Raw genomic sequence first — 90632 nt, 5'->3', positions numbered from 1 at the left:
TATGTTGCAAACTGATCTATAGAATATTTGCTGTGGTAAAAAGAGAGGAACCTTTTGTAAATTTAACAAGATATAATTTGCATATGTCTTAGAATACACGAATAATTTTATTTACAAATAAATTCTATGTGCCTATGTAGTTAAAATTAAAGTATTTTTTAAACCACATAATAACATATAATAAAGTCATTCGTGCATTCGGCAAAAAAATAAAGCAGCGTGATGCTTTAAGCTCTTTGTAGCTTTGCGTTTTCCAACAAGTAAACCATCTAAAAACAAAGAAATCCCTCAAAATTGAGGGATTTCTTTTATATCTAAGAATGATTCTTATGCTTCAGCAGAAGGTTCCTGATTTTCTACAGGTCTTTCACCTTGTGGTCTATCTTGTCCTTCTGGTCTTCTCTGTCCTTCCGGTCTTCTTTGTCCATCTGGTCTTCCTTGCCCTTCAGGTCTTCTTTGTCCTTCCGGTCTACCCTGTCCTTCTGGTCTACCTTGTCCTTCTGGTCTTGGAGGTCTTGGTAAAAGAACTTTACGGGAAAGTTTCATTTTCTTACGGTCATCATAACCCATAAATTTAACTTCTACTTCATCACCTTCAGCATAAGGAACTTTATCTAAACGAGCCCATTCAATTTCAGAAATGTGAAGAAGTCCTTCTGTTCCTTTAGCAATCGCAACGAATGCACCGAAGTCCATTACTTTCACTACTTTTCCGTTGTAAACTTCTCCTACAACCGGTACGAAAGTAATTTCATTGATTCTTGCAACCGCAGCATTGATTTTCTCTCTGTCTGTTCCTGCAATCTCGATACGTCCGATCTCACCAATTTCTTCAATAGCAATAACCGTATCTGTATCTTTCTGCATCTGCTGAATGATTTTTCCTCCAGGTCCGATTACAGCACCAATGAAGTCTTTAGCGATCTCCATTACCACCATTTTCGGAGCGTGAGGTTTCACATCTGCTCTTGGCTCAGAAATAGTTTCAGTAATTTTATTTAAGATGTGTAATCTTCCGTCTTTAGCCTGCATCAAAGCTTTTTCCATGATATCCATAGAAAGCCCCTGAATTTTGATATCCATCTGACAAGCAGTGATACCATCTGCAGTACCTGCTACTTTGAAATCCATATCTCCAAGGTGATCCTCATCTCCTAAGATATCAGAAAGTACAGTGAATTTACCCGATTTTGCATCTGTGATCAATCCCATTGCAATACCTGAAACAGGTTTTGTAATCTGAACCCCAGCATCCATTAATGCTAATGTTCCTGCACAAACTGTTGCCATTGAAGACGAACCGTTTGATTCAAGAATATCAGAAACAATTCTGATGGTATATGGATTTTCTTCAGGAATAACTGCCTGTAATGCTCTTTGAGCAAGGTTTCCGTGTCCTACTTCTCTTCTTGAAGTACCTCTTAAAGGTCTTGCTTCACCTGTAGAGAATGGAGGGAAGTTATAATGTAGGAAGAATTTCTCGTCGTGCTGAGAAATAACGCTGTCTACCATGTTTGCATCTTTTACAGAACCTAACGTTACTGCTGTTAAAGACTGAGTTTCACCTCTTGTAAACACTGCAGAACCGTGAGCTCCCGGAAGATAGTCAATTTCTGACCAGATCGGACGGATCGTTTGAGGATCACGACCATCAAGACGGATATTGTCTTCAAGAATCATCTGACGCATTGCTTCTTTTTCTACATCATGATAATATACTTTTACGAAAGGAGTTACTCTTTCCAATTCTTCTTCATTATCAGCATATTGAGCTAAAAATTCTTCACGAACCGCTTTGAATTTCTCACCTCTCTCCTCTTTACCAGATGGAGTTCTTGCTACTTCATATACTTTATCGTAAGTTTCTTTCCAAACTTTTTCACGAATTTCTTCGTCATGGTTTTCGTGAGAATATTCTCTTTTAGGGAAAGCTTTACCTACTTTTTCTGCCAGTCTCTCCTGAGCTTCGATTTGCTTTTTAATTTCAGCATGACCAAAATTAATAGCTTCTAACATTTCCTGCTCAGAAATTTCTTTCATTTCTCCTTCTACCATTACGATGGAGTCTTTAGTAGCTCCAACCATAATATCCAATTCAGAATTTTTTAATTCTTCATAACTTGGGTTGATAGAAAGTTGTCCGTCAAATCTTACCACTCTTACTTCAGACATAGGTCCGTTGAAAGGAATATCAGTAATGGCAATAGCTGCAGAAGCTGCTAAACCAGCTAAATCATCAGGAATTGTTTTTCCGTCATAAGAAATTAGAGAAATCATCACCTGAACTTCAGCGTGGAAATCTTCAGGAAAAAGCGGACGCAGTACTCTGTCTACTAAACGCATTGTTAAAATTTCCTGATCTGAAGGTCTTGCTTCTCTACGGAAGAAGTTTCCAGGAATTCTTCCACCCGCATAGAATTTTTCTCTATAATCTACTGTTAATGGTAAAAAATCTACACCAGGATTTGCTTCTTTATTGGCTACAACAGTTGCTAAAAGCATTGTTCCACCCATCTTTACTACCACAGATCCATCAGCCTGCTTAGCCAATTTCCCTGTTTCAATAGTGATTTCTCTGCCATCAGCAAGAGTAATCAGCTCTGTAAACGCTTGAGGTATACTCATAAATTTGTCTTCTTAATACTCCGTATTGAGTATGAATTAATATTTAAACTCTTTAAATTTCGTGTGCAAAGGTACTATATAATAATGATATATTAAATTTTTCAATTGCATAAATAGGCCTTTAAAATACAAAATTTTGGCTATCAGTGGATGAAAGATTTAAAAAATTCACATCAGTAATCTTAACTCATTCATTATTTGTGAAAATAAAAAAATGTTTTTTTGAGATAATGTATTGAAAAATCCTGCTGTTTTTGTATTATTGTCTCAAAAAATGGAAATAACATTATACTTCTATTAAAAAGTATACCTATCATTATAAAAACCATTAAAACAATTGCAAAACCATAGGCTGATCCCTATATTTGCCCTACTTCACCAAATACAATGCTGTAGGTAAAAATTAAGGAGACTCTCCTTTCCTAATAAATAAATGTTTATGATCAATAAAGAAGTACAATCTCAAAGCAGGAATTATACGGTACCATTGATTACCATCACTCTGCTGTTTTTTATGTGGGGATTTATCACCTGCATGAATGATATCCTGATCCCTTATCTGAAACAACTTTTTAAACTCACCTTTTTCGAATCCATGCTGGTACAGTTCTGTTTCTTCGGGGCTTACTTTATCGGATCTCTGATTTATTTCCTGATTTCCATTTCCAAGGGTGACCCCATCAATAAAGTGGGCTACAAAAAAGGAATTTTGTTTGGTATCGGTTTAGCGGCATTAGGCTGCATCCTGTTTTATCCGGCAGCAACTTTCTCCTATTACCCTTTATTCCTGGGAGCTTTATTTATTTTAGGATTAGGATTTACTGTGTTGCAAATTACGGCCAATGCTTATGTTTCTTTGCTTGGTTCAGAAGATTCTGCATCCAGCCGTTTAAATATGACCCAGGCATTCAACGCTTTCGGAACCACGATTGCACCTGTGTTGGGAGGACATTTAATTTTCGAACTGTTTTCTGAGCCGGACGGAACATTCAGCGCTGTTGCTACCAGAATACCCTATTTAATTTTTGCTGCCATCCTTTTATTGGTAGGATTATTAATTTCAAGAGTAAAACTTCCTTCCTTTCAGACGGAAACCGAAGAAACCGTACAGGGTTGGGGTGCTTTAAAATTCAACCACTTAAAATTCGGAGTTTTTGCGATGTTTTGTTACGTAGGAGGTGAAGTAGCGGTAGGAAGTTTCATCATCAGTTTCCTTGAAGAAACAATGAAGTTCAATGAAGCAATCAGTAAAAATTATCTTTCTTTATATTGGGGCGGAGCAATGATCGGGCGTTTCTTAGGGGCGATTTCGTTAAACCACTCCATTAGCCAGGCTAAAAAAGCTATCTTCATGCTAGGAGCTGCAACATTAGTATTCCTTGTCATCTTCAGTATTGTAAACCTTAATTTTGAGCAAATCAGCTTCTTCTTAGTATTTATATTACTGAATTTTGCAGCTTTCTTTGTGGGTAAAGCTGCTCCGGCAAGAACATTATCCATCTTTGCAGCGATTAATGTTATTTTACTGATCTCTACAATGGTAAATCACGGTGAAATGGCCATGTACAGTGTTTTAGGAATCGGAATTTTCAATTCAATCATGTTCTCTAACATTTATACGCTGGCCATTTCAGGATTAGGAAAATATACAAGCCAAGGTTCGTCCTTAGTCGTTATGGCTATTTTGGGAGGTGCTATTGTTCCTATTTTCCAGGGACTTTTAGCAGATCGGTTTGGAGTGCAGCACTCATTTATCATTCCTGTTTTCTGTTATCTGATCATTCTAATTTTCGGGGCATATTGCACGAAATATTTGAGCCATGTAGAAAGTACTGAAGCGAAATCAGGACATTAAATAGTACACTACGACATAAAAAACAGGCTGTTTCATCATGAGGCAGCCTGTTTTTTACCACATAATCTATATGCCTTAAAGACTACCTAATACTCTAAAATCTTAATATCTCAGCATTTTCTAATATTATTTTTCAGCCACAAATGCACGAATGCTTTGGTTCACAAATCACCATATGTAACTTTATTCCTGAGATTTCGACATATTTACAAAACACTTAAAATCTTACTCTGATGAAAATCCAATTAAAACTTGAATATGCTGCCTTTTTAGCCCTTGGAATCTTTGCTTTTTCTCAAACAGGGTACTCATGGTGGTGGTTTGCCGGATTATTTCTGGCTCCTGATATTTCCATGCTCGGATACACTATTAATAATAAAGTAGGAGCATTTTGTTACAATCTTTTCCATCATTTGGGTGTGGCAATCATTGTATATATTGCTGGGATTACCTTATCCATCCCTTATTTACAGATGATTGGTACTATATTATTTGCCCATTCTGCATTTGACAGGATATTAGGATATGGATTAAAGTATCCTGATAGTTTTCAGAATACACATTTGGGGAAGATTGGAAAAAACAAAGACTAATTGATTATCCCCACCAAAACTGCTTCAGATAGTAATACTCATTCTGATGTTCTATGACAAAACAATTATTATAGAAGGTTTTATAGGAAAAAATACGGGTAATATCGTAAATAAAAAGACTATCAATCAAGGCAAAAAGTGTATTCGAAAATGCTTTGGAGTTGGAGGTATTTTCCTCAGTATCATGTAAATATTTTTCTATAAAATTTTTCAAAAGTTCTTTATATTCTGATACATTCAGTTCTTCAAGGCTATCATTAATATTAAGCTCAATTTCCGAGATTGCTTTTCCTTTGTAGAATTCAAAACTTTCAAAATAATTTCCACCCGTAAATTTCCTTTCCATATAAGGTTTTATAGCCATCAGAAAACCTTCAATAAGACCTATTTTATAATTTTCGTTCAAAGCTTTATCTCTATAAGAATCTGGAATTTGATAATTATATTTTTCGAAGTACCTGAACACCTTACTTGCAGACCAAATATGGCTTATATTTATAAGATGTCCATTATTTACAGGTAATAATTGTATAAAAAACTCATTAATATAAAATTCGTTTCCAAAACCAAGATCATTTCTCTGTATCATATCAGACATATCATCATCGGTAATTTCTATATGATCACCTGATGTTTTCATTACATGCAGTTCATCATTAAAATAGGTATAAACATATTCACCCTGACGATCTTTTTCTTTAGCAACAACTTTATATTCGTTCTGAAGCGCGTTTACACTTCTAGCTACTTCTTTGTCTTTGAAACGTATTTTCATAATTGTATTAGTTTTATGTTACTCCTATTTTCAGATTATTTATTTTTTGATAATCCAAAATAACAAAGATAATGCGCAGTCTTTTTGCGTAGAAAATAGGATATAAAAAAAAAGTAATGAGGGGTTACATTTCAACTTTATATCAGATGGTATACAACAAAAAAAGCAACCTCTTTCGAAGTTGCTTTATTTTGAAAATCTTTATAGATTATTTTCTTAGTCCTAATGCAGCAATAATTGCTCTATATCTTGCGATATCTTTTTTCTTAAGGTAATCTAATAAACTTTTTCTCTTACCTACTAATTTCACTAGAGATCTCTCTGTGTTGAAATCGTGACGGTTAGCCTTTAGGTGTTGAGATAAGTGATTAATTCTGAAAGTGAAAAGAGCGATTTGTCCTTCTGCGCTTCCTGTGTCTTGTGCAGATTTCCCGTGTTGTGCGAAAATTTCCTGCTTTTTGTCTGTTGTTAAGTACATTCCAATATTGTTTAATGATTATTATGTAACGGGTGCAAAATTACGACTATTTTTTGAATCTGCAAACATTATTGATTTCATGTATCAAATTTGATAGAAAAAAATGTTAAAAATTTCTTAATAAATTTTACACAATTCAACGAAAAGGCAGTAATTTTGCATTCGAATTACAAATGAGAAAAATTATATTCTTTACAGCCGTTACAACTTTTTTATTCATTGGCTTTACTTCAGTAAAAGCACAGAAAAATGCCGATGATAAAATAAAAAAAGTTCTATACTTCAATCCCGAGGTAGAGCCTGATATTGATGAAATAAAGGAACCTACCAACAATGCATTCTTTGATGTTGTTTCCGACAATTTCAGTAGCAGAAAAAATAAAATGCTCCGTGCAGAAGTACAAGTTCCCTTCGACAGCATAGACAAACAGACCATTGTGGACTACTGCTCCAATAACGACGCTGATTTTGCAATTGTTTCCAAAGTACGTTACTTCAAAGTAGGTTTTGGAAAGTATGTTTTCTCCAATCAGGTGGTGGTCAGCATGAAACTTTTCGGAGCTGATGGAAATTTAGTAACGGAAACGGATCATGATACCTACCGTAAAAATATGCGTCTTCTTGGTTCTACCGTAAATTCCGTTAAAATAGGTACGGAAGGAGCCATTAAAGGCATTATTAAAAAGCTTAGAAAGCTGAAGCCTACTGAAGCGGAACTGTAAAGTTTAAGGCTTAAAATTTTAAATTTAAAGTTCAGTTTACCTTACTTCTATTGGATAAATTATCAATGAGCAATTGGTCTTCACATATGAATCTTCAATGACGGATGATTCTAATTTTCTCTTTTTTTCAATTCTTATGTAAATTCGTTGTTACTTATTGTTTTTGTGCTGTTGGTAAACGCTAAGACACAAGATGATTTACAACTAATCTATTTTTAGGGCACAAGGATTTTATCTTCGATAAAATTGTCACTGATGGAATATTTCAACATTGATTCAAAATTCACTTCCCAAAATTCAAAAACCACAAAACATTACACACTTAACTGGTTTTCAGATAAATATTTTCACCAATTAATGAATAATTGAAAAATATTTACTATTTTAGATTGGCATTAAAACCAAAAATCTATGAAAAATTTAAAAAAACTCAACAGAGAAGCAGCAAAGCAAATTAATGGAGGAGCTATTGCAAGATGTAGCAATACAAGACCATGTACAATAGGATGGTGTTGTGATGGCGCTTGCAGTCCCTACATGTGCCCTATAATAGATTAGAAAATAAAAATACATTCAGCATCTGTTTTTGCAGATGCTTTTTTTATAACACAAACATAAAAAACAAATACAACTTACTGATTTACAACTAAATATTTTCACTAAACAATGAATAATTAGAAATTATTTACTATTTTAGATTTACATTTTAATCTAAAATCTATGAAAAATTTAAAGAAAATCAGCAGAGAAGCTGCTAAGCAAATCAATGGAGGATTTGCTCCAAAGTGTGGAGAAAACATTCCATGCAGCATCGGATGGTGTTGTCAGGGAGTTTGTAAACCTCAAAGATGTATGATTAATTAACCTACTGTAAGTATCATTTTAAATCTATTACTATGAAAAAACTAAAGAAAATCAGCAGAGCAAGAGCAAGTCAAATTAATGGCGGTTCAACTGAAAGGTGTAGTGAATTCAATCCATGTGCTGCAGGATGGTGTTGCAATGGCATTTGTTCTCCATTTATCTGTATGGAATAAAATAAATCATTATAAACTATTCAAAAACAAATCACATGAAAAATTTAAAGAAAATCAACAGACAAGCGCAAAAACAAATTCAAGGCAGCGGAATTATCAAAAGATGTACAGAACATTTTCAATGTCCTGGTGGAGCTTGCTGCCAAAATGTATGTGTTCTCAATCCTTGTATGATGGAATAAAGATCAACTACTATAACATCTGTTTTACAGATGCTTTTTAAATTATACAAAACAATAAAAACCAAACACTTATATTTAAATAAATATTTTCACCATTCAATGAATAATTAGAAAACATTTATTATTTTAGTATAACATTTAAATCTAAAAAACTATGAAAAATCTAAAGAAAATCAGTAGAGAAACGGCAAAACAAATTAAGGGAGCAGGTCTTACAAAATGTACAGAACATTCGCAATGTATTTTCGGAATGTGCTGCAAAGGTGTTTGTATGGAATACATCTGTTTTGAAGATTAATTTTGAAATTTTAATGAAAAATCAATCCTCATGAAAAATTCAAATCTTAAAAAACTTAGCAGAAAGGAGCAAACAGAAATAAAAGGAAGCCTGCAAATGAAAAAATGCAGAAGTAGCTATCCTAAATGTGATTATGGAGAATGCTGTATCGGAGGCTTCTGCCATCCCTCTCCTATTATAGAATGCGAACCTATTATTCTTGATTAAAAGGATATTTTTTAAATTTAATTTTTAACATCCGCCTCGGTGGGTGTTTTTTAATGCTGTTTTCCAGTCTGAGACTTTAATAAATCCTTAAATTTCCCAGTTTATTGCTCAGTCTTAAAAATTTGAATTATTTTTGCATATCTTAAAAATTTCACGTTTTGAATTCTAGAGACGAACTTATCTTCAATCCTGCCGATATTGCCGAAACTCTCAGCGAACTTCCAGCTGACGAGCGACTGCTCGCGTTTCTGAAGGTTCCTAAAGAGTACAAAGCAGAGGTTTTTTCTCATCTTGACCCGGACTTTCAGGAAGATACGATCAGAAGTATAGGAAGCGACGAGGTTTCAGAAATTCTGAATGCTATGACTCCCGATGACAGGACTGCTCTTTTTGAGGACTTTCCCGATGAGCTGATCAAGTATTCTATCAATCATCTTAATCCACAGGAAAGGAGGATTGCCCTGAAGCTATTAGGCTATAATTCTGATTCTATTGCCCGTCTGATGACCCCTTATTACATTCAGATCCGTAAGGAATGGAGTGTAAAACGATGTCTTCAACAGATCAAAAAGGTAGGGAAAAGAGTGGAAACCATGAATTACCTGTATGTAGTGGATGAAAGAAACCGCCTGATTGACGACCTTGCTATCGGTACTTTGTTACTGGAAGAGGAAGATACTTTGGTGTCTGACATTACAGATAATCACTTTGTAGCGATTACCACAACCACCTCGAAAGAAGATGCGGTAACGTATTTTGAAAAATATGACCGTGGCGCTCTTCCTATTATTACGGAAGCGGGAGTTTTGGTTGGAATTGTAACCATTGATGACATCCTGGATCAGATTGAACAACAGAATACGGAAGATATTCAGAAGTTCGGGGGATTGGAAGCACTAGACCTTCCCTACACTCAAACTTCATGGACAGAAATGATTAAAAAAAGGGCAACCTGGCTGATCATTTTATTTGTTTCGGAAATGCTGACGGCTTCAGCAATGGGGTATTTTGATAAAGAAATTGAAAAAGCTGTTGTTCTTGCCTTATTTGTCCCGTTAATTATTTCCAGTGGTGGGAATTCAGGATCGCAGGCTGCAACATTGATTATCCGCGCAATGGCCCTTCAGGAGATCAATCTTAAAGACTGGTGGTACGTTATGAGGAAAGAAATCATCTCCGGATTATGTCTGGGGGCTATTTTGGGACTTATTGGTTTTATCAGGATTATGCTTTGGCAGAAAATTGGTCTTTTTGATTATGGCCAATATTGGGTATATGTAGGACTCAGTGTATCTATTTCTTTAATTGCCATTGTGCTATGGGGAACTTTATCAGGTTCTATGATTCCATTTGTCTTAAAGAAATTAAAACTTGACCCTGCTACATCCTCTGCTCCATTTGTAGCAACCTTAGTAGATGTTACCGGATTAATCATCTATTTTACAGTAGCTGGATTTTTCTTAACCGGAAGACTTCTCTAGTTTCTTTACTTTGTCAGATTAACCTCAGTTATTACCCTACAACTTATATATTTTCATATCTTTAAAATATGAAAGTGATCTCTTTAGTACCATCCATCACAGAGGCGTTATTTGATTTGGGCCTTACTGAAAATGAAATTATCGGGCGAACAAAATTCTGTATCCATCCCGAAGAAAAGATAAAGAATGTTCCGGTAATTGGGGGAACAAAAAATATTAATATTGATAAAATCAAGGCTCTCCAACCGGATTTAATTCTCGCGAATAAAGAAGAAAATGTCAAGGAACAGGTAGAAGCATTAATGAATGACTTCAAGGTTATGGTCACCAACATAGAAACTATCGAAGACAATTATTACCTGCTTAAAAACCTTGGAAAGCTTTTAGGAAAAGAGGAAAGAGCTCAACTTTTTAATCTTAAAATTTACGAGATCTTCAATCAATCTAAACTCGATACTCCTGTAAAAACAGCTTATCTCATCTGGAATAACCCGTATATGACCGTTGGTTCGGATACATTTATTCATAAAATACTAACGGAAATAGGTTTTGAAAATATTTTTAAAGATAAGACCCGCTACCCGGAAATTACGGCTGAAGACCTGGAGAAAGCAGAGGTGATCATGTTATCTTCTGAACCGTTTCCATTTAAAGAGAAACATATTGAAGAACTCCGTGTCTTTTATTCTGATAAAAAAATAATGATTGTAGATGGTGAAGCCTTTTCGTGGTACGGAACTCATATTGCGAAATGTGAACATTACTTTAAAGAACTGATTTCTGAAATTCATTCGATGCAACTTTGATTGCTTAACCACAAAAGTTTTTAATACTTTAGTTATTTTTAAGAGGCTACTAACCGGCTGAGAAGTACACTTAAGTTTTGAAAATCTACGGTTTACTTTATATTACAGTCTAAACATAAAGCTCTTACTATTGTGATAGAAAATATCTTTCATAAAAATTGTTTCTTGTCTTATTCTGTAATTTTTGGTACATTGTTCTTCATTAATATTTAAAATACATGTCTGGTACTGTTATATTATCCGAAGGAGCAGAATTTGATCACGTTATACAGGAAGTTTCGAGATATATCCACCTTTATGTAATGCCATTTGGAAAGGATGAGCGAACTATCGCACGTATTGATAAACGTGAAAATATGTATGGTGGAAATGGAACAGTATACTTGATACAAATGTTTGGTCAGAATGAATTGGCTAATAACCGCCTGGCTGCTTATATGGTTTTGCTGAATAATGGCGATGAATCGGGATTTCACACTCACAACGCAAGAAACGAAGAAGAATTGTATGTTGTAGTACATGGAACAGGAGAATATCGGGAAAGAACCGGAACAGAAGGGGCAGTGCGTAAAAAAGTACTTCAAAAAGGAGATATTACAGCCATCAATTCCATAGGCTATCATTCTATTGAAAATACAGGGGATGAACCTTTAATTATGTTTGTTATTACTACGAATAATCCATAAGACATAAAAAAACTCCAGCTATAAAAGCCGGAGTTTATATTTTATTGAAACTTCAATTATAAAACCTTTGAAACCTCATTACAAAGCCACTCCAATAATTCACGGTCTTCAGCTGTAAAAGGGTCAACCGTATGAGAGTCAATATCAATCTGACCGATGTTTTTCCCGTCTTTAAAGATTGGAACTACAATTTCAGCTTTAGTATCTATTGAACAGCTTAAATAATTGCTCTCTTCATGTACATCCGGTACTACGAACGTTTCATTGGATACTGCAACCTGGCCACAGATTCCTTTCCCATAAGGGATAATGGTATGGTCTGTGGGTGCTCCTACATAGGGTCCTAAGATCAATTCATCTTTATCTCCATTTTTAAAATAGAATCCTGTCCAGTTGAAATAAGAGATTTCCTGATCTAAAAGATGACAAACTTTTTCAAGCTTCTCTTCTGTATTATGTTTTGGACTTTCAAGAATAGAGGAAAGCCTTTTTTTTAATTCTGACATTATATTAATTTTTAAGAGAATTGTTTTAAAGGAAGTTCTTCTTTATATCCGAACATTCCACGCTCTTTAATCATTTCCGCTACGCCTTCCGGAACCTGTGTTTCCCAACCTTTAACACAACATGCTATTTTTCTTAAAATCTCTCTTGAGTAAATTTCCAAAAACTCAGGATTATAGTTTGTGATATCTACAATACGGTTGTTACGCATGAAATATTTATATAATTCCTTAAGGTTTTCTTCTACTTTAAGATTGGTAGAATCCAATAACTGGTGTGTTTCAGGATCTTTGTAAGGATACAGGTATACCCTCATTCCGTTTCGGAAAAATTTACCGAATGCTTCAAGTATTCCTCCGGAAAGATTTTTATAGTATTTCTCGTCAAATACCATCAATAAGTTATTTACCCCCATTGCTACTCCTATATCCCCGCTTGTGTAAGAGGCGAAATAATCAATCAGTCTATAGTATTCTGAGAAGTTTGAAATAATAACGGTATATCCTAATTTGCCCAGAATATCTACTCTATCCAGGAAATCCCTTTCATCGATATCTCCATCAGCCCTAAGATTGGAAATGGTAATTTCAATCAGGACCTCAGTTTCTTCGTGAGTACAGATTGCATCTTTAAAAAACATATCCATCCCGTTTCGAAGCATATCAATATTCACTTTCGTTACAGGTCTGAAACTTCCTCTTACCGCAAAGATATTTTTCTTGTACAGTACATCTGCAGGAAGCATATTGTTCCCCTGAGAATTGAAGATCACCGCATCCGTCATACCGTTCTTCACCAGCTGAAGAGACATTAGTCTATTATCAACATAGGAAAAAGCAGGTCCGCTGAAATCGATCATATCAATTTCAAGGTTGTCTTTTGCCACATCGTCGTATAAAGATTCTACTAAAGTTCTTGGATTGTCAAAGTAATTAAATGCTCCAAAAATAAGGTTTACACCAAGATTCCCCAGGGTTTCCTGCTGAAGAGTAGCATCATTCTCATTGAATTTCACATGAATTACGATCTCATTGTAATCTTCATTTTCTTTAGTCTGAAAACGGATTCCCACCCAGCCGTGGCCTTTTACTGTTTTGTCGAAGTTGATGGTGGTTACTGTATTGGCATAGGAAAAGAACTTTCTGTCCGGGTTATTATCCCTTGAGATCCTTTCTTCGATCAATGCTACTTCATAGCGAAGCATTTTACGAAGCCTGTTCTGGGTAACATACCTGTTTTTTACTTCTTTTCCGTAGATGGCATCACTAAAATCTTTGTCATAAGCAGACATTGCTTTAGCAATCGTACCGGAAGCTCCCCCTGCTCTAAAAAAGTGACGAACAGTCTCCTGCCCTGCTCCAATTTCCGCGAAAGTACCATAAATAGTAGGATCTAGATTAATTGTTAATGCTTTTTGTTTAGGAGTTAGTTTCTGATACATTAGGACATTAAATTTTTTGTAAATTTACCAAAATTAAACCAACCTCAAAACAAAATGAAGTTGAAATTTTTAGGAACCGGTACTTCCCAGGGTGTGCCCGTTATTGGCTGCACCTGTGAGGTGTGTATTTCCGAAAATCCCAAAGATAAGCGTCTCCGCTCATCTGTGATGGTTACTACAGATGAAAATAGAAAAATACTCATCGACTGTGGTCCGGATTTCAGACAGCAAATGCTTACCAACCATGAACATACTGTAGATCTTGCACTGATTACTCATGAACATAATGATCATGTGATTGGGCTTGACGATATGCGTCCGCTTATTTTTAAAAGTGGAAAGGATGTCCCACTTTACTGTTATTCAAGGGTAGCACATGAGATAAAAAACCGTTTCCCTTATGCCTTTGCTGATGTAAGATATCCGGGAGCTCCTGCTTTTGAGCTACATGAGATTGAAAATAAACCGTTCCAGGTATTGGACACTGAAATTACCCCTATTGAAGTCATTCATTTTAAAATAAGTGTTTTTGGATATAAATTTAAAAACCTGGCCTATATTACAGATGCCGGCTTTATTTCCGACACAGAAAAGGAAAAACTGAAGAATCTGGATGTCCTGATTTTAAACTGCATCAGAAAATTTGACCCGCATCCGGCCCATTTTATCCTTCCCGATGTAATCAAACTGTTTGAAGAACTAAAACCTAAAAAATTATTTTTAACTCACATCAGTCATCATTTAGGCGTGCATGATATTGAAGATAAACAACTTCCATCCGGAATACACCTTGCCTACGATGGTTTAGAGATAATTTTTTAAAAAAAAATCTTCGAAAAGCTTTTGAACATTGAAAAAAGTTCCTATATTTGCACACCAATTTGAAACAAACAACATGTTTGGAGTAAACATCAAGCCCAGGTGGCGGAATTGGTAGACGCGCTGGTCTCAAACACCAGTTCTTAGGAGTACCGGTTCGATCCCGGTCCTGGGTACAACAAACCTCTGAAATCATTTGATTTTCAGAGGTTTTTGATTTTTAGGGGATCAAAAGGGGGACTAATATTTTTTGTTAACGATTGCCATTAACGAATTAATTATGACGTGACAGAGATTCTATTTTCAAGATCTAAACTAATAGGAAGCAATGCCGAATATTTAGCTCTAACCTTACTATACAAATCTACTTCTGACTTAGGAGTTGTTACAGTTAAAACTAATGTATATTTTATTTTTTCAGATTTATATCTTTTTCCACGCTCTAGAGCATGTAAATGAAACATAGGATTATATACATTATCTGCATTTTTATTTTTTCTTCTAGTGTCCATACTATCCCACTTAAAATCAGCGCGTAAATCATTTTCTACTTGATAAGGAGTTTGCCCAGATTCACTTACAGGAAAAGGAGATTCTCTAGACCACCCTGTCGACAGAAGTTCAACTTCCTTATCTGGATTTTTCACAACATCAACAATCTTCGTTGATCCACCATTTTTAAATTTAAATTTTGAGGTATGAGGATAAAAAGAAGTCACCACAGAAGACGTTGAGTAATCATCGGGGCTTTGTGGATCTACATTGGTTTGAGTCGAAACCGTCCATCGAAAATTCACTTTACCTTTATCTACTTCTTCGGTCCAAGGGATAGGCAATTCTATAAATTTACCCGGCTCTACTTCTCCACTATATATAATTGTATAAGAAGATGCAGGACACGTGACAAGCTGCTGAATATCATCCGGCAGTATTCCATGTCCTAATTCAAAGCTATGACTATCAGTAGCCTCAGATACACCATGTATGAGCAATACTCTTGCAACGAAACTATTAATAGTATCGTTGCTGTAGCCCACCAAATGAGCGCTCGCCGCAGAAACTAAAGGACTTGAAAAACTCGTTCCAGTTGTCAAAATTCTTAAATCTTGATTTTCACCCATTAACTGTATTGGGTTTTGAGAGCATCCACCAAATGCTGATAAATCAGGCTTTAATTTATTCCCCTCTCTTCCTGGACCGATACAACTATATGGAGCTCTAGTAATCTCAGCATCAATTTTTGAATATGCACCAACAGCAAGACCATTAACCATATCTGCAGGAGCTTGTATTCTGTCATAACCAGCTATATGACCATCATTTCCTACTGCCGTACAAAATAGGACACTATATTTTTGAATAAGCAAATCGCAAGCAAATGTAAATCGACTTATATGATCATCTAATATCGGTCCCGCAGGCCCCATACTTAGATTATATATTTTAATGTTGTCATTTTCAGGAACAATTTTTTCTATAGCATCAATTACTTCGTAAAGATCAGGATCAGAAGTATCAGAGGACAGTACCCTGAAATTCTTTACACTTACCTTAGGCTCTGGTAAGGTATCTGTATTTTTATATTTATTTAGCGCACCGTATAAAACTGCACTAGTTACTTGAGTACCATGTTGCTGATAGTATTCTACGGCTGTACCTGGAACTGAATCTTCAGATTCTACATATGGATCTAACGCTGGATTTCCTGGAATATACCCCCCATCTATAACACCAACAACAATTGAGGATTTCCCTGTAAATTGCGGAGGAATTGGAGCACCACTCATAGGAGTTCCCCTTTCGATAGAGCTAAAATCTCTTGCTTCTAAAGGATGTAATGTTCGCAATGGATTATATCCGGATAAAGCCCTTACAACTTCTCGATCTCCGTAAAGACTAATAAACGTCACTCCTTCATCATATTGTTTATATTTTATACTTTCAACATCTACACCGGATGAATTTAGAACACTCATGAAATGATCAAAAGCTATTTCATAATCTATCTCAAAAGGGTGAAGTACAGCTTCTAAACACCCTCTTTCCCAATCATCAGGTATTCCCAATATTTGTTCTTCTTCAGATAATAAATCAATACTTACAATTTTCCTTACATCTTCAGTAAATTTTTTTGTCAATCTGAATAACGGTCTATCTAAATGATTTTTTAATTTATCCAATGCTTGCTCCGTCCCTCTTACAAAAAAAAGTTTTCCTGATTCCTCAAATTCATTTTGATCCTCACTATCTTCTGTCCTCCAAATTCTTGAACCAACTTCTTGTAATCCAAATTTCTCATTATTTCCATCAAAAAGAGAATCTGGATAATAGCTCTTTGCAGAAAAGTCAGGATGCATTCTTATACAAACAACAACTTCATTAGGCAACTTTGATGTTTCTGGCAAACTCCGAATTGTATCATGAACATTATCGATATCATTCTTAATTCGATCCCTTGCTTCCTCATAAGAAATAGGAAGTTTTAGAGGACCTCCTCCGCCATTTTTCGAAACAGGTTTACTATAAACTTCTCCTTTGTATAATATTGGTTTTCGGTTATTATTCATATTAAGTTATTTTATTTTAGAGATATGATGCTGTACACCCGCCGTGCTTAGGCCGGTTATTTCTGAAAGTTTTCTTACAGTGATTTTTTTTCCTAACATTTCTTTGGCAAGAATGCAAAATTTTCCTCGAACTTTTTTATCTGCCGAATATGACTCAAGTTCATTAAGTGATGCTATAATCAACTCTTCGTCTTTTAAGGCAACACGACGTTTAACATTATTTGTAAATTTACATATATCAGCTGCGCTTTTCCCATCAAGTAATCCTGCAAGCAACTGCAAAATGGAAATATTGTTTAAATCATCATTTAAAAATTGAATGAGGTTTTGATTTAATATTTTGATTATTTCCTCTGTTGATGGTAAGGGAACCTCTATTACATGATCAAATCTTCTCCATATCGCTCTATCTAGCAATTCAGGGTGATTGCTTGTTGCAATCAACATTGAAGAAATCGGCCAATCCTCCAACTCCATTAGAAGAACATTTACAACTCTTTTTATTTCACCAAGGTCTGTTTGGTCATCTCTTTTCTTAGCAATTGCATCAAACTCATCTAATAGCAATACAGCTCCTGTATCTTTTGCATAGTTAAGAACCTTTTTTATGTTATGACCTGTTTTTCCCATTAAATTAGAAATACTTGATGAAAGATCCATTATAACTAAATTTTTATTAAGCTTAGATGCAATATAATGAGCAAGCATTGTTTTACCCGTTCCAGGTTGTCCTATTAATAATAAATTAGTAGAAGGACTTATATCAAAAGCTAACAATGTATTCAAGTTGTTTCTTTCTTCCAAGATATCATTAACCCACATATTTATTTTCTCATTAAAAACAGGAAGCACTCCTCCATCCGAATGAGGCTTAATAATGCGAGCCATTTCTAAATGTGTATCATTATCAGTAGGAATAGGTATGTTACCATGACTTCTTACTGCACTGCTTCCTGCGGAAGAATTTAGAGCAAGGATGTTTTGTATTGAAGACGAAACATCAGGATCTGATTTTCTAATAGACCTTGCTAAACTAAGAGAAATCACTTCAACTTTTCTAGTATCACCAGTAATCCCTGCGGTTACAAGATCTATTAAATATTTAGATATATTATCAGTTTTGTTTAGTTCTTTATTCATTGTATTATAAAATCTACCCTACAAAAATAACAATATAATAGTATTCTACAAACATTTTGTATGGTAATTTTATTTATATTTTTAAAACCATACAAAAGAAAATACATCTATCATGAAAAATATCATATAGAAGTGACTGCGGAAAAATTTATCTTACAACACAGTATTAATGGATAATTTACTTTACATTTTTTTTAAATATTATAATTAGGAATAATAAGCACTTAGACAAAGTTTATATATTATCTTTTTCCAGATCCTGTTCAAGTTTGGATTCCAATAAAACTGGTTGCTTTTTAATATCCGATAAAATCTTTTCTAAATCATTTCTTAATCCTTCTAAATCCTCATAATTATCTAAAGCAACAGGATCTTCTGTCCATAAAATAATTTTTCCAGTTTTTTCGTTGAAATAAACTTCATGTACTCCATAAAAAGGAGTTTCCGTTGTTCCTGTATTGATAATTTGATAACGCCAAAAAGTTATATTTTCCATTGATATATTTTCTTAAAAAATTATGCTTACTTTTAACAACGAAAAAACAGGGTAAATAAAATCTGAACAGCTTAACAGCAGGATTTCTAAAATCTGAACAGTTTTTTTCTTTTTAAGTTAAAAGAAACTTATAAAAATCCATCTCAAGCAATTTTGAAGATGGATTTTTGTCTTAAAGATGTACAATTCACATGATTAATTAACTATAAATTTTTGGGTCGTATTTTCTGTTTTAAGAAAATACATACCTTTCAATAGATCATTTATTAATATTGAATTGCTTTTTAAATTTGATTTCTTAATCAGTCTTCCTTCACTATTATAAATAAGAATTTCATTTACCTTTTTATTAAGATACAGATATTCACTGTTTTTAATTGGATTAGGATAAATTGGAAGCTGAACTGACTTAGTGCTTTCATTAACTCCTAAAGTTGAGTAACATGTCCAGGTCAAATCATCAATTGCAATTCGCTATCCTGTATTTGGGTTCAAAATTTTAATTACAAAATCACCGGTTATATTCAAATTATCAATAGTCGTTGTAGTTGCAACGGAGCTGAAGGGTATTTTTGCAACTTGAGTATTATTTATTTCCAATATTAGTTCACTCGGATTTCTGGCAAATTTTAGCTGTGTCGTTACTGTAAGACTTTTAATTCCTCCATTAATTGCAGAACTCATTACATAAATTAAAAATTCAAACAAACTGTAAGTTCAAAAAAAAGACTGTCCTTTTGAGACGGCCTTTTTTCAATAATTATTCACTTATTTATCGTGAATTTTCTTCCTCAAAGTATCAATCCCAAATCCTGTACATCCCTGAAACAGAAACAAGGTCAAAAACATCAGATATAATGTCTGAGGCAGATAAAGGAAGTAGCTCAGCCAGGTAAAAGGATCCATTACATAGATTCCTGTCTCTTTTTTAATAGGATTCAGTTCTTTAGGAATTGAATTCAGATCATGTGTAAATAAGGCTACCAATATAATAATGATTAAAAACACAGAACTTATTCGTGTCCAAAAACCCAGCATCAGAAATAAACCAAATATACATTCGCAAAAAGCTGTAAAATTGGCAGTAAACTGCGGGAAAGGAAATCCTATATTGCTTATGGTATTTAACATGTATCCCTGAAATATAGGATGAAACAGTTTATTAAATCCTGCAATAAAAAAGAACAGGCCGATTAAAATCCTGCATATGATATAAATATTGGGACTGTTTTTTTCGAAGTTTGATATTATTTTTTTCATTTTTAAATTCTTTTTGATTACATATTCATATCATTGGCATACGACCACGCCATGACTCTTGGTGGATCATGCAATCGTGAATGATATAATTGTTAAATGGTCTGGAAAATTATACAACGTAAGATACCTGTAATTGTATCGTACTATTAAGGTTAAATTTTAGGGGGAATCCAGATAGAATTAAAAAATGAGCAATAGGGTGGATCATCATATAAAACGAATCGATGGCCTAGTGCTTTACCCAGAAATTTTTCAAATCCAAAAGAAGGAAAAGAAGCTGTAAAAAGGAGTGAAAAACCTGAACAATAATTGCTATTGCATTTTATTGGAGTTTTATTGTTTTCTTTAAGATAAATCTTGTTACATTTCAGATTAGAATCTGCCTGAACACTTTGAAAAATGTTTAAAACGGTTGTGGAAAGTCTACTATAATCTGTCTTGTAACTAAATAAATGGAACAACATTAAAAACAGGCCTATTATTTTTATAGAGTGCAATACATCAATGTTTTTATATGTAATTCGTCTTTCCACTGACACAAATATAGCAAAATATTAATGGTCAGTTTTCACAGAAATTAATTTTCAGAGGTTTTGATTTTTAAAGAATTTAAGAAAATGAACTTTTGTTTTTATCTTATGGTTTAAAGTTCCAGAAGCTTATATCTGCAAGTTCATTCATTTGATGAGCCATTGTTTTTGGAGCTGATATTGCCAAGAACATTAATGTCCGATTATTTATTGTATTTTAACATAGCATAAGCTTTCCTGCCCCTGTTCTTCAATATATCCTACATAATCATATTCTGTAAATCCAAGCCGGTATTTTTCCCATGGGGCCACTAAGCTCTCCGTTTTTTTTATAAAAGAATTAATGAGTTCTACTATTGTTTTTCTATCGAATTGTTCTCCTGAATAATTTTCAATCCTTTCAAACTCTTCATGGTTAATAATTACATTGAATAGGGATAATAATTGCTGTTTAAAATTATTTTTGCCAAACAGAATGATTGAGTTTTCTAATTTTGATGCTGAGAATTTTTTCAAAATAAAAACCGGAGTCTGCATTTCATAAGGTTCTCCCCATTCAAATTTTTTCTCTTCAATTTTACAATGAGGCATTGTTTCAGTATCAATATAATTCTCCATAATTTAATAAATCCTGTTTTTATTTGATTCTATATCGGAAAAACAGATATAAAGAACAAACATCTTTCCATATGAATCGTGAGTAGTAAGCAGTATATTCTTTACGGAAATACTACTCTGCCATTGCTGCTTACCCATTGATTATTTCTGTTCCATTCTCCCCCACAATCGCTCTGCATATACATAACAACTTTTTTCCCGGGAAGATACACAATTACACAAAGATAATTTTCATAGAGTCTTTTACTTTCCCCATCCTCTACATATCCTTTTGAGATATGATCCAACACAATATATCTGTTATTGGGAGAAATCCCGAGCAATTTTCCTTCAGAATAATTCATACTGCCATATCCTTCTATTTTGTATTTTTTTCCGTCACTCAAAATAAAAGGGTTCTGATACATTTGAAATTCATTATCATAGGTATTATAGCCCAACTGATAAGATCTGGATATAGGAATAAGTAGCCGTTTCTTTCCAGACTGAGAAAAAACTACAGCAAATAATTGCAATAAAATTAACAGTATAATTTTTTTCAAGATGTATTCCTATTTCTGTATCCCCCTAATGTTCAGATTTCTACTCAAATTCACTAAGTACATTAAAATAATATTTCCCGTTATTTTTCCTGAAGAACAGTCTATCACCAACAATATTATTTCCCAGAAAAGTCCGTTTAATGATCAGAGTTTTTTTGCTGCAACAATCTGCAGTAACTTCTACCGGAGCATGACTCCAGTAATTGACTGTTCTGATTCTTACATTTTTGCCCAGCCATTTATTGTCTTTTCTATCTATTGATAAAAAAACACTGTCATCATTCACTTTCTGACGGACGACAATATCAGACTTCAATATTTTACTCCAAATCTTTATTTCCTGAGCATGGAAACTAATGCTGCCCAGAATAAAAAGTGGGATTATTCTTATTTTAAAATTCATAAGGATACAGGGAAAAACATCATTCAGGATCTATAATTCAATTCTTTCCTGAGCAGGTCCTTATTATTTTGATATCTTTTTTTTTAAGGTCCTTGTATTTTTTTTCATTGGATACTTCTTATTATCAATAGACAGTAAGTAGTTTTTAGGAATATTATTTTCTATTTTCCCGTTTTCATCTTTATTCAGAGTCTCGTCTTTGGTTAATATCCAATTATTATATTTGGGAAAATAGGTGTATTCCTGTGTATATTCTGTATCAGCAGAAGCATCATACAATAAAATACATCCAGGACCACAATTACTAATGACAGGAGAAGAGACATAATTTAAATTAAAATCATACCTCTTTTTTGATTCTCCCAATACTAAAACGGCTTTACAGGTCGGCTCATTAATTTCTTTAATTTCTCCAACTTTATAGCACTTATAGGTAAGAGTATCATCAATTTTATCATTATTAAAGTCTCCTACAACCTCTTGGGAATACAAAAAGGCAGAGAAAAATGTTATGCATATTATGTTAATCTTCTTTATCATCATATCCTTGTATTGCTTTTTTGTTTTTTTCTTTTTTACCCCATTTGGTGTCTTTTATGGCACTTGTATCGTAGGTATAAACTCCCAGATTTTTGATTTTCTGATTTTTACAGTTATCTTTTACTTTCATATTCTTCAAAATCCTTTTCAGATTTTCTTTTCTATGGGTAAATCCTGTTAATCCACCATTGACCCCAACTGCTGCTGAGATAAAGTCATCTGTATCTGCAAATTTATTCAAATCACCCCATGCTGAACGATCTCTCCAATACCATGCCGCCGAATTACATACATGTTCCAGATCATTGGCAACAATATCCGGGTCCTGGGTTTCAGGTTTTTTAATCTTAGAAAAGTATGCTTTATAAGTATCTTTCCAGGTAAGCTGAATTAATCCTCTTCCTTTATATTTCGGGCCATCTCCTTTTGTATCGTTCTCGCGGCTTAAACATTCAAGATACCTGTTATACCCTCTCTCTATCCGGGCTGTACCGTTTTCTTTATATTTTACTTTATCTTTTTTGAACAAGAGGTATTTATTATAATTATCAAGATGCGTGGTAGGATCGTAATCCCATCCATCAGCATATTCTAAAGAGGTATCCAGCCCCGTTTCGGCTTCCACCTGTGCCAGAAAATGAGCCTTGCGAAGACAGCTGTTGATATCATTATCCTTCATTGCTTTATTCAGGGCTTTTGTAAATTCTTTATAGCTTTTCTTATCTTCCGGCAAAGGACAGTTTTTGGCTGTAAATAATTTCTTGGAGTTATAAAACCCTTTAATATCTTCTTCTGTAAACTCTTTCTCGCAATAGCATTTTTTATCATCTTCCGGGTCTGGTACAGGAGCTCCTTTCCCGTCAATACTTTCCGGGGCATTTACCTGTCCAGAGGTTACAAATTCTATTTTGCCTGTTTCAGGAGGTACAGGACCCGGCATTTTTCCTGTTCCCGGTAAAGTGGACTTTTTTAACAGCACAAAGTTTTCCTGAACTTTTGCTGTTCCAAAATCCTGCCATTCTGTAAGAGAAATCATCAGAAAACCATCATCAAAGATAAAATTGGGAATCTGTTTTTCTACTACAGTCCCAGTAAGCTTGTCTTGCGTGGTCGGTACATTATTCAGCACTTTAAATGTTCCCAGGTGTGCATTGAATTTAATTTTTGCTCCATCTATAGCCAATAATAAACCTTCTTCAGTTTTATCTTTTTCTTCATTTTCTACACGTTGATCGTCCAGCTTCTGCTTATTGGCTGCTTTCACCTGATCATTATCCTGCGTTTGAGTTTGAGTTTCAGGGGAGATATTTTCTCCATCTTGATTTACACTATCCATACTAATGAATGTTTTAAATGAGAATGTTACAAATTATTATCAGTTCCTTATTTTCACTTATGAATAAAGTTTATCTAATAATACATCCTTAGTCCATTTATCTCTCTAAAAGACTTTTCCTATCTTTTATTTTATGTTATCCTTTGGGGAGTCTGGATTTTCAGGATTAATTTTCTTTATGCTTTTTGGAAATTTAGAGTAATCTATTTTTTTTACTCTTTTCAATTCTGATGGAAACTCTATAGAAATTCGGTTCAAATTAGAATTATCAAAGTGATAATCTTCCGGTTTTTTGTTTTCCTTTCTATAGACATTGTTTTCTTTAAAATATCCCCCTAATAATTTAATATCAGTCTCTGATAAGAGAGTATAGTCAATTACTTTTTTTTGATTTTCATCGGTATAGTAATAAAATTTTGAGGCTTTCCACAATGGAATATAGTCCAAATCATTTATTTTTTCTGTTTCAATATAGAGAAAAGAGACAGGTTCTTTTTCTTTATATACATAGCCATTATCGAAAGCTCTATAAATCGCTTTATCCTTATGTACCTCTAAAGTGCTATAGACATATTTAGAATTAATTTCTGATAAATTATCGTTGTAATAATATTCATAATATTTTACAGAACTACATGATACTATTGTTAATAATAAAAATATAAAGAATATTTTTTTCATCCTTCTTATTTTATGTTGGATTTCGAGCTTGGATTTCGGGAGCAGTTCCCTCGCCTTCATTCTTTAACCTATCCATAATAATGAATGTTTTAAACGATAATTTTGTTTTTTGATTTCTATGAAACCTTCTTTAAGCTAGTCTTTTCTTTTTACAAAAAACCACTTGAACTCAGTAGACATTCTCACTTATGGTTTATAAGGCTATCATTTTTATAAATCACTTCCTTTATTGTATTTTGAGAATTTTCCAAATCATTGTATTTATAAATCTTCCAGACTCCATTTTTCTTTCCATTACTATAATTTCCTTCCTGAGATTTTTCTTTCCAATAGCCATCTTTCTTCGACTGTTTATTAAATTCTCCCTCACCATCAATTTTTTCAATAACCGTTTTACGAAAGATATATTTGCATTGATAGCATTGATCAATCCTGTTGATGTATTTGCCAATAGGTTGATTTCTTTTAAAATGACCGAATACTATGGTATCTGATTTTTCTATCAGGAGTATTTTCCCATTTAATTCTCCTTTATACAAAGAATAGGAAAAGTTCATATTCGGAAAGATAAATTTTCCTGTCTTTTTTTGCCTGATATCACCATAAAAAATATCCCCTTTGTAATCTACCTGTTGATATACAATAGGCTCACTTACACATGACACCATAAAAAGTATCATAATGAGTTTATAAAAATTGGAATTCATCATTTAATTTTCTTATTATTTCGTGTTGGTAATAAAAGGTGGTTCCTGCAACAGAGGTATCAGGATATTCCATAATATTATCAATTGAACCCTTTTTGAACCTTATATTATTATACAGATTGATCTTTTCATACAGATTAATCTTACTCTCCATTTCCTTTAAGCTGTCTTCATATTCCTGCTTTTCAATCTTCAATTGGCCTTCCAACTCAAAAATTCTAGTTTCCCAATCTTTTTTACTTTTAACTTTTTCATTTCCAAAATTAAATGGATAATGCTCCGGTTTTCTTTCTTTTAAGTCTTTTTTATAATTACCAATACGCTTTTCGAAATCTTCGAGGTAAATTTTTTGTTTTTTATAATACCCGTTCGGATCTATTAGCTTTGCTTTAAGTTGATTCACATATTCATCTTCATCTCCCTCTAAAAAAGTATGAGCTAATCCAAATGAATGTCCTAATTCATGAAAATAAGTATCAATATTAGAAGAATAAAAAAGTCCTCTGTTTTTATGATACCCATAGGATGCTGCCACATTATTATTTTCACTGATTCCTGAAAAGAAGATATACATTTCGTTGTTATTGCAGTTGATTTTCTTTTCTATAAAAGTGGTATACTCGCTTCTCTTCAAAACATAATTATCTGAAATAATATTTTCCGTTTTCAACTCTGCATCATCCACTTCTAATTCTGAAACCTTATATTGTGATTTCAAATTGACTAAAAGCTTACTGATCCCAAAACAATTGATTCCTTCTACGATGTTGTTAAGTGCCGTATTTTCATCCTCAAATTTTACAAATTCTCCATTTTTATACAATTGAGTTTCTATAATCATTTTGTTTATAGTTTCCAGATCACTTTGTTTACTATTTTTCCTCAATACTTTTACAAAATGAAAAGATTTATTCGAAAAAATAGCTTTATCATTAGGCTTAATGATCAATAGACCAATAAGGTTATTTTCAGAATCAAAAAACTTAACGGGCTGATCCTTATCAAAAGTATTTTTACAGATAATCATTAAATTGGAAAGCTCCAGCTTCATACTACCTCCGTCTTTTATCAATTGAGGTTCGTAAGCTGTCATCTTAGGGGATATAGGTTTACCTGATTTATCCTTTCTGAATTGTCTGGGCTGATTAAAATAGGCATCGTTCTTTGTATCCAGAAATTCTTTAGAAATAATAAATTCTTTAGAAGCTATCGTTTTACCATCTTTGGTAAATCCAATATCAAAGAGCGATTGATCATATTTTAATTGAATACTATTTTTCTCTGTTTTTTTCGGATTTATAATCTCTACATATAAATTTAAAACCACTTCCAATTTTGTTACTTCGCTATGATTCTTAAACATATACAAATAAGGAGGATAGTAATTTGATTTATTAATATTTATTTTACTGGATTCATATTTCTCTTCAAACAATACCTTGTTCTGAGTGCAATTATCTAAAATATCCGATTTAGACTTTGTTCTGAGACTTAAAATATCATCGTGATCTCTATTCCAATCAAATCCGTAATTACTCGCCGCTGGAAAGTCATTCCAAATTCTCGGGTATACAATAAAATTAATGATAGCATCCTTTTGCTCCGGTACAGGTGCACCATTCGTAACTATTTTTTCGGGTATATTTACTTGACCGGAATTTGAAAACTCTACCTTTCCACTTTCTGGAGGTGTTCCTGGGATAGACCCAACTCCTGGTAAAAATGAATCCTTCAACAAAACTTCATTATCCTGTACTTTTACATTTCCAAATTTTTGCCATTCTGTAAGAGTATTTAAAACGAAACCATCATCAAAAATGAAATTAGGCACCTGTTTTTCTACCACCGTTCCTGTAAGTTTATCCTGTGTAGTAGGTACATCATTCAATACCTTAAAAGTTCCTAAGTGAGCATTGAATTTTATCTTTGCTCCATCTATGGCCAACAATAAGCCTTCTTCAGTTTTATCTTTCTTCTCATTCTCTTTACGTCGATCATCCTGTTTCTGCTTATTGGCCGCTTTCACCTGATCATTATCCTGAGTTGGATTTTGAGCTTGGATTTCGGGAGCAGTTCCCTCGCCTTCATTCTTTAGCCTATCCATAATAATGAATGTTTTAAATGATAATTTTGTTTTTTGATTTCTATGAAACCTTCTTCATATTGATCTCTTTTGCAGACAAATAAACCTCTGAAGTGTTTGATTTCTGATTCTTCCAGATTTTCCGCTGATACTTTCAAAGTCAATGTATCTCCATTTTTTACAGGATTCACAATTTCTGTAAAGCCTTCTGAAGATTCTCTTTTCATTTTAGTATCAAATGAATTCAATAAGCCATTAAAAAGTAATCCAAACATTTTATAACTTCCTAAAAAGACAATCAGCTTTGCTTCATCTTCCAACAGATCACTGATTTGGCTGAAATAGCGATCTATGGCTTGTCCAGTATGTGTTTCAGACAAACCTGCCTGAATTTTAGCCCATCTTACCCTTAAAAACAATAAATTATCTACCGCAGTAATATTTCCTTCATCATCTACCCTGCATTCTATTTCATCGAATAAATAGCTGATCTTTTTTAAAAATTTATCCATACTCCCTTCATCTTCAGAAAAATCAAAGTGAGTAACCAGAACCTGAAAGTCATGTTGATCCTTTACTTTACCATAATAATAGACCTCAACTTCTCTGACATAGCTTTTTTGGGTAGAATAAAACGGATTTTTTTGTTCTATGACGATGGTCTCCAGCCGATAGGTTTTCTGATGAAGATTTTGCAATAAGTTTACTGCCATACTTAATATATCCTTCTTTGATAATCATTATTGGGATCCATTCCCATCCAGTCTCTATTAGCAGACCAATGAAGATACTTATTTCTTAGGGTTCTCAGTAAATCCTGCCATCGTTGCGAAGTAACCTGTACTGCCGGAATATTGACGATCCGATTGCCATCTTTATCTTTACCATAGGTTGGCTGTTCCAAAGCAGCTTCAGCATTTAATCTGGCAGCTTCTTTTCCCAGATCCTCATCCTTCACAAAATGCCATGGTTTTCCATCTCCAAAAACATATTTTTCCAGATGTCTTTTTGCTGCCGGCAGATGTTCGTCTTTATCAATAGAATAGGTACTTTCAGTTTTCACTATGATCTGATGATTATAGTAATCTATTCCATGCTTTTCCATAAAATGAAGTGGAATATAACTGTATTCTTTTCTAAGAAAACGAACTCCTCTTATTTTATGATATTGAAAAATCCATAAATGACTTTCTTTTTTTATACTGATCTGACCATCATGATACCAATGCCCAGCTTTAATTTCGTCCATCCTCTCCTCCAGCCTTTTCAGGGCATTCCAGGAACTGTAAGAATTAAATCCTACACCAGGATGTTTATCTGCTACTTCTATTTCGTCTACGGTTTCTGTCCCGCTTTCGTAAGCTCCACCAATATCACAGTGCACCCCCGGAAAATCTTTCTCAACGCTTCCTGGGAATCTGGTGAGTGAAAAATTTTCCCGATGCTCATCCATTGCAGTAAAGTGAACGGCTTTATAGTAAGGTCCTGGATTTTTGAGCTGAAGCTGCTCAACGTCATCTCCAAAATTATGTTTGGATCCGAATGTAGCATGCAAAGGACCTCGGTATCCCACTCTTTCCAATGCACCCATATCTCCAAACTCCTCATAAGAGGAAACAGTATCATAAACTCCTATGAACCGGACATCCAGTTCTAATTCCTCCAGTTCTTCTTTGGTCAGAATTTCCTTGCTTAGAAGATAGTAGCCTAAAAAACCAAATTTGGGAAGCTTACCATCCACAAGGTAGGCCGGATTTACCTCTGTTTTATCTTTATCTATCCAAATATCCTCGTATTCAGCAATCAAGCCATCATTGCCATAAGACCGGCTTTCTCTGTACCCTGCCAACTTTGTTTTTTTCTTGATTTCAACATCTTTGGGTCTTTTGTTTCCATTAATTTCATAGGAAAAATTTCTGGCTGCAGCAGCACCACGACTGAATCCGAAAGTATCAATGGTAATTTTACTGAGCATTTTTTCCGGAGAGTGTTTTTTCTTTAGGGCATCAATTCTTTCTGCAACCATTTCACAGCCTTTTCTCACTTTCCCTCTTACCCCGGTCTCTCCGGACCCATACTGAAATCCATCATCTACATCTCTGCGTCCATCCAATGTTCCTATCCCTTCTACATATACACCATATTCATCCCGTTGGCTGCATTTATACATTCTTGCTACGTTGGTAAAATCATTACTGTAACTATTATCTACTCCCTGCTTGTCCAGCCATCCTCTGTGGCTTGCTTTAAGAAAACGGTCAGATTCCTTATCCTTGTCAGAGATTTCTTTGTTTTTCAGTTCTTCGTACTGTTTTTCCTGTGCTTTGGTGGTTTCATCGATGGCTGCTTCTTTGATCAGAACTTCATCGTCGGTATCGTTGCTTTCAATTTTATTCTTTCCATCTCTGTACTTCTGCCTCATTTCAGTATTCTTAAGGCTATTAAGCGTACCGTCAAAGAAAACACCTATTTCCAAATGTATTTCATCAATTGGAGGGGAAGAGTTTCCGGTATTGTATACAAATGTTTTTCCCATAATCAATGGTTAATTATAGTTCGATATGCATTATTTCTTTCTGGATTTAAACATTTCCAGGTTTTCTGTTTTAATGAAAGCTTCTTTTCCATTTTCACCTTTCAGCAGCACTGTAAAAAAGCTATATGATTCGTTTATTTTAATCACCAGGCTCGCCTTTGTAGACTTCGGATCTTTTCCAAACACTTTTGAGAATGCTTCAAAAGCTGACTTTTCATTAAGTTTGCAACCAGCCCCATATCTTATACCCTCACCATCCACTACTGAAAAGGAAAAAGACTGCGGTATTGCCTTAGTTCCGTTACCTCCAAGAGGATTCTTGGATGAATCCAACTGATCCATTTCACCATTAACCATTGTCATTCCTACATCTGTCAGAGGATTGAGTTTACCTTTTTCAGGAAGTTCAAAAACAGGTTTCCAGTCATACTGAATCCTATACGAATCCCATAAACCAAAAGGGATAGACTTCCCTTTGTTTTCCTGTTGTATTTTTAATGGAACTATTTTTTCACTGGTATGAATTTCTTTTAAGTAATCATCTCTGAAAAAACGGTCCTCATGGCTGTCCAGTTTAGCTATTTCTGATTCCGGAATGGTTACTTTTTTTCCAAGATACCTTCCTATTTCTTTCTGTACACCTACACCGGCTACCCAAACTACAACCACTCCTCCCGGAGCCATTCCTATACCGATCTTGTTATAGTTTAAATGTTTTATATTTCCACTTCCATTGCTGGCTTTACTATCATATCCTTTACTGAAATATTTTTTTATTTTACCCGTGTCTACCTGAGCATCTATCATATAGAACTGGTTTTCCATGTATGACATCCATGTAAAATCAAGACGGGTGGGAATACCTTTAAAACTATTTCCCATTCCATTATTGATGGTTCCCCAGGTATTTCCTCCCGGTGATAACCCGATATCTAGTCCTACCCATTCTCCGCCCTCGCATTCTATTCCTCCTTTGTATACCTCCATCGGATATCCTAAAGGAGCAGAAGTTCCCTCAGTCCATTCATATTTTGTCATTGTTACTGTTTTTTTATGGTCTTTTTTTTCCTGACAAGAAATCTGGGTAAAAAATAAAAAGCTTAACAGATATTTTATTATTCTATTCATTATGAACACGTTCTAATCTTCAATAGTAAACTCCATGAAACATACTGTCATGTGTTTTATCCTTTATTTACTTTAGCATCAATTTTACCCAACATTTTAGCAATTCCCGAACTCTGCAACAGGATATCTCCATTCTTTGCCTTATGGGTAGTCGTGGAGGTTGTTTCTTTCAAATCACCTGTTACATTGATGGTTTTATTTTCATTAACAGTCTGTTTATAGTTCCTTGAAGTAAACTTATGATTATTGGTAATATTAATGGCATTATCATTTCCTACGGTGGTCTTCATATCCTGCCCGACATTGATGGTAAGATTTTCCCCTGCATTGAACGTCATATTTTTCGGTGCTGTGACGATGATGTTTCCTTTTCCATCCATAAAATAATTATTTCCACTTGGATCGACAATCGTGACGCTTCCTTCAGCATCATTCATTAAAACCCTGATTCCGCTTCTGGTCTGAATGGATTTTAAATGATTGTCAACACCTCCTCCCATAGCTGTTCCACCATGGAACATTCCTCCCATCACAAATGGGCGGTCCGGATGGTTATGGACAAAGCCTACCATTACCTGATCTCCTACTTCGGGTATAGCTACATATCCTCTGTTTTGAGTAATCTGATCTGTACCTCCGGCATCAGGTGCCATCATTCGGATAAAATTTGTAGTATCATGCAGTTGCCAGTCGAATCTTACAGTAACCCTTCCCTGTCCCATCGGATCTGTATTAGAGATCACTGTAGCGATCTGAGGTTCTGCAATGGGAACTGTAAAATCAGGGGTCGGAATATATCCTGTATCTGCAGCTATGGCTTCAAACCTTCCTTCATAACGTCCCAGTGTATCTACCTCATGAATAACTTCTGTAACCATCAGTTTGGTAAAGTAAGAGGTTTGATTGCTATCGGTTTTACGCATATTGATATCGGCAACACATCCCGGATATAGAAATGGAATAGTGGTACCACCTGAAACTGTAAAAACGTCTACGGCTCTGCTTCCTGCTGTACTGGTTTGAGAAATCACCACATCCATATCAGTGGCTGCCTTTATAGGAGCAACCTGTAATGATGGGGTTTTAAAGATCTTATCGTTATTCTGGTAGGATGTTTTTGCAAGATTTCCCACATGTTTGATAGGGGTTTCTCCGGAAGTTAATTTAGCATTAGAGCTGCTGTTATATCCGTAAAAACGAGGCTTGATATGTACGGCCTTCATTTCTACATTGATATCTGAAACATTGCTTCCATAGATCAGTTCTACAGCTTTATTCTGAGGCGGCATATTTCCGAAATGGAGTATTTCACCGTCATAAAAGAATTGCTCACCATAGGCTTCTGCCATTCTGCAAAGATAATTGTAATGGGTTTCGTTATATTGAGAGCTGTAAAGAATCTGAGCAGACGCTTTAGCATTCACTTTTACATCAAATTTACTGTTTTCGATACCCTGTTTTATTACATCGGTGGCAATAATTCCCATATTAACGGGCTGGTCACCACCAAAACTTTGGGTATGAGGAGCAGCATCCAGAAGAATAGTTGGGCTGTATCCTTTCAGTACGATATTTCCAAGACTATGATTTTCCTGACTGAATCCTACTTTTGTAATAACTCCTACAAAGGTCCTTTCGGGACTTCCTTCTACATCTTTATATTTAAAGACTACAGTTAAACGTTTTCCTAAAAACTGCTGAGCTTCTTCCAGATCATGGTTCTGTACACCATCTAAGGTATCATGAGCCAATGTCAGTTCAAAATTATGATGTTTCTTTACACTCTGTTGTAAGCGGAAGTGTTTGAAATGTTTGATCATTTTGCCTTCAATCACTATATCCAGCTTCACCACACGGTTGATTCCGGGAATATGATTCTCCGAAATCTTTTCGGAATTCGAGGTATTTTTGTTCATATTTTAATGTAAGGTGTTTGAAAGACTTTTATTTTCAGAAAAAAAATTCTAAAAAAAATATCCTTTATATAAAATTATAAATTTTTTACAATATAAAATCCACTTTTACCCAATTTATTTCAACAATTACAGAAAATTGATGAGAGTATTTTGTTTAATTCTGAAGTATTTATCAGAGCCAAAAAAACAGAACAGTATCTATTGTACCATTCTGTTTTTATATGTACTTGATTTTTTTAAGAGATCAGATTCTTACGCTGTAGGCCAAGCTCCATGGTAAGCAGAATTCCCTAAGTCAATTTGTTCTGCACTTACAACAAAAGTGATATACATACTGTTTTCATCCACTGCATTGAAATCTACTTCGTGCTGGATCACATATCCATTCTGCCACTTTAATGTTGTTAATGTTCCTTCCTCATGAGATTTGTTGAAGGTAATTTCTCCCACTGTAGGCTTGTACTTTCCGTTCAATAAGCTTTCCAGAATATCTGATTTTTCTGTAGCTTCTACTGTGATTTTAATAAGCGCATTGGAAGGATCTGATGCTACACGTCCTGAAACGTCTGTAGATCTTGATACACTGTAGTTAAGCTTTAATAACTTTTGTCCTTCTCCGTTGTTGAATTTTAAAATTCCTCTTGAATTTCTTTCTGCCATGATTGTAAATTTTAATCGTTAATATTGTGTGATTTGTTGTTTTATATCACCAAATATAGATCTAATTACAAGAACAAAATACAAATTAATAAGAAATTTCAAAAAGTGTAGTAATACTACGACTAACACTTGTTAGGTTAAATATAAACTGGAAATCAAATACTTATTATTTAAAATTCTTTTTAATGCAGGAATAGAAACCATTCCGTATCAGGATACATTTACTCCAAAAAGATGCCCCACCAAAGCTGTTATTCCCATAGCAACAGTCCCCCAGAAACAGATTCTCATTACAGCAATTTTAATACTGGAACCGCCTGTTCTGGCTGACATTGCTCCTAAAAACATCAGAAATATAATGGAAAAACCATATTGAAAATACACCATCTGCCTGATAGGAGCTAAAAGAGAAACCGTGAATGGCAGCAGTGCCCCTACAGCAAAAGACCCGAATGATGCTATAGCAGCCTGTAAAGGTTTTGCCTGAGTTATTTCATTAATACCCAATTCATCCCGGGCATGGGCTTCCAATGCATTGTGTTCTGTAAGTTCAATAGCAACCTGCATCGCTGTTTCCTTGGAACAACCTCTTTTTTCATAGACCTTGGCAAGTTCTCTAAGTTCTGCTTCCGGCATTTCTTCAAGCTCACGCTTTTCGCGGATCAGGTCTGCCTTTTCTGTATCTTCCTGTGAGCTTACCGAAACATATTCCCCGGCAGCCATAGACATTGCTCCTGCTATCATTCCTGCCAAAGCCGCAAGAATAATGATGTGCCGCTCAGGTTCTGCTGCTGCAACACCAATGACAATACTTGTAGTGGACAACAAACCGTCATTAGCTCCCAAAACTGCTGCCCGAAGCCAGCCTAACCTATTTACATAATGCTTTTCCAGTTGATGATGCATATGAGATTGTTTTGTGATAAATAATGGTATTAAAGGTATAAAATGTTTCATCAAGAATCATTTTAAATTAATAAGCAGTCTCCTTGATCAGTCTAAAGCTGAAAGCTGGTATTGGTTTTTGAACCTATTGAAATCTTCAAAAGAATATTCAGGGCAGGCACCTTCCTGCGATGTGATAAATGCTCCCAGGGAAACCGCCTGAATCATGGTTTCATGCACTGAACTTCCTTTCTCCAATCTTTTTGAAAGGAAACCTGCTAAAAAAGAATCCCCGCTTCCCACAGTATCTTTTATTGTAACAGGAATGGTAGGATATCGATAAAAATCATGCTTATCTGCATACAAAGCTCCCTTACTTCCTTTGGAAATAATAATTTCATGTAGATCAAAATTTTCCTGTAGAAATTTTATACCGTCTTCTTCACTTGTATATTCCTTTCCTAAAAAATCCAGCATCATACGCAGTTCTGCCTTGTTAAATTTTGCCAGATGTGTTTTATGCAGCAAATCCTTTATCATACTAGTTTCATAATACGGTTCTCTGAGATTGATATCAAAAACATTATAAGCTCCTACTTCAAGCAGTTCGAATAATGTGTTTTTGGTTTTCTCACTTCTTGCTGCCAATGTTCCGAATACAAAAGCATCTGTTGTATTAAGTATTTCATGGTTTTCCGGAGTTATATCAATGAAATCCCAGGCTACATTCTCTACAATATCATAATGTGCATCATTATTTTCATCCACAGAAGCGATAACAGTACTGGTAGGATACCCTACATTAATCTGGATGTAATCTGTCGGGATATTCCAGCTTTTAATTTTCTGCAGCAGATCCCGTCCCAGCTGATCGTTCCCCACACTACTTATCATATTAACATCAACACCCATCCTGGAAAGATGGTATGCTACATTAAAGGGCGCTCCGCCTACCCTTTTCTGTTCACCAGGAAAAATATCCCAGAGAACTTCCCCAAAGCAGACAACTTTATTTTTTTTATCTTTCATTATCTAAAATTAATTAAATGTATTAAACTAAAATAGCATTCTTTTTTCTTTATCAGAATGAATAAACCTGTACAGAAAACTGCAGGAAGGCATTATTGTTTACCGGATTCCACATTCCCCATATTCCGATGGGTATTTTATAACCTTCAATAGTAAAGCTTTTTGAAATGATAAGGCTGATCTCATTGAACCCGGATTCTTTAGCAAAAAAATTATTTTTCTCTCCATTTGTATTGTTTAAAGCAAAACCATATCCTATTCTTCCCCTTACTTCCAGATTTTCTTTCTTATATACCGGATATTCTCCTGATACAAATGATGAATATTTATTTTTCGTATTATCACCGTTCCTGTCCCTTCCGAACACCACTGTATTCCAGCTCAGTACCAAAGGAAATTTTTCACTTATGGTATAATAGGACCTCAGATCCCAGAAACGCCCGGTTTCCCTTGCGGAATAATTAAAGAATTCCTTATTGTTATAAGTAGCACCAGGCGAAAAATTATAAATATCCCAGAGCTCTAAAGTAAGATGCTTATTTTTATATCCTATATAGTTATTAAATTCCTTATAGGAACCTTCCACATTACCACCGGCCCAGAATCCCACATAAAAGTTTTTGTAATCAAGATGTACATCTCCGGTATAGATCAAACCTGCCGAGACTTCAATCCCGCGCCACAAATGGCTGTTTCTAAGCTGTAGAGCCGAATGTAATTCCTGTGCACTTAAGAAATTTCTCATAATAAGAAGAAAAAGCAAAAAAAATATTTTTAACATGACATAGGTATTTTTTTGGATAAACATTAGATGTCTATATCTGGTAATATTTACCGGATACTGAAGGTTTTCAGGAAAAATAAAGATGGGGTTATTGAATAAGATCCTTTTCTCTTATCCGTGATCCAAACAGAGCATAAACCAGCATCAGCAATTCGCAGATCACTGTAAGCCACCAGGTCCATCTCCACGAGCCTAAAATATCTGCAAGACCTCCCTGGATAAGGGTAAAGACAGCCCCGCCAAATACTGCAGAAATAAAGATTCCAGATGCTTTTGAGGTATATTTGTTCAGTCCTTTTATGGAAAGGGTATAGATACAGCTCCACATAGAGGAATGAAGCAGACCGATTGCTACCAGAAACCAAAGGTTCTGTGTAACCATAGAAATGATACCAAGGATAGTGGCAAGGATTGTAGTGGTTACCAGCTGTGTTCTTGCAGAAATTTCACTAAAGAAGCTTGATATAGCTCTTCCCACAAGGAAGCCTCCCCAATATAATGTAGACAGTAATGCATGAATTCCTAAATCCATACCACCGATGATAATATCTGACTTTCCAAAAAAAGTGATCGGATGGCCGGAATCCATCAACTCAAAAGCATACAGATTAATATTGGCACCAATAGCAACTTCAGTTCCTACATAAAAGAAAATTGCCAGAACGCCCAGTACAAAATGTCTGAATGACCAGATGCTTCTTTCAAGCTTTTCCTCTCCCACCACTCTTGTATGGGCCAAATCCGGAAGATGAAGCCTTTTGGTGATTATCATTACAGTAAGTATACAGATGATAAGGGCAGAAAGTGGTAACAGCAACTGCCTGATTTCTATATTTTCAATAGAAATCCCACTGAACATCACTACGGTCACAAAAAATGGTGCAGAAGTTGTCCCAATAGAATTAATTGCGGTCAGAATGTTCAGCCGCTGTACGGGCTGGGTACCTTTCAATTCATAGGATGCGGCATAGGGATTCACCACAACCTGAATAATAGCTGCAGAAGTACCCATCAGGTAAGAACCTATGACGAAAACGATAAACCCGACAGGAATAACGGCATCTTTTATACTGAATTTCAACTCGGAATATTGATCCCCTATCCAGGATGAACACAAATACATAAAAAGACCGGAAATCATAAATAAAAGGCCACGCAGGATCGTATTCTTGTATCCAAAGGCATTGACCCACTTACTTCCCAGGGTTCCGTTCAGAAGGTACCCCAGGAAGAAGAAAAAGGAAATCAAAGTTGTAAATGTGTTTTTCAGGCTGCCTGCATGGCTCAGAAAAGTGAATTTCAAAGGGGCCTGAAGCTGTTCATTCACCGTTGTCAAAAAACCCACAATGAAATAAATAAAAGTGATAATAGCAAACGGTAGCATAGCGTTGTTTGCCTTGTTTCCCGAGGATACGGTATTTGAATTTACTTGCATGACCTTAGTATTTTATAATTGATTTTAAAACTGAAGAGATTCCTGAATCTTTGATATTCTGTACGAAGCGGATATACAGTTCCACGAATTGTTCAGAAGTTTTCAGATAAATTCCTTTAAAAGCTGATAATTCTAAAAAATCCAAAGGATTTTCACTACCAATAAGCAGTTCATCGCTAATCGTTAGCCACGGTTCTGTTACCTCGAAAGTACTTCCATGGCTGTCTGTCTTATATTTCAGATAATGTCTGTAGGAAGCAATAAGGAAGGCAGGTCTGGTAAGATCCTTAGCCCCTTTTATCATTTTATCAAGATTAGGAATAATATATACCGGAAATTTTGAAACCCCGTCAGAGCATAGGCGGCTCACCTGATCGCTGACGCTATGATTGGCAAATCTTTCAATAAGGGTCTGTTTGTATTTTTCCAAATCTGTATTTTCCGGAGCCGGAACAAAAGGAGTAATATCAATATCCATAAAATCCCTTATAAACTGTACCAAATCTGCATCTTCCATAGCCAGATCTACCTTACGGTATCCCATCAGAAAGGCAGGATAGGACAGTAATGTGTGTGAAGCATTCAGAAGACTGAGTTTCATATTTTCAAATGACGTTACATCATTGGTAAATTCTACTCCTACTCTTTCCCAGGCTGGTCTTCCTGCAATAAAGCAATCTTCTATTACCCATTGGGCAAAATCTTCACAGTATACAGGAACTTTATCATTTGTTCCGTTCAGCCTGTTCAGTCTTTCTACATCTGCATACATTGTAGTTGGTGTAATGCGGTCTACCATGCTGTTTGGGAAAGCTACATTTTTCATTATCCATTCCGCAAGTTCCTTATCCTGTGCTTGTATAAAACTGGTAAAGGCTTTCTTTGCCATATTTCCGTTCTGCAGAAGATTGTCACATGAAAGAATCGTAATAGGACCGCCATTTTGTTTTTTTCTTTGGCGTAAGCCCTCTGCAATGAATCCGAATACCGTAGAAGGACTGGCAGGATTATCCAAGTCATGTTGTATATTTTCATTGTCAAGTATGAATTCACCGGTTTCTTTATCAAGATTATATCCACCTTCTGTAATAGTTAAGGTGATGATCCTGATATCGGCATCAGCAATTTTTTTAACGATAGCACCGGGATTATCACCAGCCCAAATCAATTCGCGCAGTGAATCAATTCTATAAACTTCATTTACTCCGCTTCTTCCACAAACCGTGAGCGAATATTTAAGGTTCTGCTCTCTTAGGCTATTGAATACATTCTCATCTGAAGGCAGTAAGCATACTCCACAAATACCCCATGTCTGCTGATCCTTGTCATTCAGCAGCATATGCGTATAAAACTGTTGATGAGCTCTGTGAAAATTTCCTACACCGATGTGTAAAATCCCAGTACAGATTTCCGAAGAATTATAATTACAATAAACAACACCCATAATTAGTATAATATTTAATAAATTGATTAGTTTGTTAAATATATATTAACAAATAATTGACTTATAAGTTTTTTTACTAAATCACAACTGGGAACGTTCCCAAAACTAAGGGAACGTTCCCAATAGGATATTTTTTTATTATTTTTAACAAAAAAACAGAGCTAATGAAACGCATAACGATAAAAGATTTGTCCAAATTTTTGTCATTATCTACCTCTACAATCTCAAGAGCACTGCTTCATGACAAAAATGTGAATGAAGAAACAAGAAAACGGATATTGGATGCAGCGGAAAAATTGGGATATAAACCCAACCTTACAGCCTTGAATTTACAATCCGGACAATCCAAAACTATCGGGTTTGTAGTGCCTGAAATGATTACTCCTTTTTCTGCGAAAGTCCTCAAAGGAATTCAGAATATCCTTTATCCGTTGGGATATAGAATCATCATTACACAATCTGATGAAGATTCTTGTATTGAAAGAAAAAACCTGCAGCTCCTTGAAGAGTTCAATGTGGATGCTATCATTATTAATCTCTGCCACGAAACATATAATAATGATATTTATCAACATATTATGAAGCAAGGAACTCCATTGATATTTTTTGACAGAATTCCCCATGAATCTCTGGATGTATCGAAAGTAATAGTCAATGATTATATTAAAGCTTCACTGATGGTGGAATACTTAATCAAAACTGGGCGAAAAAGAATTGTTCACATGATGGGACCGGCTACTATTCGAAACGCGATGGAAAGAGTGAATGGCTATAAGCGTATTCTCATGAAATATAACATTTTTGATGAAAACCTTATTGTACAGGCGGATGGAATGACTTTTGAACACGGAAAAAAGGCCATCAAACAGCTAATAAGCAAAAATATAGAGTTTGACAGTATTTTTGCATTTAGTGACACATTAGCTTTAGGGGCCATGAATTACCTTCATGAACAGAAGATAAGAATTCCTGATGATGTAGCAGTTGCCAGTTTCTCCGGAACGGAACTATCATCCATGGTTTTCCCTCAGCTTACCAGTGTACAGCAACCTTTGGAAAAGATGGGTGAGATTGCTGCAGAACTGGCTTTAGAAAAAATTAAAAATAACTCTTCTCCAAGCAAATGTATTATGATGGATGCAGAATTAATCTATAGAGCTTCTACCTGACAGTATTTCGGAAACAATAAGCTTCATCGTTCAGTTCTTAAGGTTTTTATAGAAAACTTTGAAAAATGCAAAGCAGTATACAATCCCACTAAAACTCTACAATTCAGTCCGTTGATTCTCAAAACAGTGTTGTCGCTCAAAAAAATCCTATTTTTCTTATCTTTGCATCCGTAAAATCCGATAACAATATCAATGAGTTTATTATACATCAACTGGAATGTGAATCCTGAAATCGTTAATATTTTAGGTGTTTCCGTCAAATACTATGGCCTTTTATTTCTTTCAGGGCTTGTTTTATGCTTTAATATTTTAAAAATGATCTATAAAAAAGAAAATCTGAGTACACAGGCACATGATGCTTTATTTTCATATGCCCTTATCGGAATTTTTGCCGGAGCCAGGTTAGGGCACTGCATCTTTTATGATTTCGATTACTATTCTCAGCATCCGCTTGAAATCTTCCTGCCAATCCAGAGAGGTCCGGATGGAGCCTACCACTTTACCGGTTTTGCAGGGCTTGCAAGCCATGGTGGGGGAATTGGACTGATGATTATGCTGCTGATCTATGCGAGAAAGTTTAAGATCCCTTTAATGACAGTTTTGGATGCTATTGCTATTGTACTTCCTTTAGGTGGAGTTTTTATCAGGCTTGCCAATCTTATGAACTCGGAAATCATTGGAGTTCCTACCAATGTTCCATGGGCTTTTATATTCCATCAGGTAGATGATCTTCCAAGACATCCTGCACAATTGTATGAGGCAATCTCTTATTTAATTATTTTCCTTTTCGTATACCTTATTTACAAGAAAGATATATTCAAAATCGGAAAAGGGTTTTACTTCGGGATCAGTATTCTTTTAATTTTTATCATGAGAATCCTGATCGAATTTATTAAAGTAGATCAGGTCGAATTTGAACATGGAATGAGCTTAAATATGGGACAGCTTTTAAGTATTCCTTTTGTACTTCTGGGATTGTTTTTCATTATTAAAAGTATCCTGGACAAAGGAAAAATGAAAACTTTATAGTTTCGTACTCCTTCTGATCAATAAAAAACTCACTGAAAACAATTTTCAGTGAGTTTATTTTTTTATGCATTTCAGATTATCTTGTTGTATAACCACCATTGGCAAAAATAGTCTGCCCTGTGATCCACCAGCCATCAGTAACTAAAAATTCTACCAATGGAGCGATATCTTTAATATCGGTAAGCCCGCCCAATGCTGAGGCAGATTTATGATAAGCTACTGCATCATCTGTTTCCTGACCATAGAAGAAAGGAGTATCCATTGGGCCAGGTGCCACTGCTGTTACAGAAATTCCTCTGGCTCCGAATTCCTTAGATGCAGCTCTGGTAAAATGCTCTACAGGTGCCTTTGCTCCTGCATAAGTAGAATACAAACCTGTATATGCTGCCAGTAACGAAGTAACAATTGTACAGATCTTTCCGTGGTCATTTATTTTTTTACCTGCTTCCTGCAAAAAGAAGTAAGCTGATTTTGAATTCACGTTGAACATAGTATCATATTCTGCTTCTGTAGTTTCTGAAAATGGTTTTTTAAGGACCATTCCTACTGTATTGATTGCAATATCTACTCCTCCAAAACGGGAAATAGTTTCATCAAAAAACTTGGTAAGATTATCCACTTTAGTAAGATCACCCTGAAACAGAAATGCTTCAGCGCCCAATGCCTGAACTTCTGCCAGAGTCTTTTCACTTTCTGCTCTTGAGCTTTCACTATTATAGTGTATTGCCAGTTTTGCTCCTTTTGCTGCAAAATCTCTACTTAGCAATCCACCAAGGTTTTTACCTCCTCCGGCTATTAAAACAACTTTTCCTTTTACATCTTGTGTTGACATTATTTTATTTTTTATTTGTTAATGAAGCAAAGATGAATAATAAAAAGCATCTCAACATGGTGAATTTTTCGGAAATTTCAGATAGACTTCAATTTTAACTTTAAAAATATTATAAAATTTATATAAACATATTTTTTCCAATATCCTATTATCTACCAAGCAGATAGAGTTTATATCCCATTTTATATATTAAACAGTTGCTTAACTTTTCCAGCTTAAGTGAATTTTAGGCACAACATTTGATGCTTTCCCACCCATATTAACACACCATTTCATTCTTAATATATTTTTTTAAATCCTCAGTTTACTGGGGATTTTTTATAAAAAGCCGTCAATACTGCTTTATTCTCCTGTAAATAAGACTGTCTGGACAGATTTTCATAAAAACCATTTCTGATAATCAATCATTTAAAAACAGTTTTATTCATTTTATTGTTGTATATTTGCATATTATTAACAGGTCACTACTTTGTTTTCTGTAACGACTTAGAATAGATTTATTCAGTCTTTGCTTTTTGAGCAGCCATATTTTTAACTTTTATTCTTCTACCCAGAACAATACTTGTCGGAATTTTAAAGCTCTGTATTATTAGGGAAACCCAGAACAGAAAACATCGGCGGGCTTTAAGGTCTAAGGCAGACCAGAGTGAACAATACAATTTATAGAAACTAAATACTAAAAATAATTTATGGCAGATTCTTTTTCTAAAAAGGAAAATTTCAAGAAAAAAATTCAAAAGCAAAAAGAAAAAGCGCTAAGACGCGAAGATCGTAAGACGAACAACAACAAAGGAGCGGAGGACGTATTCATGTATGTAGATGAATTCGGAAGATTAACTTCTACTCCACCTGAACAAAGACAGGAAGTAAACCTTGATGATATTCAATTGGGAGCTGCTCCTATTATTGAGGAGGATCCAAGAAAAACAGGTATTGTTACCTTCCTTAGTGAAAAAGGATATGGTTTCATTACTGAAGATAACAGCAAAGAAAACATCTTCTTCCACAATAACAACTGTGTAGAACCGGTGAAAAAAGGAAACAAAGTTTCTTTTGAAAAGGAAAAATCTCCAAAAGGATTTTCTGCAGTTGAGATTCAGATTGTTAAATAAGATCAGTACATTCTGCATGATATTGCAGATATGTTTTTAAACTATACAGAAAGAGACCGTCTTAAAGACCGTCTCTTTTTTCATGAAAGAGGAACTGGGTTTTACAAAATTAGATTCTAAAGCAAACATATGGGGTAACCGCCTGGAAGCTCAGTTTGTACTTCTGAAAATCAAAAGAAGCTGCCTCGCAGTGAGACAACCTCTTTCTTCATCGTAAAAAATAAAAATGGCCGGTTTAACAAAACCGAAAAATGATTGTTTAAAATATAAGTTAGTTCTGATTCAGCTTTCCTCCTAAAGCTTTAAACAACAAAACATTATTTCTGGTATTCTGATGCTGGAACTGTAAAAGATCAAGTTCTGCAATCAATTTGCTTTTCTGTGAATTAATCAGTTCAAAATAATTGGCATATCCTGTTAGATACAGATCATTGGAAACTTCAACTCCTCGATCCAGAAAGCCAACCTCTTCTGATTTTAATTTTAAAACCTTTTCGTAAATTCTGGTCTGTTTCAAAATAGACTGAAGCTCATTAAAGGCAGTGGTTATGCTTTTCTGATAATTTAAAAAAGCTATCTCCTGCTCTTTACTGGCTACTTTGAACTCATACTTAAGCTGGCCTTTATTAAAAACGGGTACCATCAATCCACCCAACAGCTGCCCTGCTAATGAACTTGGTTTGAAAAGTGTTTCCACAGAAAAGGAATTCATCCCGATCCCTGCACCCAGGTCAATTTTAGGGTAAAAAGCAGCTCTTGCAGCTTTTGCATCGGCCTGAGAAGCCTCCAATACATAATAATTAGCAGCTACATCCGGCCTTGCATGGATCACAGCTTCTACATTCACAGTTCTGTTTAAAACATCAGTATTTGTTGGCATCAGCGTTTTACCACGTTTTACTTCGCCACCATAACTTCCTGTTAAAGTTGTGATCGCCTGCTCTACAGTAACGATCTCCACTTTAATATGTTCAATTTCTGCCAGCCAGTTATTATTCTGAGCTTTAAACTGCTGGACAGCAAGTTCTGTAGCTTTTCCCACTTCACGCTGCGCCAGAACAATTTCGAAGGCTCTCTGCTGGAGTTTATAGTTCTTCTGATAAATGGCCAGACGGTTATCTAAAGTTACCAACTGATAATACAGATTCGCAATATCTGTGAAAAGTTCTACCTGAAGCAATCGCAGCCCTTCCGTAGAAGCCAGATACTTCTTTTGGGCAGCAATTTTTTTATTCTTCAGTTTCCCCCAGGCATCAATTTCCCAGCTGCTTCTTGCTCCCAGCCAGTAATTGGGAGTAAAATCACGGTTGATTTTCTGGTCTTCGGTAATATTGGGAGAAAGGTTAGTGTCATAATTTCCCACTCCTTCCATGGTATATTTTCCATAACGGTTTCCGGCAACTTCTGCTCCTACCTCAAGAGAAGGCAAAAGATCCATTTTTGATCTTTGCAGGAAGCTATTAGCAATTTCCACTCTTTGTTGTGCAATCTGAAAATCAGGATTGGCCTGAACAACTTTATCGAAAAGTTCCAATAAGTGAGTATCTGTGAAATACGCTTTCAGATTCAGGTGTTGAAATTCTTCTGAGCTGGCTGATTTAACAGGCATTTCCGGAAGCGCCTGAGCTTTTTTCAGTTCAGCAACCTTCGGAACGGCACAAGAAGCTAAGCTTAAAGCGGCTATTCCATACAAAATATGTCTATGATTTAATCTTTTCATCTTTCTTCTTATTTTCAAGTTTTGCAAAGAATATATACAGTCCCGGAATGACCACCAATCCGAAAACAGTTCCTATCAGCATTCCTCCTGCTGCTGCCGTACCAATGGAACGGTTACCGATTGCTCCCGCTCCGGATGCTATACACAACGGAATAAGACCGGCCACAAAAGCAAAGGAAGTCATCAGGATAGGCCTCAGACGTTGTCTTGCTCCTTCAATAGCTGCCGGAATAATATCGTATCCCTGTTTGTTTCTGGCTACAGCAAATTCTACAATCAGAATGGCATTTTTAGCCAATAGTCCGATCAGCATGACCAGAGCCACCTGTGCATAAATATTATTATCCAATCCTGCCAGTACCAATGCGATATAGGATCCGAAGATTCCCGTCGGAAGACTTAATAGTACAGGCATCGGAAGAAGGAAACTTTCATATTGCGCTGCCAATAAAAGGTATACGAACAACAGACAGATCAGGAAAATATATACCGTCTGGTTTCCGGATAGAATTTCTTCTCTTGTCATCCCGGACCATTCAATATCGAAACCTCTTGGTAGGATCTCTTTGGCTACACGTTCTACAGCAGCAATAGCATCACCGGAACTGTATCCCTCAGCGGGTTCCCCATTAATCATAGCAGACATATACATATTGTATCTTGTAAGTACCTCTGGTCCATATACTTTTTCAATAGTGATAAACGTTGAAAAAGGAACCATTTCACCTTTATCATTTTTAAGATATAAATTGAGAATGCTTTCAGGGGTGTCCCTGTGTTCCGGGCTTGCCTGAACCATCACTTTATACATTTGGCTAAAACGGATAAAATTGGTTGCATAATAAGATCCCAGCATAGTTTGTAATGTGGACATCGCATTGTCTACAGATACTCCTTTCTTCGCTGCCATATCATAATCCACATTAATCATATATTGCGGGAAAGTAGCATCGAAGCTGGTAAAGTTGTTCTGCAGCTCGGGAGCTTCATTCAGTTTTTTGACAAAATCTTTGGTGATTTTATCAGTATTTTCAATGGTTCCCCCTGTTCTGTCCAATAAACGCAATTCAAAACCACTGGTATTTCCGAACCCAGGAACCGTTGGTGGTGCAAAGATTTCAATCTGGGCATCTGCAATTCCTTTTGTTTTTTCTGAAAGTTCGGTGATCAGGTCATTGACTGAAATGGATCTTTCTTTCCAGTCTTTAAGGTTAATCATGGCCATTCCGTAGGATGAACCTGCGATTTCTGTTACAATGCTGTATCCTGCAAGAGTGGTTACGTTTTCTACACCTTTTATTTTCTTGGCAATAACCGTTACTTCATCCAGTACTTTTTCCGTTCTTTCTACCGTAGCTCCCTGCGGAGTGGTTACACTTACATATACCATTCCCTGATCTTCCATTGGAATAAATCCGGTGGGAAGGAACTTACTGGTCACAAATGTTAATCCTATAAATAAGAACAATAGCCCAAAAGTAACTGTAGTTCTTGTTGCAAATTTTGATAGAATATTTACGTAGCCATTAGTCAGTCTTTCAAAGCCTGTATTAAAGCTCTGGAAAGCCCTATCAATAATGGTCTTCTTTTTATTGTGATCGTGTGGTTTTAAAATAATGGCACACAATGCCGGAGTAAGCGTTAATGCGTTCACCCCAGAAATCACAATACTGATGGCTAATGTTAATGAAAACTGTCGGTAAAATACTCCCACCGGACCATCAAGGAATGCTACGGGAATAAATACTGCAGACATTACAATGGTGATTGCTATTACTGCTCCTGCAATTTCTTTTGTAGCACTGATAGTAGCATCCATTGCGTTCATACCTTCTTCCATTTTTACATGGACAGCTTCTACGACGACAATCGCATTATCCACCACAATTCCGATGGCCAGTACCAAAGCAAATAAAGTTAATAGGTTTACTGAGAAATCCAGCATATTCATAAAGGCAAAGGTTCCTACCAATGCTACCGGAACTGCCAATACAGGAATTAACGTAGAACGCCAGTCCTGAAGGAAAATAAATACTACAATTCCTACCAGAATAAAGGCTTCGATAAGAGTTATCAATACCGCACTGATTGAAGCATCAAGGAATCTGGAAACATCGTAGGCCATATTGAATTCCATTCCGGGTGGGAATGAAGTACCTTTTAATTCTTCCATTTTAGCCTTTACATTTTCAATAACTTCAGAGGCATTGGATCCCGGACGCTGCTTCATCATAATAGATGCAGAAGGTCTTCCGTCTGTCTTGGAAACCATTCCGTAATTCATCGCCCCGAATTCCACTTTGGCAATATCTTTAAGTTTCAAAATCGTTCCGTCTACATCTGACCTGATGGGAACTTCTTCATATTGTTTAGGCTCAAAGAATTTCCCTTTATATTTAACTACGTACTGTAGCTGACTGGATGTTTTTCCTGAAGTTTCTCCTACCTTTCCTGGTGCTGCCGAAATATTCTGTTTTTGCAAAGAAGTAATCACTTCATCTGCTGAAATATTATACGCTGCCATCTTCTGCGGATCCAGCCAAACTCTCATAGAGTATTCTTTCTGTCCCATGATCTCTGCACGGCCTACTCCATCAATACGTTTCAGTTCCTGAAGAACATTAATATCCGTAAAATTGTAAATGAACTGCTCATCCTGGCTTGGGTCTGTACTCGTAATGTTGAGGTACATCAGCATACTGTTCACCTCCTTTTCAGTAGTTACTCCGGCACGGATTACCTCTTCAGGGAGCTCATCCAAGATGGTTGTCACCCTGTTCTGAACATTTACTGCTGCTACATCCGGATCGGTTCCTACTTCAAAGAAAACCTGGATCAAAGTAAGCCCGTCATTGGAAGTTACCGTTGACATATACGTCATTCCCGGTACTCCGTTGATGGCTCGTTCCAATGGAAGTGCAACCGCATTGGCTGATACTTCGGCATTGGCTCCGGTATATTTTGCTGTTACCGTTACGGAGGGCGGTACAATATCCGGGAACTGGGTAATGGGCATCTTTAATAAGGCCATAATTCCCAGCAATACAAATAATATGGAAATAACCAACGAAAGAACCTTTCGTCTTATAAACATCTCTACCATAATAAGTTGATTTAAAGATTATGAAAGGTTAATACTTCTTTTTGATTTTAATAACATCACCATCCTTCAAGGACTGAGTACCTTCATAAATGATTAAATCTCCTTTTTTAAGACCGCTTTCCACCATATAGGAATCTCTGAGTGTGTTTCCAATCTTAATGTTTGTCATTTTGGCTCTATTCTGTTTGTCCACGACAAAAACATAGGTTTTATCCTGAATAGAGAATGTGGATTTCTGTGGAATAAGAATGGCCTTATCCTGATTTTCGGAAATAATGAGTTTTCCCGAGGTACCGTGCTTAATCAGGTGATCAGGATTTGGGAAAAGGACTTTATAGCGGATAGATCCTGTAGTTCGGTCGATTTCTCCCTCTGCTGTTTTTAAAGCTCCGTTAAACTGATAGTTTACACCATTTGGCAGGGTCAGTTCAATTTTCTGATGATTCCCTATCTTATCATTAGCCAAAAGTTCAAAATAAAGGTTTTCCGGAATTGAAAAGTAGGCATACACCTCATTAAGCTGGGATAATGTAGTTAATAAAGTTCCATTTTCCACCAAACTTCCGTCTTTATGAGGAATAACGTCAATAACGCCATCAAACGGAGCCGTAATTCTGGTAAAACTGATTTTCTGAAGCACAGCTCTCTTTTCAGCATCAGCAAAAGCATTCTTAGCCTGAGCTGATGAAAGCTTAGCCTTTACCAATTCCAGTTCGTTATTCGCTACAAACTTTTTAGCATGAAGGCTCTGAATCTGTTTCAATTCTACTTCAACGATGCGGACATCTGCCTGAGTCTGTTTTAAAGTAGCATTAGCCTTTAAAAGTTCCATCTGCAGTTCAGCATCATTGATTTTAAATAAAGGCTGTCCCTGATGAACAAACTGTCCTTCATTGACGTAAATATGCTGAATAATTCCACCAATCCTGGACCTCATTTCCACATTTTTCTTAGCCTGAATATCAGTCACAAACTGGTTGCTTACCAAGGTATCTTTTTCCTTGATTTCCAGTACCGGAACTTCTTTGTCTTTTTGACTGTTTTTTTGCTTGTCTTTATTACATGACACTGCGAATAATATTGCAAAGCTGCAAATTATTACATTTTTAAAATACATTTCTGAATGTTTAGGTTATAAAATTTTCGGTAAAACAATTTGAAATTCAATAACTTAAACTAGTACAATTGGAGAAGATGGAGAAAGGACTTTACTCCACAGATAAGGGAAACTGCAATATCAGGAAGCATGATTTTCGGAGCAATTTTTAATGCTGCCGAAAAATCCCCAACTGCAGGATTGTCCTTACGACCTGAATGTTTAACAATTTTAGAAGCCGCAGGCAAGGCATGCGTGTTCATATCTGCTTCTTCGTAAACATCCAGCAAATGGATATTGCTTACATGCGGAAGATGAGGGATATCCTGCAATGATTTTTCTACCCAATTCGAATTGAAAAGGGTAAAAACCAGCATGATATAGAAATAGAAAAATGACCTCAGACTTGCCATGTCAACAGAATACTTAGTTTTTTAGTAAAAACAATAGTTTTGCAAAAGTAAGAAATTTTGATGGAGTTTATTCCATTTAACTGTTAAAAAAACTTAAACAATGCCGATAAAATCACACTTTTTGAAGATTAGCGTACATGCTATCAACAATATCATTTTATTAAAACAGTAATTGATTAGGGTATGGAGAAAGAATATTAATGTTATTCTGATTACAAACTGAAGGTTTCCGAACATAGTTCAGAAACCAAATAGAAAATCTATAAAGTCATCAATGAGATTTTTTCTTCTTCAGAATGACAGACAACCTGAGCTCTTTTAAAACAATCTGCTCAGAACTCTGAAACGATAATCAAAAATAGAGTCCAGTTTCTTTTTCACGAATAAAGAATGGGCAATTTCTCCTAAGAATCCTATGGGAAGTTCGTAATCTATGGTATCTCTCATCAGAACGCCTTCATCGTTGGGAATAAACTCATGATGGTGGTTCCATAATTTGTATGGGCCTTTTCTTTGGAAGTCTATGAAGCTTTTCTGAAAATCGACATAGGTAATTTCTGTCTGCCATTTCATTTTGACTCCAAATAATGGCGAAACATAATAATCGATGAGCATCCCTTCATAAATTTCATCATCTTCCATTTCTGTCAATACAGTAAATCCCATATCCTTTGGTGTAATTTCTGAAAGGTTATTGGCTGAGGAAAAGAATTTCCAGGCGGTTTCTATATCACAGTTTAATTGTTGCTCACGGAAAAGCTTATGTTTCATCTTACTTCTTTTTAATTATATATCCACATCAGAACAGGCTTTGTTGAATTTTGAATCATCGGGTCAATTTCCTTCATGGCATTATTTGAAATGGTAGGACAGCCCCATCCTTCCGGTGATCCTTTTGGAAACATTTCCTCATCACTCATCATATCCCAGGAGTGAAAAACTATGAATCTCTTCAAGGCATTGCTATTGGTTTCTTCAAGACCATGCATCAGATACTTTATATTAATTCCCCATTCACTGTAGCCTCTGTCCTGCAATTTATATTTTCCCAAAGAGGAAAGGTGGCTTCCGTCTTCGTTACTGAATGTTGGCTTATCTTTTGACTCATCCCTGCTCCAGCTATTGAATCCACAACCATGGCCTACCAGATATTCTTTGGAAATGGTTTCCTTGTCAAAATCCCAGACAAAAAAACGTTTTACACCAGAATGAAGACTCATATCGATCAGAATACAAAAATCTGTACTCAAATTCTTTGCGCTGCAGAATTTCAATGCTTCTTCTGCTTTATTTTTTACTTTGGCAAGATCAGCCTCGAGCTTCTTTTTAGCTATTATAGGAGTAGCATCAACAGGACGTTTATATTCTTTCTTCTCTTTTGTGCAGGACAAAAATAAAAGAATAATACTGAACAGAAAAAAAGGTTTCATACTTATTTATAATGCTGGAAAATTCCAAAATCAGAAGGTGTCCAAAGGGCGGCCTTTTGTCCTGCAGCCTTCAACGCATTATTGCTCCAGGTATTACAGGTATAAAGAAAGCTATAAGTTCCTCTGGCATCATAAAATGCATCATTATCACCATACACGGCATCTGTAGGAATCAGCATGAACTTTCCGTTCTGATCTCTATCAAATTTATCTTCTACAAATTTGATTAAGTTTTGATACTGGCTTCTGCTGATCATAATCATTTTACAATCTTCTCCTTCTTTCATTGCATAATAATAAGTGCTATGCATTGCTGAATCACTTAGCCAAAATGCTGCTTTTATCGCCGTTGAGAACTTAAGATCAGCCCAGGTTGGAGTATCCAGATAAAAACCTTTATCACCCCATCCTATTCCAATATATTTATAATCTGTTTTCTTAGACTTTGTATCTGCAAAAGGAATCATAAGACTCCAGTCTTTCATATCGTTCTTTACAGGCATCACAATATCGGTATGAACACCGTTGGTATAAATGTAAATAGCAATGTCTTTCTGTTCCCCGTCATCTTTGGCTGAAACCGGAATAAACGGAATGAGCAGTCCTAAAAGAACGTAAACAATTACAATTCCCAGAATGACTCCCAAAATTTTCAGTGTACCTATTAATATTGTTTTCACATTCATGCTTTTTTAATAAAATTTAATATATAGTTTTTCGTAAAAGTATTTGTTTTAATCGAAAAAATCGCTATATTTAATTACGAAATATTCACAAATATGCGTAAAAATACCAAGTCACAAAAAAGGTTTAAAGTAAGAGTAAAAACTGCTCCAAAAAGAGTACAAAAAAAACGTTGATTTTCGGTGAGACTTTAATCTCATGAAAATCAATTTTTCTTTTTAGGAAAGGGTTTTTATACAACTTATTCAGTTAAATCCAAACCTCCTTAGGGATAAAAATCTAGGGAATGGTCAATCATCCGCTCTAGTTTGGAACTCAGGAAATTTCCAAAGAAGGAATCGTCACCAAATATTTAAGCAAAAATCAGTCTGAAGAGCGTTTTAAAAATTCAATATTTCTCTGCAATCCTGCAAATTTTGTCCTCTTCACCGGTGATTTTCTGAAGATTTCGGAGAAGATTTCCTGAGTAAGTTCTTTCCATTCTCCTTTTTTGAAATTTTTCAATGCTTCATTGGGCTTAAATCGGCTCTGTTGGTGTGGAGCAGAAAACCGGTTCCAGGGGCATACATCCTGGCAGATATCACATCCGAACATCCAGTCTTCCATTTTGCCTTTAAAATGATCCGGAATTTCGTTTTTAAGTTCTATGGTAGCATAAGAAATGCATTTGCTTCCGTCAATGATCTTTTCTGAAACAATAGCATCTGTGGGACAGGCATCAATGCATTTTCTACAGGTTCCGCAATGATCGGTGGTTTCATGATCGGGAATAAGCTCAAGATCACAGATAATTTCTGCTAAAAAATAAAAGGAACCATTCTGTTTGGTAATCAGGTTAGCATTTTTCCCAACCCAGCCAATTCCTGATTTTCGTGCCCAGCTTCTTTCCAGCACAGGTGCTGAATCTACAAAAACCCTGAATCCGAATTCTCCGATTTCCTCTTGCAATTCAGCCACCATTTCACGAAGAATTTCCTTGATCACTTCATGGTAATCTTCTGCATAAGCATATTTTGAAATCTTAAAATTTTCCAGAATGGAAATCTTTTCTTCCGGGAAATAGTTATATGAAAGTGAAATGACAGATTTAGAACCTTCCACAAGAAGTCTTGGATCCAATCTTTTGTCGAAGTGGTTCTCCATATATTTCATTTCACCATTGAAGTTATTTTTCAGCCATTTTTCAAGGTGTCCGGCATCCTCCTCCAGAAAATCTGCTTTAGATATACCACAACTCTGAAACCCAAAACTTTTTGCCTTGGACTTGATCAGTTGGGTATATTTTTCAGCGCCTGCGTTCATTAATTTCACTCTGCAAAATTAAGATTATTTTATCAATCTTACGATTCGTTACTCTGTTTCGTCTTCATCTTCAGAACTGTTTCTTTTCTGAAAATTTATGTTTTAATTAAGATTTTTTTCAAAAAAAAATTACGTAATTTCGTCTACAATTTAATGTTTAAAATAAACAACTATGTCTTTAATAGAAGTAATACAATCTGGAAACTATGAATTAATTGATGTTCGTGAGCCAATGGAGCTTGAAATGGACGGAAATATAGAGGGTGCTAAAAATATTCCACTGGGTGAAGTAGAAGAGAGACAGGATGAGATCCTTTCTATCGAAAAACCTGTAATTTTATTCTGCAGAAGTGGAAACAGAAGCGGAAAAGCATTAGAATATCTTAACTCACAAGGATTAAAGGATGGTCATAACGGCGGAGGCTGGTCTGAGCTAAAGGCTGTTCTTGAAGCAAACAGAGGAACTTTTTAAAAGTTCCTTTTTTTATACCCTACCACCATGAATATGAGAGATCACTTTGAACAGCTTTGTTTCCCTTTTACTAAAGATCTGAACTTAATTGATGAACTGTGGAAAGAGATTGAAACAAAATATACTGAAAAGAGCAGACATTATTACAATCTTCTTCATCTCAGAAATATGTTCGCAGAGCTTGAACCATCGAAAAACAAAATCTCTGATTTTACAGCAGTTTCTTTTTCCATATTCTATCATGATATTGTTTATAATGCAACGTCTAAATCCAATGAAGAAAAAAGTGCGTTAAAGGCCAAAGAACGACTTTCTGAACTGGGATTACCTCAGGATACTATTGAAGCTGTTTCTGATCAGATCCTGGCGACAAAGCTTCATCAGACATCAATGAACGAAGACACCAATTATCTTCTGGATACAGATCTTTCAATCCTGGGCAAAGATTTTGAAAGTTATCTGGCCTATACCAAAATGATTAGGAAAGAATACTCGATCTATCCGGATCTGCTTTATAAGCCCGGAAGAAAGAAGGTATTAAAACATTTTCTGGAGCTTGATACAATCTTTAAGACAGATTATTTTAAAGATAAATATGAGATGCAGGCAAAAAAAAATATTGCAGCGGAAATTGATTTACTATAACCGAAAATAAAGAAGAGATGCAAATTTTGCATCTCTTCACACATTCACACCTAACATACATTTAATGATCCCCATCATTAACTTCACATACCTATTAATAAAATCTAGGTTGTAAAAATAGAAAATATTATATCTCCAATTGGTGATATTTATTGTTTGTTTATTGTAATTTTAACGATAAAATAATGGCCCAATCCCCATTAATACTATTCATTTTTTTAATAAATTCTGTAAAAAATCTCACAGTCCGTATTCTATATCAGGAAAATAGTTCGGTATTTTTTCTGATAAGATTAAAGGCCAATAAAACGGCCTGATTTTTATGTTTAATACATATTGTACAAAACAATATCTACCTGTATAATATGTGTACAAATAAAATCTAGAACTGTTTATTTAAAGAGAACAGGTAAAGTATGCAGCTTTTAAAATATCAATTTAATTCAAAAAAAGCACCCTATCATGAAATAAGATGCTTAAATTTTATTTTGTATTTCTATTTACGAATTCTACTGATCTTTTGAATACCAAGTCCGGAGCTTCTTTATGAGGTGTATGCCCAATCCCGGGAATAATGTATTTGTCTGCACTTCCACTTACCTGTGAAACGGTTTTCTCTACCTGATCCAAAGTTCCGTACTCATCAGCTTCTCCCTGAATGAATAATAGAGGACAAATAATATCCTTCAGGAGATATTCAATGTTCCAGGCTCTGTAATCATTGCGGGTCCATGTTTCCGTCCAGGCTTTAAATAGTGTTTCTACCTTATCACCATGGTATTTCTGCAGACGTTCCGGCAGATTTGTAGTTTTGTAAGCTTCCCATGCATCATAAACGCCTTTTAAAGTGACATCTTCCACAAATATATGCCCGGCTTCACAAATGACAGCTTCTACCCTTTCCGGATATTTTGCTGCAGTGATTAAGGCAATGGTTCCTCCATCACTGTGACCGAACAAAATAGCTTTGTCAATATTGAGCTCTGCTAATAATTCATTCAGCAGATCTGCTTCCAGCTCCATATAGTTCACAGGTCTTATGTGAGTAGGCATAGGATAGGATTTTCCATATCCTAACCGGTCATAAACAAGAACATTACATTGTGTAGCTTCTGAAAGCCTGACTGGTAAATCTCTCCAAAGCTGTACAGATCCAAGCGAATCATGCAAAAAGACAATAGTTGTCTTATCTTCAAACGAATTGTAGTATTCTGTATATAGTTTTTTCCCTTTTACATCAATGATTCTTTCCTCCATTAATTCAAATAATATATGATACGGTCAATTTTTAAAAGGAAGGCATTTTTGTTTCTTCAAACTCCTTCAATAAATGATTAAAGACTGTTTCCACCGGAATGATATCATCAATAAGTGCTGAAACCTGTCCTATTTCAAGCTCTCCATCTTCCATGTCACCTTCAAACATTCCTTTTTTTGCTCTTGCTCTTCCTAGCGATGCAATAAGTGCTTCTTTATTTCTTCCGGCAAGATAAACATCTTCAAGTTCGTTAAAGAACTTATTTTTAACCATTCTTACAGGAGCCAGCTCTTTTAGTGTAAGATGCGTATCACCTTCCTGAAGTTCGGTAATTTTCTTTTTCCAGTTCTCGTGAGCACTGGCTTCTGTTGTAGCCGCGAATCTGGAGCCTATCTGTACTCCGTCTGCTCCCAGAATCATTGCAGCTTTCATCTGAGAACCTAAGGCAATTCCTCCTGCAGCTATTAACGGTTTTGAAATATGCTTTTTGACATTTGGAATAAGGCAGAATGTTGTAGTTTCATCTCTCCCGTTGTGTCCTCCTGCTTCGAACCCTTCTGCCACTATTGCATCTACTCCTGCATCTTCACATTTTACAGCAAATTTGGTAGAGGAAACTACGTGAGCAACCTTCAGTCCTTCTTTTTGTAAGGTTTCTGTATACGTTTTCGGATTTCCAGCTGATGTAAACACAATTTTTACCCCTTCTTCCAGAATGATCTGAATGATTTCATCAAGGTTAGGATACAGCATAGGCACATTCACTCCAAAAGGCATATTGGTAGCCTGTTTACACTTTTGAATGTTTTCCCTGAGAATATCAGGATACATACTCCCTGCTCCTATTAATCCTAATCCACCACAATTGGAAACAGCAGAAGCCAGCCTCCATCCGGAATGCCAGATCATCCCAGCCTGAATAATCGGATATTTAATATTAAAAAGTTCTGAAATTCTATTTTGATTGGTCTGCATGTCGTGTAATTTTTTTGCCGCGTTGAAATCTATAAAATTGCTCATGTTGTAAAAATACTAAAAACAAAGATTTTCAGCCCTCTACATTTATTAAAAAAATCATTAGAAAACCACTTAAACCCATTATTTCTTATACCGCTCCAGAACTGTATCTATAATTGAACTGATCTTAAAAAAATTTTGAACCAATTCTTCAATATTTCCCTGTATATTATCTTCTTTCAAATCAACCCATCCCTGCATTAATGTTAGTGGGCCAAATTCAATATTTACATTTGGCCAGTCTTTCTGGTATTTCCTGAATTCATTCCTAAAATCCTGAGCAAATTTTCTACTTGATAATGCCTGTTTTTTAAATTCTCTCAGCTTTAGAGCATGGATATTATAATACATTCTTCCCTCCTGAATGGTTTTGTCATTTATCCATATTGAAAAGAAAATCCTCCCTATAGCATCTAATGGTGAATTTAAATCAGAGGACCATTCCGGTTTAAATACTTTAAGAGCAACAGAATCCAGAACAGTATCAACAGATACATCCAACTTATTATTTTCAAGTTTTTCTTTAAGTACTTCTGTTATGGCCAGGTGAAATTTATTAAGATAAAATTCGTAATCCATGTTTTGGTTTTTGTAAAGTTATCAAATAATTTCATCCAAAATGACAGATGCAGAATACCTGTTTGTGCTAATCATAAAGAATCATTTGTTTTTATACCTGACTCTTCAGCATAAAAAAAACCTTCAGAAATTTCTGAAGGTTTTAATTTTATTTTTTAACTGATTCTTTTTTCCAGTTGGATTTAAAGCTACAGTTATCGTAACGTCCGTCGATGGATATGAAAGTAGTTGGCAACTTGGAGTTGACAAATTTTTCAACCATTTCGTTTTTCTTTTTATTGAGCGCCATCTGCTTGATTCGGCTGAAGTCTGTTTCCAGAGTGATCTGGTGAGCAGGAATCACATCTTCAAGCTTGATGATTTTTACAGCTTTTCTTCTGTTCTCTTCATCTTCAAAAGCAGAAGTAATATCTCCTTTATTCAAACCTGCCAATTCATAGCTGATTGTTCCCGGGATACTTTCTCTTTCGATTTTATCTGAACCATCACCACCGGGAATTATCCCTGCATTGAATTTGGTTCTTTTATCATCTGAAAACTTGAAAGCAGCATCTTTAAAAGTCATCTTCCCATCAGTAATTAATCCTCTGATGCTGTCTAATTTTGCTTTTGCAGTTTTAAGTTCTTCTTCTGTAGGCGTTGCTTTCAAAAGAATGTGTCTTGCATCATATACTTTACCTGATCTCTTCAGCAGCTGAATGATGTGGTATCCGAATTCAGATTCAATAGGATCTGAGATCTCGTTTTCCTGAAGATTTAAAGCAGCAGCTTCAAACGGCTTCACCATCTGTCCTTTGTTGATGTTTTTATACAATCCACCATTGGAAGCAGAACCCTCATCTTCAGAATAAATTCTTGCCTGACTTTCGAAAGTTTCTCCGCCAATGATATCCTGTTTGATCTTTTTCAGTCTGTTGATAAGATCTTGCTTATGAGCCTCCGTCAAAGTTGGATACATCATGATCTGTGCTAAGGTAATTTCATCTTTTACCTGTGGCAACTGCATTTTATACATATTATAAAAGTCAGTTACCTCATTAGGAGTTACGTCTGCTTTATCAGTAACTCTCTGATATTTTGCCTGTCCGTAATACTGGTCGGTATCGATTTTTTCGATAGCGTTTTTCATTTCGTAGGCATTTTTGAATTTATAAGCAGTTAATAATGCCTTTTCATCTGGAAATTGAGAAAGCAACTGACGGTATTTTTGATTAGCCTGCTCTTTGATCGCTGCAGAACGGTTTTCAATTAATGTATCTTTTTTTGCTTCATATACAAGAAGTTTGTTGCTGATAAGGCTTTCAAGGAACTCACATTTGTCTGTATTGGCAGCTCCCTGTTGTTTTCCATAATTCATCTGCTCAGTAACATCTGATTCCAAAACGATTTCATTTCCGATCACAGCAGCAATACCATCCACTAAATCTCCTGGTTTTAGCTGGGCATTCATCATATTGGAAGAAAAAATCATGATGAAAATCCCAAGAAGATAAGTGATTTTTAGTCTATTTGTCATTTTACTATTTTAACAAGTTGCAAATTTAGAATTCTTAACGAATTTCACTCAATTTTTTATTATAAATATTTCTTAAAAAGACTTATTTATTGCAGTTCAATATCAAAAGTTGTCAATTCTTTAAATTGTCTCAATCTGCTGAACATATCTGATTCGTTAACTTCTTCAATTCTTTGTGTTCCGAATTTTTCTACAGTGAAAGAAGCCATTGCTGATCCCACGATCAACGCAGACTTCATCGTATCAAAATCAATTTTACCTTTTTTAGCAAGATAAGCGGCAAAACCACCTGCGAAAGTATCTCCTGCTCCGGTTGGATCAAAAACATCTTCCAATGGTAGTGCCGGGATAGCAAATACTTTACCGTCATGGAAAAGTAAGGCTCCATGCTCTCCTTTTTTGATGATTACATATTCAGGTCCCATTGCATGGATCTTTTTAGCAGCTTTTACAAGAGAATATTCTCCTGAAAGTTGTCTTGCTTCTTCGTCATTGATGGTAATTACATCCGTTTTAGCGATCATATCCATCAGAATATCCCATGCACAATCCATCCAGAAATTCATCGTATCAAGGATTACAAGCTTAGGACGGTTGTTCATTTTTTCCAATACGGATAGCTGAACTCCAGGGTGTAGGTTTCCAAGCAATAAAATTTCGGCATCCTGCATTGAATCCGGGATTTTCGGATCAAAGTTCTCCAATACGTTTACTTCTGTAGCCAAAGTATCTCTGGTGTTCAGATCATTGTGATATTTTCCTGACCAGAAGAATGTTTTTCCTTCTTTTACGATTTCAATTCCTTCGATGTTTACTTCTCTGTCTGTAAACATATCAAGGTGTTCCTGTGGAAAGTCTCCTCCTACTACAGAAACAATACCAGATTTAACGCCTAAAATAGATGAAGTGATCCCAATATAAGTAGCAGCTCCGCCTAAAATTTTGTCCGTTTTACCAAATGGTGTTTCAATTGCATCAAATGCAACACTTCCTACAACTAAAAGTTTCATATATTTTTCAATGTATATTAAAAGTAATTATTTTTTCCATTCAAAAGAGTCCAGCATATGTTTCATATCGTTTTTGATATAATTCACAGCAGGAGCCAGAGAGTCCGGTTTCGGTCTCGTATTAAAGTATAAGTAACCAGTCACGAAGTGTTTCGCGCTGTCTGTAATGTAAAATTGAAGATTGGAAGCACTCTGCCCTTTCAGCTCATAGAAATTCCCGTATACTTTCTTTTCAGGATATTCAAAGGATTTTGTATCTATGGAACTGGCTTTGATGGTATGCTCATATACCATTTTTTCAGCTTCTTTAATGTGTTCTGCAAAGTCATTCTGTATCGGGTAATAGGTCACAAAAACCTTTGCCTTCATTTGAGGATAGTTCAGATAATACCAACACGGTTTTTTTGCTGCAGTAATATTAGCAAAATCCGAATACTCGAAAGTATAGGCACAGTTGTTTTCAAACTTCTGGTATTTCGGCGCCGGGTATTCCAGACGCAGTTCTCCGTACGGTTTTGGAACCGGGTCTTTTCCACATGAAATTAAAAGCAGTGATACAAAAATAAAAATGACTTTTTTAATCATTTTGCAAAAGTACAAATTAGATTTCAGATTTCGGAAGACAAATTTCAGTCTTTCAATGAGTTTTGAATGTAATTTTCCAAAGGCTTCGGAAAGGATTTTTCATGGGAACCTTCAACATCTGTAATCAGGTATTGATTTTCAGTAATAAAACGATTCCAAATCTCTTCTGAAGGCACCTCAACATTCAATATTTCAATACTTAAGTTCTTGTGCGTCAGTTTATGGGTAATCGTTTTTGAACCAGTAATAAAGGTTTCCATGTCAGCAGAAATAGAAGCTGGAAATTCAAATAATTTTTTCCAGATAAAGTCATCTTTTCTCTGACGGATCAGAAATTGCCCGTTTCTGTGAACAAAATAATAGGTCAAAGCAAGATCTTCAGCCTTTACTTTTTTCGTTTTCACAGGATAATCAGAGATTTTCTGTAGGGAAAAAGCCAGACAGTCTTCATGGATCGGGCATTCTCCACACAAAGGATTTTTGGGTTTACAGATCTCGGAACCTATATCCATCATCGCCTGATTGAAATCTCCAACATTATCCGGCATTATCAATGTCGCCAACTCAGAAAAATAAGTAAATGCCCTTGAGTTTGAAATATCAAAATCATCGGCAAAGAAACGGCTCAGGACCCGGTAGAAGTTCCCATCAACAGCAGGCATTTTTCCATCAAAACAAATACTTGAAACAGCTGCTGCTGTATACTTTCCTATTCCTTTCAGTTTTAAAATTTCTTCATATTGGGCTGGAAATATTCCATCATAATCATTCATGATCTGCTGAGAAGCTTTATGGATATTGATCGCTCTGGAATAATAGCCTAAGCCTTTCCAGTAAAGCAACACTTCATTTTCCTCAGCTTCAGCTAAGGTTTTTACATCCGGAAATCGTTTAATAAAATTATTATAATGATTAAGGCCCTGATTGATTCTTGTCTGCTGAAATACAATTTCACAGATCCAGATTTTATAGGGATCTTTTGTCTGTCTGAAAGGCAGATCTCTTGCGTTGTTACGATACCATTTCAAAAGCCTGTTTCCTACATGAAGGAATTCTGAGGTTGCACTATTCTTTTCCAAAAACCAATCAATTTAAGTCACTGAAGAGCTTTTATCTCTTCATCCTGCATTATTCCAGGAACGCAAAGATAGGTTTATTTTATTTTTTCTTCACAGAATATACGGAAGCCCCTCTCAGCCATTGATACTTAAGATTTCTTTCTTTCGCAATAAAACGGTAGCCATCTAATTTTTTCAGGTACAAGTACATGGAATCCTCTTTCAGTTTTAGCTTATGGGGAGATAAAAACATCATCGGCAATTCCAAAGTGGAGTCTCTTACTGTTTTTAAAACTTTTCCGGATCTTACTTTATAAAGAAAAAATGATTTTCCACGGCCTTTTGAACTGTCTGCCAGCTTTACTTCCGAACTTGCTAAAACCAATTCACTTCCATCAAAACATTCTTCTTCATCCATGATGTAAGCTTTTCCTTCCTGACGTTCGTCTGCAAAAAGGTCTTCTTCATATTGATCCGGGCTTTGGTATTTCTTTTCACAGCTTACCAAAAGCATCATCAATAGAAGAGGCAAACCAATGATAAGTTTGATATTCATTTTAATATTCATAGGTATTGGTAGAAAAAAACCGATGTAAAAAATGCATCGGTTTTTATGATTAAAAATAAGGTGTTATTATTCCTGAGTGTATTGTGCATCCCATTCGTTACCATCATCTCCTTTATGTCCGTCTAGTTTAATAACGAAACTTTTTGTAGGGAAATAAGGTGTCATACGGATATCAAGCCATACTCTGTCTTTGTTTACTCTATCCTGTTCGAAACGAACGATCTTGAATTTCTCGATCAATTTGTCTGGTCCTTTGATATTGTCAAGGAAAGTAACAATTTGTCTTCTCAAATCGTCTTCGTTCTTAGCATTCCAGTTTTCGAAGGCTCTTCTGTTCAGGAAGTCTAGCAATACTTTAGTTACATAGTCGAATACACGAACTACAGAATAGGTCTGAAGACCGATGTTGTCTCCTGTAAATAATGTCTTTGCAGAGAAAGCCATAATTTTACCATATTCGTTAACCATTGGTACAAGACCCATTTTTTCCAACTGAGAAATTTCACTTTTCTTCAATTCGAATTTTACAGCGTCTACTTCGTTGATGTTACCATGTTTTTTACCTGCTGCTACCTGAGACATCAGTGTTTTATGGATTTTTCCTGCTAATGAAGTGGAAGGTGGAAGTTCTACGTTTTCTTCTTCTCCTACTTCTTCTGCTTTTCCACGTCCTACTAGCCAGTTACACGTCATGATCACGTTACTTCTGTGAAGTTCCCCACCTGTAAGGTTTGCAGAATGGAATAAATCTACAACGTCATCCGGCTTATCAAGGTTCGCAAAGTCTGTAACCATCATTACTTTGTTCTCGTTACAGATTTTAGCCCACTTTTCAATAACTTTATTAGATCCTAAGTATCCGGGGATAGCAAGGAGTGAGTAGTTATCTCTAAGGTCTAAGCGGTCATAATAATTTTTGAATTCTTCAGAGATGGCATCAATGAATAAAGGATTGTCAAGGTCTGAAACCTGATCAAGGCTTGCATTAACAATACTTACGTTATCCACTTTATCCAATTCTGTATTTTTATAGAATTGAGCGACTGTTCTATAGTTGGTTTCCAACAGACGAACTGCATCCAGTGTACTTTTTAAGTTTTTCTTTAAATTCTGATCAGCCAGTTGTGCTTTGGTTTTGCACGTATCAGCCATTTTATCAGCAGATTCACTACCTTCAAGAAGGCTTACCCAAAGATTGATCTTCTGAAGAAGTTCTTTTCTTTCTCCTGCCTTATTGTTATCATTTAGGAAGATTTCTTTCCTTGCTTTTCTTGTTGGGTTCATATTGGCGATCCCGTCCACAACGGATTCAACAAAGCCAAAACCTCCCATTTTATTGAGCTCTGCAAGCGGGTTGCCTTTCGGCTGCCCTGAGTGCTGCTGCTGTTGTCCCTGCTGCTGGCTTTCCTGCGCCTGTAATTTGCTATCCATGATTTAATGTAAGTCTTTAATTATTTTTCAAGTTCTTGTGCTACATCTTTCAATACTTCGATGAACGCAGCTCTTGTCTGGTCGTTCTCCAGCATATTGCGAAGAATTTTATTGGTTTTTAACTGACGTACAATTTTGTTGTACTGCTCCTGCTCCATGCTCAGTTGCTGAAGATAATCAGATTTCTGAGTAAGGCTTTTAGGAGTAAAGTCTCCAAGATTCTGAAAACGGAATTCTTCGTCAACCACTCCTCCATCTTCTGTTTCGTGTTGTACTGCCACAGAAGGCTGAAAGTGTTTGAACACGTCTTCCACAGTTTTTAATCCTGTTACAATTTCAGGGGTATAAGATTCGTCTGTTGTAAGCTGGCTTACTATCAGTGATTTATTTTCCTGTATTTCCTGAATAGCTTCATTAGCGTCTACTTTTACCTCGTTTCCGCCAACACCATAATTAAACATTGCCATATTATTATTATTTTGAGATTTACTATTTTGGTTTGGATCTGTCTTTGAGCAATTTACAGATTAATCAAATAAATTACTAATCCAAAGTTTAAATTTAAAAAAAAACTGTAACATACAAAATTTTGTCAAGATTTTTCTTAAACTATTTAAATTTATCTATATTTATTTAACATAAAATCACCATCTTACGATGTCACTAAGCTATGAAAAAATAAATAAAAACAAACACAGAGTGATAAAATAAAATCCTGATGCATTTTGCATTTATAAAAGAGAACAAATATGTGTTAAATAAGAATTCCTGTGAGGTGAAGAAAAATATTCTTTATATTTAGATAAAGTAAACAGAATGATGAAAGATGTAAAGATCGCATTTAGAAAACCCATATATCCTGTTTCTGAAGGATTGCAGCAGTATTTGGAAAAGCATAACAGAACAACCAAGATCCAGTTTTTATATGAAGACCTGCTAAGATTCAGTGACAGTGTGAATATTCTGGATAAAGAAGGCAAGGACACTTTATGGCTTGGTGTACTGTATTCTGAATATGAGTTTAAAGAAATAGAAGCTAATTTAAATAAGATTTACACCCTCCTTCATTCTGATGGAGATGAAGCTACTCTCCCTTATCTGAAAGTGGATACCATTGACTTCTGTACTTTCGGAAATTCTAAACCTTTCCGGATCCGGGTGAGAAATATCCTGAACGATAATTATACTAACTTTTATATTAAACAGGCTGATGCCTCCCGCATCTATGGACTGGAGCTTGAAGACCTGCTTTCTCCTAACCGGATTAATTTTCTGATCTACAAAAACACCTTAATTGAAGAACATATCTTAGGAATTCCCGGGGATGTATTTATTCAGAAACATATATCTAATTGCACAGAGCTGGAAAAAGCACAGATTTCCAAGGAATTTGTAAAATTCAATGAACGCTGTCTCATTGGGCTTCTTGGTGATATGCGTTCTTATAATTATGTGATTATTCCTATCCATGATTTTGACCAGGTTATTTACAGAATCCGCCCGATTGATTTTGACCAGCAATGCTATGAAGGAAATTTGAAAGTTTATCTTCCCCAGTATTTCAAAGAAAATTATCCGATGGTTACCATGGTACTGGAAAAGCTGAAGCCTAACTCTATAGAACAGTATCGTAAAGAGGTACGTTCACAGATTGTAAAAAGAGTAACGAGCAGCCAAAGCAGATTCAGTGAACTGATTTCTATTATGAAAACCGAAAATATTGCACCGGAAGCTAATGTTACTGAGTTAAAAACAGCTTTACAAAAACTCACCTATGATGTCAACTTCAAGTATTGTAAGACCATGGGAGACATTATAGAAACCGGAATAAAGTTTGTGATCCGGAATTATAAGAAAGCATTTTAAAAAGAGAATCCGTCCCACATTGCATTGAGACGGATTCTTTCTTTTCTAACAATTTTTCGGTACTCTTACCAAATTTTTATTCTGTCCTCAGGAGTTTTATACATTTTATCTCCCGATTTGATATCAAATGCTTTGATAAATGAATCCTGATTCACCAGTGGCCCGAAAGCTCTGTACATTCCCGGAGAGTGCGGGTCTGTTTTTACCTGATTGATCATATATTCGTTGGTTGCTTTTGTTCTCCAAACGGTAGCCCAGCTCATAAAGAATCTCTGATCCTGAGTAAACCCACTGATCTTCCCTGGGTTTCCTTTGTCTTTAAGATACATCTGAAGGGCATCGTAAGCTACTGCTACTCCTCCTAAGTCTCCAATATTTTCTCCACTTGTGAATTTACCGTTCACGAAACTTCCTTTTACCGGTTCGTAGCTACTATACTGAGCAGCCAGCTGAGCCACTTTTGCATCAAAGTTCTTGCGGTCGGTATCCGTCCACCAGTTGTTAAGATTTCCATCACCATCGAAGCGGGAACCACTGTCATCAAAACCGTGAGAGATCTCGTGACCGATTACAGCTCCAATTCCACCGAAGTTTACGGCTGCATCTGCCTTAGGATTGTAGAAAGGAGGCTGAAGGATTGCTGCCGGGAATACAATTTCGTTGTTTGAACCGCTATAGTAAGCATTTACTGTTTGAGGAGACATTCCCCATTCTGTTTTGTCAACCGGTTTTCCTACTTTATCTAAATTTCTTTGGTATTGCCAAGCCGATACATTTTGCAGGTTAGCATATAATGATCCTCCCTGTTTTGGAGATTCTACTTTCAGTTGGCTATAGTCTTTCCATTTATCAGGGTAGGCGATTTTTACTGTAAACTTGGATAGTTTTTCCTGAGCTTTTACTTTTGTTTCAGGAGACATCCAATCGATATTCGCAATATGGGTTTTAAATGATTTTAAAAGGTAATCAATATAGGTTTCCATCTGCTGTTTTGCTTCAGGAGTAAAGTATTTCTCTACGTATAATTTTCCGAATGCCTCACCAAGAACTCCATTCACAAGTGTTAACCCTCTTTTGTTCATAGGACGCTGTTCTTTTTGCCCCTGTAAATCTTTTGCATAGAAATCAAATCTGATCTGCTCAAGGTTTTCATCAAGATTACTGGCATTACCGTTAATCAGGTGATATTTCAGGTAGTCTTTTAATAGAGGCAGGTTTTTCTGTGTGATGAACTGGTCCATGTTCTGGTAATATTTCAGTTCACCGATGATTACCCTGTCTGTATTTACCCCTGCATCTTTAAGATATTTTGCAAGATCAACATTTTTCACAACCCCTGATAACTCAGAAACGTTTTTAGGATTGTATCTTAGGTTGGCATCTCTGTTCTGCTCCAATGTCAATAAATAATTGGCCAGCTGTTTTTCAAAATCCACCACATTCTGTGCAGCCTGAGTAGAATTTTTATATCCTAAAACCCCAAACAGTTTTCCAACGTAAGCCTGATATTGTCCTAATGTTTTAGTGTTGGCATCATTTACTTTCTGATAATAATCTCTTCCTAAACCAAGATCCGGACCTCCAAGATAGACAGCATTCATTTTGGAGTTTTTCATATCTGCTCCGGCTCTCCATCCGTAAAAGGAGTTATCTCCGATTTTTGTAGCTTCTAAAAGGTATTTCTGAAGATCATTAAGATTTTTAAGAGCATCAATTTTTGCCAGATCAGCTTTGATAGGATTTAATCCATCTGCATTTCTTTTAGCAGTATCCATAAAGGAAGCATAAAGACTCTGGATCTTTTGGCCTTCAGAACCTGCAGAATAATTTTCTGTAAGGATTTTGTTTAAAATATCCAATGAAGAATCATCTACATTTTCTCTCAAAGCATTGAAAGACCCCCAATTGGCTTTATCTGAAGGAATCTGAGTGGTTTTCACCCAATTTCCGTTCACATAGCTAAAAAAGTCATCCTGCGGACGGATACCTGTATCCATATAAGATAAATTGATCCCCTCCTCCTTTACTTCTTCCTTTACCGGCGTTGCAACTGTTGCTGTAGCCTCTGTTTTTGTATCAGTTCCTGCAGTTTTTGCAGCACCACATGAATTTAGCAATACTATACCGGAAAAGGCAAGTATACCAATATTTAGCTTTTTCATTGAAGATTATTTTTGATTTTACACAAACTTATCAAATATACGAACTTTGAGGATAAGTGATGAAGGATAATAAATAATTGATGAAAATAGTGAAAAAATATGGGTTTAAAGTTCAAAGCTTGAGAGGTTCATTGTTTAAATTTTTCGGAATGATGGCTTAAAATTAGATTTCAGTTGGGGTAAGAGTTTTGTGGGGCCTGTAAACTACCCCGTCAAAAATCCTCTGAATTTTCACCTCCCTCAGGAGGAGGGGAATGATGAAGACCACCACTTATTAACTGAAGCTAAGATAGTTCCTCACCTCATCCTATTTCTATTATCTCTATATCTCCCTAAAAAACAAAAACCGCTCATTGCTGAGCGGCTTATATTTTTACCAGATTTTAATTCTGTCTTCCGGAGCTTTATATAATTTGTCTCCTTTTTTCACATCGAATGCTTTGTAGAATGAATCAACATTGATTAACGGACCAAAGCTTCTGAAGTAACCCGGCGAGTGCGGATCTGTCTTCACCTGGTTGATCATGTATTTTTCACTTGATAAAGTTCTCCAAACGGTTGCCCAGCTTAGGAAGAATCTCTGATCCTGAGTAAATCCACTGATGGTTCCTGGATTTCCTTTATCTTTTAAGTACATCTGAAGAGCGTCATAAGCAATATTCACTCCTCCTAAGTCAGCGATATTCTCACCGTTTGTGAAAGTACCGTTTACAAATGTTCCTTTTACAGGCTCATATTTGTCATATTGAGAAGCAAGAGCTTTTGTAGCTTTTTCAAAGTTTGCTTTATCTTCCGGAGTCCACCAGTCTACCAGGTTCCCCTCTGCATCAAACTGTGCTCCAGAATCATCAAATCCGTGGCTCATTTCGTGACCAATAACAGCTCCGATTCCACCGAAGTTTACTGCTGCATCAGCCTTAGGGTTGAAGAATGGCGGCTGAAGAATTGCTGCTGGGAATACGATTTCGTTATATACCGGGTTATAGTAAGCATTTACAGTTTGTGGAGTCATTCCCCATTCTGTTTTATCAACAGATTTACCAATTTTGGCTAATTCTCTGTTGTATTGCCATTCACCAATATTCTGAAGGTTTTTATACAATGTACCTCCTTTTGATTCAGGTGTAATTTCTAATTTTGAATAATCCTTCCATTTATCAGGATAAGCTACTTTTACAGTGAATTTATTTAACTTCTGTAGTGCTTTTTCCTTAGTTGTAGAAGACATCCATGCTAAGTTATTGATGTGAACTACAAAACTTTTCTTTAAGTAGTCGATCAATTCAACCATTTGAGCTTTAGCTTCTGCAGGGAAATATTTCTCAACATATAATTTACCGAAAGCTTCTCCGATGTTTCTGTTGATTAATTCAAAACCTCTCTTGTTCAGTGCTCTTTGTTCCTGCTGACCTCTTAAGTATTTCCCAAAGAAATTAAATTTCATATCACCCAGCTTTTCGCTTAGGTAAGAAGCACTTCCATTGATCATGTGGAATTTCAGGTAATCCTTAATTACCGGAAGATTCTCAGCATTTACTAATTTATCAAAGTTTTTATAATACCCCAGTTCTCCGATGATCACTTTATCTGTGTTTACTCCCACTTTTTTAAGGTAAGCCGGAAGATCTACTCCTTTTACCAAAGCTGAAAGTTCAGTCATTGTCTGAGGATTATACTGAAGGGTATTGTCACGGCTCTGCTCGTTTGTCAGATAAGTTTTTGCAATACTTTTTTCATAATCAACAATACTTTTTGCTGCTGCATCTGCATTTTTATATCCTAATTCTTTCAGCATTGAAGCTACATATTTCTGATACTCAGCAATAGCTTCCGTATTCTTTTCATTTACTTTCTGGTAGTAGTCTCTTCCTAATCCAAGAGAAGCTTCTCCTAAGTAAACAGCATTCATATTAGAATTCTTTAAATCAGCATATACTCCCCATCCGTAGAAATTATTTTCTCCTTCTTTTGTTACAGATGCTAAATATCCCTGAAGATCAGCCATATTTTTGATGGCATCAATTTTACTCAGGTGCTCCTGAATAGGCTTGATTCCGTCAGCATTTCTCTTCTCCATATTCATGTAAGAAGCATATAAATCCTGAATTTTTTTCCCCTCACTTCCATCTGCAAACTTATCTTTCAAAAGAGAGTTCAGAATTGTCATGGAATTGTTATCCGTATCCTCACCCAATTTATTAAAACTTCCCCAAGTTGGTTTATCAGCCGGAATTTTAGCTGTTTTCATCCACGTTCCGCTCACATAATTATAAAAATCATCCTGTGGACGTACTGAAGTATCCATTAAGCTAAGGTCCAAACCTTTATCTGTATTATTCATTGCTACTTTAGTAGCTTTAGCTTGTGCGCTCATCGTATTTTGAGAGCAGATCCCTGCTATTAGAAACAAAGAAAGCGTTAGTTTTTTCATTATGATAACAATTTATACAATATGTATGATTTATTTCTTATTTGTTACTTTTTTGTGAAACAAATTTAAACAAATCCTATTAGAGTATGATAAGGATTTATAAATTGGATAGGCTTGAAGCTAGATGATGGAAGATGGAGGGTATGAAAGTCATAAAGAATGACTACTCTATCTCCTTTCTCCTTTTTTAAATAGTTTATCAGAACTTTCAGTAATAATACGACTAAAAGTAACTTCTAACCTCCAGCTTCCAGACCTTATCCTTTTAAGATGTTGCTATCTCTTTTACATTCCCTGTGCGTTTCAGAAAGCCCCAGGACTGTATTTCACCTTTCAATGCTTTTCTTAAACTTTTAAACAGTACAATATACATCAGCCATCTATACCCAAATCTTTGCGGAATAATATAGAACAGATTCGTTAATTTTTCCTGTTGCATAATAAATGCTACCAAAGCCAGAGAAGCATCTACCAGAAGAAAAATCAAATAATAACTAAATATTTTATCTCCGTTTCCAGACAGGATTCCAAAGAACATAATAAGGTCTGCCAAGGGTGAGAAAAACGGAATAATATACTGGAACAATAAGATATTCGGCATGGCCCAAAGTCCTAATCCTTTATATTGAGGATTAAGGAAAGTCTGTCTCTGTTTCCAGAACATCTGCATGATTCCATATGTCCAGCGGAAACGTTGTTTCAGGAACTGTCTTACGGTTTCCGGAGCTTCTGTTACGGCAACCGCTCTGTTTTCATTGGCCACTGTATATCCGGCTTTTAAAATTTTTACTGTAATATCACAGTCTTCAGCCAGTGTATCGGAAGAATACCCTCCTGCTTCAAGAATTACGGATCTTTTAAACGCCCCGATAGCTCCAGGAATTACAGTAATGGCATTGATATTGGCATACGCCAGCCTGTCAAAATTCTGGCTGGTTGTATATTCAATTGCCTGCCATTTGGTAAGCCAGTTTACAGTGTTTCCTACTTTTACATTTCCAGCCACTGCAGCAATTTTTTCATCTGAACCCGCATTCAGGAATCTTGCAATCAGATACTTTACCGCATCCTGCTGGAGTTTGGTATCTGCATCTATACACACTACATATTCAGCATCTGTCTGTGAAATCCCGAAGTTTAAAGCGGTTGCTTTTCCTCCATTTGTTTTTGTAAATATTTCTAACTTCGGATGATCCGGAAAAGCGTCTCTGGCCTTTTCATAAGTTGAATCTTTGCTTCCATCATCTACCATAATGATGTTAAAATTCGGATATGTCTGTTTTAGCAGGTTATTCAGGGAAGAAACAATATTCACTTCTTCATTATAGGCAGGTACTATAATAGAAACCTTAGGATAGAATTCAAGGGTTGGAAAATCACCCAGCTCTTTTTCTTTTTTTCTTTCTTTAAAAGCCCAGTACGCCATCAACAGTAATCTTATTAACCCCAGTACAATGAAAATGGTAAATAAGGCAACCAAAAAATGGCTTATTCCATAAATTACAGTGGCCAGCACCAGATTAAGCTGCATGATATAGTAAGACTTTGTCTTAGGAACTTCAGGCATCAGTTCAGCTTTACTCTTATGCAGAAGATTGGTAAGATTGGTAAAGTGATAGCCCTGTTTCTGAAGGGTTGGGATTAAAATTTTCAAAGCCTTCACGGTTTCTTCTCTGGTATCGCCACCAGCGTCATGAAGTAATATGATATTCCCTCTCTCCTTCTTGATTCCTGCCATTACCCGTTTTACAATTTCATCTGCTTTTATTCCCGGCTGCCAGTCTTCCGGATCTATATTTTCTCCGATATCCAGATAATTTTGCTGTCTTGCCAATGCCACCGGAATAATCTCTTCTGAAGTGGTAGGCTCAGAGTCGGCATTATAAGGAGCACGGAAAAGGATTGTACTGTGTCCTGTCACACATTCTATAAGAAGTCTGGTGAGTTTCAGTTCCAGCAAAGCTCTTTCCGGGCTTACCTTAGCTACGTTTTCATGGGTAAAGGTGTGGTTTCCTATTTCATGACCTTCCCGATAGATTCTTTTAACGAGCGGAAGATTTTTTTCTGCATTTAACCCTACTAAAAAGAAGGCAGCCGGAACGTGATATTTTGACATAACATCAAGGACCTGAGGTGTATATGTCTCATCGGGACCGTCATCAAATGTTAATACCAATTCTTTCTGCGGAGCGCTCCCATATTTTTTTACTTCATAGGAACTTGGATACGTAACATAGTTTTCATCGGTAATAATTTTTTCCTTCGGATCTATTTCCAGAGCAATTTTTCCATCATGGGGTGTATTCAGAACATCCAATACTTCTCCATCTCCAATGTAATCCACCATGGTCTGCCCTTTTACATTTTCAAGTGTTTTCAGATTCAGTCTGGAAAGCCCTGCAAACGTAAGGTCTTTATCATAAAAATTCCAGACTCTGCTGTCCTCACTTCCCAGTCTCCAAAGTGCAGTTCCTGCCAATGGATATTCGGAGGCAAAACGCATGGTATTAAAAATAGATGCAGCATCATTGAAAAATACAGTATGGGTATTATTTTTAGAATCTGTATAGGAATAATTCAGATTAAAAGTATTGTCATTAAAATCAATAACCGCTTTACTGGCACTGGCCTTGGTAATGGCCTGCATATAGGTAACCGAAGTATTGTCATCCTTATTGGAGCTCCAGTCATATCCATATGCTCCCAAACCAAGGATAATCTTATGAGGAGAGGTTTGCTTAACGATCTTTCCTGCCCGAGATTCAATCCATTTCTGCGAAGAAACAGGGCCTGCATCGCTGCCTGCTGAGTATTCATCATAAGCCATCAGTACAAAGTAATCCACATAAGGATCTAATCGCGGAATGTTGTAGTCATCATTATCCGTCATAATATCCATAGTCACCAGCAATTGATTCTGTCTGAATGTTGCTGAAAGTTCTTTCATAAAAGCAATCAGGTTTTCATCAGAATTCAGGTTCATATCTTCAAAGTCGATATTGATCCCTTTGAAATGATATTTTAGGCACTGTTGGGTAAGCTTCTGAATAAGAGCCATTCTTTTTCCGGGATCATTCAATACTTTCCCCAACCCTTCAGAACGGAACTCCTGATTAGAATTATTACTCAGGATCGGCATGGCTGCCACGCCTGTTCTTTTGATTATTTTGTATCCTTCCGGGTCAACATTGGTTTTCAGGTCTCCTGTTTTGGGATCAAGGAAAAACCATTCAGGAAAAACCAGATTGATGTGTCTGATATTTCGTTTCAGAGACATCAGAGACTGAGGATCCCAAGCCACATAAAATGCAGAACGGATCCCTCCGGGAAACTGAGCCCAGTTTCTGTTTTGATTTTTATATCTTTCTGCTCTTGCCTTTTCAATCTTGGCAAGGTTGGTATGAATTGTTTTTTCAGAAATAAAGCTTCGGAAACCTTTGTATTCTTTAGAAATTTTATTCTCCTGAAGATAGGGCTTATTGGCTGTAATAACTGCTTTATAATCCTCTTTAAAAGGAATTTTCGGACTTTTATCAAGTCTCATCATCAGTCCTAAAGCCAAAAGAAGAAGAGCCGCAATAAAAATAAAGATACGGCTGCCCCATTGTACACTTTTCCAGCGTTTTTTGCTGTTAGTCTGAAAAATCTGTTTGGAATTTTCCACAATTTTTAAATTTTAATGAAGGATTTTCAAAAAGTGTGAAAAAGTACCTGAAAATTCATTAAAAAAAAATTAAAAAAGGGGTATTCCGTTTACTGATTTATCAAAAGCCCTACAAGATCCTGAATTACCTTTTGGGAAACAAAATTCATAAAGTCTGTTCTTTCCAGATGAGGCATATATAATTTTGATGTTACTTCCTGATCCTTGACCCGGATAGTATAGAAAACCGTCCCTATATCTTTGCCATCCTCTCCTTTTCCGGGGCCCGCCACTCCGGTTGTGGAAAGGGAAATATCGGTTTCAAATAAATCCTGACAACCTTTAGCCATTTCCTGAGCTACCTGCTCACTGACTACAGTAAACTGATCTACCGTTTCTCCGGAAACATTTAAAATTTTTATTTTTTTCTCTGTGGCATAGGCTACCATTCCACCTAAAAAGTATCTTGAACTTCCGCCAACTGAAGTAATCATTTTCGCCAATTCTCCTCCGGTACAGCTTTCCGCTGTGGAAATGGTCAGTTTTCTTTCGGTAAGCATTTCTGCCAGGATATTTTCGATTTTATCTTCAGATATAGCAATCACATTGTCCTTAATGAGCGGAAGCAATTTTTGAATTTCGTCTTCTGTCTGTTGTTGTAAAGCTTCTTCATTATCTCCTGATGCCGTTAATCTCAGTTTTACCCTGGTTCCCACCGGAAGATAAGACAGTGAAATATTTTCAGGAAGAGCTAATTCCCAGTCTTCAATAGTATCTGCAAGAATACTTTCCGGAATTCCTACCACGGAAACAATCCTGGAATGGATATAATTAAGATTAAATTTCTCCTGTAAATACGGAATAATCTGATCTTTAATTAACGGTTTTACTTCATAGGGAACTCCAGGCAAGCTGTAACTCAATTTCCCGTTCAGTTCCATCATCATGCATGGTGCTGTACCAAAATGGTTTTGAAAAACAATCGATTTTGTAGGAACGAAAGCCTGTTCTCTATTTCGTTCCAGAATATCTGCACGCCCCCGTCTTTCCATGTATCCTTTAAGGTGATTAAAGGTTACCTCATCCAATGCAATCTCATCATTGAAAAACTCGGCCAGTGCTTTTTTGGTTTTATCGTCCCTTGTTGGGCCCAGTCCGCCTGTGGTAATAATCAGATCTCCCAGTTCAAACGCTGCACTTAATGTATCTTTAATGGTTTCAATCTCGTCTGAAATTGTAAAGATCTGTACAACCTTTATTCCGATATTCTTCAGTTCAGAGGCAATAAAATTGGAATTGGTATCTACCGTATTTCCGGAAAGGATTTCATCACCAATAGTGATCAGGACTGCTTTTTCCATATATCAGATTCTTGAAAAAAATTCTCCTGCAAATGACGGAAAAATATGCGGCTGTAGCAATATAAATTGATTTTTTCTATTTTTGACAGAAATTAGTTAAAATTATGTCTAAATATGATGATGCTTCATGGCATTATGGCGGTGATTTTCCTGAAGAACTTCCTCAGAAAAACGGGGCTACTCATACCGGTATGTTCCTGAACTGGTGTATCCATAATAACCTGATCTCTGATGATCTGAAGGGAGATGGTGAAGAGGAAATTGAGAAATTAAAACGCAGAGAAATTACAGGCGCTGAATTTATCATGGATTCCTGTGACGGAAAATTCTCTGAATATGATCTGAATGACCTTGGAAACAGTTTTGCAAAAGATTATTACGCAGATGATACCGATTTTGGAAACAGATACAGCTCGTTTGCAGATGATTATGTAAATCTTTTTGATACTAAGGCTGAGGAAAATGATTATGAGTATGAAACCTTTTATCACATAGAGGATACCTACGAGAATTATGACCTGATGAAACAGGTGATTGATCACCGTTTTGAAGAGTGGAAGGAATATATTAAGAACTAAAATAGCAAAGGAAACAAAGCAGCTTAATCAGCTTTCTTTGTTTCCTTTGCCTTCATTTACTGATTATGTTTTACCCAGATCAGTTCATCCGTATTATAGCCAATTTTTCTGGCTTTTTCAATAAAACGCTGTCTGATGCTTTCCGGGATAGTGGTGGTTCGGGAGAGGATCCAGAGATATTTTAAGCTGCTCCCTGCTACCAGGGCATATTGATAGTCTTCATCCATATCAATGACATTGTAACCCGCCCAAATCGGTTTGAAAAAAGAGACTTTGAGCCGGGCTTCGGTTTTATCTTTAACGAATCTGGCCTCACCAATGGATTCCTGCCACAGTTTTTTTACATAGTTGTACCCTTTATTTTTAACATGAACTGTTCCATCCGGGTTTTCAGAATATTCTGCAGTGACATTATCCATATTTTTCTCGAACCTGTAGTCGAAACGGGCAATTTCATACCACCTTCCGAGGTATTTTTTAACTTCAAAATTCTTTACTGCCACCGCTCCTTTTGGAATTCCTACCGAACATGAATTAAAAGAAAGCAAAGCCAAAGCTCCCAATGAAACGGGAAGAATAATTTTGTGAAAAGTTTTCATAACAGAAATATTTTGTGTGGTTCTGATAAAAACTTCAAAAATAATGCCTTTGGGCTGTTAAAGAACAATAAAATCTAGGAAAAGACCTTCAGAAAATTGTCTTTAAAACTTCCGGAAACCTCAATTTCAGTATCATCAGCAAGCATTACCGTTCCACTTTTATGATAGGATCTCACGAAGGATGTATTGATAATATGAGAACGGTGAACCCTTACAAACGGGTTTTCCAAAAGATCATCAAAATGCTTCAAAAACCGGCATACCATTTTCTTTGAGCCATCGGTAAGATAGACCTGAGTAAAATTACCATCTGCCTGAAGTCTCATAATATCCTCTGTCTTTACCACATCAAATCCCTGTAAAGTAGGAAGAATAAGCTGTTGCTTTTCAGGTTTTAGCTTTAAATTTTCCAGTAGGATCTTATTCCGATTAAGCTCTTCTTTTTTCTCAAGACTTTCAGCAACTTTATTTACCGCTAGAATAAGCTCTTGAATATCAATAGGTTTTAAGATATAATAACTGGCCGACTTATTTAAAGCCTGTAAAGAGTATTGTGAAAATGCAGTGATAAAAATGGTTTCATAGGAAAACGCACTGGTGGCTTCCAGTACATCAAAGGCATTTCCAAAAGGCATTTCTACATCTAAAAAAACCAATTGAGGGTGATTTTCTGCAATCAGAGGAACAGCTTCTTTAATATTTTCCGCTTCTCCAAGAATTTCTACCTGTGGGCAGTATTTGGTAAGATAGCTTCTCAGTACTTCTCTTGCTATCAATTCATCATCTACGATTAAGGCTTTGATTTTCATTGGGATTGATTTTATATTGCAGACGGGGTCTTTATTGATATTTTCCGTTTTTGAAGTTCAATGTTTTATAAGTTGTTTTTGAAGTTTCCTTTTCTTCACATTCTCCTTTTACTTCATTATTGATGGTGGTTACAGAAATAGTTTTAATTTTAAGATTTGTGAAATTGTTTGTTTTGGATGTATCCATCATGATGTAGGAATGGTCATCTTTAAATTCACCGTTGCATCGGGTATCCCATTCTCCTGTCGTTGAATCCATTTCAAACTGATCGAGAACCTTTTTAAGAGTTTTCCCTTCCGGATAATACAGGGAAATTTTACCTGAAGCGTAAGGATTGGGTTTGCTGCTTCCAACAAAATCGGCTTTTACTCCAAATGCCCTAATAGTTGAGCTGATCGTATACAAACCTGTATCAATTGAAAAACTTCTCAGATTTACTGCATCAGAGTCCAGTTCTGTCGGATCAAAATATTTATTCTTTATCGTTCCTTTACTATCTGTAATCACTATATAATTCTGCACTGTAAAAACATAATCTTCTTGGTCCTGATTCAAAATAACCGGAATAACTGCAATATAGGAGTCATCAGCATTGGGCATTTTCTTTTCAATACAGAGTTCTTCTCTTATTTTGGTTTTATCCAGCTTCAGGTTTTTAAGAATATGGGTTAGTCTTATACTGTCAATATCCTGAGCTGCTATAGTTCCGAAAAAAAGACTTATCATCAGAGTATATAGAAATATATTTTTTTTCATTGTCCCGTTTTTATACCAGATTAATTTGGATCGTGACTACAACCCCATTACCGTTTTCTTTATCTTTTACAGAACAGGTTATATTTTTTTTGTACAGATCATTCAGTAGCTGAATTCGCTCCACTGTGTTTTTCATTCCTCTTCCTTCCCTGGTTTTCTGGTGCTGGGTTTTCTGTTTTTTACTTTCTTCAATTCCTATTCCATTGTCTTCAATCATGATTTTCAGATCACCATCATTTTTTTCAAAGCTTAGTTTTAAAAATCCTTTTTCTGTTCTGTACCGCAATCCGTGCCAGATAGCATTTTCAAGGAATGGCTGTACGAGCATCCCGGGAACCTGCAGATGGTGCGTATTCAGATTTTCATCTACATCAATTTCATAATCAAATTTATCCGCAAAACGTGTTTTTTCAAGTGCCAGATAGTTCTGCAGAAGATCCAGCTCCTGTTGAAAAGGAATAAAATCATTGGTAGAATTTTCCATCACGCCCCGCATCAGTTTGGAAAATTTTGTCAGGTATTGATTGGCTTCCAATTCATTATTGGTTGCAATGAAATGATTGACACTATTCAGACTGTTGAAAATAAAATGCGGATTCATCTCCCGCCGAAGCGACTGAAGAGCTATTTTTTTATTCTTGATCTGAACTTTTTTCAGGGTTCTGAAAATGAAAACAATGAGACCTGTCAACAGGATCAAAACTCCGATCAGTCCATAATTGAATACATTTTTTTTACGGATAAGCTCATCTTTCAGCTCTTTTTCTTTTTCCAGCTGAGAAATTCTTTGCTCTGTATCTTCCAGAATTTTATGATCCACCAGGCTTCTGTCCTTGGAAACCAAATCCGGAAGTTTTCCCAAAAAGTCTCTGTACAGCTGAACTGAAGCATCTGTATTTCCGGAAATGGCATAAAGACTGTCCAGTTTCTTCACACTCCTCTGAGCTTCCAGTGTATGACCTTTATCCAAAGCTATTCCGTAGGCATTTTTTAATAAATCTACAGCCTCCTTGGGATCATTCTTTTTGATATAAATATCTGCCAGCTCCTGAATCTGATTCACTTTTTCCTGTGAATTATCCTTTACAAAATCTTCCTTCAGGACTTTCTTTTTGGCTTCAATAGCTTTATCGAAGTTTTTATTTTCAACATAGAGATCCGCTAATTTCTGATTAATAGCCAATGCCTGTTGTGGAGCTTCCTTTTTTGAGATTTTATAGGCATTATTAAGGTTTTCTTCAGCTTTATAAATATCTTTCTGCTGTATATTAAGGTCCGCAAGCTGAGTATAGCCTTCTGCTACATTTGCCTTTTCATTTTCCTTTTTGCTCAGGTCAATATTACTCTGTATGGCTTCAGCTCTAAGCTCAGGTGTAGGAGAGGAAAGCCTGGTCACATCGTTAGTATTCACAGCTTTACTTTTTTCACTGTAACTCATCTGTGCAGCCCGGCTATAATTGTTGAGGGCAGGTGTTATCTTATTTTGTTTCTCCTGTGACTGAGCCAGTTTTCTGGTAACCGATTCAAGATTTTTTTTATCATTAAGTTTTTGGTAAAGTGCTTTAGCTTTGGCAAAATACTCCTCACTTTTAGGATAGTTTCCCTGATTATAATAATCGGTGCCCATGTTTACATATACGTCAGCCGCCCCTTTATCATCATTTTTATCTACTGCTTTTTTCAGCTTTGCAGCAGATTTCAATACCTGAGAAACCTTTACAGAGTCCTGTGCCATGAAGAAATTCCCCACCGTAAGCATTGAAATAAAGAGTATTTTAAAAATTAATTTCACAGATTAAATCTTTATTGCAAAGTAAGTAAAACTTTAGTGATCATCTTCTATTCTTTACCAAGCCAAAACATGATTTCACCAAGTCGTAACCTGTGAGGAACTTTAAACACAAATACCAAGAATGCTTTCCACAAATAACACAATTTCATATCACACAAAAAATATACTTAAGCATCTGTGAAAATCTGTGTATTCTGTGGTAAAATAAAATTTCATGTGCTTCTTAAGAATACTGAACCAGAAAAGTCACAAAAGATTTAAACACTTAAGGTATTTTAAAGTAAAAGCATAATGCATAAGAAGTACACATAAGTTTTGATTGCACAGCTCACCAAGTGAAAACTTCCATTCACCAAGTCTTCCGATTTTCATCTTTAGATCTGGCTAATTTTACATCAGAATTTAAAAGTAAAAACAGGAAATTATGAAATTGAAACATTTTTTATTAATCGGAATTTTAACGCTGGGAAGTTTTGTAAACGCTCAGGAAGTAAAGAAAAACGCGATCGAAGTAACAGGAGTCGCCGAAATGGAAGTAGAACCGGATGAAATCATCTTTAGCATCGGGATAAAAGCAGATAACAAAAACGATCTGGCAGATAATGAAAAGAAGATGTTTGATATCTTAAAGAATGCAGGAGTAAAGAACGAGGATATCAAGTTTAAATCAATGTACCAGAACATCTATGCAAAAAATGGAAAGTTCTCCAAGAATTATCAGTTTAAAGCAAGTGCAAAATCGAATATCAGCAAGATCTTTGAAGACCTGAACCAGAAATGGGTAAGCAGCCTGAATATCTCAGAAGTAAAAAACACGAAAATGGCAGACTTCAGAAAAGCAGTAAAGATCAACGCCTTAAAAGCAGCTAAAGAAAAGGCAGATTATCTGTTGGAAAGCATGGGCAAAAAAGCAGGCAGCGTTCTTGAAATCATTGAAATTGAAGATTACACCAGTGACATGATAATGCCTGCTGCCTACAAAAGCAGAATGAGCAATGTACAGCTTGAAATGGCAGATGCTCCGGTAGATTTCTCCTTTGACAACATCGAAAACATCAAACTGAAATACAGTATCAAAACGAGATACGAAATCCTTTAGAATAACAGATTTAAAAGAGGCTGCCAAAATTATGGCAGCCTCTTTTTAGCAATGAATTCACGAATTATTTTGTGGATGGGTAAAAAAAACAAAACGGAAAAGACAGTTATAAAAACTTTTAAGTACAAATTAAATCTGCCACGAATTCACAAATAAAATAATTCCAAATAGTTTGTATGCCTATATAAAATCTATTGGATTTATTTTTTTTCGAACCCCATAGATTTCACATAGTTTTTTGGGAGTAAGATATTTTTAAGCTTATTCATTCTACTCACCAAGTGAAAACCTCCTTTTACCAAGTATCCAAAATTTCAGGCTTAGATACAGGTAATTTTACTTCATAATTTAAAATAATAAACGATGAAACGCTATCTTTTAATCACCCTGTTTTCAGTGGCTTTCCTTAAGGCACAGGAAATAAAAAAAGAAATAGAGGTAAAACAGGCTACTGTTTTTCTTCAGGGAGCAAAAGTCTTCGGGAGTACCAATATCAATCTTCAGAAAGGAAAAAATATGATCCGAATTGTTAACCTTCCTAATAATCTGGATGAAAATACCTATAAAATTAATCTCGAAAAAAACACTACGCTACTATCCATCACTCCTCAAAGTAATTTCCTGAAAGACGATCAGCTTTCCGATAATGAAAAAAAACTGGATGATGAAAGAAAAAAGCTTCAGAGACAGGTCAGCTTATTGAATATTCAGGTTAAAAATCTTACCGGAGAACAGAATATCATCAATGACAATCTGAAAGTATCTGCGAATGATAAATCAACTCCGCAGGAACAGCTCATCAAACTTACTGAATTTTACAGAAAACGAATGCTGGAAATTGATAATCAGGTCTTTTTATTAAATGAACAGAAAACCGTTTTGGATGAAAGTATTGCAAAGCTCAATAAACAGTCTGATGAGGAACAAACGCATAAAAACACAAATAGAAAAGAACTTTTGCTTGAAGTTCTTGCTGATAATGATACCAGCCTAAATCTGGGAGTAAGTTATATTGTTTCTGATGCAGGCTGGATTCCTTCTTATGACCTTCGTGCTGAGTCTGTAAAGAAACCTCTTGAAATGGTTTACAAAGGAAAGATCTATCAGAAGACAGGACAGGACTGGAAAAATGTAAAACTGTTTGTATCTACCTACAGACCCTCTTATAATCAGGACAGGCCTATCCTTTCCCCACTTTATGTTGCTGAATATACTGCTCATAATCCAATGCAGGAAGTTGCTGATTATAGTCTTAAAGATAAAGCGGTTCTCACAAATGCTTATCAGATGAGAAAGGAAATTTCTGCAAAACCAAGTCAGATTCCAATTGCTTCTGTTTCCGATAACCAGATGAATGTGATCTATGAACTGAATTATAATCAGACTATTTTAAGCCAGGAAAAGGAACAGTACGTCATTCTGGATAAAAAACAAATAGATGCCACTTACAAATACCATACAGTTCCAAAGGTAAATAACCAGGTATTCCTGATGGCTTTTGTAAAGAACTGGCAAAATCTCAACCTGATTAATGGGGAAGCCAACATCTATTTTGAAGATAATTATATCGGGAAAACTAATATGACCAGCAATTATGTAAAAGATGAGTTCCCTATTTCTCTTGGAGTAGATGAAAGAATTACAGTAAAAAGAATTAAACTGGAAGATAAGGCCTCTCAAAAACCGATGAACTCAAATAAATGGGAAACTGAAACTTACCAGATCAACATCAGAAATAATACCAAAGAAAGTATTGAACTGGAAGTGCTGGATCAGCTTCCTATCAGTGAAAATTCTAAAATTTCTGTCAAGACAATAGAAACCGGTGATGGAAGCCTTGATGAAAAAACCGGAAGTATTCTCTGGAACAAAAATATAAGATCCGGAGGCTCTGAAAAGATCAGTTTCTCTTATGAGGTTAAATATCCAAAAGATATGCAGATTCAATATTACAGCAGATAACCAATAAAAAATAACAATATGACAGCTTTAAAAATCTTAGCAATCGCAGCAACCTTCTTAAGTGCCGGTACCTCTCCAGCCATCCGCTGCTCAAAAAATGATTCGGAAAACAGTACCTTAACAGTACGAAATGCTTCCGCAATTCCTGTAAATACGGTATCAAAAGATAATAAAATCCAGGTAGCCCTTTTACTGGATACGTCCAACAGTATGGATGGACTGATTGACCAGGCAAAATCAAGACTCTGGAATATTGTCAATACACTGACTACATTAAAATACAACGGCCAGTCGCCACAAGTGGAGATTGCTCTTTATGAATATGGAAATGATGGCATCCGCGATGAAAACTACATCCGACAGGTCACTCCTCTTACCCAGGATCTCGACCTCGTATCTGAAAAATTATTTGCTTTAAGAACCAACGGCGGAAGTGAATATTGTGGAGCTGTGATCAGGGATGCTTCTGCCAATCTGAACTGGGATGGTAATGAAAAAAGTATGAAACTGATTTATATTGCAGGAAATGAACCATTCAACCAGGGAAGGATTGACTATAAGGAAGTGGTCTCAAAAGCAAAAAATAAAAATATCTATACCAATACCATTTTCTGTGGAAGCCGTGAAGAAGGAATCCAGAGTTTCTGGCAGAACGGAGCAACAACAGGTGGTGGCAAATACTTCAATATTGACAGTGATAAAAAAGTGATTTATATTGAAACACCTTATGATATCAGAATTTCCGAGTACAATGCTAAATTGAATGACACTTATATTTACTATGGAAACCATGGCTCAGAATATAAACAGAAACAGATTACCCAGGATAAAAATGCTGAAGTACAATCGGTTTCCAACCTGGTGGAACGAACCGTTTCCAAGTCTAAAAAGAATGCTTACAAAAACGAACACTGGGACCTCATAGATAAAGCTGAAAAAGATGCCGGGTTTATTTCAAATATAAAAGAAAGTGAGCTTCCTGACGAGCTGAAAGGAAAAAGCAAAGAAGAAATTAAAAAAGCTGTTGCTACAAAATCAGCAGAACGTGAGAAAGTTCAGCGAGAAATTGAAGATCTTTCTAAAAAACGCCAGACCTACATTGACAGTGAAATGAAAAAAAGAGGAACTGATGATTCTGATGATCTTGGAAAAGCCATTGAAAGTTCTATACAGGAACTGGCTAAAAAGAATGGATATAGCCTGTAGAGATGATAACCGTAAGAAGGGTCAGCACTTAAGTATTTTTAAGTAATGCCCTTCCGGAAATGAAGTACACTTAAGTTTTGAAGGTTTTTGACTTTCTGCTTAAGTGTACTTTCGTATTAAACTCAATATTTAATTGCTGTAAGCCATGGCTAAATAATGTTGTTCTATCTTCCGAACTTAAAATATCCGGACAAGGGATGCTTTTTATTCTTCATAAACGCAGAAACCATTTCCATTCCCACCACTGAAAAGGTAATTCCGTTTCCACCGAAACCCAATACAAAATAAGAATTTCTGAAATTTTTATGTTCTCCGATATAAGGAAGCCCGTCTTTTGTTTCCCCAAAAGTTCCTGCCCATACAAAATCAGGGTAAAAATGATAATCAGGTTTTATTTTCTTTAAATTTTTTAAAATTTCTTTTTCTTTTGTCTCCAATAAAGCGTCCCGTTTTTCAGCACCGTAGAAATCTTCATCTCCACCACCTATGAGCATTCTTCCGTCATCGGTACTTCGCATATACAGATAAGGATCATCGGTATTCCAGACTAATGTACTCGTACTATTTTTAAACTTATTCTTATCTACTTCCGAAACAACAGCATAAGTACTTTTCAGATCAACGAAGTTTTCTTTCAGCAGATTTTTGCTCTCATAGCCAATGCAATAGATTATTTTCTTCGTCCTGATCTGAAAACCTGTATCTACTTTAATGATATTAAAACCTTTATGATACTCCACCTCTACCATTTCAGTTTTATCAAAAACCTTTAAGCCTTTCTTTACATTATGTTTAAATAATTCATGGGCAAACTGAAAGGCATCAATACTCGCTCCCTGCTTTGACAGGATCCCGCCATAAGTATTTTCAAATTCAAATGCTTTTAATATCTGATCTGAATTTAACCATTTAACATCAAATCCGGCTTCTTTTCTGGCTTCATATTCTTTTTTCAACCATTCAGTATCTTTCTTTTTCGCAGCAAAGTACAGTGATTTTTTCCGTTTGAAACCTGCGTTGGACCGTATCTTTGCAGCAAGCTTTTCAATGGTATCAATAGATTCCGAGCATGCTTTATAACTCTCAACTGCCCCTTTTTCCCCTATTTTTTCTTTTAACTCATAAAGAGGGATATCTATTTCATACTGCAGCATTGAAGTGGTAGCCGAGGTACTTCCGTTACAAAGCTCACGCTTATCAATAAGAATAGTTTCATAGCCATCTTTCACCATCTGATGAGCGATAAGACTTCCTGTAATTCCCCCACCAATAATTACAACATCACATTTTTCGTCTGATTTTAAAGAAGGATAAGTGGTGATCAGACCATTTTTTAAAAGCCAGAAAGGTTCATTTGATTTAAGATCCATATTGATATTTTACATTAAAAATAACAATATTTATGTCTATTTTAACAATTTTAGATGAATTTATGGTGTAGTTATTGTTACTTTATTAAGTTCCAACCACCATAAAATATTTACTATGATAACAATTATTCCAGAAGCTCCGGATAATGTTGCGGCATTCAATGCAACGGGAGAAGTGACGAAAGAAGATTTTGAAAAATTGGTAATTCCGCGTGTAAAAGAGAAAGTAGATCAATTTGGTGAGCTGAATTACTTACTGTACCTGGATACCGATCTGGATAACTTTACCATGGGTGCATGGCTCGAAGACCTCCTGCTTGGAATAAAAAACCTTGCAAAATGGAATCGTGCAGCCATCGTTACAGACAAAGAAGGGGTACAGAATTTTACTGATATATTCAGTGTTCTGATGCCTGGAGAATTTAAATCCTTCCCAAAAGAAAATTTATACAACGCACTCTATTGGTGCAAAAATGGCAATGAAGTTGAGGTTTAATCAATCTTATAAAAAATGATAAAAAGACTGTCTTAAAAGGCAGTCTTTTCTATTACATCTAAATCAATATCAACAGTATACGTAAAAATACCTAATAATAAATTTGGTACATTATACTGTAATTATTTCCCAAATTGGTGAGTATATTTGTAATACTAACCCACAAAAATTTATACCATGTCAACATTCAAAACCAACATTATTGCAGGACCACTTTGGAGTAATGACGAAGCACAAAAATTAGGACCACGTATTGCTGCGGCACATTTAGGAAAATTTACTGGACAATGGACTACCATTGTAGAAGGACAAATGAGCGTTATAGAAGTTGAATTAAATACTGAGCCAACCGGCAGTACAGAATATACTTTAAATGTTTTAGCCGGTCCGATCTGGAGCGACGAAGATGCTAAAGCTATCTGCCCTTCCATCTGTGCATCCTACGGAGGAACATGGAACGGACAATGGACAACAGTTGTAGAAGGCAAAATGAGCGTTTGCAGCTGCGTATTTAAATTCTAGCCTGAAAGAATAAATGTATTAATTTAAAAAAAGCTGTCGCTAAAGTCAATTTTCTGACTTTGGGACAGCTTTTTTTATGCTTTATTACTTTTTGTTTCACATTTTCAAGAGATTATGCCGATTTTTATATTCTGTATTTCTGTAAATATATATCTTCAGGATTATCTTCTCTTACAAAATTGAAAACAAATAATTTTTGTGAAAAATCTATTTATCACAGGAAACACATTCTGTAACGGGTTCATCTTTATTCACAGTTTGTGAACCATATAGATACATATATCTTACACTGATTACAAACCCGATAAAAGTCATCCCCACCCCTACCAATGACGGATAGTTGAAAGGTAATCCATATTCCAAAGGAATTCCGCCAAAGAAAGCTCCCATTGCATTTGCAATATTAAACCCTGCCTGCATAAAAGCTGCTGCCATCATTTCACTTTTTGGGGCAGCCTTCATCATCATAATATTAATGGGTGCAGCGATTGACATTGATAATGCCCCACACATAAACGTCAGGATAAAAGCTATATTCTGATGCTCGGAAAGCAAAAATACGCCTACCAGAGAAATCATCATCAGAAAGATCAGCAATGCACACGTTTTTTCCGGACCTAGTTTATCTGAAATAATACCTCCTGCCAGGTTACCAACTACCATCCCCGCTCCTGCAAGAACCATTACATAAGCCATCTGACTGCTTTGAACTCCGGAAATCACTGTCATTAAAGGAGTAATATAGCTTAACCACGTAAAAAGTCCACCAAACCCGATTGCTGTAATTGCCAATACCAACCATGCCTGCTTCTTTTTCAGAAACTTCAGTTCCTCCAGAAAATGGGTATTTTGATTAGCCTCCGTAGCAGGAAGCCATAATTTTAAAAACAGGAGGGCAAAAACACCAATTAAAGCTACGATAGCAAAATAAAGCCTCCAATGGAAAGTATGCCCAATATACGTTACCAAAGGAACCATGACCAGGTTGGCTACAGTAAGCCCGGTAAACATCATAGAGATATAGAATGCTTCTTTACCTTTCCCTGCCATTTTAGCGGCCACCACAGTCCCTACTCCAAAGAATGCCCCATGAGGAAGTCCAGACATAAATCTGATAATCAACATGGTCCCGTAATTGGGAGCAATGGCAGAAAGCCCGTTAAATAAAGTAAAAAGGATCATGAATGCGATCAGCACCTTTTTAGGAGGAAATTTCACCGAATATCCGATCAGAATCGGTGCTCCGATTACAACCCCCATTGCATAGGCGGAAATCAGGTGCCCGGCTTGCGGGATCGTAATCTCTAATGTTTTTGCAATGTCCGGTAATAGCCCCATAACGGTAAATTCTGTGGTTCCTATTCCCAGTCCGCCTATCGCCAGCGGTATTATTCTTTTATCAATCTTCATTGTAAATTCTTTTCTCAATTAATCTTTTGAAATGCAAATGGTAACCCATCTTTATTTTGAAAGTGCAAAATTCGAAAGAAAGATTGGATTTCACACCTCTTTGAATGATAAAAATTTGCTCCATATTAACCTTTTTATTTAAATTTAACTCTACAAACAATCAAATGAGAACAAAATGAAGATCCAGAAAGAAATTATAGAGTTTGAAAAAGGGAAATCGTTCAAGCTATTTTCCCCTTCCCTAAAGAATTGTTTTTTCTGGCATTACCATCCTGAAATAGAATTGGTATATGTAGAAGCTTCAAACGGAATCCGGCATGTCGGAAAAAATATTTCAGGCTTTACCAACAGTGAATTGCTGCTGATAGGAGCCAATGTACCTCATCTTAATTTCGATTACGGTATACAGACTGAATGCAAGCAAATGGTACTGCAGATGCGTGAAAATTTTCTTCAGGATATCATTTTGCCTGTTCCTGAGTTTGATTCTATTAAAAATCTTTTGGAACGTTCCCATCTTGGGTTATCCTTTTCCGGAAAAACAAAAAGCCTCGTGGTAGAAAAGCTTCAGATTATCAAAGATAAAAACTCATTTGAATCGTTGATTGGGTTAATCGAAATCTTACAGATCCTGTCTAACTCTACCGAAGTAAGTGAAATTAATAAAGAAGATACCAGAGTCAAATGGTTTCTGAATGACAAGATCAGAATGGGAACCATCTACGATTATATTCATGAAAACCATGATAAGAAACCCAATGTAAATGAAATTGCCAAGATTGTCAGCTTGAGTACTCCTGCTTTTTGCCGCTACTTTAAAAAGCAAACCAATATGACGTTTACAGATTTTGTTAATAATTACAGGATCAATCAGGCTAAAATTTATCTGTTAAAAGATTCTTCAGTGACAGAAGTTTGTTTTCAGGTGGGTTTTGAAAGCCTTTCTTATTTTAATAAGCTGTTCAAGCAGCATACGGGAGAAACTCCGTCAGAATTTAAGAAAAAACATTTTAAACCTATTGAGATCAATGGAAGGATTGGAGTAATTAATCGGGAATCTTCCTGTAATAAATCGTTTTGATGATCTGGCAGATAATGCAGATTTAAATTTTATATATTTTTACCACAGATTGCACAGATTTTCACAGATGATTGGGTATAGTTTGGATATGATATTACGATAAACCACCCCGTCAAAAATTCTTTGAATTCTTGCCCCTCTAAAGGATGGGAATGATGACAGCTATCCTTCATGGATGCTTGTTAAGATCGTTGACAACTCTTCCCTATTATCTTCTCATCTATTATCTATTCGTCTATTCTCTCACCATCTCTCATCTTCCACCAGTACAAAAGAATAACCGCCCATTGCTGAGCGGTCTGTATTTTAATGAATATGTTTTTCTGCGTGGTAAGAACTTCTTACAAGAGGAGAACTTTCAACATGTCTGAAACCAAGGCTTCTTGCAAAGTCACCCAATTCATCAAATTCCTCAGGAGTAATGAATCTCTTTACAGGAAGATGTTTTTTTGTTGGCTGTAAATATTGTCCAAGAGTGATAACATCTACATTGGCATTTCTGATATCTTCAATCGTCTGGAAAACTTCATCTTTAGTTTCACCCAGACCAAGCATTACACCGGTTTTGGTTCTTCTTTGTCCTGCTTCTTTTAAATATCTTAAAACCTCAAGGCTTCTTTCATATTTTGCCTGAATTCTCACTTCTCTGGTCAAACGTTTTACAGTTTCCATGTTATGAGAGATTACTTCAGGGGCAACATCTACCAATCGGTCGATATGTTTAGTAATTCCCTGAAAATCCGGAATTAATGTTTCCATTGTAGTTCCCGGAGAGATTCTTCTTACAGCATTTACGGTTTCTCCCCAAAGAATAGATCCCATATCTTTCAGGTCATCGCGGTCTACAGAAGTAAGAACGGCATGTTTGATCTTCATTAATTTGATCGAACGGGCTACTTTTTCAGGTTCATCCCAGTTTACATCAAGCGGTTTTCCTGTTTTTACGCCACAGAATCCACAGCTTCTTGTACAGATATTTCCTAAAATCATGAATGTTGCCGTACCTTCTCCCCAGCACTCCCCCATATTCGGGCAGCTTCCGCTTTGGCAAATGGTATTTAATTTATATTTATCAACCAAGGTTCTCAATTCCCTGTAGTTTTTTCCGGTAGGAAGTTTTACACGAATCCACTTTGGTTTTTGAACGGTAGTGTCTTGAACTAAATTTTCCATTTATTTCTCAAATTGAGGTTCAAAGTTAGTGATTTTTTTATCGAAACAATCAAAGACAGACATTGATGAAACATATAATTTGTATTTTTAAAATTCAATATTTCTTATGAAGACTATATTCTGCTTTCTGTTCCTTGTTTTGGGCATCTCTTGTTTTGCTCAAAAAGAATTCCAGCCAAAAGGTTCAGTAATTAATGAGATCATTGATGGTGATCTGGATGGAGACAGGATTCCGGAGAAAGTAATCGTTTATGATATTCCCATTAATGAGGAGTCCGGGAATGCCCGTGAAATTCAGATTTTAAAGAAAGTCGGGAATAAATGGACCGTTTTGGAAAAATCAAGAAACGCCATCTTAGGAAGTAAGGATGGTGGCGTAATGGGCGATCCTTATGTGAATACCACCATAAAAAACGGAATTTTGATCATCAAGCATTATGGTGGAAGCAGCTGGAGGTGGGCAGATACAGATAAATACAGGTTTCAGAACAGGCATTTTGAATTAATTGGAAACCTTTCCGAATCCGGTAGAGTTTTCGAATTTTGGAAGACCATTGATTTTAATTTATCAACGGGACAAATTATCTACACAAAAACAGTTGAAAATACTAAAGATCCAGAAAACGGTAAAAATGAAACTGAAAAGTATGTAAAAAAAGGAATAAAAATTAATCTTCAGAACAGAAATGATAAAAGTATAAAAATTATACTTCCTAAGACCAGACAGGAAATCTTTATATGAACTGATACTATGTCTGTTGGCAAACACAAAGACGTGAGTTTTGTTTTTCCAAGCCATTATTAAGGCGCAAAGATTTGATCTACGATAAAATTATGAATACATATTAATTGCCGCAAATGTACGAATGACCTTCTTTTATATGACTATGTGGTTTAAAAAACCACTTTAATTTTAACCACATAGGCACACAGAATTTATTTGTAAATAAAATTATTCGTGTATTCTAAGACATATGCAAATTATATCTTGTTAAATTTACAAAAGGTTCCTCTCTTTTTACCACAGCAAATATTCTATAGATCAGTTTGCAACATA

85 protein-coding genes and 1 tRNA gene are annotated in these 90632 nt (G+C 35.7%); 27 read left to right on the top strand and 59 right to left on the bottom strand.

All coding sequences use genetic code 11. The features are described 5' to 3' along the window. Nucleotides 1-327: 327 nt before the first annotated feature. Nucleotides 328-2625: a polyribonucleotide nucleotidyltransferase gene (locus DRF65_RS23130; protein WP_115973087.1), complete on the bottom strand. Its 2298-nt coding sequence runs from the start codon at nt 2623-2625 to the stop codon at nt 328-330. A gap of 439 nt (nt 2626-3064) precedes the next feature. Here DRF65_RS23130 and DRF65_RS23125 point away from each other — a divergent pair, with 439 nt between their 5' ends. Together DRF65_RS23125 and DRF65_RS23120 are read left to right on the top strand one after the other, a co-directional pair. Then, nucleotides 3065-4480, top strand: coding sequence for a sugar MFS transporter (locus DRF65_RS23125; protein WP_115973092.1), 1416 nt, complete (start codon nt 3065-3067; stop codon nt 4478-4480). Nucleotides 4481-4713: 233 nt separating this feature from the next. Beyond that, complete coding sequence (locus DRF65_RS23120) at nt 4714-5073, top strand: DUF4260 domain-containing protein (protein ID WP_115973086.1); 360 nt, start codon at nt 4714-4716, stop codon at nt 5071-5073. Between the two features lie 4 nt (nt 5074-5077). On the opposite strand, the gene DRF65_RS23115 is transcribed toward DRF65_RS23120, so the two are convergent. Both DRF65_RS23115 and rpsO read right to left on the bottom strand, forming a co-directional pair. Then, on the bottom strand, nt 5078-5848 hold the full coding sequence (locus tag DRF65_RS23115; RefSeq protein ID WP_115973085.1) for a hypothetical protein: 771 nt from the start codon (nt 5846-5848) through the stop codon (nt 5078-5080). Nucleotides 5849-6056: 208 nt separating this feature from the next. Continuing rightward, nucleotides 6057-6326: a 30S ribosomal protein S15 gene (gene rpsO, locus DRF65_RS23110; RefSeq protein ID WP_045494446.1), complete on the bottom strand. Its 270-nt coding sequence runs from the start codon at nt 6324-6326 to the stop codon at nt 6057-6059. 173 nt (nt 6327-6499) lie between these two features. Between rpsO and DRF65_RS23105 the strand changes: the two genes are divergently transcribed. The 9 genes from DRF65_RS23105 to DRF65_RS23085 all read left to right on the top strand — a co-directional run bounded on the left by DRF65_RS23105 (nt 6500) and on the right by DRF65_RS23085 (nt 11745). After that, nucleotides 6500-7048: a pyruvate decarboxylase gene (locus DRF65_RS23105; RefSeq protein WP_115973084.1), complete on the top strand. Its 549-nt coding sequence runs from the start codon at nt 6500-6502 to the stop codon at nt 7046-7048. 411 nt (nt 7049-7459) lie between these two features. After that, nucleotides 7460-7606: a bacteriocin-like protein gene (locus tag DRF65_RS29355; RefSeq protein WP_409013135.1), complete on the top strand. Its 147-nt coding sequence runs from the start codon at nt 7460-7462 to the stop codon at nt 7604-7606. Nucleotides 7607-7768: 162 nt separating this feature from the next. After that, nucleotides 7769-7912, top strand: a complete 144-nt coding sequence (locus DRF65_RS28635) for a bacteriocin-like protein (RefSeq protein ID WP_165852302.1) — start codon at nt 7769-7771, stop codon at nt 7910-7912. A 208-nt stretch (nt 7913-8120) separates the two neighbouring features. After that, the gene (locus DRF65_RS28630; RefSeq protein WP_165852301.1) at nt 8121-8267 is read left to right on the top strand and encodes a bacteriocin-like protein; all 147 of its coding nucleotides are present in this window, start codon (nt 8121-8123) and stop codon (nt 8265-8267) included. Nucleotides 8268-8421: 154 nt separating this feature from the next. Beyond that, entirely contained in the window at nt 8422-8565 is a 144-nt protein-coding gene (locus DRF65_RS28625; RefSeq protein WP_165852300.1) for a bacteriocin-like protein, read from the top strand. 30 nt (nt 8566-8595) lie between these two features. Beyond that, on the top strand, nt 8596-8772 hold the full coding sequence (locus DRF65_RS28620) for a hypothetical protein (RefSeq protein ID WP_165852299.1): 177 nt from the start codon (nt 8596-8598) through the stop codon (nt 8770-8772). A gap of 158 nt (nt 8773-8930) precedes the next feature. Further along, entirely contained in the window at nt 8931-10253 is a 1323-nt protein-coding gene (gene mgtE, locus DRF65_RS23095; protein ID WP_115973082.1) for a magnesium transporter, read from the top strand. Between the two features lie 68 nt (nt 10254-10321). After that, nucleotides 10322-11059, top strand: a complete 738-nt coding sequence (locus DRF65_RS23090; RefSeq protein ID WP_115973081.1) for an ABC transporter substrate-binding protein — start codon at nt 10322-10324, stop codon at nt 11057-11059. Between the two features lie 218 nt (nt 11060-11277). Next, entirely contained in the window at nt 11278-11745 is a 468-nt protein-coding gene (locus DRF65_RS23085) for a cupin domain-containing protein (protein ID WP_115973080.1), read from the top strand. A gap of 56 nt (nt 11746-11801) precedes the next feature. Here DRF65_RS23085 and DRF65_RS23080 read toward each other — a convergent pair whose 3' ends face one another. Both DRF65_RS23080 and DRF65_RS23075 read right to left on the bottom strand, forming a co-directional pair. After that, nucleotides 11802-12251 (bottom strand): GAF domain-containing protein, encoded by a 450-nt coding sequence (locus DRF65_RS23080; protein WP_115973079.1) that lies wholly within the window; start codon nt 12249-12251, stop codon nt 11802-11804. 11 nt (nt 12252-12262) lie between these two features. Beyond that, nucleotides 12263-13690 (bottom strand): TonB-dependent receptor, encoded by a 1428-nt coding sequence (locus tag DRF65_RS23075; protein WP_115973078.1) that lies wholly within the window; start codon nt 13688-13690, stop codon nt 12263-12265. Between the two features lie 54 nt (nt 13691-13744). Here DRF65_RS23075 and DRF65_RS23070 point away from each other — a divergent pair, with 54 nt between their 5' ends. After that, nucleotides 13745-14512 carry an MBL fold metallo-hydrolase gene (locus tag DRF65_RS23070; protein WP_115973077.1) on the top strand — a complete coding sequence of 256 codons (768 nt, stop codon included), beginning with the start codon at nt 13745-13747 and terminating at the stop codon, nt 14510-14512. Nucleotides 14513-14605: 93 nt separating this feature from the next. After that, nucleotides 14606-14685: transfer RNA gene (locus DRF65_RS23065), tRNA-Leu, on the top strand. 102 nt (nt 14686-14787) lie between these two features. On the opposite strand, the gene DRF65_RS23060 is transcribed toward DRF65_RS23065, so the two are convergent. From DRF65_RS23060 to DRF65_RS22940, 24 genes are all read right to left on the bottom strand, one after another. Next, nucleotides 14788-17076, bottom strand: coding sequence for a S8 family peptidase (locus DRF65_RS23060; protein WP_115973076.1), 2289 nt, complete (start codon nt 17074-17076; stop codon nt 14788-14790). 6 nt (nt 17077-17082) lie between these two features. After that, on the bottom strand, nt 17083-18216 hold the full coding sequence (locus DRF65_RS23055) for an AAA family ATPase (protein ID WP_115973075.1): 1134 nt from the start codon (nt 18214-18216) through the stop codon (nt 17083-17085). Nucleotides 18217-18451: 235 nt separating this feature from the next. Beyond that, a complete protein-coding gene (locus tag DRF65_RS23050) occupies nt 18452-18712 on the bottom strand; it encodes a hypothetical protein (RefSeq protein WP_115973074.1) in 261 nt (86 codons plus the stop codon). 195 nt (nt 18713-18907) lie between these two features. Continuing rightward, nucleotides 18908-19168, bottom strand: coding sequence for a T9SS type A sorting domain-containing protein (locus DRF65_RS29315; RefSeq protein ID WP_165852298.1), 261 nt, complete (start codon nt 19166-19168; stop codon nt 18908-18910). Between the two features lie 18 nt (nt 19169-19186). Then, nucleotides 19187-19396 (bottom strand): hypothetical protein, encoded by a 210-nt coding sequence (locus DRF65_RS23040; protein ID WP_115973072.1) that lies wholly within the window; start codon nt 19394-19396, stop codon nt 19187-19189. A gap of 84 nt (nt 19397-19480) precedes the next feature. Then, a complete protein-coding gene (locus DRF65_RS23035) occupies nt 19481-19972 on the bottom strand; it encodes a DoxX family protein (protein ID WP_115973071.1) in 492 nt (163 codons plus the stop codon). Between the two features lie 737 nt (nt 19973-20709). Then, nucleotides 20710-21120 carry a hypothetical protein gene (locus tag DRF65_RS23025; protein WP_115973069.1) on the bottom strand — a complete coding sequence of 137 codons (411 nt, stop codon included), beginning with the start codon at nt 21118-21120 and terminating at the stop codon, nt 20710-20712. 101 nt (nt 21121-21221) lie between these two features. Continuing rightward, the gene (locus tag DRF65_RS23020) at nt 21222-21662 is read right to left on the bottom strand and encodes a hypothetical protein (protein WP_115973068.1); all 441 of its coding nucleotides are present in this window, start codon (nt 21660-21662) and stop codon (nt 21222-21224) included. Between the two features lie 40 nt (nt 21663-21702). Then, a complete protein-coding gene (locus tag DRF65_RS23015; RefSeq protein WP_115973067.1) occupies nt 21703-22065 on the bottom strand; it encodes a hypothetical protein in 363 nt (120 codons plus the stop codon). Nucleotides 22066-22128: 63 nt separating this feature from the next. Beyond that, entirely contained in the window at nt 22129-22608 is a 480-nt protein-coding gene (locus DRF65_RS23010; RefSeq protein WP_123947423.1) for a hypothetical protein, read from the bottom strand. Continuing rightward, nucleotides 22589-23941 (bottom strand): glycoside hydrolase family 19 protein, encoded by a 1353-nt coding sequence (locus tag DRF65_RS23005; protein ID WP_115973065.1) that lies wholly within the window; start codon nt 23939-23941, stop codon nt 22589-22591. Before DRF65_RS23005 ends, DRF65_RS23010 begins: the two co-directional genes overlap by 20 nt. 126 nt (nt 23942-24067) lie before the next feature. Next, a complete protein-coding gene (locus tag DRF65_RS23000) occupies nt 24068-24622 on the bottom strand; it encodes a hypothetical protein (protein WP_123947422.1) in 555 nt (184 codons plus the stop codon). 182 nt (nt 24623-24804) lie between these two features. Beyond that, complete coding sequence (locus DRF65_RS22995; protein WP_123947421.1) at nt 24805-25302, bottom strand: hypothetical protein; 498 nt, start codon at nt 25300-25302, stop codon at nt 24805-24807. Between the two features lie 7 nt (nt 25303-25309). After that, nucleotides 25310-27433, bottom strand: a complete 2124-nt coding sequence (locus DRF65_RS22990) for a zinc metalloprotease (RefSeq protein ID WP_115973062.1) — start codon at nt 27431-27433, stop codon at nt 25310-25312. After that, entirely contained in the window at nt 27421-28125 is a 705-nt protein-coding gene (locus DRF65_RS22985) for a hypothetical protein (RefSeq protein WP_115973061.1), read from the bottom strand. Before DRF65_RS22985 ends, DRF65_RS22990 begins: the two co-directional genes overlap by 13 nt. A 2-nt stretch (nt 28126-28127) precedes the next feature. Next, a complete protein-coding gene (locus tag DRF65_RS22980; protein ID WP_115973060.1) occupies nt 28128-29948 on the bottom strand; it encodes a phospholipase effector Tle1 domain-containing protein in 1821 nt (606 codons plus the stop codon). A 30-nt stretch (nt 29949-29978) separates the two neighbouring features. Next, nucleotides 29979-31076, bottom strand: a complete 1098-nt coding sequence (locus tag DRF65_RS22975) for a DUF2931 family protein (protein WP_115973059.1) — start codon at nt 31074-31076, stop codon at nt 29979-29981. A gap of 56 nt (nt 31077-31132) precedes the next feature. Continuing rightward, nucleotides 31133-32992, bottom strand: a complete 1860-nt coding sequence (locus tag DRF65_RS22970; protein ID WP_115973058.1) for a type VI secretion system Vgr family protein — start codon at nt 32990-32992, stop codon at nt 31133-31135. Nucleotides 32993-33244: 252 nt separating this feature from the next. Next, entirely contained in the window at nt 33245-33652 is a 408-nt protein-coding gene (tssD, locus tag DRF65_RS22965) for a type VI secretion system tube protein TssD (RefSeq protein ID WP_115973057.1), read from the bottom strand. 210 nt (nt 33653-33862) lie between these two features. Further along, on the bottom strand, nt 33863-34558 hold the full coding sequence (locus DRF65_RS22960; RefSeq protein WP_115973056.1) for a VIT1/CCC1 transporter family protein: 696 nt from the start codon (nt 34556-34558) through the stop codon (nt 33863-33865). An 87-nt stretch (nt 34559-34645) separates the two neighbouring features. Next, complete coding sequence (locus DRF65_RS22955) at nt 34646-35566, bottom strand: carbohydrate kinase family protein (protein ID WP_115973055.1); 921 nt, start codon at nt 35564-35566, stop codon at nt 34646-34648. Nucleotides 35567-35618: 52 nt separating this feature from the next. Further along, nucleotides 35619-36311 (bottom strand): hypothetical protein, encoded by a 693-nt coding sequence (locus tag DRF65_RS22950; protein ID WP_185148486.1) that lies wholly within the window; start codon nt 36309-36311, stop codon nt 35619-35621. Between the two features lie 127 nt (nt 36312-36438). After that, nucleotides 36439-37785: an MFS transporter gene (locus DRF65_RS22945; RefSeq protein ID WP_185148485.1), complete on the bottom strand. Its 1347-nt coding sequence runs from the start codon at nt 37783-37785 to the stop codon at nt 36439-36441. Nucleotides 37786-37789: 4 nt separating this feature from the next. Then, complete coding sequence (locus DRF65_RS22940) at nt 37790-39229, bottom strand: mannitol dehydrogenase family protein (RefSeq protein ID WP_115973053.1); 1440 nt, start codon at nt 39227-39229, stop codon at nt 37790-37792. A 164-nt stretch (nt 39230-39393) separates the two neighbouring features. Here DRF65_RS22940 and DRF65_RS22935 point away from each other — a divergent pair, with 164 nt between their 5' ends. Together DRF65_RS22935 and lgt are read left to right on the top strand one after the other, a co-directional pair. After that, a complete protein-coding gene (locus tag DRF65_RS22935; RefSeq protein ID WP_115973052.1) occupies nt 39394-40398 on the top strand; it encodes a LacI family DNA-binding transcriptional regulator in 1005 nt (334 codons plus the stop codon). A gap of 192 nt (nt 40399-40590) precedes the next feature. After that, a complete protein-coding gene (lgt, locus tag DRF65_RS22925) occupies nt 40591-41427 on the top strand; it encodes a prolipoprotein diacylglyceryl transferase (protein ID WP_115973050.1) in 837 nt (278 codons plus the stop codon). Nucleotides 41428-41503: 76 nt separating this feature from the next. On the opposite strand, the gene DRF65_RS22920 is transcribed toward lgt, so the two are convergent. After that, a complete protein-coding gene (locus DRF65_RS22920; protein WP_115973049.1) occupies nt 41504-42259 on the bottom strand; it encodes an SDR family oxidoreductase in 756 nt (251 codons plus the stop codon). Nucleotides 42260-42948: 689 nt separating this feature from the next. Here DRF65_RS22920 and DRF65_RS22915 point away from each other — a divergent pair. Further along, complete coding sequence (locus tag DRF65_RS22915; RefSeq protein WP_109738810.1) at nt 42949-43371, top strand: cold shock domain-containing protein; 423 nt, start codon at nt 42949-42951, stop codon at nt 43369-43371. A gap of 271 nt (nt 43372-43642) precedes the next feature. Here DRF65_RS22915 and DRF65_RS22910 read toward each other — a convergent pair whose 3' ends face one another. From DRF65_RS22910 to queG, 8 genes are all read right to left on the bottom strand, one after another. Continuing rightward, complete coding sequence (locus DRF65_RS22910; protein ID WP_115973048.1) at nt 43643-45091, bottom strand: TolC family protein; 1449 nt, start codon at nt 45089-45091, stop codon at nt 43643-43645. Then, nucleotides 45072-48194 (bottom strand): efflux RND transporter permease subunit, encoded by a 3123-nt coding sequence (locus DRF65_RS22905; protein ID WP_115973047.1) that lies wholly within the window; start codon nt 48192-48194, stop codon nt 45072-45074. The genes DRF65_RS22910 and DRF65_RS22905 overlap by 20 nt, the downstream gene beginning before the upstream one ends. Nucleotides 48195-48222: 28 nt before the next feature. After that, nucleotides 48223-49311 carry an efflux RND transporter periplasmic adaptor subunit gene (locus DRF65_RS22900; protein WP_115973046.1) on the bottom strand — a complete coding sequence of 363 codons (1089 nt, stop codon included), beginning with the start codon at nt 49309-49311 and terminating at the stop codon, nt 48223-48225. Between the two features lie 59 nt (nt 49312-49370). Next, nucleotides 49371-49703 carry a hypothetical protein gene (locus tag DRF65_RS22895; RefSeq protein ID WP_115973045.1) on the bottom strand — a complete coding sequence of 111 codons (333 nt, stop codon included), beginning with the start codon at nt 49701-49703 and terminating at the stop codon, nt 49371-49373. Between the two features lie 318 nt (nt 49704-50021). Further along, nucleotides 50022-50474, bottom strand: coding sequence for an SRPBCC family protein (locus tag DRF65_RS22890; protein ID WP_115973044.1), 453 nt, complete (start codon nt 50472-50474; stop codon nt 50022-50024). An 11-nt stretch (nt 50475-50485) separates the two neighbouring features. Next, a complete protein-coding gene (locus DRF65_RS22885) occupies nt 50486-51133 on the bottom strand; it encodes a murein L,D-transpeptidase catalytic domain-containing protein (protein ID WP_115973043.1) in 648 nt (215 codons plus the stop codon). Between the two features lie 2 nt (nt 51134-51135). Then, nucleotides 51136-51819 carry a TIGR02117 family protein gene (locus tag DRF65_RS22880; RefSeq protein ID WP_115973042.1) on the bottom strand — a complete coding sequence of 228 codons (684 nt, stop codon included), beginning with the start codon at nt 51817-51819 and terminating at the stop codon, nt 51136-51138. A 361-nt stretch (nt 51820-52180) separates the two neighbouring features. Continuing rightward, nucleotides 52181-53119 carry a tRNA epoxyqueuosine(34) reductase QueG gene (gene queG, locus DRF65_RS22875; RefSeq protein ID WP_115973041.1) on the bottom strand — a complete coding sequence of 313 codons (939 nt, stop codon included), beginning with the start codon at nt 53117-53119 and terminating at the stop codon, nt 52181-52183. 172 nt (nt 53120-53291) lie between these two features. Between queG and DRF65_RS22870 the strand changes: the two genes are divergently transcribed. Both DRF65_RS22870 and DRF65_RS22865 read left to right on the top strand, forming a co-directional pair. Further along, nucleotides 53292-53591 carry a rhodanese-like domain-containing protein gene (locus DRF65_RS22870; protein ID WP_115973040.1) on the top strand — a complete coding sequence of 100 codons (300 nt, stop codon included), beginning with the start codon at nt 53292-53294 and terminating at the stop codon, nt 53589-53591. Nucleotides 53592-53624: 33 nt separating this feature from the next. Next, nucleotides 53625-54236 (top strand): HD domain-containing protein, encoded by a 612-nt coding sequence (locus DRF65_RS22865; RefSeq protein ID WP_317126213.1) that lies wholly within the window; start codon nt 53625-53627, stop codon nt 54234-54236. Between the two features lie 483 nt (nt 54237-54719). On the opposite strand, the gene DRF65_RS22860 is transcribed toward DRF65_RS22865, so the two are convergent. From DRF65_RS22860 to DRF65_RS22815, 10 genes are all read right to left on the bottom strand, one after another. Beyond that, complete coding sequence (locus tag DRF65_RS22860) at nt 54720-55493, bottom strand: alpha/beta fold hydrolase (RefSeq protein ID WP_115973038.1); 774 nt, start codon at nt 55491-55493, stop codon at nt 54720-54722. A gap of 31 nt (nt 55494-55524) precedes the next feature. Continuing rightward, nucleotides 55525-56469: an NAD(P)H-dependent flavin oxidoreductase gene (locus tag DRF65_RS22855; RefSeq protein WP_115973090.1), complete on the bottom strand. Its 945-nt coding sequence runs from the start codon at nt 56467-56469 to the stop codon at nt 55525-55527. Nucleotides 56470-56592: 123 nt separating this feature from the next. Next, complete coding sequence (locus DRF65_RS22850) at nt 56593-57090, bottom strand: hypothetical protein (RefSeq protein ID WP_115973037.1); 498 nt, start codon at nt 57088-57090, stop codon at nt 56593-56595. Between the two features lie 148 nt (nt 57091-57238). Further along, nucleotides 57239-58606 carry a peptidylprolyl isomerase gene (locus tag DRF65_RS22845; protein WP_115973036.1) on the bottom strand — a complete coding sequence of 456 codons (1368 nt, stop codon included), beginning with the start codon at nt 58604-58606 and terminating at the stop codon, nt 57239-57241. 86 nt (nt 58607-58692) lie between these two features. Beyond that, complete coding sequence (locus tag DRF65_RS22840) at nt 58693-59616, bottom strand: PfkB family carbohydrate kinase (RefSeq protein WP_115973035.1); 924 nt, start codon at nt 59614-59616, stop codon at nt 58693-58695. Between the two features lie 27 nt (nt 59617-59643). After that, a complete protein-coding gene (gene gldD / locus DRF65_RS22835) occupies nt 59644-60201 on the bottom strand; it encodes a gliding motility lipoprotein GldD (protein WP_115973034.1) in 558 nt (185 codons plus the stop codon). 44 nt (nt 60202-60245) lie between these two features. Continuing rightward, nucleotides 60246-61280: an A/G-specific adenine glycosylase gene (gene mutY / locus DRF65_RS22830; protein ID WP_115973033.1), complete on the bottom strand. Its 1035-nt coding sequence runs from the start codon at nt 61278-61280 to the stop codon at nt 60246-60248. 79 nt (nt 61281-61359) lie between these two features. Next, nucleotides 61360-61815 (bottom strand): hypothetical protein, encoded by a 456-nt coding sequence (locus DRF65_RS22825; protein ID WP_123947420.1) that lies wholly within the window; start codon nt 61813-61815, stop codon nt 61360-61362. Nucleotides 61816-61893: 78 nt separating this feature from the next. Next, nucleotides 61894-63258: a DUF5458 family protein gene (locus DRF65_RS22820; protein WP_115973031.1), complete on the bottom strand. Its 1365-nt coding sequence runs from the start codon at nt 63256-63258 to the stop codon at nt 61894-61896. A gap of 20 nt (nt 63259-63278) precedes the next feature. Next, entirely contained in the window at nt 63279-63725 is a 447-nt protein-coding gene (locus tag DRF65_RS22815) for a type VI secretion system contractile sheath small subunit (protein ID WP_164464392.1), read from the bottom strand. A 352-nt stretch (nt 63726-64077) separates the two neighbouring features. On the opposite strand from DRF65_RS22815, the gene DRF65_RS22810 reads away from it, so the two are divergent. Next, on the top strand, nt 64078-65124 hold the full coding sequence (locus tag DRF65_RS22810; RefSeq protein ID WP_115973089.1) for a hypothetical protein: 1047 nt from the start codon (nt 64078-64080) through the stop codon (nt 65122-65124). Between the two features lie 65 nt (nt 65125-65189). Here the strand turns inward: DRF65_RS22810 and DRF65_RS22805 are convergent, their stop codons facing one another. The 4 genes from DRF65_RS22805 to DRF65_RS22790 all read right to left on the bottom strand — a co-directional run bounded on the left by DRF65_RS22805 (nt 65190) and on the right by DRF65_RS22790 (nt 74721). Then, nucleotides 65190-67286, bottom strand: coding sequence for a M13 family metallopeptidase (locus DRF65_RS22805; RefSeq protein WP_115973030.1), 2097 nt, complete (start codon nt 67284-67286; stop codon nt 65190-65192). A 373-nt stretch (nt 67287-67659) separates the two neighbouring features. Beyond that, nucleotides 67660-69717, bottom strand: coding sequence for a M13 family metallopeptidase (locus tag DRF65_RS22800; protein ID WP_115973029.1), 2058 nt, complete (start codon nt 69715-69717; stop codon nt 67660-67662). A gap of 265 nt (nt 69718-69982) precedes the next feature. Beyond that, nucleotides 69983-73381: a polysaccharide deacetylase family protein gene (locus DRF65_RS22795; protein WP_115973028.1), complete on the bottom strand. Its 3399-nt coding sequence runs from the start codon at nt 73379-73381 to the stop codon at nt 69983-69985. Nucleotides 73382-73470: 89 nt separating this feature from the next. After that, nucleotides 73471-74721, bottom strand: coding sequence for a CinA family nicotinamide mononucleotide deamidase-related protein (locus DRF65_RS22790; protein ID WP_115973027.1), 1251 nt, complete (start codon nt 74719-74721; stop codon nt 73471-73473). Between the two features lie 104 nt (nt 74722-74825). On the opposite strand from DRF65_RS22790, the gene DRF65_RS22785 reads away from it, so the two are divergent. After that, entirely contained in the window at nt 74826-75299 is a 474-nt protein-coding gene (locus DRF65_RS22785; protein WP_115973026.1) for a DUF7832 domain-containing protein, read from the top strand. Nucleotides 75300-75355: 56 nt separating this feature from the next. On the opposite strand, the gene DRF65_RS22780 is transcribed toward DRF65_RS22785, so the two are convergent. The 4 genes from DRF65_RS22780 to DRF65_RS22765 all read right to left on the bottom strand — a co-directional run bounded on the left by DRF65_RS22780 (nt 75356) and on the right by DRF65_RS22765 (nt 79256). Then, the gene (locus tag DRF65_RS22780; RefSeq protein ID WP_115973025.1) at nt 75356-75898 is read right to left on the bottom strand and encodes a lipocalin family protein; all 543 of its coding nucleotides are present in this window, start codon (nt 75896-75898) and stop codon (nt 75356-75358) included. Nucleotides 75899-75972: 74 nt separating this feature from the next. Next, the gene (locus DRF65_RS22775; RefSeq protein ID WP_115973024.1) at nt 75973-76707 is read right to left on the bottom strand and encodes a LytR/AlgR family response regulator transcription factor; all 735 of its coding nucleotides are present in this window, start codon (nt 76705-76707) and stop codon (nt 75973-75975) included. 31 nt (nt 76708-76738) lie between these two features. After that, nucleotides 76739-77464 carry a PA3715 family protein gene (locus tag DRF65_RS22770; RefSeq protein ID WP_115973023.1) on the bottom strand — a complete coding sequence of 242 codons (726 nt, stop codon included), beginning with the start codon at nt 77462-77464 and terminating at the stop codon, nt 76739-76741. A gap of 10 nt (nt 77465-77474) precedes the next feature. After that, nucleotides 77475-79256: a tetratricopeptide repeat-containing sensor histidine kinase gene (locus DRF65_RS22765; protein ID WP_228438895.1), complete on the bottom strand. Its 1782-nt coding sequence runs from the start codon at nt 79254-79256 to the stop codon at nt 77475-77477. A gap of 424 nt (nt 79257-79680) precedes the next feature. On the opposite strand from DRF65_RS22765, the gene DRF65_RS22760 reads away from it, so the two are divergent. From DRF65_RS22760 to DRF65_RS22750, 3 genes are all read left to right on the top strand, one after another. Next, on the top strand, nt 79681-80355 hold the full coding sequence (locus DRF65_RS22760) for an SIMPL domain-containing protein (RefSeq protein WP_115973021.1): 675 nt from the start codon (nt 79681-79683) through the stop codon (nt 80353-80355). Nucleotides 80356-80718: 363 nt separating this feature from the next. Continuing rightward, nucleotides 80719-82317: a DUF4139 domain-containing protein gene (locus DRF65_RS22755; RefSeq protein ID WP_115973020.1), complete on the top strand. Its 1599-nt coding sequence runs from the start codon at nt 80719-80721 to the stop codon at nt 82315-82317. A gap of 18 nt (nt 82318-82335) precedes the next feature. Continuing rightward, complete coding sequence (locus DRF65_RS22750) at nt 82336-83523, top strand: VWA domain-containing protein (RefSeq protein WP_115973019.1); 1188 nt, start codon at nt 82336-82338, stop codon at nt 83521-83523. 164 nt (nt 83524-83687) lie between these two features. On the opposite strand, the gene DRF65_RS22745 is transcribed toward DRF65_RS22750, so the two are convergent. Further along, nucleotides 83688-84893, bottom strand: coding sequence for an NAD(P)/FAD-dependent oxidoreductase (locus DRF65_RS22745; protein WP_115973018.1), 1206 nt, complete (start codon nt 84891-84893; stop codon nt 83688-83690). A 115-nt stretch (nt 84894-85008) separates the two neighbouring features. Between DRF65_RS22745 and DRF65_RS22740 the strand changes: the two genes are divergently transcribed. Together DRF65_RS22740 and DRF65_RS22735 are read left to right on the top strand one after the other, a co-directional pair. Then, nucleotides 85009-85389, top strand: a complete 381-nt coding sequence (locus DRF65_RS22740) for a SpoIIAA family protein (protein WP_115973017.1) — start codon at nt 85009-85011, stop codon at nt 85387-85389. Between the two features lie 177 nt (nt 85390-85566). Next, nucleotides 85567-85911, top strand: a complete 345-nt coding sequence (locus DRF65_RS22735) for a mannan-binding lectin (RefSeq protein ID WP_115973016.1) — start codon at nt 85567-85569, stop codon at nt 85909-85911. Between the two features lie 207 nt (nt 85912-86118). Here DRF65_RS22735 and DRF65_RS22730 read toward each other — a convergent pair whose 3' ends face one another. After that, complete coding sequence (locus tag DRF65_RS22730) at nt 86119-87321, bottom strand: MFS transporter (protein WP_185148484.1); 1203 nt, start codon at nt 87319-87321, stop codon at nt 86119-86121. A gap of 175 nt (nt 87322-87496) precedes the next feature. Between DRF65_RS22730 and DRF65_RS22725 the strand changes: the two genes are divergently transcribed. Next, nucleotides 87497-88402 (top strand): AraC family transcriptional regulator, encoded by a 906-nt coding sequence (locus tag DRF65_RS22725; RefSeq protein ID WP_115973015.1) that lies wholly within the window; start codon nt 87497-87499, stop codon nt 88400-88402. 306 nt (nt 88403-88708) lie between these two features. Here DRF65_RS22725 and lipA read toward each other — a convergent pair whose 3' ends face one another. After that, complete coding sequence (lipA, locus tag DRF65_RS22720) at nt 88709-89575, bottom strand: lipoyl synthase (RefSeq protein WP_115973014.1); 867 nt, start codon at nt 89573-89575, stop codon at nt 88709-88711. 106 nt (nt 89576-89681) lie between these two features. On the opposite strand from lipA, the gene DRF65_RS22715 reads away from it, so the two are divergent. Continuing rightward, nucleotides 89682-90317 carry a hypothetical protein gene (locus DRF65_RS22715; protein ID WP_115973013.1) on the top strand — a complete coding sequence of 212 codons (636 nt, stop codon included), beginning with the start codon at nt 89682-89684 and terminating at the stop codon, nt 90315-90317. The last annotated feature ends 315 nt before the right edge of the window (nt 90318-90632 follow it).

This window comes from Chryseobacterium pennae (assembly GCF_003385515.1).
GTDB lineage: Bacteria > Bacteroidota > Bacteroidia > Flavobacteriales > Weeksellaceae > Chryseobacterium > Chryseobacterium pennae.
This window is presented reverse-complemented; position numbering and strand designations above follow the sequence as displayed.

What these genes read in the sequence shown, in the direction of transcription:
- DRF65_RS22870 (WP_115973040.1), top strand. Translation starts at nt 53,292, where the DNA reads ATGTCTTTAATAGAAGTAATACAATCTGGAAACTATGAATTAATTGAT.
- DRF65_RS22820 (WP_115973031.1), bottom strand. Translation starts at nt 63,258, where the DNA reads ATGGATAGCAAATTACAGGCGCAGGAAAGCCAGCAGCAGGGACAACAG.
- DRF65_RS22745 (WP_115973018.1), bottom strand. Translation starts at nt 84,893, where the DNA reads ATGGATCTTAAATCAAATGAACCTTTCTGGCTTTTAAAAAATGGTCTG.
- DRF65_RS22920 (WP_115973049.1), bottom strand. Translation starts at nt 42,259, where the DNA reads ATGTCAACACAAGATGTAAAAGGAAAAGTTGTTTTAATAGCCGGAGGA.
- DRF65_RS23010 (WP_123947423.1), bottom strand. Translation starts at nt 22,608, where the DNA reads ATGATGATAAAGAAGATTAACATAATATGCATAACATTTTTCTCTGCC.
- DRF65_RS22755 (WP_115973020.1), top strand. Translation starts at nt 80,719, where the DNA reads ATGAAACGCTATCTTTTAATCACCCTGTTTTCAGTGGCTTTCCTTAAG.
- DRF65_RS22760 (WP_115973021.1), top strand. Translation starts at nt 79,681, where the DNA reads ATGAAATTGAAACATTTTTTATTAATCGGAATTTTAACGCTGGGAAGT.
- DRF65_RS22940 (WP_115973053.1), bottom strand. Translation starts at nt 39,229, where the DNA reads ATGGGTGTTGTTTATTGTAATTATAATTCTTCGGAAATCTGTACTGGG.
- DRF65_RS22985 (WP_115973061.1), bottom strand. Translation starts at nt 28,125, where the DNA reads ATGGCAGTAAACTTATTGCAAAATCTTCATCAGAAAACCTATCGGCTG.
- DRF65_RS23120 (WP_115973086.1), top strand. Translation starts at nt 4,714, where the DNA reads ATGAAAATCCAATTAAAACTTGAATATGCTGCCTTTTTAGCCCTTGGA.
- DRF65_RS23035 (WP_115973071.1), bottom strand. Translation starts at nt 19,972, where the DNA reads ATGAAAAAAATAATATCAAACTTCGAAAAAAACAGTCCCAATATTTAT.
- DRF65_RS23090 (WP_115973081.1), top strand. Translation starts at nt 10,322, where the DNA reads ATGAAAGTGATCTCTTTAGTACCATCCATCACAGAGGCGTTATTTGAT.
- DRF65_RS28625 (WP_165852300.1), top strand. Translation starts at nt 8,422, where the DNA reads ATGAAAAATCTAAAGAAAATCAGTAGAGAAACGGCAAAACAAATTAAG.
- gldD (WP_115973034.1), bottom strand. Translation starts at nt 60,201, where the DNA reads ATGATTAAAAAAGTCATTTTTATTTTTGTATCACTGCTTTTAATTTCA.
- DRF65_RS22840 (WP_115973035.1), bottom strand. Translation starts at nt 59,616, where the DNA reads ATGAAACTTTTAGTTGTAGGAAGTGTTGCATTTGATGCAATTGAAACA.
- DRF65_RS22945 (WP_185148485.1), bottom strand. Translation starts at nt 37,785, where the DNA reads ATGCAAGTAAATTCAAATACCGTATCCTCGGGAAACAAGGCAAACAAC.
- DRF65_RS23055 (WP_115973075.1), bottom strand. Translation starts at nt 18,216, where the DNA reads ATGAATAAAGAACTAAACAAAACTGATAATATATCTAAATATTTAATA.
- DRF65_RS22725 (WP_115973015.1), top strand. Translation starts at nt 87,497, where the DNA reads ATGAAGATCCAGAAAGAAATTATAGAGTTTGAAAAAGGGAAATCGTTC.
- DRF65_RS22750 (WP_115973019.1), top strand. Translation starts at nt 82,336, where the DNA reads ATGACAGCTTTAAAAATCTTAGCAATCGCAGCAACCTTCTTAAGTGCC.
- DRF65_RS22780 (WP_115973025.1), bottom strand. Translation starts at nt 75,898, where the DNA reads ATGAAAACTTTTCACAAAATTATTCTTCCCGTTTCATTGGGAGCTTTG.
- DRF65_RS22895 (WP_115973045.1), bottom strand. Translation starts at nt 49,703, where the DNA reads ATGGCAAGTCTGAGGTCATTTTTCTATTTCTATATCATGCTGGTTTTT.
- DRF65_RS22960 (WP_115973056.1), bottom strand. Translation starts at nt 34,558, where the DNA reads ATGCATCATCAACTGGAAAAGCATTATGTAAATAGGTTAGGCTGGCTT.
- DRF65_RS23125 (WP_115973092.1), top strand. Translation starts at nt 3,065, where the DNA reads ATGATCAATAAAGAAGTACAATCTCAAAGCAGGAATTATACGGTACCA.
- DRF65_RS22865 (WP_317126213.1), top strand. Translation starts at nt 53,625, where the DNA reads ATGAGAGATCACTTTGAACAGCTTTGTTTCCCTTTTACTAAAGATCTG.
- DRF65_RS22975 (WP_115973059.1), bottom strand. Translation starts at nt 31,076, where the DNA reads ATGAATAGAATAATAAAATATCTGTTAAGCTTTTTATTTTTTACCCAG.
- DRF65_RS22955 (WP_115973055.1), bottom strand. Translation starts at nt 35,566, where the DNA reads ATGAAAGATAAAAAAAATAAAGTTGTCTGCTTTGGGGAAGTTCTCTGG.
- DRF65_RS28620 (WP_165852299.1), top strand. Translation starts at nt 8,596, where the DNA reads ATGAAAAATTCAAATCTTAAAAAACTTAGCAGAAAGGAGCAAACAGAA.
- DRF65_RS22790 (WP_115973027.1), bottom strand. Translation starts at nt 74,721, where the DNA reads ATGGAAAAAGCAGTCCTGATCACTATTGGTGATGAAATCCTTTCCGGA.
- DRF65_RS23005 (WP_115973065.1), bottom strand. Translation starts at nt 23,941, where the DNA reads ATGGATAGTGTAAATCAAGATGGAGAAAATATCTCCCCTGAAACTCAA.
- DRF65_RS22845 (WP_115973036.1), bottom strand. Translation starts at nt 58,606, where the DNA reads ATGACAAATAGACTAAAAATCACTTATCTTCTTGGGATTTTCATCATG.
- DRF65_RS22800 (WP_115973029.1), bottom strand. Translation starts at nt 69,717, where the DNA reads ATGAAAAAACTAACGCTTTCTTTGTTTCTAATAGCAGGGATCTGCTCT.
- lipA (WP_115973014.1), bottom strand. Translation starts at nt 89,575, where the DNA reads ATGGAAAATTTAGTTCAAGACACTACCGTTCAAAAACCAAAGTGGATT.
- DRF65_RS23000 (WP_123947422.1), bottom strand. Translation starts at nt 24,622, where the DNA reads ATGAAAAAAATATTCTTTATATTTTTATTATTAACAATAGTATCATGT.
- DRF65_RS22730 (WP_185148484.1), bottom strand. Translation starts at nt 87,321, where the DNA reads ATGAAGATTGATAAAAGAATAATACCGCTGGCGATAGGCGGACTGGGA.
- DRF65_RS28635 (WP_165852302.1), top strand. Translation starts at nt 7,769, where the DNA reads ATGAAAAATTTAAAGAAAATCAGCAGAGAAGCTGCTAAGCAAATCAAT.
- DRF65_RS23015 (WP_115973067.1), bottom strand. Translation starts at nt 22,065, where the DNA reads ATGAATTTTAAAATAAGAATAATCCCACTTTTTATTCTGGGCAGCATT.
- DRF65_RS22900 (WP_115973046.1), bottom strand. Translation starts at nt 49,311, where the DNA reads ATGTATTTTAAAAATGTAATAATTTGCAGCTTTGCAATATTATTCGCA.
- DRF65_RS23085 (WP_115973080.1), top strand. Translation starts at nt 11,278, where the DNA reads ATGTCTGGTACTGTTATATTATCCGAAGGAGCAGAATTTGATCACGTT.
- tssD (WP_115973057.1), bottom strand. Translation starts at nt 33,652, where the DNA reads ATGGCAGAAAGAAATTCAAGAGGAATTTTAAAATTCAACAACGGAGAA.
- DRF65_RS22785 (WP_115973026.1), top strand. Translation starts at nt 74,826, where the DNA reads ATGTCTAAATATGATGATGCTTCATGGCATTATGGCGGTGATTTTCCT.
- DRF65_RS22815 (WP_164464392.1), bottom strand. Translation starts at nt 63,725, where the DNA reads ATGGCAATGTTTAATTATGGTGTTGGCGGAAACGAGGTAAAAGTAGAC.
- DRF65_RS23130 (WP_115973087.1), bottom strand. Translation starts at nt 2,625, where the DNA reads ATGAGTATACCTCAAGCGTTTACAGAGCTGATTACTCTTGCTGATGGC.
- DRF65_RS23080 (WP_115973079.1), bottom strand. Translation starts at nt 12,251, where the DNA reads ATGTCAGAATTAAAAAAAAGGCTTTCCTCTATTCTTGAAAGTCCAAAA.
- DRF65_RS23040 (WP_115973072.1), bottom strand. Translation starts at nt 19,396, where the DNA reads ATGAGTTCTGCAATTAATGGAGGAATTAAAAGTCTTACAGTAACGACA.
- DRF65_RS22880 (WP_115973042.1), bottom strand. Translation starts at nt 51,819, where the DNA reads ATGAATGTGAAAACAATATTAATAGGTACACTGAAAATTTTGGGAGTC.
- DRF65_RS22770 (WP_115973023.1), bottom strand. Translation starts at nt 77,464, where the DNA reads ATGAAAAAAAATATATTTCTATATACTCTGATGATAAGTCTTTTTTTC.
- DRF65_RS23105 (WP_115973084.1), top strand. Translation starts at nt 6,500, where the DNA reads ATGAGAAAAATTATATTCTTTACAGCCGTTACAACTTTTTTATTCATT.
- DRF65_RS22970 (WP_115973058.1), bottom strand. Translation starts at nt 32,992, where the DNA reads ATGAACAAAAATACCTCGAATTCCGAAAAGATTTCGGAGAATCATATT.
- DRF65_RS22715 (WP_115973013.1), top strand. Translation starts at nt 89,682, where the DNA reads ATGAAGACTATATTCTGCTTTCTGTTCCTTGTTTTGGGCATCTCTTGT.
- DRF65_RS22905 (WP_115973047.1), bottom strand. Translation starts at nt 48,194, where the DNA reads ATGGTAGAGATGTTTATAAGACGAAAGGTTCTTTCGTTGGTTATTTCC.
- DRF65_RS23115 (WP_115973085.1), bottom strand. Translation starts at nt 5,848, where the DNA reads ATGAAAATACGTTTCAAAGACAAAGAAGTAGCTAGAAGTGTAAACGCG.
- DRF65_RS23060 (WP_115973076.1), bottom strand. Translation starts at nt 17,076, where the DNA reads ATGAATAATAACCGAAAACCAATATTATACAAAGGAGAAGTTTATAGT.
- DRF65_RS22740 (WP_115973017.1), top strand. Translation starts at nt 85,009, where the DNA reads ATGATAACAATTATTCCAGAAGCTCCGGATAATGTTGCGGCATTCAAT.
- DRF65_RS23025 (WP_115973069.1), bottom strand. Translation starts at nt 21,120, where the DNA reads ATGGAGAATTATATTGATACTGAAACAATGCCTCATTGTAAAATTGAA.
- lgt (WP_115973050.1), top strand. Translation starts at nt 40,591, where the DNA reads ATGAGTTTATTATACATCAACTGGAATGTGAATCCTGAAATCGTTAAT.
- DRF65_RS29355 (WP_409013135.1), top strand. Translation starts at nt 7,460, where the DNA reads ATGAAAAATTTAAAAAAACTCAACAGAGAAGCAGCAAAGCAAATTAAT.
- DRF65_RS22990 (WP_115973062.1), bottom strand. Translation starts at nt 27,433, where the DNA reads ATGGATAGGCTAAAGAATGAAGGCGAGGGAACTGCTCCCGAAATCCAA.
- DRF65_RS22810 (WP_115973089.1), top strand. Translation starts at nt 64,078, where the DNA reads ATGAAAGATGTAAAGATCGCATTTAGAAAACCCATATATCCTGTTTCT.
- DRF65_RS22860 (WP_115973038.1), bottom strand. Translation starts at nt 55,493, where the DNA reads ATGGAGGAAAGAATCATTGATGTAAAAGGGAAAAAACTATATACAGAA.
- DRF65_RS22735 (WP_115973016.1), top strand. Translation starts at nt 85,567, where the DNA reads ATGTCAACATTCAAAACCAACATTATTGCAGGACCACTTTGGAGTAAT.
- queG (WP_115973041.1), bottom strand. Translation starts at nt 53,119, where the DNA reads ATGAACGCAGGCGCTGAAAAATATACCCAACTGATCAAGTCCAAGGCA.
- DRF65_RS22950 (WP_185148486.1), bottom strand. Translation starts at nt 36,311, where the DNA reads ATGAGAAATTTCTTAAGTGCACAGGAATTACATTCGGCTCTACAGCTT.
- DRF65_RS23075 (WP_115973078.1), bottom strand. Translation starts at nt 13,690, where the DNA reads ATGTATCAGAAACTAACTCCTAAACAAAAAGCATTAACAATTAATCTA.
- DRF65_RS22910 (WP_115973048.1), bottom strand. Translation starts at nt 45,091, where the DNA reads ATGAAAAGATTAAATCATAGACATATTTTGTATGGAATAGCCGCTTTA.
- DRF65_RS28630 (WP_165852301.1), top strand. Translation starts at nt 8,121, where the DNA reads ATGAAAAATTTAAAGAAAATCAACAGACAAGCGCAAAAACAAATTCAA.
- DRF65_RS23050 (WP_115973074.1), bottom strand. Translation starts at nt 18,712, where the DNA reads ATGGAAAATATAACTTTTTGGCGTTATCAAATTATCAATACAGGAACA.
- DRF65_RS23070 (WP_115973077.1), top strand. Translation starts at nt 13,745, where the DNA reads ATGAAGTTGAAATTTTTAGGAACCGGTACTTCCCAGGGTGTGCCCGTT.
- DRF65_RS22995 (WP_123947421.1), bottom strand. Translation starts at nt 25,302, where the DNA reads ATGATACTTTTTATGGTGTCATGTGTAAGTGAGCCTATTGTATATCAA.
- DRF65_RS22855 (WP_115973090.1), bottom strand. Translation starts at nt 56,469, where the DNA reads ATGCAGACCAATCAAAATAGAATTTCAGAACTTTTTAATATTAAATAT.
- rpsO (WP_045494446.1), bottom strand. Translation starts at nt 6,326, where the DNA reads ATGTACTTAACAACAGACAAAAAGCAGGAAATTTTCGCACAACACGGG.
- DRF65_RS22825 (WP_123947420.1), bottom strand. Translation starts at nt 61,815, where the DNA reads ATGAATATCAAACTTATCATTGGTTTGCCTCTTCTATTGATGATGCTT.
- DRF65_RS22805 (WP_115973030.1), bottom strand. Translation starts at nt 67,286, where the DNA reads ATGAAAAAGCTAAATATTGGTATACTTGCCTTTTCCGGTATAGTATTG.
- DRF65_RS22890 (WP_115973044.1), bottom strand. Translation starts at nt 50,474, where the DNA reads ATGAAACATAAGCTTTTCCGTGAGCAACAATTAAACTGTGATATAGAA.
- DRF65_RS22980 (WP_115973060.1), bottom strand. Translation starts at nt 29,948, where the DNA reads ATGGGAAAAACATTTGTATACAATACCGGAAACTCTTCCCCTCCAATT.
- DRF65_RS22775 (WP_115973024.1), bottom strand. Translation starts at nt 76,707, where the DNA reads ATGAAAATCAAAGCCTTAATCGTAGATGATGAATTGATAGCAAGAGAA.
- DRF65_RS22885 (WP_115973043.1), bottom strand. Translation starts at nt 51,133, where the DNA reads ATGAAACCTTTTTTTCTGTTCAGTATTATTCTTTTATTTTTGTCCTGC.
- DRF65_RS22850 (WP_115973037.1), bottom strand. Translation starts at nt 57,090, where the DNA reads ATGGATTACGAATTTTATCTTAATAAATTTCACCTGGCCATAACAGAA.
- DRF65_RS22915 (WP_109738810.1), top strand. Translation starts at nt 42,949, where the DNA reads ATGGCAGATTCTTTTTCTAAAAAGGAAAATTTCAAGAAAAAAATTCAA.
- DRF65_RS22935 (WP_115973052.1), top strand. Translation starts at nt 39,394, where the DNA reads ATGAAACGCATAACGATAAAAGATTTGTCCAAATTTTTGTCATTATCT.